Origin of the sequence: Streptomyces sp. NPDC058576 (assembly GCF_042718715.1) — a bacterium.
Taxonomy (GTDB): Bacteria; Actinomycetota; Actinomycetes; order Streptomycetales; family Streptomycetaceae; genus Streptomyces.
Window position 1 is genome coordinate 1 of record NZ_JBHXPF010000016.1, and the last position, 115343, is coordinate 115343.

Here is a 115343-nt window from a genome sequence, read left to right on the forward strand (position 1 = left end):
GCACCAGGTGCAGGCCGGGGTATCAACATATCTGGCGTTGACTTTTGGCACGCTGTTGAGTTCTCAAGGAACGGACGCTTCCTTCGGTCCCGTATCACCGGGGCCCTCCGGGCGCTTCCCTTCGTTTTCTTCTTTGTCTTGCTGTCTTGCGTTTCCGACTCTATCAGACGCTTTCCAGTGTCTGACTCCCGGTCGAAGCGGGCCGTGCAGTTTCGCTTTCCAGGTTCTTCGCTTTCGCGTTTTCCCTTTCCGGCGAGTCCGACTCTATCAGATCCTTTCGGGCCTGATTTCCAGTCAGCGGGGTTTGTCTTCCGGGCTGTTGGGCCGTTCCGACGTCCAAACTCTAGCGGATTCTCCCGGCGGCTCATAATCGAGCCTTTGTCATGAATTCCGGCATGCCGAAATCATCCCGAGTGGGAGATCGTGCTGAAGTTTGGTTGCCGCGTTCGCGGCGGGATCGGTTGCCGCGGATCCGTACCGGCTCCGTGACAACTCGGAGAACTTTACGGATCCACCAGGGGTGTGTCAACCCTCCCCCAGTGGCCTCCGCGGGACCCCTGGCGGGCCTCGGCCGAGGCCTTCAGTCCAGGTCGGTGAGGCGGCCGCCGGCGTCCGGCTGGGCGTGTTCCACGCGGCGCAGGAGGCGGACCAGCAGCTCGCCGAGGACACCGCGTTCGTCGCCGGAGAGGTCCTGGAGGAGGTCTTCCTCGAAGTCGCTGGCCATGCGCATCGCTTCGAGCCACTTCGTACGGCCCTCGTCGGTCAGCTCGACGATGACGCGGACCCGGTTGTTCTCGTCGCGGTCACGGGTGACCAGGCCCTCGCCGGCCATCCGGTCGACGCGGTGGGTCATCGCCGCGGGAGTGAGACCGAGGCGCTTGGCCAGTTCGCCGGGGCCCAGCCGGTAGGGGGCGCCCGACAGGACCAAGGTCTTGAGGACTTCCCACTCCGCGTTGCTGATGCCGAGCGCGGCGACCTGCCTCCCGTATGCGACGTTCATCCGGCGGTTCAGTCGGCCCAGCGCGGAGACGACCTGCTCGACCTGCGGGTCGAGGTCGCGGAACTCGCGCTGATAGGCGGCGATCTGCTCGTCGAGGCTCGGCTCGCTGGGGCCGGGCTCCTCGGTGCTCTCAGACATGGCGGGCAGTATGGCACGCTCCCACCACCCTTGAAGTCCTTCAGCCTGTAGTTTTCACCTTCTAAGTTTAGTGCTAAAGTCTTCGAGTCTGATTTCTTCGTTCCAGGTCTCGACGCTCGGCGATCGAGGCCTTCGAGATCTTGAGGTAGGTGAGTGTGACCAGGGAGATGGGCGCAGCGCTGCGGCGGATCCAGCTGGGCAGCGCGCTGAGCGCGTTCGGGCTCGGGTTCACCGTTCCGTATCTGTACGTCTACGTGGCGCAGGTACGGGATCTGGGTGCCGGGACGGCGGGAGTCGTCCTGGCGGCCTTCGCGATGGCAGCGCTGGCCGTTCTGCCGTTCACCGGACGGGCCATCGACCGGCGGGGCCCGTTGCCCGTGCTGGTGGTGGCCTCCGCGCTGGCATCCGTGGGCGCCGCCGCCCTGGGGTTCGCGAGCAGTGTTCCGGCCGCCGTGCTGTCCGCCGCGGTCCTGGGCGCGGGCACCGCCGTCATGCAGCCGGCCCTCGCCACGATGCTGGTGTGGTGTTCCAGCGCCGCGACCCGTACGCGCGCCTTCGCCATGCAGTTCTTCCTGCAGAACCTGGGGCTCGGCCTCGGCGGGCTCGTCGGCGGGCAGCTGGTGGACGTGGACCGTCCGGCGAGTTTCACGATGCTCTTCCTGATCGAGGCCGCGATGTTCGTGGTGCTCGGTGTCGTGGTGACCACCGTGCGGATGCCGCGTAACGCCTCGCTCGGTGGCGCCCGGCCGGCGGACGGGTCCGCCGCGAAGGGCGGCGGGCTGCGGGCGCTGCTCTCGCACCGGGCCATGGTGCAGCTGTGCGTGCTGGGGTTCGTGCTGTTCTTCGCCTGCTACGGGCAGTTCGAGTCGGGTCTTGCCGCGTACGGCACGGAGGCCGCCGGGATCGAGCCCTCGACGCTCGGCTTCGCGCTGGCCGCCAACACCGCGGTGATCGTCGTGGCGCAGTTCGTCGTGCTGCGGCTCGTGGAGCGGCGGCGGCGCAGCCGGGTCATCGCCGCGGTCGGCCTGATCTGGGCGTTCGCCTGGCTCGTGGCGGGCTACGCGGGGCTGGGCCACGGCAGCCAGGCCATGGCGACGGCCGCGTTCATCTCGACGTACGCGCTGTTCGGGCTGGGTGAGGCGATGCTGTCGCCGACCGTCGCCCCGCTGGTCGCCGATCTGGCGCCGGAGTCGATGGTCGGGCAGTACAACTCGGCGTTCGCCCTGTGCAAGCAGCTCGCGCTCGCGGTCGGTCCGGCCGTCGGCGGGCCGATGGGCGCGTCGCTGCACGGCCCGTACATCGTGACGTTCGTGCTGTTCTCGCTGGGCATCACGGTGCTCGCGCTGCGGCTGGGGCGCCGGCTCACCCCCGTACAGGATCAGCCGTCGCTCGACCGTGCGCCCTCGCGAGTGGTGGCGGTGTCACTGCCCGAGGGGCCGGATGTCGCGGTGCCCGCCGGGGGCACCGCGCCAGCCTCCGCCGGTCACTGACCGGACCGGGCCACGGGTCGCCCTGCTCACTGCGGCAGGGCGAACTCGCACCAGACCGCCTTGCCGCCGCCCGGCGTGCGCCGGCTGCCCCACGAGGTGGCGATCGACGCGATGATCGAGATGCCGCGTCCCGCCTCGTCCGCCGGTTCGGCCTGGCGGCGGCGCGGCAGGTGGTCGTCGCCGTCGGTGACCTCGATGATCAGCCGGCGGTCCGTGCGGCGCAGTCCCAGGCGCATCGGCGGGGTGCCGTGCTGGAGGGAGTTCGCGACCAGCTCGCTGGTGGCGAGGACGCCCAGGTCGCGGAGCTCGACGGGGAAGCGCCAGGAGGTCAGGACCCCGGTGGCGAAGGCGCGGGCGCGCGGGGCGGCCTCGATGCCGCCGAGGAGATCGAGCGCGGCGTTGTGGAACAGCTCCGCGTTCGGTCCCGTACGGGCGGGGTGCTGGACGACCAGGACCGCCACGTCGTCGTCGTGCTCGGCGGTCACGCCGAGGGAGCGGATCAGCCGGTCGCAGACCACCTGCGGTGATCCCTTGGCGCCCGAGAGGGCGCGGGCCAGGGAGGCGACGCCCTCGTCGATGTCCTCGCTGCGCCGTTCGACCAGGCCGTCCGTATAGAGGACGGCGGTGGAGCCCGGCGGCAGCGCGATGGTGCCCGAGGTGTGGACCCAGCCGCCGGTGCCGAGCGGGGGGCCGGTCGGGTCGGCGGCGCGGTGGACCGTGCCGTCCTCGTCGCAGACGAGGATCGGGAGGTGGCCGGCGGAGGCGTAGACGAGCTGCCCCTCGTTCGGATCATGGACGGCGTAGACGCAGGTCGCGATCTGGCTGGCGTCGATCTCGGCGGCGAGGCCGTCCAGCAGCTGGATCACCTCGTGCGGCGGGAGGTCGAGGCGGGCGTAGGCGCGGACGGCGGTGCGGAGCTGGCCCATGACGGCCGCGGCCCGGACCCCGCGGCCCATCACATCGCCGATGACGAGGGCGGTGCGGCCGGCGCCGAGGGTGATGACGTCGTACCAGTCGCCGCCGACGGCGGCGTCGGTTCCGCCGGGCTGGTAGGTAGCGGCGATGCGGAGGTCGTCGGGCTGTTCCAGCTCCTGCGGGAGCAGGGAGCGCTGGAGGGTGACGGCCGTTTCGCGGTGGCGGCGCTCGCTGGTGCGCAGGCGCTCGGCGGCTTCGGCGTGGTCGGTGACGTCGGCGGCGTAGACGAGGACGCCGCCTTCCCCCTTGCCCGCTGCCTTGCCTTCCGCCGTGCTGTCGTCCTTGTCGCCTGCCCTGCCTTCCGCCTTGCCGTCTCCCTTGCCGTCGCTCTCGCTCTCCGTGTTGTCCCACGCGGCGACCGGGGTGCAGGTCACGGTGTACGAACCGCCCTCGGCTGTCCTGCGGGACTTGACCGTACGGGCGGTGCCGCTGCGCAGGACCTGGTCGAGCAGCGGGAGCACGCTGAGCTGGGCGAGCTCGGGCATGGCCTCCGCCGCGGGAACGCCGGGCGGGCGGGGGCCGAACGCGGCCTCGTACGCGTCGTTGACGTACGCGATCCGGTGGTCCGGGCCGTGCAGCAGGGCGACGGGGGCGGGGAGCCGGCCGAGGATCTCGCGGGCGGAGAGGTCGTCGAGGGCGGGCCCGGTGAGGGCCTTGGTCGAGGCGGAGCCGGAAGGCGCCGGGGAGGCGTCGTCAGGCTGGGCGGGCGAGCCCTCCGGCCGGGCGTACTCGGCTCGGGCGGCCGGCACGGAACTACGGTCGTCCCGTGCGGCGGCTCGGCGCTGCGTTCCGGGAAGGCGGGCGCTCCAACGCGTGAAGTTCACGGTATTTCTGGCCTCGTGTGTCGGTCTGGTCCGCTCGGGCGGGCTGCTTCTTCTGCCGGGTTCGGGGCACCGGGGGCCGTGCCCCCGGGAAGGCGCAGCCGGGCCTCGTCGTGCTGTTGGTGCGTCGCTGCTGGTGCATCGCTGCTGGTCACTGTTGGTCACTGCCGACCGGGTCACTCTGTGCAGGTGTGGGCCCACCTATGGTCACACGTCCAGTGTGACCGACCGTACTGACAGTCGCCGCCGGACCGCCTCTTCGACGGCCCGTCAGCTGTCGGTCCGGCCGTCCTCAGGCGGTTCTCCGAGGCCCTTCTTCGGGCGGCCGGGGCCGGGGAGTCCCGGGGTGCCGGAGCCGCCTCCCGCCGCGAGTTCGAACTCGGCGCGGGGGTGCTCCAGCGAGCCGAGGGAGACGATCTCACGCTTGAAGAGTCCGGACAGTGTCCATTCGGCAAGGACGCGCGCCTTCCGGTTGAACGTCGGTACCCGGCTGAGGTGGTACGTGCGGTGCATCAGCCAGGCGGGGTAGCCCTTGAGCTTGCGACCGTAGACGTGGGCGACGCCTTTGTGGAGGCCCAGGGAGGCGACCGATCCGGCGTACGCGTGCCGGTACTCCGTGGGCTGCCTGCCGTCGATCGAGGCGAGGACGTTGTCGGCGAGGACCTTCGCCTGGCGCACCGCGTGCTGGGCGTTGGGGGCGGTCTCGCGGCCCGGTTCGGAGGCGGTCAGGTCGGGTACGGCAGCGGCGTCGCCGGCGGCCCAGGCGTGCGGCATGTCCTCGACGCCGAGGGTGGCGGCACAGCGGAGCCGGCCGCGTTCGGTGAGGGGCAGGTCGGTGGCGGCCAGCAGCGGCGCCGGTTTGACGCCCGCGGTCCACACGAGGGTGCGGGTGGGGAAGCGGGAGCCGTCGCTGAGGACGGCGACGCGGTCCTCGCAGGTGTCGAGGCGGGTCTCCAGGCGTACGTCGATGTTCCGGCCGCGCAACTCGCCGATGGCATAGGTGCCCATGGCCTCGCCGACCTCGGGGAGGATGCGCCCGGAGGCCTCGACCAGGATCCATTTCAGGTCAGCCGGCTTGATGTTGTGGTAGTACCGCGCCGTGTAGCGGGCCATGTCCTCCAGTTCGGCCAGCGCTTCCACTCCCGCGTAGCCGCCGCCGACGAAGACGAAGGTGAGGGCGGCGTCGCGGATCGCGGGGTCGCGGGTGGCGGAGGCGATGTCCATCTGTTCGATGACGTGGTTGCGCAGCCCGATGGCCTCCTCGACGGTCTTGAAACCGATGCCGAATTCGGCCAGACCGGGGACGGGCAGGGTGCGCGACACGGACCCGGGGGCGATGACGATCTCGTCGTAGCCGATCTCCAGGGCTCCGGTGCCGTCCTCGCCGGTGGCGAGGGTGGTGACGGTCGCGGTCCGTTTGGCGTGATCGATGCGCTCGGCCTCGCCGATGACGATCGTGCAGTCCTTCAGGACACGGCGCAGCGGCACGACGACGTGACGCGGCGAGATCGAGCCGGCGGCCGCTTCGGGGAGGAAGGGCTGGTACGTCATGTACGGCTCGGGCGTGACGACCACGATCTCGGCGTCGCCGCTCTTCAGTCTCTGCTTCAACTTCCGTTGGAGACGCAGCGCTGTGTACATCCCGACGTAGCCGCCGCCGACGACGAGAATGCGCACACCTGGCCGGGTGCCGGGGGTCGTCCCCCGGGAATCTGGAGCCATCACCACCCCATGACGCAACGGAGTCAGTGGTTTGTCCACAGCCCCGGCAAATTGTGTGACTGGAGGTTCCTCAACGGACCTCGGGGCCAGTGGCTGGCGAGGAACGGCAGCCGCGCAGGTCAGGCACTACGCACGGGGTGAGTGGGAGGGCGATGTTCCGGTGCCGATCGGATCTTGGTCCGATCGGGGGGCGGCCCATGCGGAACTACCCCCTTCTGAATTGACGCGGGCTCAACTATGTTCGTAACCCGTCGGGGTGTCGGGTGCGGATTTCGTTGTGCTCCGCTCCCCGACTGAAACGGCGGGAAGTCTCCGGGGGGAGACGTCATAACCGGGGGAAAGTTATGCATATTCAGGATACGCATGGCCAGGCTGCGCTCTCGCGCGCGTCCGAGGACAAAGGACGCCTCGGCTCCGTGGGAGCGCTGGGAGTCATGAGCTCGGCCGACGCCGTTCGTTCCGCGGCCGCGGTGAGTGCGGCGGCGATGGGTTCGGCCGCTGCCGGACAGGTCCCGAACGGGGCGACGACGACGGGAACAGCGACGACGGGGGCCGCGGGCGCTCCGCGCTCGGCTCCGCTGCGCGTCGACGCGCAGCGCAATCTGGAGCATGTGCTGCGGGCGGCGCGCGAGGTCTTCGGGGAGCTGGGTTACGGCGCTCCGATGGAGGACGTGGCACGTCGCGCGCGGGTCGGCGTGGGCACCGTCTACCGGCGGTTCCCGAGCAAGGACGTGCTGGTGCGCCGGATAGCCGAGGAGGAGACCTCCCGGCTGACCGAGCAGGCGCGGACGGCGCTGGGGCAGGAGGAGGAGCCCTGGTCGGCGCTCTCCCGCTTCCTGCGTACGTCGGTGGCGTCGGGTGCGGGCAGGCTGCTGCCGCCGCAGGTGCTGCGGGTCGGGGCGGACGGGGACGAGCCCGGTGCGCCGGCGGTCCCCGGGAAGGCTCCGGCGCCGGGCTCGGCGGACGAGACCCGGGTTCCGCAGCAGCGGCAGGGAGTGGGCCAGGACGACTTCCGCGCGGTCGGCCGGCGCTCCGGGGGCGGTGACGGGCTGGACGGCCTCGACGAGGACACCGGCGCGGTCGAGCTGCTGGAGGTCGTGGGGCGGCTGGTGGACCGGGCGCGGGAGTCCGGCGAGCTGCGCCGGGACGTGACGGTCGCCGATGTGCTGCTGGTCATCGCCACGGCCGCTCCTTCGCTGCCGGACGCCGCTCAGCAGGCCGCGGCTTCGGCCCGGTTGCTGGACATCCTGCTGGAGGGGCTGAGGTCACGGCCGGCGTGACGGCCGGGGCGATGGCCGCGCTCGTCCCGACCACCGCCCGTCCCGACCGCCCTCGTCCCGACCGCCCTCGTCCCGACCAACGGCTCATCGGTCCGTATCGCTCGTCGGTCCGGTAGGTCCTCGTCCCCGTCCGCCTCGTCAGTCGTACGGGGCGGGCGTGGCGGGTGGCCGGAGGGGGCGGGCGCGCGGTGGGGCGGCGGTGAACCGGGGCCGGGAGACGAATCAGCGGGGATGCATTCCCCGAAAGAGAGTTCTCTAGTACTCGCATTCGGAAAAACGCCCCGGATGAGTGGTTGGCAGGACGGAGAGGCCAACGCGATTGAGCCATGTGTCAGTCTTGGCCGGTATTCGGGTCCGAGGGTGCATACGGGGGCTTCCGCGATGAGCGGTAACGAGCAGCAGGAAGAGCCGCTCGGCGAGTTCGCTGCGGCCGACAGGGACACGAAGGCGGACGGGCCGTCCGCCGGGCAGGTGCCGACCCAGGCCGGGCGCGGCCCGTCGGACGGTGAGGCCGAGGGCGGCACCGTCCTGCCCGGCCCGTGGCCCGCCGTCGCCGAGGAGGGCTCGTCCGGCGAGGCCGGTGCGGGCGGCGGCGCGCACGCGGTTCCGCAGCAGCGCGCGGGCCGCAGCGGGGCTCCCGAGGCCGGTCTGTCCGACGCCCGGCTGATCGAGGACATGCGGGCGGGCGACGACCAGGCCTACGAGGAGCTGTTCCGGCGGCATTCGGGCGCCGTGCTCCGCTACGCCCGCAGTTGCTGCCGGGACGCGCACACCGCCGACGACCTGACCGCCGAGGTGTTCGCGCGCACGCTCCAGGCCGTACGGGGCGGAAAGGGGCCGACGGAAGCGGTCCGGGCCTATCTGATGACCGCCGTCCGCCATGTCGCCGCCGCCTGGGCGAAAAGTGCCAAGCGGGAGCGTCTGGTCGACGACTTCGCGGTGTTCGCCTCCCAGGCGACCCGCTCCTCCGAACTCTCCGACGACGACACCCTCGAACTCGGCGCCGACGTCATGGCGATGCACGAGGCCGAGCAGACGATGGCGATGCGGGCGTTCCGGAGCCTTCCGGAGCGCTGGCAGGCCGTCCTGTGGCACACCACGGTGGAGGAGGAGTCGCCGAGCGACATCGCCCCGCTGTTCGGTCTCACCGCCAACGCCACCGCCGTTCTGGCCAGCCGGGCCCGCGAAGGGCTCAAGCAGGCGTATCTCCAGGCCCATGTCGGCCAGGCGCTGACCACCGGCGGGGACTGCGCGCAGTACGCCGACCGGCTCGGCGCCCACGCCCGGGGCGGTCTGCGGACCCGGGCCGAACGCGGGCTGCGCAAGCACCTCGACGCGTGTGCCAAGTGCCGGGTGGCCGCGGGCGAGCTGGAGCAGGTGAACGCGGGGATTCCGGCGCTGCTGCCCGTCGCGGTCGTCGGTTGGTTCGCCGCCGGGTATGCGCTCAAGGCCGCGGGCATCGTGGCCGGCGGCGCGGCCGGGGCCGCCGGGGCGGGAGCCGCAGCCGCGGCCACCGGTTCCGGCTCCACCGGCGGGGGCGCGGCGGCCTCCGAGGGGCTCGGCGCGCCCGCGAAGGCGGGGATCGCGGCCGCCGTGGCGGTGGCCGCCGCAGCGGGTCTGGTGTGGGCGCTCGTCGGCGACGACCAGCCGAAGCCGGAGTCCAAGCCGGTCGCGAAGCCTCCGGCCGTGGCGCCCGCGGTGCCCACGCCCGCGTCTCCCCCGCCGTCCCCGAAGCCGGTGCCCGAGCCGCCGGCCGCGCCCGCACCGCCCGCGCCCCCGGCGCCGGACCCGTCCGAGCCCGCCCCGAAGCCGACGCCGAGCCCCACGCCCTCTCCCGAGCGGCCGGACAAGCCCGCGCCCCCGGCGCCGAGCCCGCCGCCGTCCCCGAGGCCGACGCCGAAGCCGCCGAAGCCCACGCCGCCGCCCGCTCCGGAGGTGTACCGGGTCAGCGAGCTGGCGTACTCCGTGTTCGGCGACCGGAGTGAGCCGGAAGTCGTGCTGGGGCGGAGCAGTTGGGTCTGGCAGCGGTCGAACGTGTCGATCGCCTCGACCCGTTACGCGCACGGGGTGACCGTGCACGCCCGCTCCTCGGTGACCATTCAGCTGAACCGGCCGTGCACCCGCTACGAGGCCATGGCCGGGGTGGACGATCTGACGCTCGGGCTCGGCGCGGTGCGGTTCTCCGTGTTCGGCGGGGACGGGGCGCGGCTGTGGCGCTCCCCGGTGATGGAGGGCGGCGAGCCCGCCGTCCCGGTGAGCGTGAGCATCGCGGGCCAGTCCTCGATCCGGCTCGTGGTGGAGCCCAAGACGCCGTTCGGCGGGGTGGCTCTGGCCGACTGGGCGGAGTCCCGGATCAGCTGCGCCTGAGCCGTGCGCGCGCCACGGGCCTCCCGGTCGGGGCTGCCCGGCGGCGGCTTCCGGCCAAGGTGCCCGGGCGGCGCGTTCCGGTCAGGGCTGGAGCGTGCGCCGGGCGGGGACCACACCACCGGCGACCGCGCGCTGGCGCGGGGCGGCCGTGCCGGTCCAGCAGGTGCCGCGGCGGGTCACCAGGCGGCGCAGCCACAGTTCGGTCGAGGCCAGGTCCGCCAGGCCGTCCAGGGGCAGCGGCTCCCCCTCGGAGGCGGCGCGCAGCGCCTTGCGGACCACGCGGGCCTCGACCAGGCCCGCGTCGGCGAGCAGCGGGGCGTCGAAGAGGGCCATCAGCTCGGGCAGCGCGGTGCGCAGGCCGGTGCGGGTGACGGCCGTGGAGGTGGCCTGGGAGGGCGTGCCCCAGCCGGGCGGCAGATCGTGGATGCCCGCCCCGCCGAGCACCCGGCGCAGGATCGCGGCCCGGGCGCCGGGCTGGACGCGCAGCGACTCGGGCAGGGCGCGGGCCGCCCGGACGACCTGGTTGTCGAGGAACGGGGCGTGCAGGCGCTGGCTGCGGATCTCCGCGGCCTGTTCCAGGATCCGGTGGTCGGCGGCTCCCCGGGCGAGGGCGGCGCGGGCGCGGGCCTCCCCCGGGCGCTGTACGGAGGTGGGCCGGATCGCCGCCTCCTGGAGGCGAACCGATACTTCGGCCAGTGCCTCCCCCGTCAGCCAGCGCGCCGCCGGCCCGGGGCGCGACCAGGCGAGGGCGGCGAGCGAGGCGTCGGCGGGGGTGGCGAGGTCGGGGGCGTGCCGGTTGGCGTCGGGGAGGAGTCCGGCGGCGGACTCCAGGCCGGTGCGGTACGACGTACGGGCCAGGCGGCGGGCGGCGCGGTAGACCGTCAGCGGGACGAACAGGGAGTGCGCCGTGGGGCCTTCGGCCTTGGTGAGGGCGGCGACGGGGCGCAGGAGGTGGCGTCTGCGCCGGTCCATCAGAAGGTCGGCGAGGCGGGCCGGGTGCGCGTCCAGGACCTGCCGGGCCCCGGTCCCGACGAGATGGTCGGCGCTGCCCGCGGAGAGCCGGCGGCGGTGGCGTTCGGCGAGGACGAGGGAGGGGGCCGGTTCGTCGGTGAGCGCTCCGGTCTCCAACGAGGCGTACGGCAGGGCCTCTTCGCCCGCCGCGACGACCACATGGTGCAGGCGCGGGTTGGCGGCGATGGCGTGGGCCCGCTCCAGCTCGCCCTCGTTGCCCCGGGTGGTGAGGTCGTTGAAGGTGACGGCGAGCAGCCGCTCGCCCGCGCCGGTGCCGTGGCCGAGGAGGGTGCCGGGCAGCCCGGGCAGTCCGGAGGCGAGGAGGGCGAGGGTGGCCGACGCGCTGCCTCCGGAGAGGTCGGCGCCGATGCCCGCCACGGGTCCGCCCCGCGCCGCGCGCCGGTCGGCGGGGCCCATGCCGGGGACGGGCCCCGGGTCCGGCGGAGTGCTTTCCGGCGCGTGGCGCGGGGCCGTGAGCCGGGCGCGTACGGCTTCGACGAGCGCGTCCCGTACGCCCTCCACCGCGTGCACCGGGTCGGCCTGGGGTGCGGCGACGGCGAGCGAGGCGACGGCTTCGTACCCGGTGATCTCCCGCGAGCCCTCGCGCAGGATGAGGGCGTGGCCCGGCGGGACCCGCTTCACGCCCGCGTAGGGCGTGCCGTCGCCGAGGGCCTCGGGAGTCTCCGGGCAGGCGAGGAGGGCGGCGAGGTGGCCGATGTCGAGCTGGGCCTCGATGAGGTCGGCGAGCGGCAGGGCGGCGGTGGCGAAGGCGGTACCGCCCGCCCAGGGGGTGTGGAAGACGGGCCGGGCGCCGGCCAGGTCGCCCGCGACGGTGATGCGGCGGCCGATCTGCACGACGGCGGTGTAACTGCCGGGCCAGGCGGTGAGATGGCGCATCGCGCCGCCGCGTGCGGAGAGCAGTCCGACGCGCAGCTGCTCGTCGGTGGCGCCGCAGCAGCCGAGGACCGCGAGACGGGCGGTGGGCGCCCCTTCGGGGGTCGCGACGCCGATGACGCGGATCTCGTCGGGCCGCCAGTCGCCGACCGCCCAGAGCGGATCCGGGTCGCCCCACAGGAGTTGGGAGCCCACGGGGTGAACCGTGCGCCCCTCTCCGCCGTTTCCGACGGCGCCGACGGTGCCGAAGCTCGCGGCGATACTGCTCCATCCCACCAACCAACGCATCGCCGCCTCCACAGGCTGTGGACAAACGGCGCACCTTTGACGAGCGAGACGCCGCTGCGGGACATGCTGCCACGACAACGACGCAGGAGAGGGTGTACGGGCAGCGCACGCCGGAAGAGCATGCGCCCCTGGCAAAGGCCGGACGCGGTCTTCACCGCGCCGACAGCAACGGAAGTTCCGGTTCCGGGAGTTGCGGAGGTGAGGCCGCCGGGTCTCCGCGCCGCCCCGGCCCGCCCCCGTGGAAGAGGAGGGGCCGGCGCCGCCCGGAAACAGCGCCGATATCCGGCCATAGTCGGACCGTTGGCCAGACCCTCACCGGACCGTCGCTATTCGGCCATTCTCTCGAAGCGCCACCACGCGCGCACACCGTGCCACGCCCCCCTGGCGACCCTTCCACGCACAGTCCGGGAGGTGGGCCTCACCTCCCGGACCGGTCCACCGCCCGCGGGGAATGGAGCGGCGGTTTCCCCCAGCCCACTGAGTCCAGTGCAGCGGGCCGACCCACGCGGTACCCAGACAAGCGTTCCGGCGACGGCCGGGCCAGAGCGCACGGCCGGGCGCACGGCCACACACCGGGAGCACGCCGCACCCGGGCCCGTACACCGCCGTCCCGACGGCCCCGACCGCCCGGACGGACAACAATCCCGCCATCCGGACGTCTGCCCCTTAACGGTAGGGATAGGGAGAACTACGCTGTGTTTACTGGTGTTCTCGACAGGGGGGCATATTCCTCGGGGCTCGGCCACATGCGTGTGCAGGCGGAGTACGAGGGTTCGAACCTGGGGAGGCATCGGTACGAATGCCGCGCGCCGTCCTCGGTGACGCGGCGGCTGTCTGTGTGTCGAGGGGTGGCGCATGTCCAGGGAGCAACGCGGGCCGAACGAGAAGCTCGGCACGGTTCTCGCCCTCGCGGGAATCAGTAACGCCGGGCTCGCCCGGCGGGTCAACGACCTCGGAGCACAGCGCGGTCTGACACTTCGCTACGACAAGACCTCGGTGGCCCGGTGGGTCGCCAAGGGCATGGTGCCGCAGGGCGCGGCGCCGCATCTCATCGCGGCGGCGATCGGGGCCAAGCTCGGCCGGCCGGTCCCGCTGCACGAGATCGGCCTCGCCGACGCGGACCCCGCTCCGGAGGTCGGCCTCGCCTTCCCCCGGGACGTGGGCGAGGCGGTCCGGTCGGCGACCGAGCTGTACCGGCTGGATCTGGCCGGGCGGCGGGGCGGCGGCGGGATCTGGCAGTCCCTGGCGGGATCCTTCTCGGTGAGCGCCTACGCGACGCCCGCCTCCCGCTGGCTGATAACCCCCGCCGATCCGTCGGTGGCCCGGGATCCGACGGCGGCGCGGGCGGCGATCCTCGGGGCACGCGGCGGCGGACCGGACGGTTCCGGCCCGGCCGGAGCCCGCGGACCGGGGGCCGCCCCGGACGTCCGGGGCGCACACATCCTCCACACCGGCGGCGGCACACCGGGCGCCCCCGGCAGCCCAGGCGCGCCAGGCGCGGCCGGCTCCGTCCCCGTACAGCCCGGCCCGGAGACCGCGGCGGACGCCTCACCGCTGCGGGTCGGCCACAGCGATGTGACGAAGCTGCGCGAGGCGGCCCAGGACGCCCGGCGCTGGGACTCCAAGTACGGCGGCGGCGACTGGCGTTCCTCCATGGTTCCCGAGTGTTTACGCGTCGACGCCGCGCCTCTGCTCCTCGGCTCGTACACCGACGAGGTCGGGCGGGCCCTGTTCGGCGCGTCCGCCGAGCTGACCCGGCTGGCCGGCTGGATGGCCTTCGACACCGGCCAGCAGGAAGCCGCCCAGCGCTACTACATCCAGGCCCTGCGCCTGGCCCGGGCCGCCGCCGACGTGCCGCTCGGCGGCTATGTCCTCGCCTCCATGTCCCTCCAGGCGACCTACCGCGGCTTCGCCGACGAGGGCGTCGACCTCGCCCAGGCCGCCGTCGAGCGCAATCGGGGTCTCGCCACCGCCCGCACCATGAGCTTCTTCCGGCTGGTGGAGGCCCGCGCCCATGCCAAGGCCGGCGACGCACCGGCCGCGGGGGCCGCGCTCAAGGGCGCGGAGAGCTGGCTGGAGCGGTCCCGGGCGGGTGACTCCGACCCGCCCTGGCTCGGCTTCTACGGCTACGACCGGTTCGCCGCCGACGCCGCCGAGTGCTACCGGGACCTGAAGGCCCCCCGCCAGGTGCGGCGCTTCACCGAGCAGGCGCTGTCCCGGCCGACCGAGGAGTTCGTCCGCAGCCACGGACTGCGGCTCGTCGTGTCCGCCGTCGCCGAGTTGGAGTCGGGCAATCTGGACGCGGCCTGCGCGGCGGGCACCCGGGCGGTGGAGGTCGCCGGGCGGATCTCCTCGGCCCGCACCACGGAGTACGTGCGCGACCTGCTGCACCGCCTGGAGCCGTACGGGGACGAGCCCCGCGTGGCGGAGCTGCGGGAGCGGGCCCGCCCCCTGCTGGTCACCCAGGTCTGAGCCGGACGGCGGGCGCGTTCCGTGCGCCCGCCGGGCCGAGTGTGCGCCACGCCCTGCCCATCTCGGGTTTGAGCCGGTTGTCAGTGGGTCAGTGCACTATCGGGGTGGGAGGTGGCGTGATGATGACGCACGCGGCGTACGACTGCGATGTGCTGGTGATCGGCGGCGGGATCGTCGGTCTGTCGACCGCGTACGCGCTGTCGCGGTCCGCTCCGGGCGCCCGGGTGACGGTCCTGGAGAAGGAGCGCGGCCCCGCCCGCCACCAGACCGGCCGCAACAGCGGTGTGATCCACAGCGGTATCTACTACCGCCCCGGCTCCCTCAAGGCGCGGTACGCGCTGCGCGGCTCCGCCGAGCTGGCGGACTTCTGCGCCGAGCACTCCATCGCCCACGCCACCACCGGCAAGCTGATCGTCGCCACCGACCGCTCCGAGCTGCCCCGGCTGCACGGCCTGGTGCAGCGCGGCCGCGAGCACGGGCTGCCCGTGCGGGAGCTGGGCCCCGCCCAGATCGCGGAGCACGAGCCGGAGGTCCGGGGGCTGGCGGCGATCCGGGTCGGCACGACGGGCGTCTGCGACTTCACCGCCGTCGCCACCCGCTTCGCCACCGAGGTCACGGCCGGCGGCGGCATCGTGCGGTACGGCGCGGAGGTCGCCGCGATAGACCGGCGCCCCTGGGGCGTCGCCGTGCGCACGACGGACGGCCTGGTCGTCCGGGCCCGGGTGCTGGTCAACTGCGCGGGGCTCCACTGCGACCGGGTGGCGCGCCTCGCCGGGGACGACCCGGGCGTGCGGATCGTGCCGTTCCGGGGCGAGTACTACGAGCTGGCCCGCCCCGAGCTGGTGCGCGGACTGGTCTACCCGGTGCCCGACCCGGCGTTCCCCTTCCTCGGCGTCCACCTCACCCGGGGCTTCGACGGCTCCGTCCACGTGGGGCCGAACGCGGTCCCCGCGCTGGCCCGCGAGGGATACGCCTGGCCGCAGGTCCGCCCCGCCGAACTGCTGTCCACGCTGAGCTGGCCGGGCACCTGGCACATCGCCCGCCGGCACTGGCGGTACGGAGCGGGCGAGGTGCACCGCTCGCTGTCCCGGTCCGCGTTCACCCGGGCCGTCCAGCGGCTGCTGCCCGCCGTCACCGAGGACGATCTGCGCCCGTCGCCCGCCGGGGTCCGGGCCCAGGCGGTGCTGAAGGACGGCACGCTGGTGGACGACTTCCTGATCCGCGAGGCCCCGCACACCGTGCACGTGCTCAACGCCCCGTCGCCCGCCGCGACGGCCTGCCTGCCCATCGGACGGGAGGTGGCACGGCTGGCGCTGCGCCGGGCTCGGGGGACGGGGTGGAAGCCGCCCGCCGTAGAATCCGGTCATTGTGTCTGAGCAGCCCCTGAACCCCATGTCCGCCGGAACCCCCGACGCCGCCACGGCCGACGCGACGCCGACCGGCTCCACCGCGGCCGACGCGCTGGCCGGCAACACGGCCGACGAAGCCGCCGCGCTCCGGGCCGCCTCCTTCGAGCGGGCGCGCCGGCTGCGCCAGGAGCCCCGCTTCCCCGGCGGCCCCGCCGCCGACCCGGCCGGTTCGCACCACGAGCGCCGGATCCGCAGCTTCCAGCCGCGCCGCAGCCGGGTCACCACCGGCCAGCAGGACGCCCTGGAGCGGCTGTGGCCGAAGTGGGGCCTGGACATCGACGGCAAGCGCGCCCTGGACCTGGCCGAGATGTTCGACGGCCTGCCCGTGGTCCTGGAGATCGGCTTCGGGATGGGCGAGGCCACCGCGCAGATGGCGGCCGACGACCCGGGCACCGGCATCCTCGCGGTCGACGTCCACACCCCCGGCCAGGGCAATCTGCTCGGCCTCGCGGACAGGGCGTGCTCGACGAACGTACGGGTGGCCAACGGCGACGCGGTCATCCTGCTGCGCGAGATGCTGGCCCCCGAGTCGCTCGACGGCCTGCGGGTCTACTTCCCCGACCCGTGGCCCAAGGCCCGGCACCACAAACGGCGGCTCATCCAGCCCGCGTTCCTGGACCTGGTGGCCCCGGTGCTAAAGCCCGGCGCGATCGTCCACTGCGCGACCGACTGGGAGCCGTACGCCGAGCAGATGCTGGAGGTGCTCACCGCGCACCCCCGCTTCGAGAACACCGCGGCCGACGGCGGCTACGCCCCGCGCCCAGCGTTCCGGCCGCTCACCCGCTTCGAGGGCCAGGGCCTGGACAAGGGGCACGTCGTCCACGACCTGCTGTTCGCCCGCGTCTGACGCGCCGGCCGACCGCCGGGTGATGGCCGGATGCGCCGTCGCCGGGTGTCAGTGCTCCTCGTTAGGGTCGAGAGGTGTCCGACCCTTCCGTGCAGCATCAGCAGGCGCGGCCCGCCGTCCCGGTCCTCCATGAGCAGCGGCTCCATGAGGTCCTGGGCGCCGCGCCGGAGCGTGGCCGAGCGCGTTACCGGCCGCGCCGCGTCGGCATGGTGTGGCGCAGCAAGGTGTTCCGCGCCGGGGCCGTGATCGTGGCGCTGGTGCTGTGCGGGCTGGTGATCCTGGCCCTCGTCCGCGAACAGACCGGTCCGGAGGGGTTTCTCGTCGGTCTCGGCCTGGCGGTGCTGCCCGTTCCGCTCCTGATGGCCGCCTTCCGCTGGCTGGACCGGGTCGAGCCGGGCCCCTGGCGGAATCTGATCTTCTCCTTCGCCTGGGGCGCGTGTGCCGCCGCGCTCGTCGCGATCATCGCCAACTCGTTCGCGACGCGCTGGATAGCGACCGCGACGGCCGACCCGGCGAGCGCTGACACCCTGGGGGCGACGGTGATCGCCCCCGTCGTCGAGGAGAGCGCGAAGGCGGCGGCCGTGCTGCTGATCTTCCTGTTCCGCAGACGGGAGTTCAGCGGGGTGGTGGACGGTGTCGTCGTCGCCGGGTTCACCGCGACGGGCTTCGCGTTCACCGAGAACATCCTCTATCTGGGCAACGCCTTCGGCGAGGACCAGTTGCTGGGCAGCTCCGGGTTCGCCTCGGTGACGGCGGGGACGTTCTTCGTGCGGATCGTGATGTCGCCGTTCGCGCACCCCCTGTTCACGGTTCTCACCGGCCTCGGCTTCGGCTTCGCGGCCGTCAGCGCCCGCCGCCACCGGGTCCGCCGGATCGCCCTGCCGCTGCTGGGCCTGCTCCTGGCGATGGGTCTGCACGCCCTGTGGAACGGCTCGTCGGCCTTCGGCCCGTACGGCTTCTACGCGGTCTACGGGATCGTCATGGTCCCCGCCTTCGGCCTGGTGACCTGGCTGGCGATCTGGTCGCGCCAGCGGGAGCTGCGCACGCTGGCGGCCGAGCTGCCCGCCTATGCGGCGGCCGGCTGGCTCACCCCCGCCGAGCCCTCCGCGCTCTCCTCCATGCGGGCCCGGGGCATGGCCCGCGATCTGGCCCGCCACTGGCAGCAGGACCGGACCCGGGGCCGGGCGGCGGCCCGCGCGGTCGCGGAGTACGAATCGTTCGCGACGTCGCTGGCGGGCCTGCGCCGCCGGGCCCGCCACGGCGCGGTGGGCCCGGACTTCGGCGCGCGGGAACGGGAGCTGCTGCACCACCTCTGGCAGCGCCGGGACATCGCGGCCCCGGCCCTGACCCAGGCGGCGCGCCTCACCTCCCGCCGGGGCGCCCACCACGGCCGCCACGCGCCGACGCCGCACGGAAACGGAAGCGGGTACGGCCCCGGCCACGCGCCCGGACGCGGTCCGGCGTACGGACAGCAGGCCCCCACCCGGCCGTTGGGGCAGCCGTACGGCTACGGGTACGGCGGCCCGGCCCCGCAGGCCTCCTCGCAGCCGGCCCCGTACCCGGCGCCGTACGGCAGGACACCGCCCGACCACCGACGCCCGCCCGGCTAGGAACGGCGAGACGGACGCCGGAAGCAGAAGCCGGATCCGTCAGGCCGATGCCTCGGTGAGCAGGGCGAGTTCCCCGTCCGTCAGCCGCAGGCCGGCGACCGCGACGAGGGCGGGGAGCTGTTCGACCGTACGGGCGGAGGCGATCGGGGCGGCGACGGTCGGCTGGGCGGCGAGCCAGGCGAGGGCGACCGTCGCGATCTCCGCGTTCCGGTCGCCGGCGACCCGGTCGAGCGCGGCCAGCACCTTGCGGCCCCGCTCCGACTCCAGGTGGCCGCCGGCCCTCGCCGAGCGAGCGCTGTCCACGTTCGCGCCGGGACGGTACTTGCCGGTGAGGAAGCCGGAGGCGAGCGCGAAGTACGGGACGGCCGCGAGGCCCGCGTCGGCCGCGGTGTCCTGGAGCGCGCCCTCGTAGGTGTCGCGGGAGACCAGGTTGTAGTGCGGCTGGAGCGCGACGTACCGGGCGAGGCCCTCGCGCTCGGAGAAGTCGAGGGAGGCCCGCAGTCGTTCCGGGCTGATGTTGGAGGCGGCGATGTGGCGCACCTTGCCGTCCTTCACCAGCTGGTCGAGGGCGGTGATGATCTCCTCGACCGGGACGGTCTCGTCGTCGAAGTGCGTGTAGTAGAGGTCGATGTGGTCGGTGCCGAGCCGACGCAGCGACTCCTCCGCCGCTCCCTTGATCGTGTCGGCTGCCAGGCCCTTGAAGGCCGGATGCGCTCCGACCTTGGTGGCGACGACGACGTCGGACCGGTTGCCGCGCGAGGCGAGCCACTTGCCGATGACGGTCTCCGACTCGCCGCCGTGATTGCCTTCGATCCAGGCGGTGTACGCGTCGGCGGTGTCGATGAAGTTGCCCCCGGCCGCGGCGTAGGCGTCCAGGACGGCGAAGGACTGCTCCTCGTCCGCCGTCCAGCCGAAGACGTTGCCGCCGAGGGCGAGGGGGAAGACCTGGAGGCCGGAGGTGCCGAGGGGGGTGCGTACTGAAGTCATGTGAGGGTTCAACGAGCCGGGCCGGGGGCGGTATTCCGCCCGTGGTCCATCAGGGCCCGTCGCTCCCGGACAGACCGGCAGCCCTGACGTCGGGGGGTGTGCGTCAGGGCTGCCGGGGTTTCCGGAGGCGCCGTCCTCGCGAGGACGGCAGGCGTCAGACCGAGAGGCCCTTGCCGTTCAGCCAGGCCATCGGGTCCATCGCGGAGCCGCCCGCGGTGCGGACCTCCAGGTGGAGGTGGACGCCGGTCACGTTGCCGGTGGCGCCCATGCGGCCGATGGTCTCGCCGGTGGTGACCTTCTGGCCGACCGAGACGTCGATCGAGGACTGGTGGGCGTACCAGATCTCCGTGCCGTCATCGAGCTGGAGCACCGTGCGGTAGCCGTAGGAACCGGACCAGCCGGCCGAGGTGATCGTGCCGCTGTGCACGGCCTTGAGCGGCGAACCGGCCGCACCGGCGAAGTCGAGGCCGGTGTGCTGTCCGGAGGACCACATGGCGCCGGACTGACCGTAGGTCGAGCTGACCGTGTACGAGGAGGCGGGCAGGGAGAAGCTGGCGGCGAGCTTCGCGAGACGCTCTTCCTCCGCCTTCTTCTTCGCCGCTTCCTCCGCGGCCTTCTTCTTCGCGGCGGCCTCGGCCTCGGCCTCGTCCTGCTGCTTCTTGGCCTCGTCCGCCGCCTTCTCGGCCGCGGCCTTCTCAGCGACGGCCTTGGCCTCGGCGTCGGCGCTGGCCTGCTGCTGCTCGGCCTGCTGGAGGATCCGGGCGCGCAGCGCCTCGCCGGCGTCGGTGCCCTGCTCGGCCTCGGCGCTGGTGAGCCCGGCGGTGGTGAGCGGGGCGGCCGCGGCGACCGGGACGGCCTCCGCGTCCTCCGACATGAAGGACCCGACGCCGGGGAGGGACTTGGCGTCGGGGAGGTTGTCCGCGATGGAATCGGGAAGAGAGATGGAGACCGGTGCCTTGTCCTGAGCGGTGGCCATGCCACCCGCTCCGACGGCCGCTATGACGCCGACCCCGAGGACGGTGGAGCTACGGGCCAGACCACGCTGCTTGGCTACGCGGTGCCTGCCGCGCACGGGACGGATGGACTCCTCGGTGGGATTCCACTCCCCCATGGACCGCTCCGCGCCACCATAGGTGTCGGCACTGAAGGGTGACACGGCCTCAGGGGCAGGCTTGTTGGACGCCACGTGGGCGCTCTCCTTTCCTTCCTTCTCGCCTACCGGGTTAGCTGACGGGTTCGGAGCAGGAAGGTCTCCTACGGGCCCCTCCGTCTCTCACGAGACGCAGGCGTCCGATTCACCCCATGTAGGTGGTTCCCCGGTTCCCTTGCGGAATTCGGCGCTCGCGCGCGGCGCCGTCTCTGACGACGGCTGTGACGACCGCGCTGCGTTATCGAACGTTAATAGACACACGGGCCCGATTCCAAGCTGTTCCTGTTGATCATTAACGAACAGGGTAGGGATGTACGGGTCACAAGCGGGCGGAATCGGGCGACTTGACCAGGGCTCAGCCACACTCCTTTTTCTGATGGTATGTCAAATGTTATGCGGAGGGGTGTCCTTCGATCACACACCGTGTCATCGGGCCGAATCCAGCGCCTCACGGCATCGGCGTCACGGCAGCGCGCCGGGTCAGCGGGCCGCTTCGTCTCCCCGGCCCACGATCTTCACCGTCGTCCGGCGCACGGGCTGCCCCTCCGCCGGCCGGCCGACCGCGATGAGCGCCATGTCGTCCGTGGTCCGCCCGCCGGTGTGCAGCCGTACGTCGTCGGTCAGCGCCGACAGCAGCTCCTCCGGCCCCGGGAAGATCCGGCCGCGCAGCCGGGCCGCCGGATCGTAGAAGACCCCGTTCGCGTCCCGGGCCTCGGACAGGCCGTCCGTGAAGGCGAGGAGCGTCGCCCCGGGAGGCATCGCCCACGCGTCGGCCCGGTCCGGCCACACCCCCAGGTCCATCCCCAGCGGCAGGGCGGGCACCGAGGGCGCCAGCACCTCCAACGCACCGTCCGCGTGCAGCAGGATCGGCTCGGGGTGACCGCGGTTGACCAGGCGCAGCGAGGCCGATCCGGGCGGGATCTCGGCCAGTACGGCCGTGATGAACCCCTCCATGGCGTCCAGCCCGTACCGCCGCGTCCCCTCCCGGGCCAGCGCCCGCTCCAACCGCTGGGCCACGCCCTCCAGCGAGAGCTCCTGCTCGGCGGCCTCCCGGAACGCCCCGATGATCACCGCCACCGCCTCGACGGCGCCCAGCCCCTTGCCGCGGACGTCGCCGACCACCACACGGACGCCGTACGGGGTGTCCGCCACGGCGAACAGGTCGCCGCCCACGAACTCGTCCGCCTGCGCCGCCTCGTAGCGCGCGGCCACCTGGAGCCCGCCGATCCGCTCGGCCGGCGTCGGCAGCACGGCCCGCATGGCGGTCTCCGCGACGGCCCGGGCCGAGGCCAGCTGCTCGTTGCCGCGCCGCACGACGCCGTTGATGACGAGGGCCAGCACCGAACCCGTGAGCACGGTGATCATCTCGATCACCGGGACCACCTGGGTGGACGTCCCGTCGGAGAGCCGCATCGCGATGACGGAGAGAACCGCGGCGATCCCCGTGCGGACGGTCCGGGACAGCGAGAAGAACGGGGCGGCGATCAGCGGGGCCGCGACGAACAGGGGCACGGCGGTGAAGTTGGGCGGGGCCAGCGAGTCGAACACCAGCCCGCCGAGGATCAGCAGGGCGGGCAGCATCCGGATGAACCGCCCGGTTCCCCGCCCCCCGGACGTCAGCTCACCCTCCCGGGACCCGAACACCGCACGGCCCACGGCATCGATGCTCCCCGCCGTGCCACTGCGCCGTTTCTCGGCCATCCCCACCTGTGCACTCCTGCCCGGTCCACCCACGGCTGCGGACGGTACCGCGCCCCGTCCAGGCTTCCCGGAGCCGCGCCGAGCGGCGACTCCGCATCGGCCGAATAGGGGGAATGCGGACGGCGGCCCCGGCCGACCGTGGTCAGTCGGAGAGCCGGTGCTGCGCGTAGACCGTCAATGCGTCCCGTACGAAGGCGGCGGTGCCGTCCCCGTAGCGATCGTAGTTCTTTCCGAAGCGCGGGTCCGCGACATACATCTCCCCGAGCCCGATCACGTACGAACGGCTGGGCTCCTTGGCCGACGACAGCCAGGCGCAGTGCCGCCGCGCGAGGTCCTGCGCCTCGGGCCCGTCGGCGGCGAGCCCGCCCTCCCTGGCCCGGCCCCAGTCCCGCGCGATGGTTTCGTGCTCGTCCTGGAACGCCTTCTTCTCCGTCTCCCCGAGCGAACGCCACCAGCGGTCGCCCTCCTCGTACGCGTCCCTGCCCCAGCGCTCGGTGACCTCCTGCTCGTGGGCGGTGTGGTCGAAGCCGTCGAACACCTCATCGGCCATGAGTTCCATCCCCTCCTGGGTCTTGTGGAGCGTGGTCCGCACCGAGGCGATCTGCCGTCCGATGCGCGCCCGCTCCTGTTCGAGCAGCCGCAGATGCGCCCGCAGCGCCACCGCCGTGTCCCGCTGTCCCGCGAGCACGTCCTTGATGGCCGGCAGCGAAAGACCGAGCTCCCGCAGCAGCAGGATGCGCTGCAGCCGGACGAGGGCGTCCTGGTCGTAGTAGCGGTAGCCGTTGCTCCCGATCCGGCTCGGCGCGAGGAGACCGAGGTCCCCGTAGTGCCGGAGCGTGCGGCTCGTGGTGCCGGCCTGCCTGGCGATTTCCTGAATGGACCACTCCATGCCGGAAACGCTAGATCTTTACGCTGCGTCAAGGTCAACCCGGAAACACCGGGCCACCGGGAAACGACTCGGGCCCGGCACGCTGTGCGTGCCGGGCCCGGATCTTCAGTAGCGGGGACAGGATTTGAACCTGCGACCTCTGGGTTATGAGCCCAGCGAGCTACCGAGCTGCTCCACCCCGCGTCGGTAAACACCACTCTACGGCATTCCCCGCGCCCTTCTGACCAGTTGATCCGCGCCGCCCGCCGGACACCGCCCTCCGACCTGCGGCGTCCCATCACGGGCGAGTACCTTGTTGCACATAGGTTGCAATAACACTCCCTGTGCGAGAAGAGGATGGCGTGCGGACTCCGGTGGTGCTGGGCATCGAGTCGTCATGCGACGAGACGGGAGCGGGGATCGTCTCCGGCGGCCGGCTGCTCGCGCACGTCGTGGCGTCGAGCATGGACGAGCACGCACGCTTCGGCGGGGTCGTGCCGGAGATCGCCGCCCGGGCCCACCTCCAGGCGTTCACCCCGGTCGTCAGCGAGGCCCTGGCACAGGCGGGGCTCCGGGTGCGGGACATCGACGCCGTGGCGGTGACCACCGGGCCCGGTCTGTCCGGCGCCCTCCAGGTCGGCCTGGCCGGTGCGAAGTCGCTGGCCTACGCGGCGGGGGTGCCGCTGTACGGCGTGCACCACCTGGCCGGGCACGTGGCCGCCGACACCCTGGAGCACGGGCCGCTGCCCGACCCGTGCATGGTGCTCATCGTCTCGGGCGGCCACACCTCGCTGCTGCTGGTCCGTGATCTGGTGCGCGATCCGATCCTGCATCTGGGCGACACCGTGGACGACGCCGCGGGCGAGTGCTTCGACAAGGTGGCGCGCGTCTTCGGCCTCCCCTATCCGGGCGGACCGGCGATCGACCGGGCCGCCCGTGACGGCAATCCCTGCGCCGTCGCCTTCCCCCGGCCGCTGTCGGGCGCGAAGGACGATCCGTACGCGTTCTCCTTCTCCGGGCTGAAGACGGCCGCCGCCCGCTGGGCCGAGCAGCACCGCCTGCGCGGCGAGGACATCCCGCTGGCCGACGGGGCCGCCTCGCTCCAGGAGGCCGTCGCGGACGTCCTCACGCGTAAGGCGCTGGCCGCCTGCCGCCAGTGCGACGTCCGCACGCTGGTCGTGGTCGGCGGCGTCGCGGCGAACTCCCGCGTCAGGGCCCTGGCCGAGGAGCGGTGCGAGGCCGCGGGAGTCGAGCTGCGGGTGCCGCCGCTGACGCTGTGCACCGACAACGGGGCGATGATCGCCGCCGTCGGCGACCTCCTGGTCCGGGCGGGCGCGGACCCGGCGCGGCTGAGCCTGTCCATCGACCCGTCGGCCCCGTTGGAGTACGCCGCTCTGCACCCGGTCGCCGCGCCGGCGAGGGCCGCGTGAGCGGCGTGGCGCCCGCCCTTCCCCCGGGTGACCGACCGTAGGACGAACGGACTGCTGGTGCGTACCGCCGGCATCCGCAGCCGTTTCCTGGACTTCGTCGCCGCCCGGGGCCACACGGCCGTCCCGGGCGCACCGCTGCCGACACCTGACCCGCCCCTGCTGTTCGTCAACGCCGGCATGGTGCCCGTCATGCGGTACGTCACCGGTGAAGCGCCCCCGCTGTGGGAGCGGGCCACCAGCCCCACCGGCCCGGACGCCCTGGTGTGCCGGCGCGACGGTGCACCCGCGCAGCCGGACCCGGCAAGCACACCGAGCCCGCTTGCCTTGGCCCTGGACCCCGCACGTCGCCCGTACCCCTGAACTGAACCGCCCCCTGTCTCGGCCATCACGGCCAGGCAGGGGGCGTTCTTGTGCGCCCGGATTCACCCGCGTCGAGTGGCTCCCGCCGGCCAGACCACGTCTACGGGAAGACCAACTTCCCGGGCCTGCTCCACGGTGTCGGCGGTGCCGCCTCCCTTGCCCGAAGGGGGCGTGCCGTCCCACACGGCTACAAGGCGGTCCGCCCGGAGCAGCAGCTCGGCGTTCGCCGACTCGTAGGCCTCCCGGCCCGCAGTCGCGTGCGGCAGAGTCACGACGTGCTCGGCTGTCTCGACCAGGTGATCGAAGACAGCGGCATGGGCTGGTTTCACCCTGGCAGCGCGGTAGTCCTCGGAAGGAATCACAGCAATCAGGCGCCCGCCGACAGCAGAAACCTCTTCCGCGAAGAGGCTGTCCGCCCCGGCGGCAATGCACGACACCCCCGTCAGGTCCTCGCTGTACTTGGCGAGCAGCTCACGCAGCGCAGCGCGCACCAGCGGCACACTCTCCTCGGTCAGGTCCATGTGCCCGGTCACGGCCAGTGTCGTCATGCGCCCGTTCCTCAGCTCGACAGCAGGTCGCGGATACTATCGCGCGCCTCGCGCACCGGCCGCGACGCGCTGTGTCCCACGGTGTAGGGGTACAGCTGCCCCAGCTGGGTGCGGACACGCCCTGACTGCGTGCCGCGCGCGGCTTGCACCGCCAGGGCCGTCTCGGCGGCCGCGCCTTGGATGTCCCCGGCGAGGAACTGGCATTCCGCCAAGCCGATGCGGTCGAGCGCGTGGGAGCGCCCGGCTTCTGCGCCGCGGGACATCAGGGCCGCCCGGATCCTGTCCGCAGCCTGGACTGCGTGTCGGCGCGGGTCGGCGCGGGCGAGGTCAAGGAGTCGCCCCCCGGTGACGCCCGCGAGCTCGGCTTCGTCGAAGTAGGCAATCCAGTACGGCTCGTCGGAGTTCCCGCCGGCTCTGGCGAGGTCCTCGGCCGCCTTGGCGGTGGCCCGGTGAAATCCGGCGATTCGCCCCTGCGCGGCATACGCCCAGGCCTCGCGGGTGTGGAGCATGGCGCGGGCCCGGGGGCCGATCACGTCGCGTGCACCCTCCTGGGCGAGGTGGATCAGCTGGAGAGCGTCGTCGGCCCGGTCGCGGTAGAGCATCTGCCTGGCCATCCCAGCCAGCACGTTGGCCCCGAAGACGACGTCGCCGCCAGCGTGGGCGGCTCGGAGGGCGAGGCGGTAGTAGTCCTGCGCGCGCCGGTGCAGTCCGGAGTCCCACGCCATGGTCGCGGCGGTGCCGGCCAGGTGCGCCATGACGCGGTACAGGCGGTCCGCCACGGCCGGGGCCTGGTGGTCATCGAGGGCACCGGATACTTCCGCGAGCTGCCCGAGTACCGCTTTCCGTCGGAGGCCGCCGCCGTACTGGTGGTCCCACTGGCGGAAGGCGCGCGCGGTGGTTTCCAGTTCCTCGACTTCCCGCATGCCGAGTCGGCCCGGGCGGCGTTGCCCTGGGACGGTGGCGGCCGGGACCAACCAGCCTTCGAGGCTGTCGAGGAGCGCGGAGCCGGTTACCGCGGCGCCGGCCAGGGCGCGGGTGAGGGCCCGTCGGTCCATCACGAGATCACTCCTGGTGAGGTGGGTGGCCAGACCCACGGTGGCGTCGGGCCGCCACGGAATCTCGTCTGTGTCTGGCCGGTCACCTGGAGCGTCTGGCTGGTCATGCGGTGCTGAGGTGTGGTCGCCCTCCCAGGGGCGCGGCGCGAGGCCGAGCAGGCAGCCAGGGATGCGGAGGCCGTCGGCGATGCGGCAGATGACCTCGAAGCTGGTGACCTGCTGCTGGCCGCTGATGATCGTGGACACCTTGCCGGGGGTGAGCTGGCAGGCAGACGCGATGCGGTTCTGGGAGAGACCGCTCCACTTCTTGATCAGTGCGAAGACGGCGGCGAAGTCGTGCTCGATGAGTGCTGCCCGGACGTCTGCTCTGTCGAGCACATCGGGGCTGAGCAGGCCGGGGGTGGCGGCATCCATGGGCTGACTTCCGTTGCGATCCTATGCACGCGCAGGCGCCTTACTGGAGCGCCAACGAGTGTATTACCGGCTCGGTAACCCCCGCTGGTCATCCCGCGGTTACGTGCGCCGGACGACTCTGTGATGGCGACGGAAACCGCAAGCTACGCGGAGAGAACCATGGCGATGACGATGAAGGTGTACGAGGTAACCCGTGACGGGCTCACCCGGATCGTGCGCGAGGAGGCGGAGGTCGTGCCCCTCGAACAGCCGGAGGCCTCGCACCAGTTCCCCGCATGCGAGTGCCCCGAGTGCAGGATGTCGGCGGAGTGACGACCTGCTACAGCGGCGGCGGCGCGCACGCCTTCCCCGTCGAGGACGAAACCGGGGCCCACTGCCCCGAGCACGAGGTCACGCTGCTCTGGCACATCACCCCACCCACAGACTCCCGCCCGGCCGCGCATTCCCTGGAAGGACCGCGGCCGGGCGGGCGATCCCCCAACAGCGACAGGAGATCACCATGAGCGTAGGCCAGTTACCCGTCATCGCCCGAGGGCTCATCACCGACGAGCGGTTCACCAGCTGCCGCAGCACCGTCAGGGACGCCAACCCGGGCATGTCCCAGGAGATGGCCGGCCGGATCGTCGAGGAGGGGCTGAAGTTCGTGGCCGCCTGCTCCCGCAACCCCGGCGTCGGCCTGGCCCCGTCCCGGATCGTCGACGAGGGGTGGCACGCCCTGATCCTGCACACCGCGATGTACGCGGAGCTGTGCGAGGAGCTCGGCGGGAACTTCGTCCACCACTTCCCCGGGTACGACCCGACGAACTACGACCCGGAGATCCTGGACCGCACCCGCCAGGCAATCGCCGACCTCGGGTATGTCGCGGACGTACAGCTGTGGGGTGAGCCGTCCGATGAGACGCTCGCGTCGGTGGCGGCGAAGTGCCAGCATGCCCCGGACTGCACCATCGTGATCATCCCGAAGCCGAAGCCGAAGGGCTAGCCTGCTGGGCAGGAGGTGCCTTATGGCGAAGGAATGGACTGACCCGCGGTACGCGGACCTGGTGGCCGCGTGGAGGGCTGGGCAGGAGCCGGACTCGCGTGACTCGCGGGAGCCCCGGCCGGTGCGGGGGTTCGTGATCCCCGCCGAGCCCGAGGCGTAGCCCGCCCAGACCGACCGAGCAGCCCCTGCCTCTCACGCGGCAGGGGCTGCTTCGTTCGCCCTCACGAGGACGGGCGCTTCTTGCGCCGCGCCTGTGCGGAGAGGAGCCCCATCCTGGTGAAGTGCGCCTTCCGCAGAGATTCGGCGGCTGCGGCGACCTGGGCATCCGTGGCCCCGGGGTGCTTCTGTCCGGCCTCCTCCTCGAACTTGCTCTCAGCTGCGCGCCGGGCTCCTGCCGTCCGCGCTGTTCGGTCCGTGGTGTTGGCCCAGCTCTGGTGGGCTCCAAGGCGGGCTCGCAGGGCACGTTCGGTGGGGTCCACACCCACTGCTCGCTGGCAGCAAGCGTCCGGATTACCGCCGCCCGTTTAATCCCCACTTTCGAGTGGAGCAGGGGAGGCATCGGCGAGGAAGGCTCCGCCCATGGAAACGCCAGCAGCACCGCAGCCCCATTTCATGACGACGCGGGAAGTCGCGAAGCTGATCCGTAAGACGCCGCAGGCCGTACGCCAGATGCGGCACCGGGGTATCGGTCCGAAGCGGGGGCGCCGCGTCGGCAGAGGCACGCTCTACCCCCGCACCGAGGTCATGGCCTGGTTGGACGCCCGGGAACAGGCTGACCCGCTGGCGCGCCGCCGCGCGGGCGGTCAGAGTTGAGCGAAATCGATGTGCACGTATGGCGACGCCACGGACCTGAGCGAGCTTGTGCACTACACGCCGGAACACGTCGAGGCGGAGGGCTGGTTGCCGTTCTCGGCGCGCACTCTCCGCGACAAGGCGTCGGCCCGTGTCTTCCCCCACAGCAAGGCGGGTGGCCGGATCACGTTCCTGCTGCGCCACATCCGGGAGATCGCGGCGATGCACGAGGTCCGTCCGGCGAGCGAAGGCCGCGCCCTTCCTGCGAAACGTCGCCGGCGGATCGATTCATGATCGCTAGCAGTTCGATGGAGCGTGGGTGGAGCATCTGCCCGAATCGGGCCCGAACAGACGGCGACCCCAGACCAGAGGAACGCTCTGACCTGGGGTCCAGGGGTAGGCCGTGTGGGACTCGAACCCACAACCAACGGATTAAAAGTCCGCTGCTCTGACCAATTGAGCTAACGGCCCCTGCGACATCACCCCCCGAGCATAGCCCGCCCGGTCCCGGCAGCCGATCCGGTATCGGTCTTGGGCCCGTCGCGCCTGTTCAGGAGCGCGGTGCGGGTCCCGGGACAGGTGCGAACAGGGGCGGCGACAGCAACAGGGCCCGTACGTCACCGAGTCGGTTCGGTGGCGTACGGGCCCTGCCGGTCTGTCAGGCGGACCTGCTCGGCCGGAGGCCGGCCGAGCGGGGGTCAGCCGTTGCGCTTCCAGCGCGGCTTGTCGTCGCGGCGGCCGAAGGAGCCGGTGTTGGTGCCGGTGTTGGCGCCGCGGTGGTCGTCACGACGGCCGGTGGGGCGGTCGCCGCCGCCGGAGCGGAAGCCGCCCGAGGGGCGGTCGTCACGACGGTCACGGTTGAACGGACGGTCGCTGCCACCGGAGCGGAAGCCGCCCGAGGGGCGGTCGTCACGACGGTCGCGGTTGAAGGACGGGCGGTCGTTGTCCCGACGCTCGAACGGACGGCCACCACGGTCGTCCCGACGGTCGCCGCCACCGGAGCGGAAGCCACCGGAGGGGCGGTCGTCACGACGGTCACGGTTGAACGACGGACGGTCGTTGTCCCGACGCTCGAACGAACGGCCACCACGGTCATCGCGACGGTCGCCGCCACCGGAGCGGAAGCCACCCGACGGGCGGTCGTCACGACGGTCGTTGCCGCCGCGGTAGCCACCACGGTCGCCACCGCGGTTGTCGCGGCGCTCGTAGTTGCCCCGCTCGTCGCGGCGCTGCTCGTCGCGGGCGGCCGGCTGCTCGGGGACGGAGACGGCTGCCACGAGGGCGGCCTCGGCCTCGGCGGCCACCTCGGCCACCGCGGCCTCGGGGTCGTCGCCCCGCTCGCGCGCGGCGCGGGCGACCAGGCGGTCGGCCTCCTCGCGCAGCTCGACGGCGCGGCGCTGGACACGCTCCAGCTGCTTCGTCAGGTCGGCGGCCTCGCGCTCGGCCTGCTTGGCGGCGTTGTTCGCGGAGTCGGCCTGGACCTCGGTGAGCGAGCGGGCGCCGGTGATCTCGGCGACCTCCGGCTCGAAGACGCCCGCGCCCTGGACGATGTGGCGCGAGGCGTCGACGCCCGCGTCCTCCATCAGGCGGAAGATCTGGCGGCGCTGGTGCGGAAGCGCCAGCGAGACGACGACACCGGACTTGCCGGCGCGGGCGGTACGGCCCGAGCGGTGCAGGTAGTCCTTGTGGTCGCCGGCCGGGTCCACGTTCAGGACCAGGTCGATGCCGTCGACGTGGATGCCTCGGGCGGCGACGTCGGTGGCGACGAGCGCGTTGACGTAGCCCTTCTTGAAGTCCTCCAGGACCCGCGTACGGGCGCCCTGGGTCATGCCGCCGTGCAGCGCGTCGGCCTTCACGCCGGACTCGATGAGCTGCTCGGCGATGCGGTCGGCGCCCAGCTGGGTGCGGACGAAGATGATCGTGCGGCCCTTGCGGGCGGCGATGGCGGCCGTGACCGGCGCCTTGTCCTTCGGCTTCACGACGAGGACGTGGTGCGACATGGTCGTGACGTTGCCCTGGGCGCTGTCGACCTCGTGCGTGACCGGGTTGGAGAGGTAACGCTTGACCAGCGTGCCGATCTCGTTCTCCATGGTGGCGGAGAAGAGCATCCGCTGACCGCCGCCGGGGATCTGGTCGAGCAGCTCGGTGACCTCGGGCAGGAAGCCCAGGTCGGACATCTGGTCGGCCTCGTCGAGGACGGCGACCTGGACGTTCTCCAGCGAGCAGGCGCCGCGGTTGATGATGTCGCGCAGCCGGCCCGGGGTGGCGACGAGGACGTCGACGCCGCGCTCCAGGGCGTAGATCTGGTTGCCCATCGACGTACCGCCGCAGACGACCTTCATCTTGAGGCCGAGCACGTCGCCGTACGGCTGCAGCGCGTCCGCGACCTGCATCGCGAGCTCACGGGTGGGGGTGAGGATGACGGCGCGGGGCTTCTTCTTCTCGGTGTGGCCGCCGGCCAGCGCGGCGAGGGTCGGCAGACCGAAGGAGAGGGTCTTGCCGGAGCCCGTACGGCCACGGCCGAGGATGTCCTTGCCGGCCAGGGCGTCCGGGATGGTCGCCGCCTGGATCGGGAAGGGGGTGGTCACACCGTTCTGGGCGAGCTTGCGGACGATGCCCTCGGGCAGGCCCAGGTCGCCGAAGGTGACGGTCGGCTCGGCGGGGGTCTTGTCGGCCTCGTCCGCGATCTCCTCGGCGGAGTCCGCGACCTCGGCGGCCGGGGCGTCGGCCTGCGCGTCGGCGACGAAGTCCGCGACGGACTTCTCGGCGACGACGGTCTTCTCATCGGCCGGGGCGGTGGCGCCGGCCGGGGCCTCGGTCACAGCGGCCTCGACGAGCTCCGCGAGCTCGACAGCGTCGACGTTCTCGGGCATGACGGTGTGGTCAGAACTGGAAATTGACATGCGAAATGCGAAACCTTCCGGAGTCTCGGCACGCGCCCATAACTCCGTGATTCGCAATTTCGACCGCCTCAATGCGGTCCAGCCACGGCAAGGGAGAGTACGCGCCACACGGCGCTCTTCTGTGTCGGCGCCGGGCAATGGGATCAAACGATCTACCACCATACGCACTCTCACCCACATCGCGCAAACCAGCCCGGTCTGCCCTCCGGCTACACCGGCCCCACCTGCGGTGATGCCTCCGGGGTCCGCAACGGCCTGACCGTCTCCGGTCCGCCCATCGCCTGCGCCCGCAGCTGCGCGGCGGGCGAGGCCGAGGGGGGCGGCTCCGGCGGATCGGTGGGCTCCGGCTCGGGCTCCGGGTCCGGGGCGGGCGGCGGCGGGGCCGGCGGCTCCGGGGTGGCCGGCGGCGGCTCACCCGGTCCCGGAGTCGAGGGCGTCGGGGTGGGCCGCACCCCGCCGCCCCGGGTGGGCCCGGGGGCGGCCGGTTCGGGCCGCGCGCCCTTGGGGGTGACCGACGGCGTGGCGCCGGAGGCGTCCGGGCTCGGGCTGCTCCCGGGCACACCCCGGTCCGAGTGGGGGTGCGCGCCCCCGCCGCGTCCCCCGGCCCGCCCGGAGCCGGGAACCGTGTCCCCGGCCGGATCGGCGGCGGAGCCCTTCGGGCCGGCGGACCTTGAGGGCCCCGGCGCTCCGGCGCCGTCCTCGCCGACGCTCATGCAGCCGGTGGACGCGGCGATCGTCAGCGCGGTGACGGCTGCCCAGCGGACAGGGGCGGACAACTGGCGCACGAGTGGCACCTCCGGGGCGAGGGAGCGGAGAGCGGGAAGGAAGCGCGCGGCGCCGGGGCGAAGCGGGAACAGGCGGTACCGGGCGGTGCCGGGCGGCAGTCGAGAGCGAGCGGTACGGCGTCGCACCGTGCCCAACTCCCCCGACCCCGCCGGAGACACGCCCGAAACGCCACCCACCCGCGCGACGACCGCCGAAGCTCGGCCCCATCAGGACCCGCCGGTCACGACGACCGCCGACGCGCGACCCCGGACGGGACGAGCCCCATCCGCGCGACGACCGCCCAAGCGCGGCCCCGGACCGGACGAGCCCCACCCGCGCGACGACCGCCGAAGGAACCCGCGGCCCGATCAGGACCCGCCGGTCACGACGACCGCCGAAGCGCGACCCCGGACCGGACGAGCCCCACCCGCTCGACGACCGCCCAAGCTCGACCCCGGGCCGGACAGGACCCGCCGGATCAGCCGGCCGCGCTACCCCCCGAACCCGCCCGCCAGCTCCGCCCCCAGGAACACCGCGCCCAGCCCCGCCAGCAGCGACGCCAGCACGTTGGCCGCGGCCAGGAAGGCCCGGCCCGTCTCGGCCAGGCGGAGGGTCTCGTACGAGAACGTCGAGTACGTCGTCAGCGCTCCGCACAGGCCCGTCGCCAGCAGGGCGTGCGCCGGGGAGGAGACCGCGGCGCCGGTCAGGACGCCGAGCAGCAGACTGCCCGCGATGTTCGCCGCGAAGGTGCCCCACGGGAAGACGTACGGGACGCCGGGCCCTTGGTGCGCCTGCACCGCACGGTCCGTCAGATAGCGCAGGGGCGCGCCCACCGCCCCGCCGACCGCCACCAACAGCCAGTTCACGCGGCCCGCCCCTCGCCCCGGGAGCCCTCCGCGCCCCGGTCCAGCCAGGCCCGCGTCCCCGTGGCCGCCGCCCACACCGCCCCGAGCGCGGCCACCACCGTCACCGCCGCGTACGCCATCGCCACCGCGACCTCCTGACGCACCAGCAGGCCCGAGACGTCCGCCGCGTACGTCGAGAAGGTCGTGTATCCGCCGAGCACGCCGACCCCGAGGAACGGCCGCACCAGCGGATGCGTGATGCGGCCCCGCTCGACGGTGAGCACCATCAGCACGCCGATCAGCGCGCAGCCGCTCACGTTGACGACGAGCACCGTCCACGGGAAGCCGCCCGCGCCGGGCCACAGGACCACGGCCCCGTAACGGGCGAGCGCGCCGAGCGCGCCCCCGGCCGCCACCGCCGCCAGCACCCGGCTCTGCCGCACGGCGGGCGGGCCGGGCTCCGGCAGCTCCTGTGGGGCCTGCTCGCTCACCCGTAGCCCAGGGCGTGCAGCCGCTCGTCGTCGATGCCGAAGTGGTGGGCGATCTCGTGGACCACGGTGATCTCCGTCTCCGCGACGACGTCCTCCCGCGTCTCGCACATCCGCAGCGTCGGCCCCCGGTAGATGGTGATCCGGTCCGGCAGGACCCCGGCGTACCACTCGCCTCGGTCGGTGAGCGGGGTTCCCTCGTAGAGCCCGAGCAGGTCGGGGTCGCCGGGGTCCGGTTCGTCCTCGACGAACACCGCCACGTTGTCCATCAGCCGCGTCAGCTCCGGCGGAATCCGGTCCAGAGCCTGGCTCACCAGCTCCTCGAACTGTTCGCGCGTCATCTCCAGCACCCCGCCATTGTCACGTACCGCGGCCGGGTGCGGGCAGGTGGCGACCGCCCTGGACTGATGACCGGAGCCGCCGCCCGGCATGGCCGAGGCCGTACCGGGGCATACGGGCCCAATGGTCCGCGTCCCGTTCCGTGCCGCAGCCGACCGCGTCCGGCACCGCCTCACCCAGCTCGTCCGCCCGAAGCCCGGAAGCCGACCGGGACGCACCCCGCCCGGCGCCGGAGCCTCCCGCACCGGCGCGGCGGCCCCCGGCGACCTGACGGGCCCCGCCCGCCGCCCGTACCTCCGCGCCCTCGGCATGCTCGCCGTCGTCGTGCTGGGGGCCTGGCTGGGACTGCTCGCCGTGGGGTCCATCCGTACGCCGGTCGGCCCCATGGACACCAACATGACGCTGCGCCCCTCCCTCACCGGCGGCAGCAAGATCAACGTGTCCCCGCTCGGCGCACTGGAGCTGGACTCGCACATCGCGCCGCTCCGGCTCGACGTGGACGTGGACCGCCTCGACCCCGAACGCTCCCAGGCCCTGGTCGACCAGCCGGAACGGTTCTCCACCCTCCAGGACGAGGTCACCCGGGACGTCGCCGCCGGCACCCGGGAGCTGGCCGTGCGCTCCTGCGTCGCCGTCGTCTCCGGCGCGACCGCGCTCGGCCTCGTCGTCTACCGCCGCCCTCGCCGCGCCCTGGCCGCCGGCGGGCTCGCCCTCACCCTGCTGGCCGCGTCCGGCGTCAGCGCGTACGCCACCTGGAACCCGAAGTCCGTCCTGGAGCCGAAGTTCTCCGGGCTGCTGTCCAGCGCCCCGTCCCTGGTCGGCGACGCCCGCTCGATCGTCACCGAGTTCGACATCTACCAGCAGGAGCTGGCCCGCCTGGTCACCAACGTCACCAAGCTGTACGACGCGACCTCCACGCTCCCCGTCTACCAGCCCGACCCCGGCACCATCCGGGTCCTGCACGTCTCCGACATCCACCTGAACCCGGCCGCCTGGCACATCATCGCCTCGCTCGTCGAGCAGTACGAGATCGACGTGATCATCGACTCCGGCGACACGATGGACCACGGCTCCGCCCCCGAGAACGGCTTCCTCGACCCGATCCGCGACCTCGGCGCGCCCTACGTGTGGGTGCGCGGCAACCACGACTCGCCCATCACCCAGGCCTACCTCAAGAAGTTCAAGAACGTCCGCGTCCTCGACGACGGCCAGGCGGTGAACGTCGGCGGGCTCCGCATCGCGGGCACCGGCGACGCCTCCTTCACCCCGGACCGGACCGGCCCCGGCGGCAACAAGGAAGCCGCCCGGCTGGAGGGCATGCGGCTGGCCACCGCGCTGCGCGACCAGGAGCGGGCGGGCACCCCGGCCGACATCGCCGTCGCCCATGACCCGAACACCGCCCGGGAGACCGACGGCACGGTCCCGCTGGTGCTGTCCGGCCACCTCCACCGCCGGATCAACGAGCAGCTGAAGCTCGGCACGCGGCTGAAGGTCGAGGGCTCCACGGGCGGCGGCGGGCTGCGGGCCGTGCAGAACGAGAAGCCCGAGAAGGTGCATGCCTCGGTGCTCTACATGGACCGCTCCACCCGCCGGCTCCAGGCCTGGGACGAGATCACGCTGGGCGGTCTCGGACTGACGACCGCCGAGGTCAGCCGCCATCTTCCGGAGGAGAACCTGAAGAAGGGGACCCCCGCCTCGCCCTCTCCCAGCCCGTCCCCGACGGGCTCCGGGACGCGCCCGACGCCCTCGCCGTAAACCGTTTTGGCGATAGCTCCACCCATCCCATATGCTTCTCACGTCCCCGACGCGCTGCAAAGCGAACCGGCGGGCCAATAGCCCTCATCGTCTAGTGGCCCAGGACGCCGCCCTTTCAAGGCGGTAGCACGGGTTCGAATCCCGTTGGGGGCACGTTTCACCGTGTGCGAGACTTGTTTCGCACATTGCTTGGTCCTGTGGAGCAGTTTGGAGTGCTCGCCACCCTGTCAAGGTGGAGGCCGCGGGTTCAAATCCCGTCAGGACCGCTTGCAGCCCCAGCGGCTGCGTGGCTGGGTAGCTCAGTTGGTACGAGCGATCGCCTGAAAAGCGATAGGTCGCCGGTTCGATCCCGGCCCCAGCCACCTCTCGAAGGCCCCGTCCACCGGACGGGGCCTTCGCCGTGTCACACCTTCTCCCTCTCCTTCTCGGTCTCCTCCGCCGGTACGCCGGCGCCGCGCCGCCGCCAGGCCCGTACGCCCAGGACCAGCAGCGCCACCAGCACCACCGCGACGAGCGCCACCCCGTCCGGCACCCGCTCGCCGAACTTCTGCGCCCACTGCTCGACCGCGAACGAGTCGTCGACCCCCAGCAGGCCGGGCAGCGCGGTCGTCCCGTCGTAGACGAGGAACAGCGCGCCGAGGCCGATGAAGAACAGCCCCGACAGCAGCGACGTGGTGTGCAGCTCGAACCGGCCGAGGCGGACGGCCCGGCCGCGCAGCCAGGCCCGGCGGCCGAGGTCGAAGCGCTCCCAGAGCAGGGCGAGCAGGAAGAGCGGGACGGCCATCCCGAGCGCGTACACCGCCAGCAGCAGTCCGCCGTAGACCGGGCTGCCGCTGACCGCCGCGACGGTCAGGACGCTGCCCAGGATCGGGCCCGCGCAGAAGCCGGCCAGGCCGTAGACCGCGCCGAGCGCGTAGACGGAGAACGCGGTGGTGGGGCGGATCCGGCCGCTGAGGGCCGCGATCCGCCGGGACGCGAAGCCGAGGCCGACGATCTGCGCGACGCCCAGCACGATGATCAGCCAGCCCGCGCCCGTGACGAGGGCGTCGCGGTGGCCGTAGAAGAGCCGTCCGGCGTACGAGCCGGCCGCGCCGAGCGGGACGAGGGTGGTGGCGAGCCCGGCGTAGAAGATGCCGGTACGGGCCAGCAGCCGGGAGGCGGAGTCGATGGAGTACGCGAAGAAGGCCGGCAGCAGCAGCGCGCTGCAGGGGCTGACCAGGGCGAGCAGCCCGCCGAGGAAGGCCGCGAAGTAGCCGATGTCCGGGGTCACTTGGCGGCGTCCCCGGCGTCGTCGCCGCCGGCGTTGCCGGTGGTCTTCGCCTTCGCCTGCTCGGCGGCGGTCTCGATGGCCCGCGTGAACGTCTCGTCCGGCTGGGCGCCCGCGATCGGGCGGCCGTTGATCAGGAACGACGGGGTGGACGTCGCGCCGATCCCGTACGCCTGCTCCTGGTCCTTCTTGACCGCCGCACGGGCCGCGTCGCCGTCGAGGTCCTTCATGAACCGGTCCAGGTCCTTCACCCCGGCCTCCTCGGCCAGTGCCTCGACCCGGTCCTTGCCGAAGCCCTTCTCCTTCGCCCCCTCGGCGTAGGCGGCGCGGTGGAACTCCCAGAAGCGGTCCTGCTGCCCGGCGGCCCAGGCGCCCCGCGCGGCGTTCTCGGACTCCTCGCCGAAGATCGGGAAGTTCCGCCACTCGATGCGCAGCGTGCCGTCCTTCACGTACTTCTCGATCAGCTCCGGTTCGGTGTCCCGGGCGAACTTGCCGCAGTAGCCGCACTTGAAGTCGGCGTACTCGATCAGGACGACCGGGGCGTCCGCGCGGCCGGTGGCCAGCTTGTCGTCCGCGTCCCGGCGGGCGAGCTTCGCCAGCTCCGGGTAGACGCCCTCGTTCGGGTCGGCGGAGACCTCGGCGGCGGGGCTGGTGGCGGTGTCCTTCGAGGCGTCGTCGGGGGAGGTGGCCCGGTACGAGGCGAAGCCGAGGAGACCGGCCGCGAGGACGACGACCGCGCCGTAGACGAAGGGCTTGCGGGAGGACGGGGAAGGCGTGGCGGCGGACTTCTTGGGCGTGGGCATGCGGCACTCCGTGCTGATGGTGCGGAAGGAGAGAGGTCAGGGTGCGGGTCGGGCGGGCGCCCGCCTACACCCGCAGCACGGAGAGTTCGACCGGAGTCGGGGTGTACGGGACCGGGGCGCGGGCCCGTATCCCCGGCGGCGGCTCGGCCGACAGCGCGCCCGTCGCGGCGGGCAGCCCCCACGGGGCGAGGCCCGGCGGCTGCTCGTACGCGGTCCGGGCGCGGGAGGGGACGGCGGGCTCGCCGTCGTGATCGCGGAGCTTCCCGCAGCCGGGGACGGGGGTGTCCGCGCCGGCGGCCTCGGCCACAGGAGCCTGAGCCGGGTCCTGAGCAACGGACCTCGCCCGCCCCTCGGCCCGGGCAGGAGTCGGGTCCTGCCCCGGGGCCTGCGCGACGTGGAGCACCGGCCCGGAGGAGTCCCCCGGTCCGGCGGCGGCGAAGGCCCCCGGTCCGCACAGCAGCCCGATCACCACGGTGAGCAGCGCCGTCAGGCTCCACCACTGCGTACGGGACACGGGACCGGGGCCTTTCTCACGCGGTGGGACGGGGCTGAGCGTTCGACTGCCCGAAATGGTACGTGCCGCGTGACGCAGCCCGCGCGAAATGAGGTCGCCACTCCGCGGGCCCGGGTGAGATCCTGGGATCCGTATGTCTACTTCCTTCGCCGATCTCCAGTCCCAGCTCGGACAGCTCTCGCTCCGTGACGCGAACCGGCTCGGCCGGCGCCTCGAAGGAGCGCGCCGCATCCGCAAGCCCGAGGCCCGCCAGTCCGTGCTGGACGAGATCGCGGCCGATGCGGGCAGGGCGGCCGAACGGCTCGCCGCCCGCGCGGCCCGGCTGCCGGCCCTGTCGTACCCGGAAGAGCTGCCGGTCAGCCAGAAGAAGGACGAGATCCTGGAGGCGATACGCGACCACCAGGTCGTGATCGTCGCCGGTGAGACCGGGTCCGGGAAGACCACGCAGATCCCCAAGATCTGTATGGAGCTGGGGCGCGGCGTCCGGGGCATGATCGGGCACACCCAGCCCCGCCGGATCGCCGCCCGTACGGTCGCGGAGCGGGTCGCGGACGAGCTGAGGACGCCGCTCGGCGAGACCGTCGGCTGGAAGGTCCGGTTCACCGACCAGGTGAACCCGGAGTCGACGTATCTGAAGCTGATGACGGACGGCATCCTGCTCGCCGAGATCCAGACGGACCGCGAGCTGCTGGCGTACGACACGATCATCATCGACGAGGCCCACGAGCGGTCGCTGAACATCGACTTCCTGCTCGGCTATCTGGCCCGGCTGCTGCCCAAGCGCCCGGATCTGAAGGTCGTCATCACCTCGGCGACCATCGACCCGGAGCGGTTCGCGCGTCACTTCGGCGAGGCCCCGATCGTGGAGGTCAGCGGACGGACGTACCCCGTCGAGGTCCGCTACCGGCCCCTCCTCGAAGGGGCCGACGAAGACACAGCGGACTCCGACCGGGACCAGATCACCGCGATCTGCGACGCCGTCGACGAGCTGGGCCACGAGGCCCCGGGCGACGTCCTGGTCTTCCTCTCCGGTGAGCGCGAGATCCGGGACACGGCGGACGCGCTGAACAAGCGCAACCTCAGACATACCGAGGTGCTCCCCCTCTACGCGCGCCTCTCGCACGCCGAGCAGCACCGCGTGTTCCAGCGCCACACGGGACGCCGCATCGTGCTGGCGACCAACGTCGCCGAGACCTCGCTGACCGTCCCCGGCATCAAGTACGTGATCGACCCCGGCAACGCCCGTATCTCCCGCTACAGCCACCGCACCAAGGTCCAGCGGCTGCCGATCGAGCGGATCTCCCAGGCCAGCGCCAACCAGCGCAAGGGCCGCTGCGGCCGTACGTCGGACGGCATCTGCATCCGGCTGTACTCGGAGGACGACTTCGTCACCCGGCCGGAGTTCACCGACCCGGAGATCCTGCGGACCAACCTGGCCTCCGTCATCCTCCAGATGACCGCCGCCGGCCTCGGCGACATCGAGAAGTTCCCCTTCATCGACCCGCCGGACCACCGCAACATCCGCGACGGCGTGCAGCTCCTCCAGGAGCTGGGGGCGCTGGAGCAGGGCGAGAAGTCCCCCCAGGAGGGGAAGAGGGGGCAGCGGCTCACCCCGCTCGGCCGCAAGCTCTCCCAGCTGCCCGTCGACCCGCGCCTGGCCCGCATGGCCATCGAGGCCGACAAGAACGGCTGCGCCCGCGAGGTGATGGTCATCGCCGCCGCGCTCTCCATCCAGGACCCGCGCGAGCGGCCCGCGGAGAAGCAGACGCAGGCCGACCAGAACCACGCCCGGTTCAAGGACGAGACGTCCGACTTCCTGGCGTACCTGAACCTCTGGGCCTACGTCCGCGAGCAGCAGAAGGAGCGCGGCTCGTCCTCGTTCCGCCGGATGTGCAAGCAGGAGTACCTGAACTTCCTGCGCATCCGCGAATGGCAGGACATCTACGCGCAGTTGCGTACGGTCGCGAAGCAGATGGGCATCACCGTCGAGGAGCCCAAGGCGGAGGCGTCCATCCCCGAGCAGGCGGTGCACACCTCGCTGCTGGCCGGGCTGCTGTCGCACATCGGGCTGAAGGACACCGAGAAGAACGAGTACCTGGGCGCGCGCAGCGCCAAGTTCGCGGTCTTCCCCGGCTCCGCCCTGTTCAAGAAGCAGCCCCGGTTCGTGATGTCGGCGGAGCTGGTGGAGACCTCCCGGCTGTGGGCGCGGGTCAACGCCAAGGTCGAGCCCGAGTGGATCGAGCCGCTGGCCCAGCACCTGGTGAAGCGCACCTACAGCGAGCCGCACTGGGAGAAGGACCAGGCGGCGGTGATGGCGTATGAGCGAGTCACCCTGTACGGCGTGCCGATCATCGCCCAGCGCAAGGTCAATTTCGGACGTATCGACCAGGAGGCCTCGCGGGATCTGTTCATCCGCAACGCCTTGGTCGAGGGCGACTGGCGCACCCACCACCAGTTCTTCCACGACAACCGCAAACTCCTCGGCGAGGTCGAGGAGTTGGAGCACCGCGCACGGCGCCGCGACATCCTCGTGGACGACGAGACGCTGTTCGACTTCTACGACCAGCGGATTCCCGAGCACATCGTGTCCGGGGCGCACTTCGACTCCTGGTGGAAGAACAAGAAGCGCGAGGAGCCGGACGCGCTCGACTTCGAGCGCTCCATGCTGATCAACGAGAAGGCCGGGGCCGTCACCAAGGACGACTACCCGGACTCCTGGCGGCAGGGGAAGCTCAAGTTCAAGGTGACGTACCAGTTCGAGCCCGGCGCGGACGCGGACGGCGTGACCGTGCACGTACCGCTCCAGGTGCTCAACCAGGTCACCTCCGAGGGCTTCGACTGGCAGATCCCGGGGCTGCGCGAGGAGGTCGTCACCGAGCTGATCCGCTCGCTGCCGAAGCCGATCCGCCGGCATTACGTCCCCGCGCCGAACTACGCCGACAAGTTCCTGGACCGGGCGGTCCCGCTCCAGGAACCGCTGCCGTTCACCCTGGCGCGGGAGCTCCAGCGGATGGTCGGCGTGCCCGTCACCGCGGACGACTTCGACCTGTCCCGCGTCCCGGACCATCTGAAGATCACGTTCCGGATCGTCGACGAGCGTCGGCGCAAGGTCGCCGAGGACAAGGACCTGGAGGCGCTGAAGCTCCAGCTGCGCCCGAAGGCCCGTCAGGCGCTCTCCAAGGCCGCCGCGGCCACCGCGGGGCCCTCCGGGGAGTCCATCGAGCGCTCGGGCCTCACGGACTGGACGATCGGCACGCTGGACAAGATCTTCGAGACGCGTCGGGCCGGTCAGCCGGTGAAGGCGTATCCGGCGCTGGTCGACCAGGGCGCGACCGTCGCCGTACGGCTCTTCGACACCGAGGCCGAGCAGCAGCAGGCGATGTGGCGCGGCACCCGGCGGCTGATCATGCTGAACATCCCGGTGAACCCGGCGAAGTTCGCCTCCGACCGGCTCTCCAACCAGCAGAAGCTGGCCCTGTCCCGTAATCCGCACGGTTCGGTGCAGGCGCTCTTCGAGGACTGCGCCACCGCGGCGGCCGACCGGCTGATCGCCGCGCACGGAGGTCCGGCCTGGGACGAGAAGGCGTTCCGGACGCTGTACGACAAGGTGCGCGCGGATCTGGTGGACCTGACCGTCCGCACGATCGACCAGGTGCAGCAGGTGCTGGCCGCGTGGCAGGCCTGCGAGCGCCGGCTGAAGTCGACGAACAGCCTCACGCTGGTGGCCAACGTCACCGACGTACGGGAGCAGCTGGCCAGACTCGTACCGTCCGGTTTCGTTACGGCGACCGGGCTGCGCCGGCTGCCGGACCTGATGCGCTACCTCGTGGCGGCCGACCGGCGGCTCCAGCAGATGCCGACGGCCGTGCAGCGGGACACCACGCGGATGGCGAAGGTCCACGAGATGCAGGACGAGTACGCCTGGCTGCTCGAACAGCTCCCGCAGGGCAGGCCGGTGCCGCAGGAGGTGCTGGACGTCCGCTGGATGATCGAGGAGCTGCGGGTGAGCTACTTCGCCCACGCGCTGGGCACCGCGTTCCCCGTCTCGGACAAGCGGATCGTGAAGGCGATCGACGCGCTGGCGCCCTGACGCGGAGGCTCCGACGGGGTCCGGGAGGCGGTGACGGAGTCACCACCAGGAGTGAAGTCGACCTGGGCCTCCCACCTCCTGTACAGTCTGGTTTCGCAGCAAGCCGCAAGGCAAGCGGCGAAAGCCTGGTCCTGTGGAGCAGTTTGGAGTGCTCGCCACCCTGTCAAGGTGGAGGCCGCGGGTTCAAATCCCGTCAGGACCGCAGTAGAAGAAAGCCCGGATCGTTTCGATCCGGGCTTTCTCGTGTTGTGCCCTCCCCTTCCTGCCTCTCCCGCCTCGCGTCTTGACGGCTGCATCCGCCGCCGGTACCTCGTAGAAGCAGCGGCCGTCCCTGCACCCTCGGCGCTTCTCTCGGCGGGGGACGGCCGGGCTCACCGGGAGGTGGCTCGTATGTCCGCGTCCGCAGCACGACATGAGACCCGCGCGCTGCTGCGCGCCCACCTGGCGGCCGCTTCCGCCTATCGCCACCTCACCCGGCACTGTGCGGTCTGTCATCGCCTCCTGCGCCTCGCCATGGAGTCCGGGGGCGGCGGAGAGCCGGGAGCGCCCGCAGGCCCCTTGGACGCCCCGGAGACCGCCGCCGGACGCCGGGCGTCCGCCGAGCGCCCCGACGAGGACGAGGCCGAGGCCGAAAGGCCTGCCACGACGTGACCATCGGCCGGATGCTTCCGCGTCCGGACAGTGGCAGGCTCGGAGTTGGCAAGCATCATGCGGTGTGACGGTAGTCACCGAAAGAGTTTTCAGACCGGGGGTTTTTACACCTCCCCTACAACTGATGAATTTAATATGTGCAATTGCACGGGGGTGGCGGGCTCGCGAGGACCGTTCCGTCCGGGGCTGTCCCACCGCGTCCCCGACGCGCAGTCGGCGCGTAATCGGCGTGTGGTCGGCGCGTCTGCACGCGGTCCGGGACGCTCACCCACACTCCCGCACAGACCCGCTCACAGACCCACGAAGGCCCCCCGCCTGCCCGCGTCGGCCCCCTGAAGCCGACCGACCGCCCGGTTCTGGACGAGCCGGCCCGGAGGCCGCGAGCGGGCCGGGAAGCCCCGCCCGAGGGCACAAAAAAGATCGCGCTGGACCCGGCGGAGTCCAGCGCGATCGATACGACGACACCCGTGGAACACAGGTATGACGCCCGTTGGGGCAGGCGTCCGTCGAGTGGAGCTAGGGGTGGGCGGCTGGGGTTGGGGGACCTGGCAGCTGCCCGGATGGTGATGCTGTGCTGCTGTTGTGCTGTTGCCGCGTGGCAGGGGTGTGTCAGGCCTCGCTGCGCTGCTGCGGAATACCCGCAAGCAGTGCGCGGACCTCTGCCTCGCGGTACCGGCGATGCCCACCGAGCGTGCGGATGGACGTGAGCTTGCCAGCCTTGGCCCAACGGGTGACCGTCTTCGGGTCCACGCGGAACATCGTGGCAACCTCAGCCGGGGTCAGCAGCGGCTCGGCATCAGGGGTGCGAGCGGTCATGAGCGGCCTCCTCGGGAGAACCGAACCTTCTCGGTTCTTTCCTCTAAATTCTGCACCTTGACCCGCGTTGCCCGAAATGGCGGACGCGGGCCGAGTCGGTTATAGGACGAACGGCTTGTCCTCGGCACTACAACTACACCATCCGTCCAGCCACGTCGGCCAAACCGATGGAATTGCCCTCCCAGGTGTTCATCAGCGACGGAAGCCGATGGACCATGCCATAGCGGACAGTCACGCCCCAGTGACGATCAGTCACAGAGCGATCAGGAGTCGTCAGACCCCCCATAGCGTGCAATGTCGAGCATCCTGCCCTTACTTGGACAGAAGGAGCCCTCCCCGGACTCCTTGTCCTATTTTGGCATGAGGAGTAGGGATAGGCGCAAGGGCCCCGTTAGTGCTGTCCATCACGCTTGAGGCAAAGGCCCGGTTCGGGACGTAGGTCCTGGGGTCGGCGGCGTACGCTTCCGCCCCACCCGTCCCATGAGACCTCACGCGTCACACGGAACGCCGGTTCACGGAACGTCCGTTCAGTCTCCTCCGCCCTCCACCTCGCACCCTCCTCCCTCCAGCTCGCGTCCCGGTCTTTCGTCCTGGATGAAGGATGCCCCGGTTCCATCACCTTGATGCCGCTGTGGGCCTTTTCACGTCAATTGGTGAACTGGAGGTCCCGTACCGCCCGCCAGCGCTCCGCGAGCCGCGCGTACGCCTCTCCCGCACCCTCGCCGTCGCCGTCCCGCAGCGCGGCGAGCCCCTCCGCCACGTCCGCCGCCGACCGGTCCCCGGCGAGCCTCTCCGCCGGCAGCGCGTGCACGAGGCCCCCGTAGTCCAGCTCGACCAGGGAGCGCGGATGGAACTCCTCCAGCCAGCGCCCCACGTCCACCAGGCCCTCGGTCAGCGGTCCCTCGGGAACGCTTGCCCGCAGCGTCCGCAGCGCCCGCGCCAGCCGGCGCCGGGCCTCGACCATCGGGGTGCGGTAGCGCAGGACGGGCCCGGACCCCTCACCGTCCGCCGCCGCGTACTCCCGCTCCTCGTCGTGGAAGAGGACGAACCAGCGCACCGGGACCTGCCACACCGTGGTGCGGATCCACGGCCTCGCGTCCGGGTGGAGCCGCTGCCAGCGCTCGTGGTCCGCCGCCGCCTGGCCGCGCACCACCGCCGGCAGCAGGGCATCCAGCACGTTGGCCGGAAACATGCCCCCCAGCTCCTCCAGGGCCAGCCAGCCCCGCAGCCTGGTCCGCCACGGGCAGACGCACACCACCCCGTCCAGCTCCGCGACGAACGCGTCACCGCTCTCGTGCACGGGCACCCCGACCGGCGGCGTCGACGCCAAGTCCGCCAGGGAGCGGCGCAGTTCGTCCTGGGCCGTGGGAAGGTCCTCGCGCCGTGCGTAACGCGCCCAGTGACTCCGCTCGGGCTCGGCGAATGCGGCGAGCGGCTCGTAGACCCGGAGGTAGGACGTGTAAGGGACGAGCACCGAAGACACCACCGACATGCAGCGCATCGTGTCACGGAGGATCACCCCCTGGGGGTGATCCTCCGCGCGGGTGCGGATCCGCGCCGCCGGAGGACTTACGCTCTTGCCCATCGGACCGGCCGTGCCGGTCGGTCCGGGGTCCTCCCCACCCCTAGGAGGGCCTCCGCCGCTTCGTGTTATTTGGGAGTCACCACAGTGACCGATGTGACCAGCGGGCACGTAGACGTACTGCAGACCCTGTTCCACTCGGATCAGGGGGGCCACGAGCAAGTCGTGATCTGCCAGGACCGTGCCAGCGGCCTCAAGGCCGTCATCGCCCTCCACTCGACCGCCCTGGGCCCGGCCCTCGGCGGCACCCGCTTCTACCCGTACGCCTCCGAGGCGGACGCCGTCGCCGACGCGCTGAACCTGTCGCGCGGGATGTCCTACAAGAACGCCCTCGCGGGTCTCGACCACGGTGGCGGCAAGGCCGTCATCATCGGCGATCCGGACAGGATCAAGAGCGAGGAACTCCTCCTCGCCTACGGCCGGTTCGTCGCCTCGCTCGGCGGCCGCTACGTCACCGCCTGCGACGTCGGCACCTATGTCGCCGACATGGACGTCGTCGCCCGGGAGTGCCGCTGGACCACCGGCCGCTCCCCCGAGAACGGCGGCGCGGGCGACTCCTCGGTGCTCACCGCGTTCGGCGTCTTCCAGGGCATGCGGGCCTCGGCCCAGCACCTGTGGGGCGACCCGACGCTGCGCGGCCGCAAGGTCGGCGTCGCCGGGGTCGGCAAGGTGGGCCGCCACCTCGTCGAGCACCTGCTCTCCGACGGGGCCGAGGTCGTGATCACCGACGTCCGCGCGGAGTCGCTGCGCGGGATCACCGATCTGCACCCCGAGGTCACCGTGGCGGCGGACACCGACGCGCTGATCCGCACCGAGGGCCTGGACGTCTACGCGCCGTGCGCGCTCGGCGGCGCGCTGAACGACGACACCGTCTCCGTGCTCACCGCGAAGGTGGTGTGCGGCGCGGCCAACAACCAGCTGGCGCACCCGGGTGTGGAGAAGGACCTGGCCGACCGGTCGGTTCTCTACGCACCCGACTACGTGGTCAATGCCGGCGGCGTGATCCAGGTGGCCGACGAGCTGCACGGATTCGACTTCGACCGGTGCAAGGCGAAGGCGACGAAGATCTTCGACACCACGCTGGAAATATTCGCACGTGCGAAGGCGGACGGGGTTCCGCCGGCCGCGGCGGCCGACCGGCTGGCCGAGCAGCGGATGGCTGAGGCCGGCGCCCGCTGCCCGGGCGGCCGCAAGCGGCCCGCGGACCTGCGAGACCACTCTCCCTCCGGTCGGCGGGTCGTACCTCCACAAGAGGTTAAAATCGCAGTTGACCAGGGAGGACGGGGCTCCTCGCTGGCCCTGTGCCGGGGACCGGAATGCGGGCGGCGTACCGTATGGCCACGGAAGCAGGTACCGTTAAAGCTCTACGGGCGCGGTCTCTCTGCCGAGAGTCCGTCCTGAAACATGAACGCGTGTCAAGACTCTGGGGCCGTCGAGCCCCGTCACCGAGGGGGTCGAGCCATGGGGCGCGGCCGGGCAAAGGCCAAGCAGACCAAGGTCGCCCGCCAGCTGAAGTACAGCAGCGGCGGGACAGACCTGTCGCGTCTGGCCAATGAGCTGGGCGCATCGCCTTCGAGTCAGCCACCGAACGCAGAGCCGTTCGAGGACGACGACGAGGAAGATGACCCGTACGCACAGTACGCGGATCGCTACAACCAGGATGATGACGAGGATCAGGACGATCAGTCCGGTCCGTCGTCACAGCGCCGCGGCGCTTGACCTCGCGCTGACACATCAACCCGGTCCGGGCCTGCCCCGGGCCGGGTTCTGTGTGTCCCGATCCGGGGCGGTCCGGGGCGCCTTCCGCCGGGTGGGGCCGATCGTGGCTCCCCGCCCGGCGCACAGCGTCCGTACCCCTCAGCGTGCGTAGTCCCCGGTCAGCTCGGCGCCCGTGGCGTGGTCACCGCGGTCGGTGATCTCACCGGCGACCCAGGAGTCGACCCCGCGGTCGGCGAGCGTCGTCAGCGCGGCGTCCACCGAGTCGGCCGGGACGATCGCGATCATCCCGACGCCCATGTTCAGCGTCTTCTCCAGCTCCAGCCGCTCGACCTGACCGGCCTTGCCGACCAGGTCGAAGACCGCGCCGGGCGTCCACGTGGAGCGGTCCACGGTGGCGTGCAGCCCGTCCGGGATGACCCGGGCCAGGTTGTTCGCCAGACCGCCGCCGGTGACGTGGCTGAAGCCGTGCACCTCGGTCGTACGGGTGAGGGCCAGGCAGTCCAGGGAGTAGATCCGGGTGGGCTCCAGGAGCTCCTCGCCCAGCGTCCGGCCGAACTCCTCGACCTCGCGGTCCAGGGACCAGCCGGCCCGGTCGAAGACCACGTGGCGGACGAGCGAGTACCCGTTGGAGTGAAGACCGGAGGACGCCATGGCGATGACGGCGTCACCCGTGCGGATACGGTCCGGGCCGAGCAGGCGGTCGGCCTCGACCACGCCCGTACCGGCTCCGGCGACGTCGAAGTCGTCCGGGCCCAGCAGACCCGGGTGCTCGGCGGTCTCGCCGCCGACCAGGGCGCAGCCCGCCAGGACACAGCCCTCGGCGATGCCCTTCACGATGGCCGCGACACGCTCGGGGTGCACCTTGCCGACGCAGATGTAGTCGGTCATGAACAGCGGCTCGGCGCCGCAGACGACGAGGTCGTCCACGACCATGCCGACGAGGTCGTGGCCGATGGTGTCGTACACGCCCATCTTGCGCGCCAGGTCCACCTTGGTGCCCACACCGTCGGTGGCGGAGGCCAGCAGCGGGCGCTCGTAGCGCTTCAGCGCCGAGGCGTCGAAGAGGCCGGCGAAGCCGCCCAGTCCGCCGAGGCCGGCGACCTCGGGGCGCTGGGTCTTCTTCACCCACTCCTTCATCAGCTCGACGGCGCGGTCACCGGCTTCGATGTCGACGCCGGCCGCCGCGTAGGAAGCACCTGTTGTCTCAGACATGGCCTGGGATCTTTCGTGTGGAGATACGGGGCTGGTGGGGGAGGCGACGGCGCGTCCGGGTCACGGACGGCGCAGCGCGTCGGCCGCAGCGGTCGCCGCGGGGCCCGCCGCCAGCTCGGTCTCCAGCAGCTGCTTGCCGAGCAGCTCCGGGTCCGGGAGATCCATCGGGTACTCACCGTCGAAGCAGGCGCGGCAGAGGTTCGGCTTGTCGATCGTCGTCGCCTCGATCATCGAGTCGATCGAGATGTACGAGAGGGAGTCGGCGCCCATGGAGGTGCAGATCTCGTCGACGGTCATGCCGTTGGCGATCAGCTCGGCGCGGGTGGCGAAGTCGATCCCGAAGAAGCAGGGCCACTTCACCGGCGGCGAGGAGATCCGGATGTGGATCTCGGCCGCTCCGGCCTCGCGGAGCATCCGGACGAGGGCCCGCTGGGTGTTGCCGCGGACGATCGAGTCGTCGACGACCACCAGGCGCTTGCCCTTGATGACTTCCTTCAGCGGATTCAGCTTGAGCCGGATGCCGAGCTGGCGGATGGTCTGCGAGGGCTGGATGAAGGTCCGGCCGACGTAGGCGTTCTTGACCAGGCCGGCGCCGAACGGGATGCCGCTGGCCTCCGCGTACCCGATCGCGGCGGGGGTGCCGGATTCCGGGGTCGCTATGACGAGATCCGCCTCGACGGGGGCCTCGGCGGCCAGCTTGCGGCCCATCTCCACCCGGGAGAGGTAGACGTTCCGCCCGGCGATGTCGGTGTCGGGGCGGGCCAGGTAGACGTACTCGAAGACACAGCCCTTGGGCTTCGCTTCTGCGAATCGCGAGGTGCGCAGACCGTTCTCGTCGATGGCGACGAGCTCGCCCGGCTCGATCTCGCGTACGTAGCTGGCGCCGCAGATGTCGAGCGCGGCGGACTCCGAGGCGACCACCCAGCCGCGCTCCAGACGGCCGAGCACCAGCGGGCGGATGCCCTGCGGGTCACGGGCGGCGTAGAGGGTGTGCTCGTCCATGAAGACCAGGGAGAACGCGCCCTTGACGTCGGGGAGCACCTTGGCGGCGGCTTCCTCGATGGTGAGCGGCTTGTCGTTCTCGTCGCGCTGCCCGGCGAGCAGCGCGGTCACCAGGTCGGTGTCGTTGGTCGCGGCGACCTGGGTGGCACGGCCGTCCTTGCGCGGGAGGTCGGCGACCATCTCCGCGAGCTGGGCGGTGTTGACCAGGTTCCCGTTGTGGCCGAGGGCGATCGAGCCGTGCGCGGTGGCACGGAACGTGGGCTGCGCGTTCTCCCACACCGAGGCTCCGGTGGTGGAGTAGCGGGCATGACCGACCGCGATATGGCCCTGGAGGGAACCCAGAGACGTTTCGTCGAAGACCTGCGAGACCAGTCCCATGTCCTTGAAGACCAGGATCTGGGACCCGTTGCTCACTGCGATGCCCGCGGATTCCTGTCCGCGGTGCTGCAGGGCATACAGTCCGAAATAGGTGAGCTTGGCGACCTCTTCACCCGGAGCCCAGACACCGAAGACGCCACAAGCGTCCTGGGGGCCTTTCTCTCCGGGGAGCAGGTCGTGGTTGAGTCGTCCATCACCACGGGGCACGGCACCGAGTGTAGGCGAGATCGACCACCGGTCCGAATTGGGGACCGGCGGGCAAACGCACGGTGGAGCACGGGGAACGGGCCCGCCCGCCGCCCGGGGTGGGCGATTCGCGGCACTTCGATCGGTGACCCTGCGTGACGCCGGCCCGGACGGTGTGAGGCGCGCAGGGCGGACGCGGCGCTCACTTCCGGGCCGAGCGGCTGGTTACCGACCGGTAGTCACGGTGGGCGGCAGACGGGCGGACGTGGCGCTCGGTGAGACTGGCCGATCTTCGCCCCGGCGGCTGGCCGAACGCCCGTTTCGTGGTGAGCCTCACACCGGGGGGCCGGGGTCAGCCGTGCTGGGAGCTGTTTTCGGACCCGGCGGGCGCGGCCGTGGCGCCGACCCCCTTGCCGTCGTCAGCGGTCACGGTGAGCGTGCTGCCCTTGATCGTGTACGTCGTCGGGCCGTCGAGGGCGGCGAGCACGGCGCGCTCCACCTCCATCTCGGCCTCCGGGCACATCTTGCGGGTGCTGACCGGCGGCTCGAAGACGATCGCGGAACCCTTGACCGCGGCCTTGCCGCTGAAGGAGTTGCAGCCGGAGTTGCCGCTGACGGTGCCGTCCTCGGCAAAGGTCAGGTGCGGCGTACGCTCCTTCGGCAGGTCCGCCGGCACGGTGGTGGCGGTCTTTCCACTGAGCAGCGTGGTCACCGTCCACTTGGTGCCCACCAGGTCGGCCGGCTTCTCCTCGCTGAGCGCCATGGTGTCCCCGCTTTCCGTGGTGAGGGTCAGCTTCTCGCCGGAGAGCTTCGCGGTGTGCTCGCCGCCCATCGCGTCGATGGCGGCCTTCTCGAACTTCTCGACGCTCTCCTCGCACGCCATCTGCGTGGTGACGGGCTTGCCCAGGGTGATCCGGTCGCCCTTCACCCGGGCGTCCACGCTGATGTGGTTGCAGCCGAAGTCGGCCTTGGCGCGGCCCTTCGGGTCGATCTCCAGCCGGGCCCCCTCGGGGGCCTCGGTCTTCTTGCCGCCGACGGTCACGGAGTCGACGCGCCACGCCACACCGGTGACGGGGACATCGCTCTGTACGGAGTCCCCGCCGTCGGACCCCTTGCCGGAGCCGTTCTCCGTACCGCAGGCGGCGAGGGTGAGGAGGGCCAGGACACTGACGCTGAGGGTCATCCGTTGTGTGTGCATGGCGATGTGACGGGCCGAGGCCCCGATCCGGTTCCGTCCGCTCCGCTTCACGGCGGACGGAACCGGTCGTCCCGCCGCGCCGCCGGGCGGTCCGGTTCAGCGCAGCAGCGGCAGGAGCGCGGCCAGATCGGCCCGCTGTCCACTGGCGCTGACCTCGGCTTCTGCCAGGGCCCGCGCCCACTCCGTACGCCCGGTGGCGAGCCGGATCCAGGTCAGCGGGGAGGTCTCCACGACGTTGGGCGGGGTGCCCCGCGTGTGCTGGGGTCCGCCGATGCACTGGACCACCGCGAACGGCGGGACGCGGACCTCGACCGAGCCGCCGGGGGCCCGGTCCGCGAGGGTGTCCGCCAGCAGCCGGGTGCAGGCGGCCAGGGCCTGCCGGTCGTACGGAATCTCCGACCCGAGCGCCTCGTTCAGGTCGTCCGTGTGGACGGTCAGCTCGACGGTCCGGGTGACCAGATAGTCGGTCAGCCGCATGGAGCCGACCCGGGTGGGCAGCAGCCGGTCCTCCGTGCCGGTGGCGGGGACGTCCGAGCGGAAGGCCGCCCCGACCTCCTCGTACAGCGCGAGCAGGTCGGGGTGGGCGGCCGCCGGGGCCGGGGCCGCGGGGTCCCTGATGGCTGCCGCGACGGCGGGCGGCCACTCCAGGAGGCTGGTCGCGGGCTTGGGGCCGGGCGGCTCCGGCAGGGCCAGGTCCCGGCTGACCGAGCCGAGCCCCTGCGCGATGTGCGCGACGAGATCACGCACCGTCCAGTCGCCGAGCCGGGTCGGCCGGGCGAGCTGGTCGGGCGTCAACAGCCGTACGGCGTCGTGGACATGGGCGAACTGGGCGAGGACCGCGGTCCGGGTCCTGAGATGGTCGTAGGCGCGCGGGCGCTTCTTGGCCGGGGGCATGGTGCCGAGACTAACCGGCCCCACCGACATCGCCCGGTCAGGTCTGGGCGACCTGCTCCTCGACCGTGAACGTCTCGCCGTTCGCGGGGACTCCGACGCCCCGCCAGGTGAACGGGATGCCCCGGGCGTCGTCGGGGTCCGGGCCGTCCATCAGGTGGAAGTGGAGATGGGGTTCGGTGGTGTTGCCGGAGTTGCCGCACCGCGCGATCCGCTGCCCGGCCCGGACGGTGTCTCCGGCCCTCACCCGGAGGGAGCCGCGCTGGGCGTGGGCGTAGGCGGCGTAGACGCCGTCGCCGAGGTCGAGGATCACGTGGTTGCCGATGATCCGGTGCGCGCCGACGATCGATCGGATGTTGCCCTCGATGAGCATCAGGTAGACGAGACCCAGCAGCGAGTTACGGCTCAGGTGGTCGCGCTGGCCGTCGCTCGCGCGGACGACCGTGGCGTCGGCCACCGCGAGCAACGGGGCGCCGAAGGCCGGGAAGGCGCGGCCGGGGCGAAAGAGCGGCCAGATCCAGCGGAACGCCGGCCGGGCCGGGGCCTCGCCCGTCTCCGGGTCGGCCAGGATGTCGATCGCGTACGTCTGCCCGTATGCGTGCGTCCCGTGGCTCGGCACCTTGTCCGCCGGGCTGTTCAGGGCCGTCCAGCGCCCGGTCACCGGCGGGTCGACCTCGACCGGGGGCCTCGGCTCGCCCCGGGGCGCGGCGGCCCGGGCCTGCAGCACCATCGTCGCGAGCATCAGGACGAGCACGACCATGGCGGGCAGGAAGGTGGTCGCCCAGCCCGGTCCGGGCAGGTCCGTGACGAACTCGGCGATCATCAGCGCGAACAGGACCAGCCAGGAAACCCGCATGGCGATCGGTACGGCTTTGCGGACAGACATGTCTCCCCCATGGCTTTCGTGTCGTGTCGTCGTCCGGGTCAGGGCCGCGCCGCCGTCAGCACCACCAGCAGCGGCACGACCCGGGCGGGCGGCACCTCGTACCTGCCTCGGCCCGCCGCGTGCAGCCAGCCCGCGCCGGTGAGTTGGCGCAGATGGTGGTAGATCTGGCCGGTGGTGCCGGCCCCGTCGAGCGCGGCCAGTTCGGCGGCCGTCCTCAGGCCGCCGAGGATCTCGCGGAGCAGGCGCAGCCGGACCGGGTGGCCCAGCGCGGCGAACGACTCGGCGGTGTCCGCCCAGTCCCCGTCGAACAGGGCCTCGGTGAAAGCGCCGTACTGCCACCCGTACTGCTCTCCGGTGGGCAGCCGGACCGAGCCCGTGTAGAGCACTCCCCCGTCGGCGGCGGCCTCCCCGGCGTCGGTGAGTTGCTGTTTCAGCCCCTCCAACGCCCAGAAGTCGCCGTCGCCCAGGCGGGGGGACTCGGAGTCCTGCCGCTCCAGTGCCGTGAGCCGCCTCTCCAGCTCGGCGACCCGCTGCTCCAGCTCCATGACACCAACCTTACGTAATTACGTAATCTTTGACAAGAGATGTTCATCAGGGACGTTCATCAGGGACGTTCATCAGGGGGAAGGCCGAAGCCCCCGCCCGGAGGACCCGGGCGGGGGCTTCAGACGTACCGGTCGGCGCGCGACCCGGCGTCCGCTCAGGCGAGCAGCGCGGGGATCGTCGCCTCGTGCGCCGTACGGAGCTCGCTCAGCGGGATGCTGAACTCGCCCTGGATCTCGATCTCCTCGCCGTCCACCACACCGATGCGGGCGACGGGCAGACCGCGCGCCCCGCACATGTCGGTGAAGCGGAGCTCCTCGCTGCGCGGGATCGAGACGACCGCGCGTCCCGCCGACTCGGAGAAGAGGAACGTGAACGCGTCCAGGCCGTCCGGCACGACCAGCCGGGCGCCCTTACCGCCGCGCAGGCAGGACTCGGTGACGGCCTGGATCAGACCGCCGTCGCTCAGGTCGTGCGCGGCGTCGATCATGCCGTCGCGGGAGGCCGAGATGAGGATCTCGGCGAGCAGCTTCTCGCGGCCGAGGTCCACCTTCGGCGGCAGGCCGCCCAGGTGCTGGTGGACGACCTCGGACCAGGCCGAGCCGCCGAACTCCTCGGCCGTGTCGCCCAGCAGGTAGAGGAGCTGGCCCTCTTCCGCGAAGGCGACCGGCGTACGGCGGTTCACGTCGTCGATCACGCCGAGCACGGCCACGACCGGCGTCGGGTGGATCGCCGTCTCGCCGGTCTGGTTGTACAGCGAGACGTTGCCGCCGGTGACCGGGGTGCCCAGCTCCAGGCAGCCGTCCGCGAGACCGCGGGTGGCCTCGGCGAACTGCCACATGACGTCCGGGTCCTCGGGGGAGCCGAAGTTCAGGCAGTCCGAGATCGCGAGCGGCTTCGCGCCGGACGCGGCGACGTTGCGGTACGACTCCGCCAGCGCGAGCTGCGCGCCGGTGTACGGGTCGAGCTTGGCGTACCGGCCGTTGCCGTCGGTCGCCATGGCCACGCCGAGGTTGGAATCGGCGTCGATGCGGACCATGCCCGCGTCCTCGGGCATCGCGAGCACGGTGTTGCCCTGCACGAAACGGTCGTACTGGTCGGTGATCCACGCCTTGGAGGCCTGGTTCGGGGAGGCGACCAGCTTCAGGACCTGCTCGCGCAGCTCGGCGGCGCTCGCAGGGCGGGCGAGCTTGCCGGCGTCGTCCGCCTGGAGCGCGTCCTGCCAGGACGGCCTGGCGAACGGGCGGTGGTAGACCGGGCCGTCGTGGGCGACCGAGCGCGGCGGCACGTCCACGATCTGCTCGCCGTGCCAGAAGATCTCCAGCTGGGAGCCGTCGGTCACCTCACCGATGACGGTGGCGATGACGTCCCACTTCTCGCAGATCTCCAGGAAGCGGTCCACGTGCTGCGGCTCGACGATCGCGCACATGCGCTCCTGCGACTCGCTCATGAGGATTTCCTCGGGCGAGAGGGAGGAGTCGCGCAGCGGCACGGTGTCCAGCTCGACGCGCATGCCGCCGGAGCCGGCGGAGGCCAGCTCGCTGGTGGCGCAGGAGAGCCCGGCGCCGCCGAGGTCCTGGATGCCCGCGACGAGCTTCTCCTTGAAGATCTCCAGGGTGCACTCGATGAGGAGCTTCTCCTGGAACGGGTCGCCGACCTGGACCGCGGGCCGCTTGGCGGGACCCGTCGACTCGAAGGTCTCGCTCGCCAGCACGGAGACGCCGCCGATGCCGTCGCCGCCGGTGCGGGCGCCGTACAGGATGACCTTGTTGCCGGGGCCGGACGCCTGCGCGAGGTGGATGTCTTCGTGCTTCATCACGCCGATGCAGCCGGCGTTGACCAGCGGGTTGCCCTGGTAGCAGGAGTCGAAGACGACCTCGCCGCCGATGTTGGGCAGGCCCAGGCAGTTGCCGTAGCCGCCGATGCCCGCGACGACGCCCGGCAGGACGCGCTTGGTGTCGGGGTGGTCGGCCGCGCCGAAGCGCAGCGGGTCGACGACGGCGATCGGGCGGGCGCCCATCGCGAGGATGTCGCGGACGATGCCGCCGATGCCGGTGGCCGCGCCCTGGTAGGGCTCGATGTACGAGGGGTGGTTGTGCGACTCGACCTTGAAGGTGACCGCGTACCCCTGGCCGACGTCGACGACGCCGGCGTTCTCGCCGATGCCGACGAGCATGGCGTCGTTGGCGGGGACCTTCTCGCCGAACTGCTTGAGGTGGACCTTGCTGCTCTTGTACGAACAGTGCTCCGACCACATCACGGAGTACATGGCGAGCTCGGCGCCGGTGGGACGGCGGTCCAGGATCTCGCGGATCCGGGCGTACTCGTCCTCCTTGAGGCCGAGCTCCTTCCAGGGCTGCGCGGCGTCCGGGGTCTCGGCCGCGTGCTTGACCGTATCCAGGCTCATGCGTTGACCAGCTTCTTGATGATCGAGGTGAAGAAACCGAGGCCGTCGGTGCGGCCGGTGCCGATGAGCGGCTCCACGGCGTGCTCCGGGTGCGGCATCAGGCCGACGATGTTGCCCGCGGCGTTGGTGATGCCCGCGATGTCGCGGAGCGAGCCGTTGGGGTTGCCGTCCAGGTAGCGGAAGGCGACGCGGCCCTCGGCCTCCAGCTCGTCGAGCGTGTGCTCGTCGGCGGTGTAGCGGCCGTCCATGTTCTTGAGCGGGACCCTGATCTCCTGGCCGGCGCTGTAGTCCGAGGTCCAGGCGGTCTCCGCGTTCTCCACCCGCAGCGACTGGTCGCGGCAGATGAAGTGGAGGTGGTTGTTGCGCAGCATCGCGCCGGGCAGCAGGTGCGCCTCGGTCAGGATCTGGAAGCCGTTGCAGATGCCGAGGACCGGCATACCGGCCTTCGCCTGCTCGATGAGGGTTTCCATCACCGGTGAGAAGCGGGAGATGGCTCCGGCGCGGAGGTAGTCCCCGTAGGAGAAACCGCCGGCCAGGACGACCGCGTCGACCTGGTGCAGGTCCTTGTCGCGGTGCCACAGGGATACGGGCTCGGCACCCGCGATACGGACGGCGCGCAGGGCGTCCTGATCGTCGAGGGTGCCGGGAAAAGTGACGACGCCGATACGGGTGGTCACTTCTCCTCCTCCACCTTCACGACGAAGTCCTCGATGACGGTGTTGGCGAGGAACGTCTCGGCCATCTCGTTAATACGGGCGAGGGCGGCGTCGTCGACCGGCCCCTCGACCTCCAGCTCGAAACGCTTTCCCTGACGAACGTCCGCGATTCCCTCGAAGCCGAGACGGGGCAGTGCGCGCTGCACCGCCTGTCCCTGCGGGTCGAGGATCTCGGGCTTGAGCATGACGTCGACTACGACGCGTGCCACTGGCACTCCCGGTGTGGTGGTGTGGTGCGGCTGTCTCTCCGGGGGGTTCCCCAGACCCCCGCGGGTCCACTCAGCGTACCTGGCCAAAATTTCTACGCGGGTAGATATCGGGCGGGACGGACACGGCGAGCGCCCCGCGCAGATCACGCCGAGATATCGGACACGGCACCGCACGGAAAAGGTCTGGGAAAAACCCGCCCGGATTGCACACGGATTGCACACGGACACGCGGATGTAATTGGCTGGGCTTCACAATGCGGCACCCACCGCTGTACAAATGATTACCGGGGAAAGCACCATTGCCCCGGACACAACGGAACAGTCGACATCTCGTCGATCCGCATCCGCCCGCCTGACAGCCGGAAGGCCGGCATCCGCGCACGCGACACGCGCCGGTGCCGTAGGAAAGGACCGATATCCGTGGCTCAGCGCGTAGTGGTGACACTCTCCGACGACATCGACGGGGGAGCGGCGGCGGAAACGGTGACCTTCGCCCTGGACGGGAAGACGTACGAGATCGATCTCAATCCCGCCAACGCGAAGAAACTGCGGAAGACCCTGGCGCCTTACGTGGCCGCCGGTCGAAAGCAGACAAATGCTGGCAAGCACGGCAGGACGCCCGCCGCGTACCACCACACCTCCCTCGCCCCGGACCCGGCGGCCGTCCGCGCCTGGGCACGCTCGCACCGGATGGAGGTGCCGGCCCGGGGCCGCATCCCGAAGAAGGTCTACGAGGCGTTCGCCGCGGCGAGTTGAGCGACGGCGGCGCCGGGCGGCCGGACCGCGGCGGTGCCGGCCGGCTGAGCCGCGGCGGTGCCGGGCCGGCCGGATCGGGGGCTCGTCGGGCCTCGGCGGGCCCGGGAGCCGGACGCTCCGTCAGGCGGCCCCGGACGGCCCGCCGGACGCCCCGTCACCCCGGTCGGCGGACCCGTTCCGACCGACCCGCGGGGAGCCGACTTGCGCGACACCCCCGCAGGTCGGCTAGAGTCTGGAGCACGCCGAGGGGCGAGGCCGCAAAGCCGAATCCCACGCAGCGTGCGGGTGTAGTTCAGTAGTAGAACATCCCCCTTCCAGGGGGAAGGCGCAGTGTGCAATTCCTGTCACCCGCTCTGCACGACTCTTCGGACCACTTCGTTGGATCAGGTAGAGTAGTGCTCGCTCCACCGGTAAAAGCCGAGTGGTTGCACTGCGGACGTAGCTCAGTTGGTAGAGCGCAACCTTGCCAAGGTTGAGGTCGCCAGTTCGAACCTGGTCGTCCGCTCAGCAGGAAAGGCCCCGATCGCACGTCGATCGGGGCCTTTCGCGTACCCGGACGCTCATGACGTTTGTCATGAGCAGTGGTGACAGCGCGCACTGCTCGCGGGCCCGGTCCGGCGGAAAACTCGAAGCATGACCAGCGACGACTTTCTCAACGACCGACGCGACGGTGGCACGTTCCCGGCCGCGGCCCCGGCTCCGGCCGCCGAGACGGTGATCGCGGTGGACGGGGTCCGCCGCAGCTACAAGGACGGCTTCGAGGCCGTCTCCGGCGTCTCCTTCTCCGTCGCCCGCGGCGAGCTGTTCGCCCTGCTCGGGACGAACGGCGCGGGCAAGACCTCCACCGTGGAACTCCTCGAAGGACTGGCCCTCCCGACCTCCGGAACCATCAAGGTCCTCGGCCACGACCCGTACCGCGAACGCTCCGCCGTCCGGCCGCGGACCGGGGTGATGCTCCAGGAGGGCGGCTTCCCCTCCGACCTCACCGTGCTGGAGACCGCGCGGATGTGGTCGGAGTGCACCACCGGCGCCTGTCCCGCCGCCGAGGCCCTGGAGATGGTCGGCCTCACCAGCCGGGCCAAGGTCCGGGTCAAGCAGCTGTCCGGCGGCGAGAAGCGGCGCCTGGACCTGGCGCTGGCCCTCACCTCGCGGCCCGAGGTGCTCTTCCTGGACGAGCCGACGACCGGACTGGACGCCGAGGGGCGGCGCGACACCTGGGACCTGATCCGGGCGCTCCGGGAGTCCGGCACGACCGTCCTGCTGACCACGCACTACCTGGAGGAGGCCGAGACCCTCGCGGACCGGCTGGCGATCATGCACCAGGGACAGATCGTGACGGCCGGGACGACCGCCGAGGTCACCGCCGCGCACCCGGCACGGATCCGCTTCACCCTGCCCGACGGCGTACCGGCCGCACACCTTCCGCTCTCGCTCCAGGCCGGGGCGGACGGGCAGCGGGTGGAGATCCGCACCTCCACGCTCCAGGAGACCCTGCACGAACTGCTCGGCTGGGCCCGGGAGTCGGGCGTGGAACTGCTCGGGCTCGACGCCCGCTCCGCCTCCCTGGAGGAGGCGTTCCTCCAGATCGCGAACACCCAGCTCCGCTCGCGGGCGGACGACCCGCGCAGGGCGGGACCCCGGCACGGGTCCGCCCGGCCCACCGACGCCAGCACCCCGAACGAGACGAAGAAGGTGACGGCATGACCACGCCCACCGCCCTCGCGGACGGCCGCCCGGCCCCCGCCCCCTCCCCCTCCGGGCGGTCCGCCTCCCTCCGGCGGCTGAACGCCCTCGCCCGCGCCGAACTGATCCTGCTGATCCGCAACCGGTCCGCGATCTTCGTGGCCCTGGTGCTGCCGATCGTGATGATCTTCTCGATCCGGGCCTCGCTCGAACAGATCGACCTCGCCGGCACCGGGCTCTCCGTCGCGGGCGCCGCCCTCACCGGCGGTATCGGCATCGTGCTGGTCCAGGTCGTCTACATGAACCTCGTCACCGGCTACGTCACCCGGCGCGAGGAACTCGTCCTCAAGCGGCTGCGCACCGGCGAGGTCACCGACCGGGAGATCCTGATCTCCACGGCGCTGCCCTCCGTGGCGCTGGCGGTCGTCCAGAGCGTGCTGCTCGTCGTGGCGGGCGCGATCGCCTTCGACCTGAGCGCGCCGAAGCGGCCGGAGCTGTTCCTGCTGGGGCTGCTCGCGGGCTTCGTGATGATGTCGGCGCTCGCCGCCGCGACCTCCGCGGCGACCCGGACGGTCCAGACCTCGCAGCTCACCACCCTGCCGCTGTTCTTCATCTCGCTCTTCGCCTCCGGGATCATCGTCCCGCTGGACGTCTTCCCGGAGAAGCTGGCCGCCGTGTTCGAGCTGCTGCCGCTGACCGGCGTGATGACCCTCGTACGGCACGGCTGGCTGGGCGGTGTGGAGACCGGCGACCTGGTCACGGCCGCCGTGGCGGCGCTGGCCTGGACCGCGTTCGCGGTGTTTGCTGTGCAGCGGTGGTTCCGCTGGGACCCGCGCGGCTGAGCAGGATCGGCCGGGGGACGACATGAAGGAGCTGGACGAGGTGATCGGGCGAGCGCGGGACTGGCGGCGCGGCTGGCAGGAGCGGACCAAGCTCCAGCGGATCGACCTCTACACCAGGGTCACGCTCTGCGCGCTCCCCTGGGTCTTCCTCCTGACCTGGGGCCTGCTCCCGCTCGTCAAGGCCTTCGGCCATGGCCCGGTGGCGGTGTCCCTGGCGGTGGCGTTCCTCGTGGTGAACGCCGCCCAGTGCCTGCTGAGCAACCGCAACGTGGCCGCCGCCTTCGCCCACTACCGGGGCGTGGAGCCCTTCCCGCTGCGGCGGCTGCGGATTCCCGCGGTGCTGCTGGCGGTGCTGACCGGCCTGCTGGTGGCCCTCGCGGCGGTGGGCGGCGTCGAGGACGCGGGGCTGAGCCTGCTGGTGCTGGACCTGCCCATAGCGTTCGCGACGCCGTACGTGCTCCTCGTCCCGGTCCGGAGGTACCTGCTCCTCTGCGCGGCCTACGCGGTGGCGACAGTGGCGCTGCTGGGGGCCGTCGGGGTGCCCGGCCGCATGCTGTTCGGGTCGGCGTTCTCCCTGCTCGTCGTCACCCTGCTGGTGCTCGTCTCGACCCGGCCGAGCGCCTGGAGCCTGTCCGTGATGTGGCAGGCGGAGGAGGCCCGGGACATGCAGGCCCGGCTGGCCGTGGCGGAGGAGCGGCTGCGGTTCGGCCGGGACATGCACGACGTGCTGGGCCGGAACCTGTCGGTGATCGCGCTGAAGAGCGAGCTGGCCGTGGAGCTGGCCCAGCGCGGGAACCCGGCGGCGATGGACCAGATGGTCGAGGTGCAGCGGATCGCCCGGGCCTCCCAGCAGGAGGTCCGCGATGTCGTCCGCGGCTACCGGGAGGCCGACCTCCCGACCGAACTCATGGGCGCCCAGGGTGTGTTGCAGGCCGCAGGGATCGCTGTCACCGTCGAGGGCGCCGACGGCGCTGCGGGCATCGGGGCGCCGCCCGCCGTCCAGGCCGCCCTGGGCTGGGTGGTGCGGGAGGCGGCGACCAACGTCCTGCGCCACGGCGACCCGCGCCACTGCTGGATCCGGCTCACGCGGGCCCGGGACGCGGTGGTCCTGGAGGTCGAGAACGACGGGGCCGGCGCCACGGATCCGTCCGGCGGCCCGGGTGACGGCGGCGGTTCGGGCCTGACCGGGCTGCGCGAACGGCTCGGGGCGCTCGGCGGAACGCTCAGCGCCACAGCCGCCGGGGACGGCCTCTTCCGGGTCACGGCGACGGTGCCGCTCACGGCCTCCGGCCCGGCCCCGGGCGGACGCTCGCCCCGGGGCGGACGCCCGGCCCGAGGTGGTCGCCCGGACCCCGCCCCTCCCTCCCCCGCCCCTTCCGCACTCCCGGAGGAACGATGACCACCGCGCAGCCCCTGCGGGTCCTGCTGGCCGACGACGAGCACCTGATCCGGGGCGCGCTGGCCGCGCTGCTCGCCCTGGAGGAGGATCTCGTCGTGGTCGCGGAGGCGGCGAGCGGCCCCGAGGCCCTGGCGATGGCTCTGGCCCACCGCCCCGACGTCGCCGTCCTGGACCTCCAGATGCCGGGCGCGGACGGTGTGAAGGTCGCCACATCGCTGCGGTCGGAGCTGCCGCACTGCCGCACCATGATCGTGACCAGCCACGGCCGCCCCGGACATCTGAAGCGAGCCCTGGCCGCCGGCGTACGCGGATTCGTGCCGAAGACGGTCAGCGCCCGGCGGCTGGCCGAGATCATCCGTACCGTCCACGCCGGAAACCGTTACGTGGATCCGGAGTTGGCCGCCGACGCGATCTCCGCCGGGGACTCCCCGCTGACCGCCCGGGAGGCCGAGGTCCTCGAACTGGCGGCGGACGGGGCGCCGGTCGCCGAGATCGCGGAGCGCGCCTCGCTGTCCCAGGGGACCGTACGCAACTACCTGTCCTCGGCCGCCTCCAAGATCGGTGCGGAGAACCGGCATACGGCAGTGCGTCTCGCCCGCGAGCGGGGATGGGTATAGTAGGCATCGCGCTGCGGCGCACTGCGGACGTAGCTCAGTTGGTAGAGCGCAACCTTGCCAAGGTTGAGGTCGCCAGTTCGAACCTGGTCGTCCGCTCCGGATGGAGAAGGCCCCGGTCCTCGTGGACCGGGGCCTTCTTCGTATCCGCTTTCCCCTACGACCAGCTGGTGCCGGTCAGCACCTCGTACGCCTCGATGTACTTGGCGCGGGTCGCGTCCACGATCTCCTGCGGCAGCGCCGGGGGCGGCTGCTCGCTCGTCCGGTCCCAGCCGGAGGCCGGCGAGGTCAGCCAGTCGCGCACGTACTGCTTGTCGTAGCTGGGCTGCGCGCGGCCGGGCTCCCAGGTGGCGGCGGGCCAGAAGCGCGAGGAGTCCGGGGTCAGCACCTCGTCGGCGATGATCAGCCGCTCGGTCCCGTCCTCGGTGGTCTCGAAGCCGAACTCGAACTTGGTGTCGGCCAGGATGATCCCGCGCTCGTGCGCGATGTCCCGGGCCCGGCGGTAGACGTCGAGCGTGGTACGCCGCAGCGCGGCGGCGCTCTCCACGCCGACCGAGCGGGCGACGTCCTCGTAACTGACGTTCTCGTCGTGGTCGCCGACGGCCGCCTTGGTGGCCGGGGTGAAGATCGGGCCGGGCAGCTCGGACCCGTTGACCAGGCCCTCGGGGAGGCCGATGCCGCAGACCGTCCGGGTGGCGTCGTACTCGACGAGCCCGGAGCCGGTCAGATAGCCGCGGGCCACGCACTCGACCTCGACCATCCGCAGGCTCTTGCAGACGAGGGTGCGGCCCGCCCAGTCGGCCGGGGCGCCCGGGGGCAGCTCGGTGGAGATGACGTGGTGGGGGACCAGGTCGGCGAGCTGGTCGAACCACCAGAGCGAGAGCCGGGTCAGGACGCGGCCCTTGTCGGGGATCTCGGTGGGCAGGACCCAGTCGTACGCGGAGATACGGTCGCTGGCGACCATCACGAGGTCGCCCGCCTCGTTCCGGTACAGCTCACGCACCTTGCCGGTGTGCAGGTGGGTGAGGCCCGGAACCTGTACGGGCTCGGGCTTTTCTACAAAACCGGACACGGTGCCTCCGCGTAGATTGATCCAGGAGCGGTTCCGATTGTCCCGTATCCGCGGCCCGTTCTTCGCCCGGGGCCCGGCCTTCGGTCAGTCGCGCTTGCAGATCCGGTCGAGGAGGTTGGCCGTGGCCCGCTGGATCCGGGGGTCGGTGTGTCCGGGGCGGTCGAGCGCCGGGGACCAGGCGAAGGTGCCGGAGGCGAAGACGAGCGCGCCGGAGGGGGCCTGGTAGAGCGAGGTCTCCTGGTGGCGGGTGGCGCTCTCGGAGTCCTCGTACGGGGAGTGGGCGAGCAGGATCCGGTTGTCGTGCTCGGGCAGGCTGGTGCGCGGGAAGTAGCGGTCGGCCTCACCGGCGACCAGGCCCGGGATCTCGTCGCCCTCGACCGCGCCCGTGGAGTCCCAGAGCCAGTGCTCGGCGTTGCGCACGACCAGCGGGTGGGGCTCGGGCACCCGGCCCGCGTACTGGATGCCCAGGAGCTGCTGCTCGGGCCGGTCCACCTCGCGCCACAGGGCGGACTTCCCCGGCCCCCGGCGCTTGCGGCAGGTCAGCAGCCGGTCCGCCTCGCCGGAGGCCGACGGGGCGAGGCCCACCTGCCAGTACATGGTGTTGGCGGAGAGGAAGACGAGCGAGGTGCCGGAGTCCCGGGCGCGCTCGGCGGCCCGGCGCATGGGCAGCGACCAGTACTCGTCGTGGCCGGGGAAGACCAGGCCCCGGTAGCGGCTGGGGTCGACGCGGCCCGCGTGCAGGTCGCGGGCGTCGGCGTAGGCGAGGTCGTAGCCGTACCGCTCGGCCCAGCGGATGAAGTCGTACGCGTGCCCCACGTGCAGCGGCAGGCCGGCCCCGGCGTACGGGCGGTCGAAGGAGATCGTGACGGCGGCGTCCTCCTCGCCGAGCAGCCGGCCCCGCTCGTCCCACGCGTGGTAGAGGCTGGCGCCGGTGCGGCCGTCCTCCGGATAGAGGTTGTACGCCTGCCAGGTGATGTCGGGCAGCAGGAGCAGCAGGTCGGCGGGGTGGTCGTGGCGGACGGTGAAGGGGATGTGCGAGCGGTAGCCGTCGGCGGTGGTCAGGACGGCCACATACGCGCCGACCGACCAGTAGCTCGGGATCTGGAGCCGCCAGGACATCCACCAGTGGTGGCAGGAGACGGTCCGGTCGGCGGCGAGCGGCGGGGGCTGGACGATCCCGGAGAGCCGCGGGCTCGTGGTGATCTTGGACGCGCCGTCGCCGCCGTAGTGACCGATCCGGTAGACGTCGACGGAGAACTGCTGGGGCGGGTCCACGGTGATGTGGAAGTCGATCGCCTCTCCGGGGGCCGCGGCGCCGGGCGAGACGAAGCCCTTGATCTGACGGTGCACGTCGTCGGCGGTACGGGTGCCGCCGCCGGTGGCGCGGGCGAGGTCCGCGTACCAGGGGACGACCTGGCCGGTGTCGTCGAAGTAGTTCTCACTGCCGCGCAGCCAGGGCAGCGGGCCCTGGCCGAAGGGGTCGCTCACCGCGTGCGCGAGGGCGCCCGACTCCCACCGGCGAATCTGCTCCGCCCCCATGCCGCGCCCCTCCCTCGGATCCCCCGGACAACTCGGCGGATCCCCCGGACAACTCTGGTGCGCCGAATGTCAGCGCCGATCCCCAGCACATCACATAACGCACGCAGCCCGTCACCCTTCGTCGCGAATTGACGGGAACGGAACCATTCCTTCCGAACAGCGGACTCCGCACTCCGGACGCCCGGTCCGGTCCGCGTCCGCCCCCGGGTGGGGCGCCTCGGTCGCGTGCGCGGTCACACCAGCCGGACCGGCTTGTCGGAGCGCACCCCCACCTCGGCGAGCCAGGACAGCAGCGGGTCCGGATCGCCGTCCTCGACGAGGCTGAGGACCGGAGTCGCGAGGTCCGCCCGGCGTTCGCCGCCGACGAGCAGCGCGGGGCCGTCCAGCCAGTCCAGGCCGGGGGCCGCGCCCGCCGTGTCCACGGCCGCGCAGCAGACCATCGCGGCGACGTGGTCGGCGAGCAGCTCGGTGCCCGTGCGCGGCGGCTGGAGCGGGAAGAGCGGCAGGGGGCCCGGGCCCCAGAGGTCGAGAGGGTCGTCGGCCGCGCCGCCTCCGGCACCTCCGTGACCCTGGCCGCCGTGGCCTTGGCCGCCGTGGACCGCGCTTCCGGCGCCCTGGCCGCCGTGGACCGCGCTTCCGGCACCCGGGGCCTCGGCCTCCTCGCGGGCGACCGCGGCGCCGATGCCCGCCGCGAGCTCCTCGCCGGGGCCGCCGGGTCCGCCGGCGCCGGACAGGTGCTCCATGACCCGGGCCAGGGTGGGGACGGCCGGGTCGGCTGCGGAGGCCCGGGGGACGCCCAGGGTGTCCAGGACCCGGTGCAGCCGGGCCGCCTCGCTGCGCCACTTCCGGTCGACGACCTCGTCGGGATACTGCTGCCAGTCCACCGGTGCCCAGCCCGGACCGCTCTCGGCGGGGCCGCCGTGGAAGAGCCGGGCGGCGAGCAGGGACGCGGCCTCGTCGGCCACCCCGGGCTCCTCCAGCAGGTCGCAGGCGGGCCGCTCGCCCAGGCGCAGGGCGAAGCCGTCGGCCAGCCGGTCCCGGCGGGAGAGCTCGGTGAGCGCGGAGACCACCCCGGCGTCCAGCCGGGAGGGCCAGCGGCCCATCCGCCAAGCGGGCAGCGCCACCCGGGTCAACAGCCGGTCCCAGCCCGCATAGGCGAGGCCGACCTGTTCCTGGGCGGCGATGCGCAGCCCGTAGTCGACCGTCTGCGCCCGCATGGACGCGGCGGCCGCCACACAGCGCTCCATCTCGGCGGCATGGCCCCGGCAGGCCCGCAGCAGCAGCCGGGCGACCCAGCCGGCGAAGGCGAGCGGCGCCCCGCGCAGCGCGCCCCGGCCGGGGACCGCGGCATCGGCGATCGCGGCGTCCAGACCGCGTACGAAGCGGCGGGCGGCGGCTATGTCGGGATGCGCGGACGGGCCGGTGCCCGCCACCACGGGCGCGAGGACCGCGCGGAGCTCGGCGACCCGCATCCACCACAGGAACGGCGAGCCGATGACCAGGACGGGGGCGGTGTCCCCGGCCTCCGCCGGGGCGCCCGGGCCCCGGCGGAGCGCGCGGTGCGTCCGGTCCTCCAGCCAGCTGTCGCAGTCCGGGGTCAGCGCTATGGCGGAGGGCGCGGGCACGTCGAGCCGGTCGGCCAGGTCCCGGACCAGGCGGTAGAGGTCGGGGGCCCCTTCTTCCGGCACGGGGACGGTCGGGCTCATGGCGGGCCGCGCGCGGGCCACGGAGACGGCGACCAGGACGGTCACCAGCAGCACGACGACCGCGACGCCGAGGATCGACCAGCGCGCGGCGTCCCAGGCCGGACCGGCCAGATGCCCCTGCGCGTCCGCTGCGAACAGCACGACGGCGACGGCCGCGGGCAGGATCGCCACGGCCAGTGCCCTGCTGCGGATCCGCAGCAGGGAGAGCGCTCGGGCCTGTGCGGCCCGCGCACCCAGCTCCTCACCCACATCGATACCGGACACGGCCGGACGTCACCCCCTCTGCCCCGCGACGGTGTTGCTCACTCCCCCACTGTGGCACCCGCCACCGACATCGCAATGCCGGTGGGCCAAGTGCCGGAACGCCTGCGCCGCACCCTAGTTGGGGGTCCGGCGGCCGTCATCCGGATAGCCCAGTCGTCACCCGATGGAATGGCTTTGGGCAAAGCTGCTGACGTGTTCGCGCCCATGAGGCAGGCCGGGGGAACGGGCTGGTGGCACGGGGCAGCCCCTCGCGCCCGCCGCGTACGCCGGTGGCGTACGCGGGGCGGGCGGAGGGGCTGCGGAGACCTTCGTTCGCGAGCGGATCAGCTCTGGGCGGCCTTCAGAGCGATGTCCGTACGGTGCTGGGAGCCGTCCAGGCGGATCCGGCCGAGCGCGGTGTAGGCGCGCTCACGGGCCGCTGTGAGGTCCTTGCCGGTCGCGGTCACCGAGAGCACCCGGCCGCCCGCGCTGAGCACCGCGTCGCCCTCGGAGCGGGTCCCGGCGTGCAGGACGTACGCGTCGGGTCCATCCTGCGCCGCGACGTCCGCGAGCCCGTCGATCGGGTCGCCGGTGCGCGGGGTGTCCGGGTAGTTGTGCGAGGCGATGACCACGGTGACGGCGGCGTCGTCGCGCCAGTTCAGCGGCGGGAGGACGTCCAGGGTGCCGTTGGCGGAGGCGAGCAGGACACCGGCGAGCGGCGTCTTCAGCCGGGCCAGGACGACCTGGGTCTCCGGGTCGCCGAAGCGGGCGTTGAACTCGATGACCCGCACGCCGCGCGAGGTGATCGCGAGGCCCGCGTAGAGCAGCCCGGAGAAGGGCGTGCCCCGGCGGCGCAGCTCGTCGACGGTCGGCTGGAGCACGGTCTCCAGCACCTCGTCGACCAGCTTGGGGTCCGCCCACGGGAGCGGGGAGTAGGCGCCCATGCCGCCGGTGTTCGGGCCCTCATCGCCGTCCAGGGCGCGCTTGAAGTCCTGGGCGGGCTGGAGCGGCACGACGGTGGTGCCGTCGGTGATCGCGAAGAGGCTGACCTCGGGGCCGTCGAGGAACTCCTCGATCACCACGCGGTCGCAGGACAGCGCGTGGGCGCGGGCCGCCTCCACGTCCTCGGTGACGACGACGCCCTTGCCGGCCGCGAGGCCGTCGTCCTTGACGACGTACGGGGCGCCGAAGGCGTCGAGGGCCTCGTCGATCTCGGCGGGGGTGGTGCAGACGTAGCTGCGGGCGGTGGGGACCCCGGCGCCGGCCATGACGTCCTTGGCGAACGCCTTGGAGCCTTCCAGCCGCGCTGCTTCGCCCGAGGGGCCGAAGCAGGGGATGCCGGCCGCGCGCACGGCGTCGGCGACCCCGGCGACGAGCGGCGCCTCCGGGCCGACGACCACCAGCCCGGCGCCCAGCCCGGTCGCGAGGCGCGCGACGGCGTCACCGTCGAGCGCGTCGACCGGGTGCAGTTCGGCCACCTCTGCGATGCCGGCGTTGCCGGGAGCGCAGTACAGAGCGGTGACATCGGGGTCGAGGGACAGAGAGCGGCACAGGGCGTGTTCGCGGGCGCCGCCGCCGATGACGAGGACCTTCACGGGGTGCAGCCTAGCCGCCGGGCGCGGGAAGCCCGGACGGCCGCCGTTCCGTGGACGGGCCCGCCGCTGCCCGGCCGTCGGTACGTGAACAGGCCACCACGGCCCGACCACCGCCTCGCTTGCCCGACCACGGCCTCACTGCTCGTTGGTGAACTCCTCGACGACCGTGGCGCCCAGCTCGCGGACGATCAGCTCGTGGCCGGAGAGGGCGGAGTCGACGAGATCCGGATCGTCGGCCTCCGCGGTGTCGTCCTCGGGGGACACGGGACGCGGCGGCTCCGCCCCGTAGGAACTGCGGGAGGCCTCGGGGGCGGGCGCGGCCTCCCGGCCCTGCGGCGGCGCGGAGGGAGGCGGCTGCTGGGCCGAGGGTGCGGGCTGCCCCTGCGACGGGGGCGCGGGCTGCTGCGGGGCGGAGTGCTGGGGCCGGGGCTCGTACGCGACCGGGGCGGCGGGCGCCGGCGGGGCGGGCTGGTACTGCGGGGCGGGACGTCCGCCGCCTCCGCCGGACTGCGGGGGCATCCCGCCGCCACCGGAGGGGTCGATGACCGCTTCGATGCGCCACTGGGCGTTGAAGCGCTCGGCGAGGGCCTGCTTGAGGATCTCCTCGCTGCCGCTGCTGGCGAAGTTGTCGCGGGCGCCCGCGTTGAGGAAGCCGATCTGGAGCGTCGTGCCGTCGAACCCGGCGACCTGGGCGTTCTGGCTGAGCAGGATCCAGGTGAAGCGCCGGCGGCTCTTGACCGCCTCCAGGATGTCGGGCCACATGTTCCGCACCTGGGCGGCGCCCTGGGCCATGCTCTGACCGCCCTCGGGCGCGGCCGGCGCGACGGGGGCGACCGGAGCGGCGGCGGGCGGCGGGGTGGCGACGGGGGCCGGGCCGCCGCCGGGGGCGGACGCGGTGGGCCAGCCACCGGGGCGACGGGCCTGCTCCCCGGCCCCGGCTCCGGCTCCGGCTCCGGCTCCGGCGGGCCAGGAACCGGGCCGCTGGCCGGGCTCGGGGGCAGGTGCCGCGGGAACCTGCGGGGCGGGCTCGGCGGCGGGCGGCGCGTAGGCGGGGGCGGGTGTCGCCGCGGCGGGCGCCTCGCCCCGTACGGCGGCACGGGCCGCGTCCGGACCGGCGGGGGCCATGGGGGCGTGGGCCTCCGGGCCCGGTACATACCCCATCGGGGCCGCGGCGGCGGGCGGAGCAGCGAACGAGGCGGCAGCGGCGGCCGAGGCCCCGCGCTCCAGCCGGTCGAGCCGGGCCTGCAGCGACCGCTCGTCGTCGTAGGCGGCGGGCAGCAGGACCCGGGCGCAGATCAGCTCCACCTGGAGGCGGGGCGAGGTGGCCCCGCGCATCTCGGTGAGCCCGTCGTTGACCAGGTCGGCGGCGCGGCTCAGCTCGGCGGCGCCGAAGACGGACGCCTGGGCCTGCATGCGCTCGACGACATCGGCGGGGGCGTCGATGAGGCCCTTGTCCCCGGCGTCCGGCACGGCGGCGAGGATCACCAGGTCGCGCAGCCGCTCCAGGAGGTCCGCCACGAACCGACGCGGATCGTTGCCGCCCTCGATGACCCGGTCCACGACCTCGAAGGCGGCGGCCCCGTCGCCGGCGGCGAAGGCGTCGACGATCGAGTCGAGCAGCGAGCCGTCGGTGTAGCCGAGGAGCGAGGTGGCCATGGCATACGTCACACCGTCGTCGCCCGCGCCGGCCAGCAGCTGGTCCATGACGGACATCGAGTCACGCACGGATCCGGCCCCGGCGCGCACGACGAGCGGGAGGACGCCGTCCTCGACCGCGCTGTTCTCCCGGCCGCAGACGTCGGCGAGATAGCTGCGCAGGGTGCCCGGGGGCACCAGCCGGAACGGATAGTGGTGCGTACGCGACCGGATCGTCCCGATGACCTTCTCGGGCTCGGTGGTCGCGAAGATGAACTTGAGGTGCTCCGGCGGCTCCTCGACCACCTTCAGCAGGGCGTTGAAGCCCGCCGGGGTGACCATGTGCGCCTCGTCGATGATGTAGATCTTGTAACGACTGGAGGCGGGCCCGAAGAACGCCTTCTCGCGCAGATCACGGGCGTCGTCCACACCACCGTGCGAGGCGGCGTCGATCTCGATGACATCGATGGACCCCGGGCCGTTGCGCGCGAGGTCCTGGCAGGACTGGCACTCCCCGCACGGCGTGGGCGTGGGCCCCTGCTCGCAGTTCAGACAGCGGGCGAGGATGCGCGCACTGGTCGTCTTTCCACAGCCGCGCGGCCCGCTGAACAGGTACGCGTGATTGACCCGGTTGTTCCGCAGGGCCTGCTGGAGCGGGTCAGTGACATGCTCCTGACCGATGACCTCGGCGAACGACTCGGGGCGGTAGCGGCGGTACAGCGCAAGGGACGACACACCTACGAGGTTATCGGGGCCGACCGACAACCGACCCCACACCGCCCGAGCCCCCACGCCCGGGCCCCGGCCCCGGCCCAGCCGCGCACCCGCGCGGCGAAGCGCTCCGGAACGCAAAGGGCCCCCCACGCACCCGCCAGAGCCGACCTACCCTTGCTGCCTTCCGGCCCTGGGGGAGTTCAGTCAGATAGCGCCACGTGAGGGGCTGACGCCCACCTTAGCGGATCCCCACCCCCTCCGGTCCACCCGCCCTCCCCACCGGAAGACCGCCGAACCGCCTCGCGGGACCTCCGCCCGGACCTCCTCGGACGATCTTCGGGGAACGTGTTCGCGAGCACCCTCCAACGTCTTGTATTGTTTGCGGCGGAGGATTCGCCTAGTGGCCTAGGGCGCACGCTTGGAAAGCGTGTTGGGGGCAACCCCTCACGAGTTCGAATCTCGTATCCTCCGCCATTGCTCTCACCGGGCAATACGTCGAAGGCCCCCGCAGCTTGCTGCGGGGGCCTTCGACGTTGGTGCCAGGGCTGACCCGCCACCGCGGCCTGCCGCTCGGTTCGCTGGAGGTGGTCGACGAGCGCGTCACCGCGTAGCCGTTGGGGAAGAGGAAGACAGCCCGGTTCAGGTCAGAAGCGGGACGATCGAGGCGATGAGGCCGATCACTCCGACGGCCAGGCCCACCACTTCCCACGGTCTGTCCCGGACCACCTCGCGCAGGGACCTCCGCTGGACGCCCGACGTACTCCAGGGCAGGCCACGGATACCTCCGGGGAGCGATTGGTCGAGCCGGACCAGCGCGGCGACGTTCAAGGTCACGCGGTCGATCTGGGTCTCCTCATCGAGCAGGGCGTCCTCGGAGATCCACCGTCCTCCGGGGCCCACCGGAATCGGCCGGGTGTCCGAGGCCAGTTGGTAGAAGGTGATGCGGTACTCCGTGACTGCGCCGTAGGTACGCGACAGCTGGGTGACGGACACCACGCCGAGTTCTGTCAGCGTTCCGCTGCCGGGGACGTGGGTGTACCCCGGCAGTTCCTCCTCCAGTTCCCGGGCCGCCGCCGCTCGCGGCCCGGTGTCCGACGTTCGTACGTGGCCGCCGGGCAGCTGGTACTGGCGGGCTCGGTCGTCGTACAGCACCAGGTACTGCGCCCGGCCGCCCCGGCCCCGGACACGGTTCTTCACGACTACCTGGACGACATCGACCTGGCGCAGCGGTGAGGCATCGGGGTCGAGGGTCAGACGTCGTTCCTCGGCCAGGTAGAGGAACTGCGGACCCGACAGCGCCTGTCGGCCGGTGTAGGGGGGTTCGGCCGTCCCGGGACGCTCCCAGTTGTCCAGGACGGAGTGATTCGTTCGCACGTAGGAGCTGAGGCTGCGCAGGAAATAGCCAGCCTGCGGGCTGACCGGGGAGATCGCGGCCTCTCCGCTCACCGGGTCGCTTTCGGTGTGGAGGACGCCGAACGCCCGCAGCAGCGCGAGCAGCATCGGCGCCGCGGTCTCGGCGGTCGGTCGGGTGACGCCTGCCCGCCGGCACAGCTCGGAGAGCGGGACCGGGGGCCCGGAGTGCTCCGCCACGCTGTCCAGCAGGGCAGCCATCGCCGCTGCGGCATCGTCCGCCATGGGGTTCTACCCTTCCCGTTCCGTGGCCTGCTCGTCCTGGCTCCGCAGGACCCATACGTCCGGCCGCACCTCGTGGGCCTGCCAGCCGTGCTGCTCCGCCAAGGAGCGGAGTGGTCGGCTGCGGGTCAGCTTCAGATACGTTTCGGCCCCCCACCGCTTCCGTAGGGCCTGGCCGACCTGGGTGAGCTGTGCCTCGGCCTTCTCGGCCCGCAGTCGCCGCACCACGGCGCCCAAGTCCGCCGCGACGTCCGCCTCCACCCGGTCCGCCGGCGTCACTTCGGCGGTCACTGCCGGTGGCCCCGTCCGGTGAGGGACGAACACATCGGGGCGGATCTCCTCGAGGCGCCACCCGGGTTCGCGCTCGATCCGCCGCTTCAGCGAGGAGCCGACGACGGTCGCGTACCGCGCTCCGAGCCGGGTCCGCAGTATCGGCCCGATCACTTGCAGGATGGGCTCCTTGCCCTGCGCGGACAGGGAGTCCGCCGCATACGCCAACGCCGACGCGAAGGACTCCGGTGATCCCTGCGGCAGTGCGGGGGCAGGCTGCCCGCCGGTCTGCTGGACGAGGTGCACCCCGGGCTTGATCTCCTGCAGCTTCCATCCCGGCTGCTGCTCGATCCGCCGCTTCAGGGGCCCGCCGACGACGTCCTTGTACGCCTGGCCCAGCTTCTTGGCCAGCGCGTTCTTCACGTTGTAGATCGTGGGCGGCCTGCCGCCATTGGCCCGCCGCAGTTCGGCGACCACGGAGGTCAGCAGGTCACCGAAGCGGTCGGCCTCTTCGCCGCGCACGTGCCGCTCAGCGCTGTCCGTACGGGGTATCGGTACCCGCCCGAAGACCTTGTCGTTCGAGAGTCTCAGCGTCCTGCTCCCGGCACTGCCGCTCTGCTTCAGCCAGTCGAGTCCGGCCCACAGCTGCCCGAGGGACGACAGCCCCAGGCGTTCCGCCAGTGACCGACAGCCGACGAACCTGTCCTCCAGCCAATCCTCGAGTTCCCGAACGGGCACCGTTTTGATTCCCTGCGCCACCCGCTCCTCGAACTCATCGCGCAGATCGGTCTCGACGCGCTCCCGGAGCCCTTCCGCCGGCACCACCTCGCCGTCCACCAAGGTTGCGGACAGGGAGAACAGCTCGATGCCCCGGGCGTTCCTCCCGTTGTGCCGGTCGACCTCGATCACGATCGCGCGCAGAATCTGGCCGCGGACGGGGTTCTTCGTCCGACCTCTGACGTCCTCGAACTTGAAGCGCGCCCAACCGCCCTGCGCCAGTTCCACGATCCCGTGTCCCTCGGCCTCGTTCACGAAAGAGATCCGGCCCAGTTGGCCCGCGCCCTTGAGGGACGGCGTCAGGCCGGGCGCCGTCGGCACGGCCGGACGGCCGGAGACCTCGATCAGCTGGACCAGGGGGTCGTCCTCTTCGGCGAAGAACTGCATACGCGACGACTCGGAAAGCAGCTCCTCGATATCGTCGCCGTCATAGCGGAAACGGGCCTTGACCCGTTCGGCGAGCCGGGAGAGGCGTGGTGTGTCGCCGACTGTCTGCCAGGCTTCCAGCAGGGCGACGCAGAAGTCGATCTTGCGCTGCCGGGTGAGAGTGGCCGCGTGAGCGGCGACCTGGGCCGGTGCCAGGTCCACGGTCTCCCGTGCGGCCAGCGGTCGCACCGGCTCGCTGGAGACCGCCTGCCTGGCATGTACGGCGTCCTCGACATGGCCCTGTTTGACATCCCAGGCGCGTGGCCCCTCGGGACTGAGACCGAGGAAGAAATTGACCGGCTCGTTCTCGTCGCTGTCGGGGAGGAAGTTCCCCCGGGACGGAACGAAGAATGCGGTCACCGAGCCGTGGAGCTGGATGGTGCCTGCCTGGGGCCCGCGCATGAATTCGATGACGCCGTTCACCCGTTGCAGGTGCGAGGTGTTCGTCCAGAAGGTTTCCCGGCGGTTCCACTCACCCAGGTCGCTGTCGGCGATCATCGGATACCACTGTGGACCGGTGGACAGCCACAGGTAGGACCGATTGGACCGGCCCACTACGTATTTCTCGGCCTGTTGCTGTTCGAGGCGGAATGCCTCGATGTCATTGCTACGCCCGGTGAACCACAGATGGAAGAAGAGGCAGTACCGGTAGTAGCGGGCGCGCCATGACGGAAAGCGGTCCGACCACAGCTGAAGCTGAGAAAGGGCCTCGTCGATATCGAACTCCGGGAGCAGCTTGTAGGCCTCGAACCAGAGCCGGTAGTCCTCCTCCTTGCAGCCCGTTCTGGAGAGGTTCTGCCGTGCGAGCTCGACGATGCGGACCAGTTCGGAGTGGTCGAGTTCTCGCCAGCTGCGGCCCCCACGCACGTAGTAGGCCTGCGCGAGTGCCCGCTGAACCATCGGAGTGCTGCGCGCTCCGGCGACGGCGAGCTCCCAGAGCTCGACCACCGAGTCTAGGTCCCCGTACAGCCGCTTGATGTCGGCCTGGCACCGCACCAGATAGTCGTCGCGGTGGTCCAGGGTGCCGTACAGCTGCGTCGCCTCGTTCAGGAGGAAGTTGGCGTCCGCGAGGTTCTCCGCCACCCATTCGCTGGCGTCGGCGTTGAGCTCCGCGATGGAGGAGACGCGGGCCGCGTCCTTGATGGCTTTCGCGACGTCGACCACGGCCTGCACATGGGTGACGTAACCGTAGATGTTCTCCGCGTTGAGCTTGCGGGACATGGCGAAGCATTCGACGGTCTGCGCGAACCACCGGTCGGCGGCGGCCATGACGGCCGGCACACCGCGCCGTTTGGCGTCGCGCAGTGCCTGGCGCATGCGGCTTCGCCGTGCGAGGCCGAGCGTGTGGTGGTGGAGGAAGTCCCACTCCGCCAGGGCGACTGCTTTGGCGACGTATTCCTCCGCCTTGTCCAGCTCCCGGTTGAGCCGGTACATCTGGTGGCGACCCAAGTGATTCCAGAAGTGCGGTTCGTCCTGGACGTGTTCAGTGAGGGACTTGAGTACCTGGTGCGCGGAGTTGAGGTCCAGCTGCTCGATCAGCGGCGCGAATTTCCGCCGGTCCTCGACCCCGTCGGCCGACCCGCCCTGCCGGTCCACGAACATCTGACGCAGCAGCACACGGACTGGCTCCGCCGACACGTCGGTAGTGATCGCCAGCGCCTTGATGAAGTCGATCGCCAGGTCCTTGAGATGCCGGTCCCAGCGGTCGTCGTTGAGCAACTCGGACAGCACCTGCTCGGCCAGGAGTTGGTGCTGGAGGCGCACCCGGCCGGAGCGTACGGCGACCAGACGAGCCGCTTCCGGGCCCAGCACGTCGGACAGGTCGAGCTCGGCGGAGGGCGTGGAGACGTTCATCAGCTTCTGTACCAGCTCGCACTGCAGACCGGTGTTGGAGAAAATGGTGGCCAGCGCGAGGTATTGCATGACGTCACGTGCGCGACCGCGAACATGATCCAGATGAGTGCGCACATACGTGGAGAGCTTGGTGAATTCCCTTTCGAAGGTGATCAGCCCGTAGAAGAAGGGGGTGCGGTACCGCTCGTACTGGTCGGTGCCGAGCAGGCGCAGTTCGTCGGCACGCCCCGGGTCCACGACGAGCGCGGCATAGCGCGCGAGGAAGTCGGCGGTCTCCTTCTCGCTGAGCGGTTCCGACACCTGCAGGGCACCCCGGCTCGCCTCGGCGACCCTTCGCCGGACGAAAAGCATCGTCACCCGCGTGTTGCGTCTGGCCAGCTCTCGGTACAGCACCTCGCGGTAGGACTCGCTCAGGTCACCGGCCTCGGCGACGAGCAGCACCGGCATCTGAGTGATCGTGTACAGCAGATGCAGCCGATCCGCGATGAGCGGTACGCGGGACGGGTCGACCGCGACACCGTTGGGCAGCACCGCCACCGGGTACTCGTAGTGCAGGTCCCAGGCCGCGCGCAGAGCTGCGGTGGTGCCGCCGGCGCCCGGCCGGTGCTCCACGAGGACGGTCCGGGTCCGGTGCTGCTTCAAGCTTTCGCGCACGGCCGCGACCAGGCCGTCGTTGACGGACCGCACCACGTCCAGGCCCGCGTCCAGGTCGCCCCAACTGATCAGGCCACCACGCCAGAACGCGTCGTTGTGGCGATCGTCGCTCGGCAGGACGGACGCCTCGATGCCGTCGTACAGGATGACCAGGTGCTCCCGGAGCTTCTGCATGGTCTCCGGTGAGATGGCAACGGTTCCGTTGTCGAGGGCGGGCACGGTGTAGTCCAGGTACTCGGCGCTGGTGCCCAGCGTCTCGGTGAGTCGCTCCAGCAGGTCGGGCACAGGAAGGGGCACCTGAATCATCGGCACGGCGGGCTGCAGTTCGGCCAGTCCGGCGTGCAGGAACGTCGCTTGGCCGTGCAGCATCTCGTCCATGGCCTCGATCACGCGCAGCAGCCGGTCCCGGCCCGACCCCTGCTTGGTCTCGGTGCCGCCTTCGAGTACCAGCACGCACACCGGCGTATCGCCGAGGGACTGGCGTAAGGACGTCGTGAGGCGCCGCACGGTGTCCAGGCGCCGGATCACCCACGCGCGTCCCTCCAGCGCGGGCTCCCGGCGCAGCACCGAGCCGACGGCCAGCAACCAGGCCGTTCCGCGGTCGTAGTCGATCACTGGCCGGTCCTCGGTGAAGATGTGGACCGCGCGCTGTGCGTCGAGTACGGGGCCCGCCAGATGGCGGAGGCCGTCACCGTCGGAGACCGGGTCGAGGTCCACGATCACCGACCAGGGGATCCGTCCGAGTGCCGCGAGGGACGGGGCGCGCGGCAGTTGCTCCGCGACCAGGACGTAACGAGCAGCGTGGGGGGCGAATCCCGAGACCGTGGACCAGAAGGAGCTCCAGAGATCCTCTCGGACCTGCTCGACCCGTCCCGCTTCATCGGGTGGGGTGGGGGACGGAAGAGCTTCCTGCCGCTGCGGCGTGCTGGCGGGGAACCGTCGGCGATACCGCATGGCATACCAGCCGGCGTAGGCGACGCAGATCCGGGAGCGGTCGTCCGTCTCGGGAAACCGCCGGGCCCAGAGCAGGGCGGCGGCCATCCGGGCCAGCATGAGCTGCTGGTACAGGGGGTCCATCCGGCCTGGCTGCTCGACGATCCATTCGTGGATGCCGGCCCGTGTTCTCTGCAGGAACTCCACGAGCCAGTGGCAGTCGTCCGGCACGGCCCTGACCACCGTGTCCTCGGCGGCCTCCAGGCACCGGGCGAGTACGGGGCGCCGGATGGTGGGCAGGATGTTCACCAGGACACTGACCTCGAGGTACGCCAGGTCGAATCCGACGACCGATCGTCGTGCCTGGTCCATGTCGACGATCCAGAAGGCGTCGTCGGCGGCCTCGATCTCGTCCCGGGGGACCAGGAGGTTGCCCGTGTGCAGGTCGCCGTGGCAGATCCCGTGCAGGACCGGAAGGTGGGTGTCCTCGGTTCCGCCCAGGACGGTGCGCGGGTCGAGGAAGGCGTGTCCGTCCTCCTGGTGGACTTCCGTCTGGAAGAGGCTGGAGGTGGCGGCCAGGCACGCGTCGACCTTCGCCTCACCGACGACGGCGAGGAGCAGCTCGGAAGGCCGCATCAGCTCCACGTCCTGCGGGGCGGCCCAGGCACTGAGGACTTCGCGGGATATCGCTTGCGCGCCGCGCAGCAGACTCGTGGACTGGCTGCGCGGCGAGGTGTACTGGCTGAGACTGCCGCCGGCCAGTTGGTGGAGCGACGTCACCAGCCGGGTGTCGCCGCTGCGCCGCTGGTCGATACGGAGGAGACGCGGAATGTGCCGCTCCGCGAAGGCTGGATCCGCGTCACGGATGAGTTGGTGGGCCGCCAGTTCGTTCGCCTCGGAGAGGTCCTCCTCCTCCGGTCCGACCCTGAGCACGTAGGTACCCGGCTGGATGTCGCCGCTGTTCCCACTGATGTCCACGCTGACCAGCTCAGCTCCTGATCGGCCTGAAGGCATCGGCTCGAAGAGAAGGCTCGCAGAGGGTAACCACAGCCGCAGGGCTTCGGTGGCGACGTCCTGATACTCGGGGTGAGAAAGCCGCAAGCTCGCGTCCATACGTCCTCCCGGGTCAGCCGGGCGCGCCGCCGGCCTCTTCGCCCTCTGTCTGTCCGGATTCGTTGTACCACCTCGAATCTTCGCGATCGACGGAAATGGTCAGAAAAGCCGTGGCGCAGGGGGACTTGGCCCGACATGGTCGGCGGACGTCACGCCCGCGGGTGTTGCCGGAGCGAAGAAAGTGGCCGAACTGGTGCGGCTCCGGCCTCAGTTGTTGTACCGGACCGCCTGCGTCGCTCCTGTGATCGCCCGTACTGTGTGCACATGCTCATGCCCACAGGGATAACGGTCGCCGGGGAGGGCCCGAACGGCGCCCACGAACTACGGCGCTGGCTGAGCGCCGAGCCACAACTGCGCGGCCGGATCCGCAGCGGCGCGACGCACGCGGAACCGACGCCCGGCGCCATGGGGATCGCTGCCGACGCACTGCTCGCGGTCCTGGCGCCCGGTGGGGTGGCGGCGGTCTTCGCCGGGGCGGTCGTCGCGTGGGCCCAGACCCGTCGGGGCAGCCAGACGATCACCATGATCCGCCCCGACGGCACGGAGATCACCATCTCCACGACCCAGGTGCGCGGGCTGGACGCCCAGCAGACGAACGACCTGGCCCGCCAGTTGGCGGCGGACCTGGTCGGGGCGGGCAGGCCGGACGACGCGGGCGGCGCCCCGGACGCGGACGTACGGGCTGTCGGCCCGGGCCCGGACGCGGACGTACGGGCTGTCGGCCAAGGCCCGGACGCGGACGTACGGGCTGTCGGCCAAGGCCCGGACGCTGAGGGTGACGTACCGATCGCTGATACGCGTACGGGGTCGCGTACACCGCCCGGGAGCGGCGGCCACGTGTCCGTCGCGCAGGCTGAGCCCGGTCGCCCCGTCGCCCCTCGCGACGGCGCTCCGTCCTCCCCGTGACCCGCCCCCCGTCCGCTGCGAGCCCCCGATCCTTTGCCGCGCCGGGGGTCCACGCGATCCTCGTCGGCACCGGGCATCACACCGACGGCTCGGCACTGCCGGACCTGCCGTCCGTCGACACGACACTCGACGACCTCCAGCAGGTGCTGCACGCGGTCTGCGGCATTGCCGAGGACCGGATCCACCGTGTCCCCGCCGACGCCCGTCCCGAAGACGTCGTCGCGACCGTGGAGCGGGTCGTCGACGAGGCCACCGGGGTGGTGCTGCTCCTCTACGCGGGCCACGGCCTGCTCGGACCCGACGACGAGCTCTATCTCGCCACCCGTGCCTGCCGCTCCGCCGGGCAGGTCTCCGGCGCCGTCCCCTACCGCACGCTCAAGGGGCTGCTCGGTCGCACGGCCGGAGGCAGCGCCGTCGTCCTGGACTGCTGCTTCTCCGGGCTGGCCGACCTGCCCGACGGCAGCCGGCGGGCCGATCCGTTCGTCTCCATGCGTCCCAGCGGCAGCTTCCTGCTCAGCTCCGCCTCGTACCTCGCCCTCTCGTACGCGCCCGAGGGCGAGCGGCACACGCTGTTCGGCGGACGGCTCCTGGAACTCCTCCGGTCGGGCGACCCCACCGGCCCTCCGCATCTCACCCTGGACCACCTGCACACCGCGCTCACGCACAAGTTCCGGGGCGAGCCCATCCAACCGCGGCGGCAGAGCGAGGGGACACTCGACAAACTGGTCCTCGCCCCCAACGCCGCCTACCGCGCCGCCCCCGGCCCGGACGCGGCCCCGCCCGCCGACGTGCCCTGCCCGTACCCGGGTATGAAGCCCTTCCCGGTCGAGGAGAGCGGCTACTTCCGCGGCCGGGACGCGCTCGCCGACCACCTCACCGCTCTCGTGGCGAGTGTCGCACCCTCTCCGCTGGTCCTCGTGGGAGCGTCCGGCGTCGGCAAGTCGTCGCTGTTGCGGGCCGGGCTCCTCGCCCGCCTGGAGCGGCACCCCGAAGCCTGGCCCGTCCTCACGCTGCCCGCCCCCGGCGAGCATCCGCTGCACGCCCTGGCCGACCTGTGGGCGCGGGCCACCGGCCGGAGCCGGCAGCAGGTGCGCGCCGCGCTCGACCGGGGCCGTTTTCCCGCGCCCCTGCGCGGCCACCCGGTCTGCCGGCTGCTGATCGTCGACCAGTTCGAGGAGGTCTTCACCAGCTGCCGCGACGCCGGGGAACGCGACCGGTTCATCACCCTCCTGACATCGCGGCGCCACGAGGGGCCGCGCGTCGTGCTGGGCCTGCGGGCCGACCATTACGGCAGCTGCCTCGCCCACCCCGGTCTCGTGCGCGCCCTCGACCGTCACCGGCTGAACGTGTCGCCGATGACCGGGGACGATCTGCGGGCTGCCGTCGAACAGCCCGCCGAGGCCGCCGGGCTCAGGCTCCAGGACGGGCTCACCGACCGTCTCCTGCAGGACCTCCGGGGCGGCCCGGCCGGACAGACCGAGCAGGCCGGACTCCCCTTCCTCGCGCACGCCCTGCGCGAGACCTGGCTGCGTCGAAGCGGCGCCACCCTCACACTCGCCGGATACCAGGCGACCGGGGGCATCTGGCGGTCCGTCACCACCACGACCGACAAGCTGTACGGGGATCTCGGCGATTCCGGGAGAGCGGACCTGCGCAAGCTGCTGCTGCGGATGGTCGACGTCGGCCCGGACGCCTCCCAGGACGCCGTACGGCGCCGGATCCCGGTCGACGAACTGTCGCTGCGCGAGCGCCCCCTCCTCGACCGGCTCGTCGACGCCCGGCTCGTCACCCTCGACCAGGACGGCGCCCAGATCTCCCACGAGGCGCTGCTGCGCGCCTGGGACCGGCTTCGGGAGTGGATCGACGAGGACCGCACCGAACTCGTCCTCCGCCGCCGGATCACCGACGACGCCGACGCCTGGAAGGCCGCAGGCCACGACCCGGCGTACCTCTACCGGGGAATACGGCTGCAGAGCGCCCACGGCCTGCTCGAAGGCGGCCGCCTGGACCGCGGGCTGGACGGTGAGTTCCTGGCCGCCGGTGTCCGGGCGGCAGGCGCCGAACGGGAGCGGGAGGCCCGCCGTACACGGCGGCTGAAACGAACGCTGCGAGGGGCGGTGCTGGCGCTGTGCGCGGCACTGATCGCCGCGGGTGTCGCGTACCAGCAGCGGTCGACCGCCCGCGCCAACGGCGAGACCGCCCAGAACCGCCAGCTCCAGGCCGCCGCCCGCGCGAACATCAGCACGGACCCGAAGTCGGCGTTGCTGCTCGCCGTCGCCGCGTATCGCGAGGCTCCATCGCCGCAGAGCCGGGCGACGCTGATGGACGTGCTGACCGCGACGCAGTACGCGGGCTCCATCAAGGCACCCGACATCTCGGTCGACTCGCTGTCCTACAGCGACGACGGTCGGACCCTGGCCGTGGGTGGGGGCAACGGTGTCGTCGGGCTGTGGGACGCGTCCAGCCCCGGTGAGCCGCGGGAGCTGGCCGAGGTCGTGACGGAGAAGTCCCTCCCTTGGGGCAATCCCGCGGTCTGGATCGGCGACGGCCGGTCCCTGCTCCTCACCGGAGCGGACCTGGACAACTCCCTGGGCAGGTTCTCCCTCGCGGACCGGAACCGCCCACGGCCCCAGGGCAGGATGCCGATGCGACTGGAAGGGTCCATGGAGGCGTCCGCGTTCAGTCCCGACGGCCGGATGCTGGTCACCTCCACCGTCGGGGAGACGAGGCTCTGGTCGGTGGATCCGGGGCGCGGCGCCGCCCGCGCCCGCGCCGCGATCCCGCAGCGGAAGAGCAACATCAAGGCGATGGCCTTCGGGCCGGACGCCGGTGTCCTGGCACTGGGATGGCAGGACGGGACGGTGGAGCTGTGGGACACCGGGGATCCCGGCCGCCCGCGGAGCCTCGGCTCGCTCGACGGCACCGGCGGCCCCGTGCGCTCGCTGGTCTTCAGCCGGGACGGACGCACCCTTGCCGTCGCGTCCGGCGACGCCCAGGTCCGGTTGTGGGACGTCACCCGGCCCGCCGACGCCCGCCGCACCGCGGTGATCAGCGGGCACGGCGGCTCGGCGGAAGCGGTCGCGCTCAGCAGGGACGGCCGTCTTCTCGCGATAGGCAGCACGGACCACACTGCGACTCTTTGGGACATCTCCCGGACCCGGCCCGTCCGTTCCGCCGTCTTCACCGGACACGACATCACCGTCTCGGCACTGGCCTTCTCACCCGACGGCCGCACCCTGGCGAGTGGCGACGGCAGCGGGTCCGTACTCTTCTGGTCGCTGACGGACCGGCTGACCCCCACCGAGGCCGGGCGGCCCGTCGAGCCGTCCACCCGGAACTACTACCGGTGGCTGGAGGAGGGCATCGCGTCCGCCCTCGCCCCCGACGGGCGGCTGCTGGCCCTGGCCACCGCCGAGCGTGAGCTGAGCCTGATCCCGCTGACGGGGCGCTCCGCGGGCCGCCCGGCGGGCGTGGTCCGGATCGACGAGCCGGGGAGCCTCCGATACCGCGGGCAATGGTTCTCGGCGGACGGTGGCCGCCTCGCCGTCGAGGGCCCCGAGTCCACCGTGACCGTGTGGAACGTGAAGGACCCCGGTCGCCCGGTCCGGGAGTTCCGGCTGAACCTCGCCCCGACCGGCACCGGTGTCCACTCCCTGGCCATCTCGGTACCGGGTGACCTGATGGCGGTCGGCGCGGGGAAGACGGTCACGCTGTGGGACCTCTCCCGGCCAGGGCGGCCGGAGCGGCTGAGCGTCGTCGAGGTGAAGACCGGGACCCCGAAGGTCCTGTTCGATCCCCGGGGCCGCGTCCTCGCGGTCGACTCCGCCCTGTACGACGTCACCGACCCGCGCGCGCCCGAGCAGCTGTCGGATCTGCCCGATCCCGACGCGGACTCCGCCCTTCGGCTCGCCGACCCGCACGCGTTCGCCCCCGACGGCAGGACCCTCGTGGTGAGCGAGGCCAGAGGACTCCTCTTCGACGTGTCCGACCCCAGGCGTCCCCGCTTCCTGAGCCGGCTCCGCACCGGCGACGGAGACGGGCCCTACGCGTTCAGCGGGGACGGCAGGCTGCTCACGGGCAGCGGCTCCGGCACCCAGGTCCTCGTATGGGACGTGTCGGATCCCGCCGCGCCGCACCCGGTCACGTCACTCACCCTCGGCGTGGGGGCCGAGGCGCTCGCCGTCTCGTCCGACGACGCCTTCCTGACCACCTACAACTACCCGGGCACCACCGTTCGCTGGAACATCGCACAACTCGGTGCCACGCTGCGCGATCCCGTCGCCCGCGCCTGCCGGCTGGCCGCGGCCAACCCCACCACCGCCGAGTGGGCGGCCATCGCACCGGGCGTGCCTTTCCAGCGCGTCTGCCCTTCCCTGGCCGCCGCCCCGCCCGAGAGTGACGGGTTCCCCTTCATCTCCCCGGCCCCGGACCCGATCCCTGCCGGGAACTGACGCGGACGGGTCGCTGACCTGGCTCAACGCGCGGGCTTCGAAGTCGCGGTGCTGGTTGCTTCCAGCGGCGGCCCGAACCGTACGGGGCCTACGGGATGGCCCACAGCCGTACCAGGGAGGAGGGTCCCTTTTCGGACACCCTGCGCCACTCGGGGGACAGGAGACAACCCGATGCGCGCCTGCCGCCTCTCACAGGTCGGACACAGCGTCGCCACGGGTGAGTTGGGGCCGTGCTGCTCGTCCACGTTCCGTCACGCACCCGGAAGCCGGAAGTACGAGGAATGATGACCAGATCCCCGCAGGGCCGCACCAACCGCCTGACCCGCCCCTCCATCGCCGTCGCCGCGGCCGTCGCCGTGACCGCGGGCGTCGTCGCCGCGGCGCCCGACGCCAAGACGGCGGAGCCGACGCCGAAGCTCAGCCTGATCGCCGCCTCCACGTCGGTGACGCTCGACTCGTGGAAGGACGATCCCGGCGTCTATCTGGACCTCGGGACCTATCTGACCTCGGAGAACGGCGCCTTCGAGCTGAAGGTGACCCGTAAGTCGTACAAGGATCCGGTCGTCGCCACGCAGGTGCTCCGGAACGGGAAGAAGACCACGAACAAGGCGCTTCCCGCCGGGCTCGTGAAGGACTTCTCCGGGCTGCCGGACTTCGCGCAGGTCTCCGTCACCGACGCGGCCGGCAAGACCGTGCTGAAGCAGACCGAGGCCTTCTGCCCCAACAACGCCTCCGGGCGGATCCGGCCGGAGGCGCCCGCCAAGTCGAAGTATCCGCAGAGCTGCCCGGTCAACCCCTTCACCCTCGGCTCGGTGTGGGGCGTGGAGAACGGCTGGGCGTCCAACACCTACGCCGGGCACTACTCCAAGCCGGTCCAGCTGGCCGCCGGGACCTACACCGCCAAGATCTCCGTGACGAAGAAGTACCGCGACCTCTTCGGCATCGCGAACAAGCCGCAGACCATCAAGGTCACGGTGCGGGAGCGCAGTTGGGAAGAGGAGGAGGGCGCGGCCGCCGCTCCCCGCGGCGCGGCTCGCAAGTCCGCCGCCGGGCACCAGGGGCACACCGGGCACGAAGGACACGGGCAGGCCGCCGACGCGCCCTCCGCCGCGTCCGGGCACGGCGCCCACGCCGCGCACGGCGCCCCCGCCCGTACCGAGGCGCCGGCCACCCGGACGACCGGGGCCGGCCCCACGTTCAACGTCGGCCACGGGCCCTACCCGCCGGCTCCGCCGGCCCTGCCCTGGGCGCTGAAGAAGGAGTCCCTCCAGCGGCAGGCCTTCTCGGCCGCCAAGGTGGGAGACCGCTCCGGGCAGACCGACGGGTCGCGGCAGGCCCCCGGCGCGAAGCCCAACGCCAAGCGGCCCACCGGCAAGGCCGCCGTGCCCGACGTGCCCAAGCCCGACCTGCGCTCGCTGCCCGCGTACGGCATCACCGTCAGCGACGGCTACGAGGAGCAGCCCGGCAAGGACTACCTCGCCTTCAGCGCCAACGTGTGGAACGCGGGCCCGGCCAAGCTCGTCGTGGACGGCTTCCGCTCCCCGGGCAAGGAGCTGATGGACGCCTACCAGTACTTCTACGACGCCAAGGGCAAGCAGGTCGGCTACACCCCGACCGGCACCATGGAGTGGGACCCGCGCTCGGGCCACGAGCACTGGCACTTCACGGACTTCGCCAGCTACCGGCTGCTGAAGGCCGACAAGAAGGAGTCGGTGCGCAGCGGCAAGGAGGCGTTCTGCCTGGCCAACACCGACGCCGTCGACTACACGGTGAAGAACGCCAACTGGCACCCGGACAACACCGACCTGTCCACCGCGTGCGGCCAGGAGAACTCGATCTCCGTCCGCGAGGTGCTCGACGTCGGCTCCGGTGACACCTACACCCAGGACCTGCCCGGCCAGTCCTTCGACATCACCGGCCTGCCGAACGGCACGTACTACATCCAGGTCCTCGCCAACCCGGAGAACCGGCTCAAGGAGACCAACCACAAGAACAACAGCGCCCTGCGCAAGGTCGTCCTCGGCGGCAAGAAGGGCGCCCGCACGGTGAAGGTCCCCGCCCATCACCTGGTGAACGCCAACTAGTCCTGTCCGACGGTGCGTTGATTCGCTGCGTCCCGTACGTTCCGCCGGCCCCGGGGAGAGTCTTCCCGGGGCCGGCGGCGTGGGGCTCGTCAGCCCAGCGCGTCCACCGCCGCCCGCACGGCCCCCGGACGCATCAGGAGATCCGTGCTGTCCGCCCACTGGTCCACGCTCCCGGTCAGCGGCAGGGACCGCAGGTCCGGGTCGGTGACGGTGCGCGCCAGCGCGTGGGCGAAGCGCTCGGCGTGCAGCACCTGGAACGGGCGGCTGTGGTAGGGCCGTCGGGCCGGGTCCACTTCCTCGGCAAGACCCGTGCGGTTCTGCAGCGCGCCCACGGCCTCGTACGCGTCGCAGAGGTGCCTCTCGCGCTCCGGGTGGTCCGTGGCCGTGACGGCGCCCCGCAGCGAGGGCAGCAGTTCGCCGGCCCCGGGCAGCCGGGCGAAGGCGCTCCCCAGCCACTTGCCGTACGGCGCGTACCGCCGCCCCAGGAGCAGGCACAGCCGCATCAGGTCGCGCACGAGCCGCCCCGCGACCACGGCGGACCCCAGATCGTCCCCCACCTCGGCGCAGCGTCCGACGAACGCCTCCTCCTGGGAGATCCGCTGCCACTGGCAGGCCAGCAGATAGCGCCACACCTGGTCCGGATACCAGGCGAGTTCCTGCCGCGCCCGGGTCAGCGCGCCCACCCCGTCGTGGAACACCGCGCCGCCCGTGCTCTCCGCCAGCTTCTGTTGCGGCATGGCCAGCCAGTCGCGGACCGTCGGCTCCCGGGGCTCCCCGCCGGGGCCGGCGAGCGGAAGCCCGAGCCGGTCGCGCAGCCACCCGCCGACGTCGTCGACCGAGACGCGGTGGTCGACCGGTCCTTCGGTCGGGGCCATGTGCCCGATCGGGTCCCCCGGGTCGGCGTGCCGGAAGTGCGTCGGCCAGCCGCGTACCTGCTTGGGCAGCCGCTCGGCGAGCAGGCGGTGCAGCCGCTCCCCGTACGCGGCGGCGTCCGCCGGTTCCAGGAACAGGTCCAGGCGCGGGCCCCACTCGTGGTCCGCCGACCGGGCGGTGTCGAACCCGAGCACCTCGGAGCCGGCGCCGACCCGGGCCGCCGCGTACCGCAGCCCGGGACACTCCGCGTCGAGAATCGGCCGCACCGCCTCCTCGTAGAGGATCCGGGACAGGTCGAGACCGGGCAGGAAGGCGCGGGCGGGCGTCGTCATGCGTCCACTGTGCGGGGTGGGGGCGGCGGAGGCCATCGCATATGTCCGGCAGGGACCACCGCGTTACATCCGCGCGCGCCTCCGGGTCAGTCCTCGCCCTCCAGATTCCCTTCCGTCTCCAGGTACACCTGGCGCAGCGCGTCCAGCACCGCCGGGTCGGGCTTGGCCCACATGCCGCGCGACTCGGCCTCCAGCAGGCGTTCCGCGATGCCGTGCAGGGCCCAGGGGTTGGCCTCCTGGAGGAACTGCTTGTTCTCCGGGTCGAGGACGTACGTCTCGGTGAGCTTGTCGTACATCCAGTCGGCGACGACGCCGGTCGTGGCGTCGTAGCCGAAGAGGTAGTCGACGGTGGCCGCCAGCTCGAACGCGCCCTTGTAGCCGTGGCGGCGCATCGCCTCGATCCACTTGGGGTTGACGACGCGGGCGCGGAAGACGCGGGACGTCTCCTCGACCAGGGTGCGGGTGCGCACGGTCTCGGGGCGGGTGGAGTCCCCGATGTACGCCTCCGGGGCCGTGCCCTTCAGCGCGCGCACGGTGGCCACCATGCCGCCGTGGTACTGGAAGTAGTCGTCGGAGTCCGCGATGTCGTGCTCGCGGGTGTCGGTGTTCTTCGCGGCGACCTCGATGCGCTTGTAGGCGCTCTCCATCTCCTCCCGGGCCGGGCGGCCGTCCAGCTCACGGCCGTAGGCGTAGCCGCCCCAGACCGTGTAGACCTCGGCGAGGTCGGCGTCGGTGCGCCAGTCGCGGGAGTCGATGAGCTGGAGGAGGCCCGCGCCGTAGGTGCCGGGCCGCGAGCCGAAGATCCTTGTCGTCGCCCGGCGTTCGTCGCCGTGCTCGGCCAGGTCGGCCTGGGTGTGCGCCCGTACGTAGTTCCGCTCGGCCGGCTCGTCCAGCGAGGCGGCCAGGCGTACGGCGTCGTCGAGGAGCCCGACCGTGTGCGGGAAGGCGTCGCGGAAGAAGCCCGAGATGCGGAGGGTCACGTCGATGCGGGGGCGGCCCAGCTCCTCGTACGGGATGGGTTCCAGGCCGGTCACGCGGCGCGAGGCGTCGTCCCAGACGGGGCGGATGCCGAGCAGCGCGAACGCCTCCGCGATGTCGTCGCCCGCCGTGCGCATCGCGCTGGTGCCCCAGAGGGACAGGCCGACCGAGGTGGGCCAGTCGCCGTTGTCGGTGCGGTAGCGGGTCAGGAGCGAGTCGGCCAGGGCCTGGCCCGTCTCCCATGCCAGCTTGGAGGGGACCGCCTTCGGGTCCACCGAGTAGAAGTTGCGGCCCGTCGGGAGGACGTTGACCAGGCCGCGCAGCGGGGACCCGGACGGGCCGGCCGGGACGAAGCCGCCGTTCAACGCGTGCACGGCGTGGGTGAGTTCGTCGGTCGTGGCCGCCATGCGCGGGACCACCTCGGTGGCCGCGAAGGTCAGGATGTCGGCCACCGCGTCCGGCAGGCCTGCGGCGACCCCTGCCACGGCGGCCACGTCCCAGTCGGCGTCGTCCATCGCCTGGACGAGCGCGCGGGCCTGCTCCTCGATGGTGTCCGCGTCCGTGCGGGTGGCGGCCGACTCGTCGAGGCCGAGCGCCTCGCGCAGCCCGGGGAGGGAAGCCGTGCCGCCCCAGATCTGGCGGGCGCGGAGGACCGCCAGGACCAGGTTGACCCGGTCGTTCCCGGCGGGCGGGTTGCCCAGGACGTGCAGACCGTCGCGGATCTGGACGTCCTTGATCTCGCAGAGCCAGCCGTCGAGATGCATGATGAAGTCGTCGAAGCCCTCGTCCTCCGGGCGGTCCGCCACCCCGAGGTCGTGGTCGAGCTTCGCGGCCTGGATCAGCGTCCAGATCTGCGCGCGGATGGCGGGCAGCTTCGCCGGGTCCATCGCGGCGATCTGCGCGTGCTCGTCGAGGAGTTGCTCCAGGCGCGCGATGTCGCCGTAGCTGTCGGCGCGAGCCATCGGCGGCACCAGGTGGTCGATCAGCGTGGCGTGGACACGGCGCTTGGCCTGCGTGCCCTCGCCCGGGTCGTTCACCAGGAACGGGTAGACCAGGGGGAGATCGCCGAGGGCCGCGTCCGGACCGCAGGCGGCCGACAGACCCGCGTTCTTGCCGGGCAGCCACTCCAGGTTGCCGTGCTTGCCCAGGTGGATCATGGCGTCCGCGCCGAAGCCGTTGTCCTCGGCGGAGGCGGCGATCCAGCGGTAGGCGGCCAAGTAGTGGTGGGACGGCGGGAGATCGGGGTCGTGGTAGATCGCGATCGGGTTCTCGCCGAAGCCGCGCGGCGGCTGGATGAGGATGAGGAGGTTCCCGCGCCGCAGGGCCGCGAGGACGATGTCGCCCTCCGGGTTGGCGGAGCGGTCGACGAACATCTCGCCGGGGGCCGGGCCCCAGTGCCGCTCGACCGCGAGCCGCAGCTCCTCGGGGAGGGTGGCGAACCAGCGGCGGTAGTCGGCGGCCGGAATACGGACCGGGTTCTTCGCCAGTTGCTCGTCGGTCAGCCACTCCTGGTCGTGGCCGCCCGCGTCGATCAGCGCGTAGATCAACTCGTCGCCGTCGCCGGAGACCAGTCCCGGGATCTCCTCCCCGGGCCCGAAGTCGTACCCCTCGGCGCGCAGCCGGCGCAGCAGGGCGACGGCGCTGGCGGGGGTGTCGAGGCCGACCGCGTTCCCGATGCGGGAGTGCTTGGTCGGGTAGGCGGAGAGCACGAGCGCTATGCGCTTCTCCGCGTTGGGGATGGTGCGGAGCTTCGCGTGGCGTACGGCGATCCCGGCAACCCGGGCCGCGCGCTCGGTGTCGGCGACGTACGCCGGGAGCCCGTCCTCGTCGATCTCCTTGAAGGAGAAGGGGACGGTGATCAGCCGCCCGTCGAACTCGGGCACCGCGATCTGGGTGGCCGCGTCGAGCGGGGAGACGCCCTCGTCGTTACCCTCCCAGGCGGCGCGCGGGCTGGTGAGGCAGAGCGCCTGGAGGATCGGCACGTCGAGCTGGGTCAGTGCCCCGGCGTCCCACGACTCGTCGTCACCGCCGGCCGAGGCCTCGGCGGGCTTGGTGCCGCCCGCCGCGAGGACGGTGGTGACGATGGCGTCGGCGGCGCGGAGCTGGTCGATGAGGTCGGCCTCCGGGGTACGGAGGGAGGCGACGTACAGCGGGAGCGGACGGGCCCCCGCGTCCTCCACGGCGGTGCACAACGCGTCGACGAACGCGGTGTTCCCGCTCATGTGGTGGGCGCGGTAGTAGAGGACGGCGACCGTCGGCGCACCCTCGGGCACCGCGCGGGCCTCCCGCTCCAGCGGGCCCCACGCGGGGGCCGGGGCGGGCGGCTCGAAGCCGTGGCCGGTCAGCAGCACGGTGTCGGAGAGGAACCGGCCCAGCTGCTCCAGGTTGGCGGGACCGCCGTGCGCGAGGTAGGCGTGCGCCTCGGCCGCGATGCCGATCGGCACGGTGGAGGCGGCCATCAACTGCGCGTCGGGGGCCTGCTCACCGGTCAGCACGACGACCGGGCGGCCGGTGGCCAGCACCGCGTCGAGCCCCTCCTGCCACGCCCGTACGCCGCCGAGGAGGCGTACGACGACGAGGTCGACGCCGTCCAGCAGGTCCGGCAGTCCGTCGAGGGAGACGCGGGAGGGGTTGGCGTACCGGTAGCTGACCGGTCCCTCGGAAGCGCGGGCGCTCAGGAGGTCGGTGTCGGACGTCGACAGGAGCAGGATCATGCTGCGTCAGGCCTTCCTCGGGGTGTCCACGCCCCGGGCGGTGTCGGAGGGTCTCCCCTGCCGCCCGGCGGAGGGCCGGGCACCGCACCCGGTGGGAAACCGGGCGCTCGGGGAAGGGAGTTCCTGACTCGCCCGGCAGCCGGTGATGGCGGCGGCCGGGCTCACAGTGGCGGGACCGCGCCGGAATCTCACCGGGCTTCCTCCCCTGTCGCCGTCTGGCGATGGCGGCCTGAACGGACCACCGCCTGCATCCTAAGCGGCGGGGGTGGGGCGGGGCAGGGGGCGGGGGTGCGGTGGTGATCACTGTTTGCGGAGGCGGGACGCATCCGGACCTGGGCCCGGGCGTGGACGGGACCCCTTCGGCGCGGGCGCGGGTGGCGGGCCCTGTCCCGCAGGTCACAGCGGAGAGCCCGCCGATCGGATCGGCACGGTCGGTATGCTCGCCGCCATGCCCGATTCCGCCCCCTCGCCCCTTTCCGCGGGCGGCCCGGCCCCCCGCGACGGCGGCGACGCCTGCCCGGGAACGCTGCGGCTGCACCGGGCCGACGACGGTGCGCTGGCCCGGGTCCGGGTGCCCGGCGGGGTGCTGAGCGCGGACCGGGCGGACGCGCTGCTCGCGGCGGCCGGCCGGTTCGGCGACGGGGAACTGCATCTCACCTCGCGGGGAAACGTCCAGCTGCGCGGCCTCGACGCGGAGTGCGGCGGCGGGCTCGCCGCGCTGCTCACCGCCGCCGGGCTGCTGCCGTCCGCCGCGCACGAGCGGGCCCGCAACATCGTGGCCTCGCCGCTCGCCGGACTGGACGGCTCCCCCGCACTCGGCCACCGGCTGGCCGAGCTGGACGCCCTGGTCTGCGGGTCGGCCGCCGCCGCCGCGCTCTCCGGCCGCTTCCTGTTCGCCCTGGACGACGGGCGCGGTGACGTGGACGCGCTGGGGGCGGACGTGACCCTGATCGCGGAGGGCGCGGAAGTCCTGCTGCGGATCGGTGCCGAGGACGAGGTGTTCCGGGTCCCCGCTGCCGATGCCCCGCGCACCGCCCTCCTGGCCGCCGAGGCGTTCCTGCGCGCCGCCCGGGACTCCGGCGCGTGGCGGGTGAAGGACCTGCCCGACGAGGTACGGGCAGGGCTGGTCCGTGCCATCGGGGAGGCGGCCGGCCCGGCGGTGCGCCGCCCCCGCCCGCGGACGGCCACGCCCCCCGCGCCGGGCCCGCACGGTTCCCCGGCCGCGATCAGCGTCGACGTACCCCTGGGACGCCTCACTCCCGCCCAGTGGCGGCTGCTCACCGAAACGGCCCGGCGGTACGGGGACGAGCTGCGGCTCACCCCGTGGCGCGGGATCGTCGTCCCCGGGCCCTTCGGGCGGCCGGACGACGCGGCAAAGGCGCTCCACACCCTGGCGGCGGCCGGGCTGATCACCGCCCCCGACTCCCCGTGGACCGGTGTCGGCGCGTGCATCGGCCGCCCCGGCTGCGCGAAGTCGCTGGCCGACGTGCGGGCCGAGGCGGGGGCCGCTGTCGGACCGCCCGGGCGGCTACCTGTGTACTGGTCCGGGTGCGAACGCCGCTGCGGCCACCCCCACGGGGAGTGGATCGACGTGGTGGTCACACCCGACGGGCACCGGATCTCGCACGTACGGGGCGAGCGGCGGGAGGCCCCGGAGACGGTCCGGGACGACCCGGCCGCGCTGGCGGCCGCGGTGGCCGCGGCCCGCGCCCGATCCCTCTGATCCATCAGCTGAAGAAAGCGACAGCACTGTGCACCAGTACGAGAAGGACGGACCGGCGATCTACCGCCAGTCCTTCGCCACCATCCGCGCGGAGGCGGATCTGACCGGGCTGCCCGCCGATGTGAGCCAGGTCGCCGTCCGGATGATCCACGCCTGCGGCATGGTCGACCTCGTAACGGACCTCGCCTTCTCGCCGAACGCCGTGGCCGACGCCCGCGCGGCCCTGCGCTCCGGCGCGCCGATCCTCTGCGACGTGGCGATGGTGGCCAGCGGGGTCACCCGCAAGCGGCTGCCCGCCGACAACGACGTGGTGTGCACGCTGTCCGACCCGTCCGTGCCGGAGCTGGCCGCGAAGATGGGCACGACCCGCAGCGCGGCGGCCCTGGAGCTGTGGCGGGACCGGATGGAGGGGGCGGTGGTCGCGGTCGGCAACGCCCCGACCGCCCTGTTCCGGCTGCTGGAGATGATCGAGGAGGGCGCCCCGCGCCCGGCCGCCGTGATCGGCGTCCCGGTCGGCTTCGTCGGCGCGATGGAGTCCAAGGAGGCGCTGGCCGAGCACCCTTCGGGCCTGGAGCACCTGATCGTCCGGGGCCGGCGCGGCGGCAGCGCGATAGCGGCCGCGGCGCTCAACGCCATCGCGAGCGAGGAAGAGTAGTGAACTCTCCGAAGACCTCTCCAGTGACCTCTCCTGCGGCTCCTCCGGCGGATTCTCCGGTGACCTCTCCGGTGACCTCTCCGGTGAAGGACACCCGTACCGGCAAGCTCTACGGTGTCGGGCTCGGCCCCGGCGACCCGAACCTGATGACGCTGCGGGCCGTCCAGGCGATCGGCGAGGCGGACGTCGTCGCGTACCACAGCGCCCGGCACGGCCGCTCGATCGCCCGGTCCATCGCGGCGGCGCACCTGCGGCCCGACCACGTCGAGGAGGCCTTGGTCTACCCCGTCACGACGGAGACCACGGACCACCCGGGCGGCTACCGGGGCGCGCTGGAGGAGTTCTACGAGAAGGCGGCGGCCCGCCTCGCGGCGCATCTGGACGCGGGCCTGACCGTCGCGGTCCTCGCCGAGGGCGACCCGATGTTCTACGGCTCGTACATGCACATGCACAAGCGCCTGGCCGGCCGGTACGCGACCGAGGTCATCCCGGGCGTGACCTCGGTCAGCGCGGCAGCGGCCCGCCTCGGCACCCCGCTGGTCGAGGGCGAGGAGATCCTCACGATCCTGCCCGGCACGCTCCCCGAGGAGGAGCTGACGGCCCGTCTCGCCGCGACGGACACGGCGGTGGTGATGAAGCTGGGGCGGACGTTCCCCGCGGTGCGCGGGGCGTTCGAGGCATCGGGGCGGCTGGACGAGGCGCGGTACGTCGAGCGGGCGACGATGGCCGGGGAGCGTACGGGCGAACTGGCCGACGTCGACCCGGAGTCGGTCCCGTACTTCTCGGTGGCGGTGCTGCCGAGCCGGGTGGACGCGCCGCGCCCTTCCGGACGGACCACCGGCGAGGTCGTGGTGGTCGGCACCGGCCCGGCGGGCCCGCTGTGGCTGACGCCGGAGACGCGGGGCGCGCTGGCGGCCGCCGACGACCTGGTCGGCTACACCACCTACCTGGACCGGGTGCCGGTCCGACCGGGTCAGGCGCGGCACGGCTCGGACAACAAGGTGGAGTCGGAGCGGGCGGAGTTCGCGTTGGACCTGGCCCGGCGGGGCCGCCGGGTCGCGGTGGTCTCGGGCGGCGACCCCGGGGTCTTCGCGATGGCGACGGCGGTCCTGGAGGTGGCCTCGCAGGAGGCGTACGCGGACCTTCCCGTCCGGGTCCTGCCCGGCGTCACCGCGGCGAACGCCGCCGCTGCCCGCGCGGGGGCGCCGCTGGGCCACGACTACGCCACGATCTCCCTCTCGGACCGGCTGAAGCCGTGGGAAGTGATCGCGGAACGCCTGCGCGCGGCGGCCTCGGCGGACCTGGTGCTGGCTCTGTACAACCCGGGCTCCAAGTCCCGTACGTGGCAGGTCGGCAAGGCCCGCGACCTGCTCCTGGAGCACCGCTCCCCGGACACCCCGGTCGTCCTGGCACGGGACGTCGGCGGCCCGACGGAGAGCGTACGCACGGTGCGGCTGGCGGATGTCGACCCGGCGGAGGTCGACATGCGGACGCTGCTGATCGTGGGCTCGTCGCAGACGCGGTGGGTACGGAGGGACGGTTCCGACGCCGACCGGGGCATCGTGTGGACGCCGCGCCGCTACCCGGAGGCGTAGAGCCGGCGCACCCACCGCACGGCCTCGTCGGGCGTACGGGCCACCGGGACACCTTCCGGTACCGGTGGCCTCCGTACGACCACGACGGGTATCCGGGCCTCGCGGGCGGCGAGAAGCTTGGGGGCGGTGGCGCTGCCGCCGCTGTCCTTGGTGACGAGGACGTCGAGGCGGTACCGGCGGATGATCTCCCGCTCGCCCGCGAGATCGAACGGCCCCCGGTCGAGCAGGACCTCCATCCGGGCCGGCCAGGGCGGCTCGGGAGCGTCGACGGACCGTACGAGGAACCACAGCGCGTCGAGGTCCGTGCCCGCGAAGGCGGCGAGCCCCATCCGCCCGGTGGTGAGGAAGACCCGCTCCCCCAGCGCGGGCAGCAGCTCGGCGGCCTCGGCGAGCGATCCGGCGACGTGCCAGCGGTCACCGTCCTGGGCGGCCCAGCCGGGCCGGCGGAGGGCGAGGAGGGGAACATGGGCCCGGGCGGCGGCCTCGGCCGCGTTCCGGCTCATGGTCGCGGCGAAGGGGTGGGTGGCGTCGACGAGGGCGTCCACGTCGTGCTCACGCATCCAGGCGGCGAGCCCGTCCGGCCCGCCGAACCCGCCGACGCGCACGTCACCGGGCGGAAACGTCGGCGAGGCGACCCGTCCGGCGAGCGAGGTGGTGACACGGACGCGCCGGTCACCGGCGAGGCTCTCGGCCAGCCGGCGGGCCTCGGTGGTCCCTCCCAGAACAAGCACATGCACAGGCACAGGCATCGGAACGGACTCTCTTCATGAACGCTGAGGCGCGGGGCGGTCGCAGCGCCCAACTCAAGCACACCGGCCTGCGCCCCGGCTGGACGACCGGTGCCTGCGCGACGGCGGCGACGACCGCCGCGTACACGGCGCTGCTGACCGGCGACTTCCCGGACCCGGTGAGCATCACGCTGCCGAAGGGGCAGACACCGGCGTTCGCGCTGGCGGTGGAGGAGCTGACGGCCGGGCGGGGCACGGCGACGGCCGGAGTGGTGAAGGACGCGGGCGACGACCCGGACGTGACGCACGGGGCGCTCGTGCGGGCGACCGTGCGGAAGCTGCCGCCGGGCTCCGGGGTGGTGTTCCGGGCGGGCCCGGGCGTGGGCACGGTCACCCTCCCCGGCCTGCCGCTGGACGTCGGTGAGCCCGCGGTGAACCCGGTGCCGCGCCGGCTGATGCGCGAGCACGTGGAGCGGGTGGCGGCGGAGCACGGCGGGACGGGGGACGTGGAGATCACGGTCTCGGTCGACCACGGGGAGGAGATCGCCCGCTCGACGTGGAACGGCCGCCTGGGAATCCTGGGCGGCCTGTCGATCCTGGGCACGACGGGGGTGGTGGTCCCGTACTCCTGCTCGGCGTGGATCGACTCGATCCGCCGGGGCGTGGACGTGGCGCGGGCGGCGGGCCTGACCCATGTGGCGGGCTGCACGGGCTCGACGTCGGAGAGGACGGTGGCCGCGGAGTACGGCCTGCCGGACATCGCGCTGCTGGACATGGGGGACTTCGCGGGCGCGGTGCTGAAGTACGTACGCCGCCACCCGGTCGACCGCCTCACGATCTGCGGCGGCTTCGCCAAGCTCTCCAAGCTCGCGGCGGGCCACCTGGACCTCCACTCGGCCCGCTCCCAGGTGAACAAGCCCTTCCTGGCCGGCCTGGCCCGGACGGGCGGCGCGGACGAGGAGCTGGCCTCCCGGATCGCCACCGCCAACACGGGCCTGGAGGCGCTGCGTCTGTGCGAGGCGGCGGGCGTCCCCCTGGGCGACCTGGTGGCGGCCCGCGCCCGCGAGGAAGCGCTGGCGGTGCTGCGGGGGGCGCCGGTCGCGGTGGACGTAGTCTGCATCGACCGGGCGGGGGTGGTGGTGGGGCGGGGGTAGCCCGCCACCCCCGCTGAGAACAGGAAGGCGTCCCGGCCCCCCACACCCTCCCCAACACCACGTCCCCTTCCGCCCGTTACGGTGAGCGTCATGCCACACGACACAACACGGCTGCACCACGTGGGCCACATCGTCGAGAACTTGGCAGAGGCGAGCAGCCTGTACGGACGGCTCGGGTTCGTCGTGCCGCCGCCGAGCTGTCCGGCGATGCCCCGCAGCGAAGGCGCACCGCCCGAACCTTTCGGTGCGGCCAACACCCACGCGGACTTCCCGGACTCCTTCCTCGAACTCGCGACCTGCGTGAAGGACGGCGACACCGGGCGCCTGCCCGCCGATACGCGCCTCGTTCCCCTGGAGGCCCCGGCGGAGGTGCTGCCGCTGCTGGTGGAACGGATCGGCGAGACGAGCGCCAACCTGGCGGCCTGCCTCGACCGCTTCCAGGGCCTGCACATCCTGATGTTCTCGTCGCCCGCCATCGACGAGGCGGCCGTCCGTCTGACGGAAGCCGGGGTACGGCACGGCGGGGTCAACACGGTACGGCGGGCGGCTCCCGCGGGGGCCAACTCCCCGGTCGAGACGATCCGTTACCTGGAGATCGACGCCCAGGAGCCGCACTCGGGCACGAACGTCGGCACGGGCGCCGGCACCGTCCCGGAGGGCCGGGTCGGCATCGTCGCGGACCTCGACCCGGGCATCCAGTCCGCGCGCCACCTGGACCACCCCAACGGTGCGACCGGTCTGGCCGAGGCGACGCTCTGCGTGGCCGACGAGGACCTGGCCGCCACGCAACACCGGTACGCGGCGTACCTGGCCCGACGCCCACGCCAGGAGGGGCGGGCCCGGATCTTCGACCTCGACGGCGCGGCACTGAAGCTCATCCCGGAGTCAGCCCTGCGGGCGACCCTGCCGGGCGAGGAGCCCCCCGCGCTCCCGGCTCTGGTGGCGTACACCGTAACCGTGCGCGACCTGCCCCTGGCCCGGGACCTGCTCCACCGAAACGGCGTCCCGGTGCGGGAGACGCCGACCGGCGACCTCTTCGTACCGGCTAAGGAGGCACTGGGCACGGCGGTCGTCTTCCGCGCCGGGTGAGGCGATCCGCTGAACCACCGCTGAGGGGCGACCCGCTCAACCACCGCTGAGGGGCGAGCCGCTCAACCACCGCTGAGGGGCGAGCCCCAGGCGGAATCGTGCAGGGTCCGTCGCTCAAGGTGGCCGAGCAGATGATCGGCCGCACGCCCGACGGTGTCCTCGGGCGCCCCGACCGCGACCAGGGCAGCGACGATCCGCCCCCGGACGACCTCTTCGGACCACGCCCCACCCAGCAGGGGCAGAAGCAACAGGAAGCGCCCGGAGACGTCCTGGACGCCCTCGGCCGAGGGCTCCGGACAGTCGGCGACCCGCACCAGCTCCTGCCACGAAAGCATCGAGCCCATGTCCTGGCCGTCCAAGAGGTAATCCACCCCGGGCTCATCGACAAGGTTGCGGTAGACCACGACAACGCCGGGGCCGAGGTGCCCGTCCGGCACCGGGACCCGGAACACCGGCCAGTTCTCGGGGTCGAAGAGGATCTCGGCGAGGGCGTCGACATCGGCCCCGTCACCACCGAACCACTCGGGGTCCGCCCGCTCGGCACACGCCCCGTCACCGCACAGGGCCAGCAGATGGTTCGCCCAGAAGCCGCGCCGCTCGACCAGCGACTCTCCACGATCACCGGCGGCTCCGCCCCGCACTTCAGGGATGCGGCCGCCCCTCGACATCACTTTCGCCAGAACAGGTGGTGCGTCATGCCGCTCGGGCTCGGCACCACGTCCAGGTGGTAGCGGTCGCGCAGGTCGTCCGGCGAGTCCCACAGGCGCAGGCCGGTGCCCAGCTTCACCGGGGCGACCGCCACGTGCAGGGTGTCGATCAGGTCGGCGTCGAGGAACTCACGGATCGTGGTGACACCGCCGCCGAGCCGGACGTCCTTGCCCTTTGCCGCTTCCCGCGCCCGGTCGAGGACCGTCGCCGGGTCGCCGTCCACGAAGTGGAACGTGGTGTCGGAGAGCGTGAACGAGGGGCGCTCGTGGTGGGTCATCACGAACACGGGAGTGTGGAAGGGGGGTTCCTCGCCCCACCAGCCCTGCCACGCGTGGTCCTCCCACGGGCCGCGCTGCGGGCCGAACTTGTTGCGGCCCATGATCTCGGCCCCGATGTTGTGGGTGAAGTCCCGCGTGAAGTAGTCGTCCAGGCCCCGGCTCCCGCCGGGGTCCGTGCGGTTCGGCCAGTTCGCCGTGGCGCCCGCCCAGGAGAAGAGCCGGCCCGGGTCGACGTGACTACCGAACGGCCTCTCCAGCGTCTGGTCCTCGCCGGCGGCGATTCCGTCGCTCGACACCGTGAAGTTCTGAACTCTGAGCAGCTGAGCCACGCGGTCCTCCTGTGATCGGTGTTCCCGGATGTTCTCCGAAGTGAGACGGGATGCCCCGCCGAAACTCATCGGTGTCGGTCGCGCGCCCGGGCCCTCCCCCACTATCCCCGCCGGCCCGCCGTACGCTGCTGAGCCGCACCGCCCCAGCGATCAACGGGAGAGCCCATGAGCGATCAGCCGGACCGGACGGACCGCAAGCCGTTTCTGTACGTCGTCGTGTGCGCGGCCGGCGTCGCCCGTGACGTCGACCGGCTCCTCGCCGCGGCGCGGGACGCCGGGTGGGACGTCGGCGTCGTCGCCACCCCGCAGGCGCTCGGCTTCCTCGACGCGGCGGCCGTCGAGGCGCGGACCGGGTATCCGATCCGCTCCGCCTGGCGCTCCCCGGGCGAACCCCGCCCGTTCCCGGACCCGGACGCCATCGTCGTCGCGCCCGCCACGTTCAACACCGTCAACAAGTGGGCGGCGGGGATCGCGGACACCCTGGCCCTCGGCATCCTCTGCGAGGCGTACGGGCTCGGCGTCCCCACCGCCGTACTCCCGGCCGTGAACTCCCTCCTCGCCCAGCACCCCGCGTACGTGGAGAGCCTGGCCAGGCTGCGGAGCATGGGCGTCCGGGTCAGCACAAGCGCACCGCACACCCCCAAGTCCGGTGACACCGCCGCCTTCCCGTGGGAGGAGGCCCTGGAACTGCTCGTCCAGCGACCGGATTCAGCCGCCCGATAGGGTAATGGCCGAATAAAAAGATCGCCAAGTACGCGCGCGTCGCCGCACGTCTCGGGAGGAAGCCATGGCAACCCGCCGCACGTCACTGCCCGGAGTGGGTGCTCAGTACGACTTCACGACCGAGACGGGACAGCACATCTCGGTCGTCGTCCACCACGACGGACGCCGGTTCATCGGGTTCTACGAACAGGACGATCCTGATGCGTGCCAGCTCTCCGTCCCGCTGACGACGACCGAGGCCACCGCCCTCGCGCACCTCATCGATCCGGCGCCCATCGACGCCGTACGGACCGAGGGCATCGACCTCGTCACCGAGCACATCCCGCTCGGGTCCCGCTCCCCGTACGGCGGGCGGCTGCTGGGGGAGACGCGGGCGCGGACGCGGACCGGGGCGTCCATCGTGGCGGTGCTGCGCACCCACAGCGCGCATCCGTCGCCGGAACCGGATTTTCGACTGGCCATTGGGGACACACTCGTCGCCGTCGGTACGCGTGAGGGCGTCGACGCGCTCTCCGAGATCATTGCGGAGGGCTGACCGTGCACGACACGACTGCACTGCTGGTGGAGCTGGGGGCCGTCATCCTCGGGCTGGGGCTCCTCGGACGGCTCGCCGGGCGAATAGGGCTCTCCCCCATCCCGCTCTACCTGCTGGCGGGTCTCGCGTTCGGGCACGGTGGACTGATCCCGCTCAAGGCCAGCGAGGAATTCACCATGGTGGGCGCCGAGATCGGCGTCATCCTGCTGCTTCTGCTGCTGGGCCTCGAATACAGCGCGTCCGAGCTGGTCACCAGTCTCAAGACGCAGTATCCGTCCGGCGCCGTGGACTTCGTGCTCAACGCGACGCCCGGTGCCGTCGCCGCCCTGATCCTCGGCTGGGGCCCCGTGGGAGCCGTCGCGCTCGCCGGTGTCACCTGGATCTCCTCGTCCGGGGTGATCGCCAAGGTGATGACCGACCTCGGCCGGCTCGGTAACCGCGAGACACCCGTCATCCTCGGCGTCCTCGTCATGGAGGACCTGGCGATGGCGGTGTATCTGCCGCTGCTCACCGCCATGCTCGCCGGGGTCAGCCTGGCCGGCGGCAGCCTCGCGCTCGTCATCGCGCTCGGGGCCGTGGGGCTCGTCCTCTACCTGGCGCTCCGCCACGGCCGCCTGATCAGCCGCGCGGTCTCCTCCGACAACCCGGAGATGCTGCTCCTGGTCGTCCTCGGCCTCACCGTCCTGGTCGCCGGTGTCGCCCAGCAGCTCCAGGTGTCCGCGGCCGTCGGCGCGTTCCTCGTCGGCATCGCGCTCTCCGGTGAGGTCGCCGAGGGCGCCCGCAAGCTGCTCACCCCGCTGCGGGACCTGTTCGCCGCCGTGTTCTTCGTCTTCTTCGGACTCTCCACGAACCCGGCCGACATCCCGCCGGTGCTGCTGCCCGCCGCCCTGCTGGCCATCATCACCACGTTCACCAAGATCGCCACCGGCTACTACGCCGCACGCCGCGCCGGAGTCGGCTCGCACGGTCGCTGGCGGGCGGGCGGCACCCTCGTGGCGCGCGGTGAGTTCTCCATCGTCATCGCCGGTCTGGCCGTGGCCACCGAGCCGCGCATCGGCCCCATCGCCACCGCGTACGTCCTGATCCTCGTCATCGTCGGCCCGCTCACCGCCCGGTGGACGCAGCCCATCGCCGCGAAGATCGAGGCCCGTCGCGGCGGCGGCAAGGACACGAGTGGCGCGGCGCAGGAGCCCGTCGCGAAGGCCGCCCCCGAACGGCGGCTCGGCACGCACGACGACCTCACCCCCGAACCGGCGGGCGAGAAGCACGAGTAGCTCGCGGGTCACCGCCGAGCCCCCGGACACACCTCGTGTCCGGGGGCTTCGTCGTTCGTCCGGGCTTCGTCGTTCGTCCGGGCATCCGATGCCGTCGATGCCGTTGCGCCCGGGCCGTTCGATTCCCCGACCCGAGAACATCCCGGCTGCTAATCTCTACACGTTTGTAGAGTTGATTCCGTCCCGGCTTCGCACCGCAACGTAGGGAGATGTCATGGCTCTGTGGGATCGCATCAAGGAATCCGCGTCGTCGATGCAGACGCAGTTGGAGGCGAAGAAGAACGAGCTGAAGTCGGGGTCGTTCCGCGACGCGAGCATGGCCATGTGCGCCCTGGTCGCCGCCGCCGACGGCTCCGTCGACCCGTCCGAACGCCAGCGCGTCGCCGCGCTCATCGCGTCCAACGACGTCCTGCGCAACTTCCCCGCCGACGACCTGCAGCGGCGCTTCAACGCGTACGTCGACCAGCTCACCGCCGACTTCGCCCTCGGCAAGGTCAGCGTGGTCCAGGAGATCGCCAAGGCGAAGAAGAAGCCCGCCGAGGCCCGGGCCGTGATCCAGATCGGCATCGTCATCGGCGGCGCCGACGGTGACTTCGACACGACCGAGCAGGCCGTCGTGCGCGAGGCGTGCTTCGCGCTGGAGCTGCCGCCGCACGAGTTCGACCTGTAGGCCGAGTCCGACCTGCGGCACGAGATCGCCCTGTGGCCGGAGTTCGACCTGCGGCACGAGTTCGGCCCTTGGCCGGAGTTCGAGCTGTAGCCGGAGTTCGGGCTGTAGGCGTGAACGCGAACCACCGGCCGGGGGCTTCACAGCTCCTTGGCCGGCCAGTCCAGCAGCCGGGCACCGATGACCGCCGTCTGCAGGCTGTAGCGGTGCATCGGGTCCGACGGGTCGGACCCGGTCAGCTGGTGGATGCGCTCCAGGCGGTACGTCAACGCCCGCACGCTCAAGGCCAGTCGGCGGGCGGTCTCGGCGGCGACGCACCCCGCGTCGAAGTAGACCGCCAGTGTGTTCAGCAGCGGTTCCGCGCCGCCCCTCGCCTTCTGGAGCGGGCCCAGCTCGCTGCGCACCAGATCGGCCATCGCCTGCCGGTCCCGGGTCAGCACCGGGTAGACCATGAGATCCGAGGCGTACAGCACGGGGTCGTCCATCCCCATCCGGTCCGCCAGGTCGAGGGCTTCGAGCGCCTCGTCGTACGAGTGGACGACTCCGCCGGGACCCTTGTGCGGGCGGCCGACCGCCACCTGCCCGCCGCCCGTCGCCACGTGCGCCTGCTTGGCGAAGTAGCGCAGGACGCCGGGCTGGCTGCCCGGGGCGATACAGACGATCCGGCCGTCCTTCGTCGTCAGCAGGATCTTGCGGCCGCTGAACCGCGTCAGCAGCGCCGCCTCCACACTGCGCGGCACCGCGTCCGTCTCCGTGTACGCCTCCGGGCCCGATGCCACCGCGACCGCGTGCGCCCGGGAAAGCCGCAGGCCGAAGCGGGTCGCCCGCTCCGCGAGCCGGACCAGATCGCTGCGCCCGTAGAGCAGGTCGTCGATGAACTCCCGGCGCGCCGCCTCCTCCCGCCGTACGGTGAGGCGCTGGGCCCGCTCGAAGCCCTCGGCGAAAGCGTCGACCGCCTGTTCCACCGCGGCCAGGACGGCGTCGGTCACGGCAGGGGAGTTTCCGGCAGCGGCCGATGGCCAGGCTTCACGGGTCTGCGCCAGATGCATCGTCACCAGGGCACGCAGCTGATGGCCCGCGTCCGCCGCCGCCCGTCCCAGCACACGGCGCTCCTCCAGCTCCAGACGCGTCAGGCGACGTCCGGTGAGGGCGACTTCGCGCAGGATGTGGGCATAGTCGCCCAGCATTTCCTCGGGAATCCTCGGCTCGGCCACGCACTCTCCTTCAGCCGTGCAACAGTCCTTTCATTTCCCCAACGCACACGGGGCGGTGCCGGTGCCCGGCATCAGCAAAGCGTAAAGATTGCCGGGATCCGGCAATGCGTGGCGTCGGTCCCGAATGACAGGATCAGGTCAGCAACAACGGGGGAGCACACGGGGGAGCACGGGGGAACGGGGAACGGGAGCCCCTCTCGACGCTCGGATCCCGAACCGTCCAGTCCACGGGGGGATCGAGGATGGGGCGGGAGAGCCGGCGACGGGGCTTCCTAGGGGGAACCGGCCCGGCCGCTGCGGCAGGTCACGACCACACCGCGGTAGCCGGGCCCCGCCGTCATCCTCGGCGCCGCCCCGGTGGTCGTCGTCTGCGGGAAGTGGAGCGGTACGCGTGCGACGCGCCGCTCGCGGAAAGGCTGTTGGGCCTCCTCGACGACCACGACGCGGGCGAGGCCCAGACGCTCACCACGGGGTCCGAGGCGAATCTCCGCAAGCCGGCCGCCCTGCGCGGCACACTCACCGCGGGGCAGGCGGAGCGGTGGGCGGCCGGGCGGTCCCGAACCGCCCTGCGAAGATCACCAACCCTCCACACCGATCGGGAGGACCGAGCCGGAAGGATCACGGCATGCTGGGTTTCGTGCCTCCACTTCCTCAGCAGCCGGGACGCCCGCCGTCGGCCGGCCACATGATCGTCTGCGGTGACGACGCCCTGGCGCGCCGGCTAGCCGTGGAGCTGCGCTTCGTCTACGGGGAACGGGTCACCCTGCTCCTGCCGCCGGGCCGGGACGCGAACAGCCCCGAGACGCCGCTGACCCAACGGGGCCGCGCCGCCGCCCTGTTCGGGCGGATGTCGGCGGCGATGAACCGCACGGCCAATGGCAACGGGACCGGAGGCGGGGGCAGTTCCGGCGACACCAACGCCGGGGTCGAGGCCGTCCGCATCATGGAGGCCCCCGAGCCCTCCGACGACATCCTGGAGGAGGCGGGCGTCGACCGGGCGGCCGCGCTCGCGCTCGTCTACGACGACGACGAGCGCAACATCCGCGCCGCTCTGACCGCCCGCCGCCTCAACCCCCGGCTGCGGCTGGTGATCCGGCTCTACAACCGCAAGCTCGGGCTCCATCTGGAGGAGCTGCTCGACCAGGCGGCGGCCGTCGCCATGCCCGGGATCGACCCGGCGTCGCTGGACGCCTCCACCACCGTCCTGTCCGACGCCGACACCGCGGCCCCGGCCCTCGCCGCCACCGCCCTGACCGGCAGCAGCAAGATCATCCAGGCCGAGGGGCTGCTCCTGCGCGCGGCCGAACGTCCGCCGCCGCGCCCCGGCGAGACCCTCGACCCGGGCCTGTGCACCCTCGCGCTGCTCTCCTCCACCACCAACAACCCGGCGGGGTCGGAGGGTTCGGACAGCAGCGGCGACGAGGCACCGCAACTACTCCCCGACGAGCAGACCGTCGCCGACGCGGCCGGACGCGGAACCGTCGTCCTGGAGACGGTCAGCCGGGCCGGCCCGGACCGCCCCGCGACCCGCATGGGCGGCAGGGGCGCGCCGCTCGCCCAGGTCTTCTCCCGCCGACTGCGCTGGTCGGCCCTCGGTGTCGCCGCCGCCGTGGTCGCCCTGGTGATCGCCTCGATCCTGACCACGAACGACAGCCTGCTGCACTCCGCCTATCTCACCCTGCTCGACCTGCTGGGCATGAACGACCCGGCGGCCGAGGACGCCCCGCCGGCCCGGCAGATCATCCAGCTCCTCTCCGGCGTCGCCGGGCTGCTCCTGCTCCCGCTGCTGATCGCCGCGGTCCTGGAGGCGTTCGGCACCCTGCGCACGGCCACCTCGCTGCGCCGCCCGCCCCGCGGCCTCTCCGGGCACGTGGTGCTGCTCGGGCTCGGCAAGATCGGTACGCGCGTCCTCGTACGCCTCCGCGAACTCGACATCCCCGTGGTCGTCGTGGAGGAGGACCCCGACGCGCGGGGCATCCCGCTGGCCCGCTCGATGCACGTGCCGACCGTCATCGGCGACGTCACCCAGGAAGGCGTCCTCGAAGCGGCCAAGATCCGCCGCGCCCACGCCCTCCTCGCGCTCACCAGCATCGACACGACGAACCTGGAAGCGGCGCTGTACGCCCGCTCGGTGAAACCGGACCTGAGGGTCGCGCTGCGGCTGTACGACGACGAGTTCGCCACCGCCGTCTACCGCACCCTGCGCACGGCGCACCCCGGGGCGCTGACCCGTTCCCGTTCGGTCTCCCATCTCGCCGCGCCGTCCTTCGCGGTCGCCATGATGGGCCGCCAGATTCTCGGCGCGGTTCCGGTCGAGCGCAAGGTCATGCTGTTCGCGGCCCTGGAGGTGGCAGGCCACCCGCAGTTGGAGGGCCATACGGTCGAGCAGGCGTTCCGGGCGGGCGCCTGGCGGGTCCTGGCCATCGACGCCACCCCGCCCGCCGACCGCAACCCGGACCTCGCCGCCCCGCCCCCGTACGACCCGGAGGGCGACGCGGCACCGCCGCCCTCCGGCCTGGTCTGGGACCTGCACCCCGGCTACGTCCTGCGCGCCCAGGACCGGGTGGTGATCGCCGCCACCCGCCGGGGCCTCGCGGAGCTGCTGCGGCGGCAGCGGTCGATGGTGCCGGGCCGGTAGGGCCCCGGGCCGGCGGGTGGGCGCCGCTCTCCGGGACCGGTTCGCGCGCCCGGCTACCGGAACGCGCCCATCGCCTCCCGCACCTCGTCCAGCGTGGCCTCCGCCAGGGCGTTCGCCCGCTCGTTGCCCGCGCGGAGCACCGACCGTACGTACGTGAGGTCCTTCGCGTACTCCGCCCGCCGGGCCCGGAACGGGGCCAGGTGGCTGTTGACCGCGTCGGTCACCGTCCGCTTGAGCGCGGCGGCTCCGCCGTCGCCGATCTCCGCCGCGACCTCGTGCGGGTCCCGCTCCAGGCAGAGGGCGGCCAGCAGCACCAGGGAGGAGACGTGGGGGCGGGCGTCGGGGTCGTAGGTGATGTGCCGGTCGGCGTCCGTGGTCGCGCCCTTGATCAGGCGGGCCGTCTCGTCGCCGGTGGCGCCGAGCGGAACGGAGTTGGCCCGGCTCTTGCTCATCTTCGTACCGTCCGTGCCGAGCAGCAGGGGCGCGGCGGAGAGCAGCATCTCCGGTTCCGGGAAGACGTCGCCGTACCGCTCGTTGAAGCGGCGGGCGATCGTCCGGGTGACTTCCAGGTGGGGCGCCTGGTCCCGGCCGACCGGGACCAGGTTTCCCTTGCAGGACAGGATGTCGGCGGCCTGGTGGACCGGGTAGGTGAGCATCAGCCCGCTGACCGTGGACTGCCGGGAGTGCGCGATCTCGTCCTTGACCGTGGGGTTCCGGTTCAGCTCCGCGACGGAGACGAGGCTAAGGAAGGGCAGCATGAGCTGGTTGAGCGCGGGGACGGCGCTGTGGGTGAAGACGGTGGACCGGGCGGGGTCGATGCCGAGGGCCAGGTAGTCCAGGAGCAGCCCGTCGGTGTACTCCCCCAGCCGCTCCGCGGTGTCCCGGTCGGTGATGACCTGGTAGTCGGGGATGAGGACGATGACGTCCACGCCGAGGTCCTGGAGGCGGACCCGGTTGCGCAGGGAGCCGAAGTAGTGGCCGAGGTGGAGGGCGCCGGTGGGGCGGTCCCCGGTGAGGACCCGGAAGCTGCCGGGGTCCCGGGCGATGCGGCTCTCCAGCCCGGCGCCGCGGGGCTCGGCGGGGGTGGCGGGGTCGGTGGGGGCTGCCGTGACGGTCTCGGCGGTGGTCATGGTGGTCTCTCCTCGCGTGGGTGGATGCGTGGAGGACGGCCCCGCCGGTGAGCGCCGCTGCGCTCCGTATCCGTGTCCGCGCCGTACGAGGGCAGCGAAAAGGGCCGTCCATGTCGAACGGCCCTGGTTCCGTGCAGATGCTGTGGCCGCTCCTATGAGGAGCGCCACCAGTTCCGGCACGGGACGGAGGTCATGGGCCGAGTGTAGCGGCCGAAGCCCTGACCCGGGGGGCGCGGAGGCGTGGGACAGGTGCCTGGAATAGGCGGGAGAGGGGTCTCGTTGTAGAGATGTAGTTCAACGTTCAACCAAATATCGGCCGAGGCTTCCGGACCATGGAATCGGGCCTCCGGCCGGGACTCAGGAAGGCGGACGCCATGCAGTTCGGGATCTTCACCGTCGGGGACGTCACGACCGACCCGACCACCGGCCGGACCCCCACCGAGAACGAGCGGATCAAGGCGACCCTGGCCATCGCGCAGAAGGCCGAGGAGGTCGGCCTGGACGTCTTCGCGACCGGCGAGCACCACAACCCGCCGTTCGTCCCGTCCTCCCCGACGACGACGCTCGGCTACATCGCCGCCCGCACCGAGAACCTGATCCTGTCCACGTCCACCACCCTGATCACCACCAACGACCCGGTGAAGATCGCCGAGGACTACGCCACCCTCCAGCACCTCGCGGACGGCCGCGTCGACCTGATGATGGGCCGGGGCAACACCGGGCCGGTCTACCCCTGGTTCGGCAAGGACATCCGCCAGGGCATCCCGATGGCCATCGAGAACTACGCCCTGCTGCACAAGCTGTGGCGCGAGGACGTCGTGGACTGGGAGGGCAAGTTCCGCACGCCGCTCCAGTCCTTCACCGCCACCCCGCGCCCGCTGGACGGCGTCCCGCCGTTCGTCTGGCACGGCTCCATCCGCTCCCCGGAGATCGCCGAGCAGGCCGCCTACTACGGCGACGGCTTCTTCCACAACAACATCTTCTGGCCCATGGAGCACACCAAGAAAATGGTGGATCTCTACCGGCGGCGTTACGCCCACTACGGGCACGGCACCGCCGACCAGGCCATCGTCGGGCTCGGCGGCCAGGTGTTCATGCGGAAGAACTCGCAGGACGCGGTACGGGAGTTCCGCCCGTACTTCGACAACGCGCCGGTCTACGGCCACGGCCCGTCCCTGGAGGACTTCACTCGCGAGACCCCGCTGACCGTGGGCTCCCCGCAGGAGGTCATCGAGCGGACGCTGACGTTCCGGGACGCGGTCGGCGACTACCAGCGCCAGCTGTTCCTGATGGACCACGCGGGGCTCCCGCTGAAGACGGTCCTGGAGCAGCTCGACATCCTCGGCGAGGAGGTCGTGCCGGTGCTGCGCAAGGAGTTCGCCAACCTGCGGCCGGCCGGTGTGCCGGAGTCCGCTCCCGTCCACCCGGCGGCCGCCGCCGCCCGCGCCTCTTGAAAGGAGGGCCGACCTCCATGTTCGCCACCACTCCCCTGCGCATCGTGGCCGTCTCGGCCGGGCTGAGCCAGCCGTCCTCCACCCGGCTGCTGGCCGACCGGCTGGCCGCCGCCGCCCGCGAGCGCCTCGCGGCCGAGCAGGACCGGAACGTCGAAGTCCAGGTCGTAGAGGTCCGCGACCTCGCCGTGGACATCGCCCACCACCTGCTCAGCGGCTTCCCCTCGGCCGCGCTGCGGGAGGCGATCGACGCCGTGACGGAGGCCGACGGGCTGATCGCCGTGACACCGGTGTTCACCGCCTCGTACAGCGGTCTGTTCAAGTCGTTCTTCGACCTGATCGACAACACCGCGCTGACCGGCAAGCCCGTCGTGATCGCCGCGACGGGCGGCACGGCCCGGCACTCCCTGGTCCTGGAGCACGCGCTGCGCCCGCTCTTCGCCTACCTGCGGGCCGTCACCGTGCCCACCTCCGTCTACGCGGCGTCGGAGGACTGGGGCTCCTCGGGCGACGAGTACACCGAGGGCCTGCCGTCCCGGATCCGCCGCGCGGGCGGCGAGCTCGCCTCGGCGGTCCTGGGCCGTACGGTCTCCGGGGCCTCGCGGACCCCGGGCCTGGACGACGGGGAGGACGCGGTCGTCCCCTTCGAGCAGCAGCTCGCGGACCTGCGGCTGGACTGAGGCCGGCGGGCTGGGGCCGCTAGCTGGGACCGGCGGGCTGGGGCCGGTGGACCGGATCTGTGGGGGCGGGTCAGTGCGACCCGCCCCACTTGTCCTATTTGACTACAGTGAGACCGGACGCTGAACCGAGCTGTACCGAACCGGGCTGTACCGAGCTGTACTGGACCGAGCTGGAGGCAGATATGGGCAGGATCGTTGTGGGTGTCGACGGCTCCGACTCCTCGATCAAGGCGCTGCACTGGGCCGTACGCCAGGCCGAGCTGACCGGCGCAACCGTGGAAGCCGTGAACAGCTGGGAGTACCCCGCCACCAGCTGGGCGTCGATGATGCCGGGCCTGCCGGAGGACTTCGACCCGCAGGCCCTGGCCACCGTCTCCCTCACCGAGGCGCTGGAGGAGGCCCTCGGCGCCGAGGGGGCCGCCGCGGTCAGCAAGGTCGTGGTGATCGGCAATCCGGCCCAGGCCCTGCTGGACCGCGCTCAGGGGGCCGACCTCCTCGTTGTCGGGGCCCGCGGCCACACCGGCATCAAGGCCACCCTGCTCGGCTCGGTCAGTCTCCATGTCACCCAGCACGCGCCGTGCCCGGTGACGGTCGTCCGCGACTGACGGGAAGGGCGGGAACGGCAGCCCGTCCGGCGGGAGAAACAAGGGGCCGTTGTCAGTGGGTGCTCCTATCGTGTGGGCATGACCCCTGCTCTCTTCGGGCGCGACCACCCCGCCGGCGTTCTCCGTGCGGAGATCGCCCGGGCCACGGACAGCCACGGCGGTCTCGTGCTGGTCACCGGCGAGGCCGGGATCGGCAAGAGCACCCTCGTCACCGACGCCGCGCACGAGGCCCGGCGGCGCGGGGCGCTGGTGGTCGGGGGTTCCTGCTGGGACTCGGACAACACCCCGGGTTACTGGCCCTGGGTCCAGATCCTGCGGGGCCTGCGCCGGTCCGCCACGGCGGCGGAATGGGCGGCGGCCCAGGAGGCGTCGGACGGCCGGCTCGCCGTGCTCCTCGGCGACCCGGTCAGGGCCGCCATGGGCGGTGCGGACGGCCCGGGTGCCGGCCCGCTCCCGGCCCCCGGGGCGGTCCCTGGGGCCGACAGGGGCCAGGGCGCCGACGGGGTGCAGAGCGGCGGGCCCGGCACGGAAGCGGACGGGGGGCCACCGGGCATCGGGGCGCCCGGGGACGGGTCGGCGGGGCACGGGTCGACGGGGGCGGGGGCGCCGGAGGGCGTCGAGGCCTTCGGGCTCTACGACGCGGTGACCACGGCCCTCGTCACGGTCTCCCAGAGCCGCCCGCTGGTGGTCGTCCTCGACGATCTGCACAGCTCCGACCCGGCCTCTCTGCGCCTGCTCGAATTCGCTGCCCAGCACGCCTGGTTCGAGCGGCTGCTGCTGATCGGCACGTACCGGGACGTCGAGGTCGAGGCCCCCGGGCACCCGCTCCAGCCGCTGATCCTGCCGCTGGTCTCGCGCGCCGCCGCGACCCTCACCCTCACGGGCCTCGGCCGGGACGAGGTGGGCGCGCTGATGACGGTGACGACGGGCCGCGAGCCCGCACCGCAGCTGATCGACGAGGTCCATCGGCGCACCGGCGGCAACCCCTTCTTCGTCGAGCAGACCGCCCGGCTCTGGCACAGCGGAAGCCCGGTCTCCACCATTCCGCCCGGCGTGCGGGAAGCGGTCCGGCAGCGGCTCGCCCTGCTGCCCGAGCCGGTCGTCTCGCTGCTGACCAGCGCGGCCCTGCTCGGCCGGGAGTTCCGTCGGCAGGTCCTGGCCGTCGTGCACGGCTCGCCGGTCCCCCAGGTGGACCGCCTGCTGGAATCGGCCGTCGTCGCCCGTGTCGTCGTTCCCCGCCCGTCCGGGCAGTACGCCTTCGCCCACGACCTGCTGCGCGAGACGCTGTACGCCTCGCTGGACGACGCCGAGGCCCGCGAACGCCATGCCGCCGCCGTGCGGGCCCTGGACACACACGGCGGCCTCGCCGACGCGGTGCCGCCCGGCACCCTCGCCCGGCACGCCCACCTCGCCGGCGGTGCGCTGGACCGCGACCGCCGGATCGACCTGCTGCTGGCAGCCGCCCGGAACGCCGCGGGACGCCTGGCCGACGAAGAAGCCGTCGGCCACTACCGGCGCGCCCTCGCGGTGGCGTCCGACGCGTCGGGCGCGGCGGGCCGGGGTCCGGACCTCCGGCGGGCCGCGCTGATCGGTCTCGACCTCGCCGGACAGCTCCGGCACGCGGGGGAGACGGCCGAGGCGCAGCGTCTGCTGGACCGGTCGGTCGCCCGGGCCCGGGAGCTGGACGATCCGGAGCTGCTGGCCCGGGTGGCGATGACCCTGCACCGCGAGGGGTCCCTGGGCGGCCACGGCATGTCCACGATGGGTCTCCTCGCCGAGGCACACCGCAGGATCACCGGCAAGGAGGGCCAGGAGAACCTCTCGGACGACCGGCTCGCCCAGGAGCTGGCCATCAACATCATGGCGCTGGCCCGGAGCGGCTCGGACGACGAGGCCCTCGCCTTCTCGCTCTGGGCGCGCCACGACTCCGTGTGGGGCCTCGGCTCGGCGGTGGAGCGGCTCGGGCTGACCGACGAGATGTCCGTCGTCGGCCGGCGCACCCGGCACCCGGACATGGAGCTGCACGCGGCGTCCATGCGCTGGGTGACGCTGCTGGAGCTGGGCGATCCGGCCTTCCTCGACCAGTTCCGGACGTTCGTCCGGCTGGCCGAGCTGACCGCGCTGCCCCGGTTCGCCCTGGGGGTCGCCGTCGACACCAGCCTGATCGCCTCCCTGCAGGGCCGGTTCGCCGAGGCCACCACCGCGCTGGAGGACGACGCACTCGACCCGGAGAACAACGACCACGCGGCCTTCGGCTTCATGGGGCACCACCTGCACTGGGCGGTGCACCTGCTCCAGGGCCAGTTCGCCGAGGCCGAGGCGACCCTCGACGAGCTTCCGGCCTCCGGGTATCCCTACCCCGGACTGCTGGAGGCGGTCACCGCGGTCGAGCAGGGCGACGCCACGCCCGCGCTGCGCCTGATCGCCGAGCACGCGGACCGCGCCGCTCCCTACCCGCGGGTGTTCATGCCGCTGTGGCTCCGGCTGCTGGCCCAGACGGCCGCGGTGACGGGCGACCCTCGGCTCATCGCCCGCGCGGAGGACGAGCTGACGCCCTACACGGGCCAGTGGGTCGTCTCGCTGTACGGGTGCGACATCGGCGGCCCCGTCGACCTCTGGCTCGGAATGCTCGCCGCCGCGCGCGACGACCAGGACGCGGCGGTGGCGGCGCTCACCGAGGCCGCCGCCTCCTCGGACCGCCTCGGCGCCCGCCCCTGGGCCGTACGCGCCCGGCTGTGCCTGGCCCGTTCTCTTCTCGCCCGCGCCGGTGCGGGCGGGGGCGGTGCGGGCTTCGGTGCCGGAGGGGCCAGTTCCGGTGACGCCGGGGAGGCTCGTCGGCTGCTCGGCGAAGTGGCCCGGGAGGCAAGCGAGTTGGCCCTGCACCACGTGGAGGCCGAGGCCACCGCCCTCCGCACGGTCCCGCCCACCGACACCACCGGCGCCACCACTGCCGCCGTCGACGCCTCCGCCGCCACCTCCGTCTCCCGGGCACAGGACCCGCTCGCGGCGCCGCACCGGAGCGCGGCCGGAAACCGGAGCGAAGGCGGGGACCAGAGCGAGGGCGGAGACCGGAGACCGGACGGGAACCGGAGCGCGGCCGGAGACCGGAGCGAGGGCGTGGCACCGGCCGGACCATCGCCCGGGGCTTCGCCCAGGACATCGGCCGGGGCACCGACCGGGGACCGGGCCGTGCCGGCCGCCGAGTTCCGGCGGAACGGGCCGGTGTGGCAGCTGCGTTGGGACGGGGTGACCGTGCACGTCCCGGACGCCAAGGGCCTGCGGGACCTGCACAGCCTGCTGGGCCTGCCCGGTGCCGACGTCCCGGCCGTCCAGCTCCTCGCACCCGAGGGCGGGGACCTCGTCGTCGCCGCCGGGCAGCTCGGCGGCGACCCGGTGCTCGACGAGGAGGCCAAGCGCCGCTACAAAGAACACCTGGCCCGGCTGGACGCCGAGATAGACCGAGCCGCCGCCCGGGACGACACCCGGCAGGTGGAGAAGTACGACCGGGAACGCCAGGCCCTCCTCGACGAGCTCCGCACCGCGGCGGGGCTCGGCGGCCGGACCCGCCGGCTCGGCGACCAGACCGAGCGGGCCCGTAAGACGGTCACCGCCCGGATCCGCGACACCCTGCGCAAGCTGGACACCCTGCACCCCGCACTGGCGGCCCATCTCAAGGCCTCCGTGACGACCGGGACCACCTGCGCCTACCGCCCCGAGCACTCCCCCGACTGGCGGCTCTGACCCACACCGCCCCGGGGCCCCGGAGTGCCCCGGCCCGACCCCTCGCCCCCCGGGCCTCAGGGAACAGCGCAGCCCGGCCGCACACCCCCGGCCGGGGACCGCCGCCTCCTCTCCCCGTGCCGCTGGGGCGTGTCCGGCGGATCACGGCCGGACAGGCCCCAGCGACAGGCCCTAGGCCTCGACGACCACGTCGGCCACGGCACACGCCACGTTGTCGGGCCCGCCCGCCTCGCGGGCCAGGCCCACCAGCCGGCGTACGGCCTCCTCAGGGGTGTCCGACGCGAAGACCGCCGCCCTCAGGTCCGCCTCGTCCACCACCGCCGACAGGCCGTCCGAGCAGAGCAGATAGCGGTCCCCCGCCGCCACCTCCTGCAAGCGGACGTCGGCGCGGCACGCCACGGCCACCCCGGCGGAGCGCGCCTCGCCGACCAGCGCCTTCAGCAGCAGTGCGGGGCCCGGGTGGGAAGCGGCCTCCTCCCGGCTCAGCGAACCGTCGTCGATCATCGACTGGACCAGGCTGTGGTCGTGCGTGATCCGGAACAGCTCCCCGCCCCGCAGCAGATAGGCCCGCGAGTCCCCGATGTGCACCAGCCCGAGCCGCGATCCGGTCCACAGCATCGCGGTGAGCGTGGTCCCCGAACCGTCCGGGGCCGCACAGGGTGCGACCGCGTCCCGGACCGCCCGAGCAGCGGAATCCGCCGTGTCCTCCAAGGCGTTCAGCAGCTCCGCGGCGGACAGCGCACCGTCCCGGGCGCCCCACGCGGAGGGCTTGAGCGCCTCGATCGCCGCAGCACTCGCCTCGGCCCCGCCCTCCCCGAAACCGTCGGCGACCGCCAGCAGCCGGGGCCCCGCGAACGCCGCGTCCTGGTTCGCCGTACGCACCGCGCCGATATCGGTCAGCGCGGCGCACCTGATCGCGAGCGGCACCGCCCCCGGGTCCCCCGTGTTCTCCGAGGTGCCTGTGTTCTCCGTGTTGTCCGGCATCCGCGACATGGTCCTGCCCTCCGCTGACAGATGGCCGACGAGGTACATCGCCAGATCGCGCCGGGCCGCCGTCTCGGCCTCCACCCGCGCCCAGTAGGCCCGGATCTCCACGGCCGCGGCACCCGCGTCGAGCGCCACGACCCGGCCGATCCGGCTCAGGGGCATGCCGATCCTGCGCAGCCACGCCACGAGCCGGGCCCCCTCCACCTGCGCCGGGTCGTAGTACCGGTAGCCGTTCACCGGGTCGACCAGGGCGGGTGGGAGCAGACCCAACTCGTCGTAGCGCCGGAGCGCCTTGGCGGAGAGCCGGGACAACCGGGCGAACTCCCCGATCGTCACCAGCTCCCCGCTCGCGGCGCCCACCGCGCGGCCTTCGCGTTCCACCCCGTACCTCCTCGTACCGGGCGACTTCCGCCCGGCCCCACCGATGCTGGGGCTGCCCCCGCGGGGAAGGTCAAGGATGCACGGGGCGGGCCCGGCCGCGGTCGATCACTTCCGGTTGTAGATCCGCATCGTCGCCGAGCCGAAGACCACCAGGAGCACCCCGGTCCAGCCGAGCGTCCAGGCGATCTCGGTGGCCGGCCAGTCGCCCGCCATCAAGTCACGCACCGCCGTGGCGAGGTGGGTGACCGGGCTGTTGTTCACGAAGGCCTGGAGCCAGCCCGGCATCGTGCTCGGGTCGACGAAGACATTGCTGAGGAACGTCAGCGGGAAGATCACCATCATGCTGACGCCCATCACCGACTTCTCGGACCGCAGCAGCAGCCCGAGCATCGTCCAGATCCAGGAGAACGCGAACGAGAACACGACCAGCAGCACGATGCCGGCCAGCACGCCGAGCACACCGCCGTCCGGACGGAAGCCGATGACC

General features: G+C 72.3%; 84 protein-coding genes, 10 tRNA genes, 1 other RNA gene, 2 pseudogenes and 2 riboswitches (1 of these 99 running past the window's edge). Of the genes and pseudogenes, 48 read left to right on the forward strand and 49 right to left on the reverse strand.

From position 1 onward, the window contains the following. Positions 1-580: 580 nt before the first annotated feature. A complete protein-coding gene (locus ACFWRV_RS14175; RefSeq protein ID WP_384333378.1) occupies positions 581-1138 on the reverse strand; it encodes a MarR family winged helix-turn-helix transcriptional regulator in 558 nt (185 codons plus the stop codon). A 167-nt stretch (positions 1139-1305) separates the two neighbouring features. On the opposite strand from ACFWRV_RS14175, the gene ACFWRV_RS14180 reads away from it, so the two are divergent. Next, positions 1306-2628: an MFS transporter gene (locus tag ACFWRV_RS14180; protein ID WP_384333627.1), complete on the forward strand. Its 1323-nt coding sequence runs from the start codon at positions 1306-1308 to the stop codon at positions 2626-2628. Between the two features lie 26 nt (positions 2629-2654). Here ACFWRV_RS14180 and ACFWRV_RS14185 read toward each other — a convergent pair whose 3' ends face one another. Together ACFWRV_RS14185 and ACFWRV_RS14190 are read right to left on the reverse strand one after the other, a co-directional pair. After that, complete coding sequence (locus tag ACFWRV_RS14185; protein WP_384333381.1) at positions 2655-4427, reverse strand: SpoIIE family protein phosphatase; 1773 nt, start codon at positions 4425-4427, stop codon at positions 2655-2657. A 267-nt stretch (positions 4428-4694) separates the two neighbouring features. Then, the gene (locus tag ACFWRV_RS14190) at positions 4695-6065 is read right to left on the reverse strand and encodes an NAD(P)/FAD-dependent oxidoreductase (protein WP_384333630.1); all 1371 of its coding nucleotides are present in this window, start codon (positions 6063-6065) and stop codon (positions 4695-4697) included. A gap of 425 nt (positions 6066-6490) precedes the next feature. Here ACFWRV_RS14190 and ACFWRV_RS14195 point away from each other — a divergent pair, with 425 nt between their 5' ends. Further along, positions 6491-7426, forward strand: a complete 936-nt coding sequence (locus tag ACFWRV_RS14195; protein WP_384333384.1) for a TetR/AcrR family transcriptional regulator — start codon at positions 6491-6493, stop codon at positions 7424-7426. A gap of 381 nt (positions 7427-7807) precedes the next feature. Then, positions 7808-9793, forward strand: coding sequence for a sigma-70 family RNA polymerase sigma factor (locus ACFWRV_RS14200; protein WP_384333387.1), 1986 nt, complete (start codon positions 7808-7810; stop codon positions 9791-9793). Positions 9794-9874: 81 nt separating this feature from the next. On the opposite strand, the gene ACFWRV_RS14205 is transcribed toward ACFWRV_RS14200, so the two are convergent. Next, entirely contained in the window at positions 9875-11986 is a 2112-nt protein-coding gene (locus ACFWRV_RS14205; protein WP_384333390.1) for an asparagine synthase-related protein, read from the reverse strand. Positions 11987-12841: 855 nt separating this feature from the next. Here ACFWRV_RS14205 and ACFWRV_RS14210 point away from each other — a divergent pair. The 4 genes from ACFWRV_RS14210 (at position 12842) to ACFWRV_RS14225 (ending at position 18324) form a co-directional block, all read left to right on the forward strand. Further along, positions 12842-14458: a sporulation protein gene (locus ACFWRV_RS14210; protein ID WP_384333393.1), complete on the forward strand. Its 1617-nt coding sequence runs from the start codon at positions 12842-12844 to the stop codon at positions 14456-14458. Positions 14459-14577: 119 nt separating this feature from the next. Beyond that, on the forward strand, positions 14578-15834 hold the full coding sequence (gene lhgO, locus ACFWRV_RS14215) for an L-2-hydroxyglutarate oxidase (RefSeq protein ID WP_384333395.1): 1257 nt from the start codon (positions 14578-14580) through the stop codon (positions 15832-15834). Continuing rightward, entirely contained in the window at positions 15827-16714 is an 888-nt protein-coding gene (gene trmB / locus ACFWRV_RS14220) for a tRNA (guanosine(46)-N7)-methyltransferase TrmB (protein ID WP_384333398.1), read from the forward strand. The genes lhgO and trmB overlap by 8 nt, the downstream gene beginning before the upstream one ends. Positions 16715-16788: 74 nt before the next feature. Beyond that, positions 16789-18324, forward strand: a complete 1536-nt coding sequence (locus ACFWRV_RS14225; protein WP_384333401.1) for a PrsW family intramembrane metalloprotease — start codon at positions 16789-16791, stop codon at positions 18322-18324. Positions 18325-18363: 39 nt separating this feature from the next. Here ACFWRV_RS14225 and ACFWRV_RS14230 read toward each other — a convergent pair whose 3' ends face one another. From ACFWRV_RS14230 to ACFWRV_RS14250, 5 genes are all read right to left on the reverse strand, one after another. Continuing rightward, complete coding sequence (locus ACFWRV_RS14230; protein WP_384333404.1) at positions 18364-19311, reverse strand: aldo/keto reductase; 948 nt, start codon at positions 19309-19311, stop codon at positions 18364-18366. A gap of 154 nt (positions 19312-19465) precedes the next feature. Then, positions 19466-20497 carry a M23 family metallopeptidase gene (locus ACFWRV_RS14235; protein WP_384333407.1) on the reverse strand — a complete coding sequence of 344 codons (1032 nt, stop codon included), beginning with the start codon at positions 20495-20497 and terminating at the stop codon, positions 19466-19468. 11 nt (positions 20498-20508) lie between these two features. Then, a riboswitch (cyclic di-AMP (ydaO/yuaA leader) is annotated at positions 20509-20661 on the reverse strand. Positions 20662-20941: 280 nt separating this feature from the next. Then, the gene (locus ACFWRV_RS14240; protein ID WP_384333410.1) at positions 20942-22162 is read right to left on the reverse strand and encodes a PP2C family protein-serine/threonine phosphatase; all 1221 of its coding nucleotides are present in this window, start codon (positions 22160-22162) and stop codon (positions 20942-20944) included. A gap of 142 nt (positions 22163-22304) precedes the next feature. After that, positions 22305-23051 carry a MerR family transcriptional regulator gene (locus ACFWRV_RS14245; RefSeq protein ID WP_384333412.1) on the reverse strand — a complete coding sequence of 249 codons (747 nt, stop codon included), beginning with the start codon at positions 23049-23051 and terminating at the stop codon, positions 22305-22307. Positions 23052-23160: 109 nt separating this feature from the next. Then, a tRNA-Met gene (locus tag ACFWRV_RS14250) sits at positions 23161-23234 on the reverse strand. Positions 23235-23404: 170 nt separating this feature from the next. Here ACFWRV_RS14250 and tsaD point away from each other — a divergent pair. Together tsaD and ACFWRV_RS14260 are read left to right on the forward strand one after the other, a co-directional pair. After that, positions 23405-24460 (forward strand): tRNA (adenosine(37)-N6)-threonylcarbamoyltransferase complex transferase subunit TsaD, encoded by a 1056-nt coding sequence (gene tsaD / locus ACFWRV_RS14255; protein WP_384333633.1) that lies wholly within the window; start codon positions 23405-23407, stop codon positions 24458-24460. A 57-nt stretch (positions 24461-24517) separates the two neighbouring features. Then, positions 24518-24700, forward strand: a pseudogene (locus tag ACFWRV_RS14260) (alanine--tRNA ligase-related protein); the annotation flags it as partial. 182 nt (positions 24701-24882) lie between these two features. Here the strand turns inward: ACFWRV_RS14260 and ACFWRV_RS14265 are convergent. After that, complete coding sequence (locus ACFWRV_RS14265; RefSeq protein ID WP_384333415.1) at positions 24883-25368, reverse strand: hypothetical protein; 486 nt, start codon at positions 25366-25368, stop codon at positions 24883-24885. An 11-nt stretch (positions 25369-25379) separates the two neighbouring features. Next, positions 25380-26837, reverse strand: coding sequence for a helix-turn-helix domain-containing protein (locus tag ACFWRV_RS14270; RefSeq protein ID WP_384333418.1), 1458 nt, complete (start codon positions 26835-26837; stop codon positions 25380-25382). Positions 26838-26996: 159 nt separating this feature from the next. Between ACFWRV_RS14270 and ACFWRV_RS14275 the strand changes: the two genes are divergently transcribed. Continuing rightward, positions 26997-27149: a hypothetical protein gene (locus tag ACFWRV_RS14275; protein ID WP_384333421.1), complete on the forward strand. Its 153-nt coding sequence runs from the start codon at positions 26997-26999 to the stop codon at positions 27147-27149. A gap of 187 nt (positions 27150-27336) precedes the next feature. Then, the gene (locus tag ACFWRV_RS14280) at positions 27337-27819 is read left to right on the forward strand and encodes a glycine-rich domain-containing protein (RefSeq protein WP_384333424.1); all 483 of its coding nucleotides are present in this window, start codon (positions 27337-27339) and stop codon (positions 27817-27819) included. A gap of 221 nt (positions 27820-28040) precedes the next feature. Here the strand turns inward: ACFWRV_RS14280 and ACFWRV_RS14285 are convergent, their stop codons facing one another. Beyond that, positions 28041-28298 (reverse strand): hypothetical protein, encoded by a 258-nt coding sequence (locus ACFWRV_RS14285; RefSeq protein ID WP_384333427.1) that lies wholly within the window; start codon positions 28296-28298, stop codon positions 28041-28043. Positions 28299-28431: 133 nt separating this feature from the next. On the opposite strand from ACFWRV_RS14285, the gene ACFWRV_RS14290 reads away from it, so the two are divergent. Beyond that, a complete protein-coding gene (locus ACFWRV_RS14290) occupies positions 28432-28632 on the forward strand; it encodes a helix-turn-helix transcriptional regulator (RefSeq protein ID WP_384333430.1) in 201 nt (66 codons plus the stop codon). Positions 28633-28680: 48 nt separating this feature from the next. After that, positions 28681-28905: a hypothetical protein gene (locus ACFWRV_RS14295; RefSeq protein ID WP_384333433.1), complete on the forward strand. Its 225-nt coding sequence runs from the start codon at positions 28681-28683 to the stop codon at positions 28903-28905. Between the two features lie 103 nt (positions 28906-29008). Here ACFWRV_RS14295 and ACFWRV_RS14300 read toward each other — a convergent pair. The 6 genes from ACFWRV_RS14300 to ACFWRV_RS14325 all read right to left on the reverse strand — a co-directional run bounded on the left by ACFWRV_RS14300 (position 29009) and on the right by ACFWRV_RS14325 (position 33962). Continuing rightward, a tRNA-Lys gene (locus ACFWRV_RS14300) sits at positions 29009-29082 on the reverse strand. Positions 29083-29309: 227 nt separating this feature from the next. Continuing rightward, positions 29310-31484: a DEAD/DEAH box helicase gene (locus ACFWRV_RS14305; protein ID WP_384333436.1), complete on the reverse strand. Its 2175-nt coding sequence runs from the start codon at positions 31482-31484 to the stop codon at positions 29310-29312. Between the two features lie 239 nt (positions 31485-31723). Further along, positions 31724-32299 (reverse strand): hypothetical protein, encoded by a 576-nt coding sequence (locus ACFWRV_RS14310; RefSeq protein WP_384333439.1) that lies wholly within the window; start codon positions 32297-32299, stop codon positions 31724-31726. A gap of 471 nt (positions 32300-32770) precedes the next feature. Next, on the reverse strand, positions 32771-33145 hold the full coding sequence (gene crcB / locus ACFWRV_RS14315) for a fluoride efflux transporter CrcB (RefSeq protein ID WP_384333442.1): 375 nt from the start codon (positions 33143-33145) through the stop codon (positions 32771-32773). After that, entirely contained in the window at positions 33142-33615 is a 474-nt protein-coding gene (locus ACFWRV_RS14320) for a fluoride efflux transporter FluC (protein WP_384333445.1), read from the reverse strand. Before ACFWRV_RS14320 ends, crcB begins: the two co-directional genes overlap by 4 nt. Next, positions 33612-33962 carry a metallopeptidase family protein gene (locus ACFWRV_RS14325; RefSeq protein ID WP_030298144.1) on the reverse strand — a complete coding sequence of 117 codons (351 nt, stop codon included), beginning with the start codon at positions 33960-33962 and terminating at the stop codon, positions 33612-33614. The genes ACFWRV_RS14320 and ACFWRV_RS14325 overlap by 4 nt, the downstream gene beginning before the upstream one ends. Before the next feature lie 112 nt (positions 33963-34074). Here ACFWRV_RS14325 and ACFWRV_RS14330 point away from each other — a divergent pair, with 112 nt between their 5' ends. From ACFWRV_RS14330 to ACFWRV_RS14345, 4 genes are all read left to right on the forward strand, one after another. After that, a complete protein-coding gene (locus ACFWRV_RS14330) occupies positions 34075-35706 on the forward strand; it encodes a metallophosphoesterase (RefSeq protein ID WP_384333448.1) in 1632 nt (543 codons plus the stop codon). A gap of 80 nt (positions 35707-35786) precedes the next feature. Then, positions 35787-35859, forward strand: a tRNA-Glu gene (locus ACFWRV_RS14335). A gap of 38 nt (positions 35860-35897) precedes the next feature. Beyond that, positions 35898-35972, forward strand: a tRNA-Asp gene (locus ACFWRV_RS14340). Between the two features lie 22 nt (positions 35973-35994). Continuing rightward, positions 35995-36068 (forward strand) — tRNA-Phe (locus ACFWRV_RS14345). A gap of 41 nt (positions 36069-36109) precedes the next feature. Here ACFWRV_RS14345 and ACFWRV_RS14350 read toward each other — a convergent pair. From ACFWRV_RS14350 to ACFWRV_RS14360, 3 genes are all read right to left on the reverse strand, one after another. Continuing rightward, entirely contained in the window at positions 36110-36976 is an 867-nt protein-coding gene (locus ACFWRV_RS14350; protein ID WP_384333451.1) for a cytochrome c biogenesis CcdA family protein, read from the reverse strand. Beyond that, complete coding sequence (locus tag ACFWRV_RS14355) at positions 36973-37776, reverse strand: DsbA family protein (RefSeq protein ID WP_384333454.1); 804 nt, start codon at positions 37774-37776, stop codon at positions 36973-36975. The genes ACFWRV_RS14350 and ACFWRV_RS14355 overlap by 4 nt, the downstream gene beginning before the upstream one ends. A gap of 64 nt (positions 37777-37840) precedes the next feature. After that, positions 37841-38290 carry a hypothetical protein gene (locus ACFWRV_RS14360; RefSeq protein WP_384333457.1) on the reverse strand — a complete coding sequence of 150 codons (450 nt, stop codon included), beginning with the start codon at positions 38288-38290 and terminating at the stop codon, positions 37841-37843. Positions 38291-38423: 133 nt separating this feature from the next. Here ACFWRV_RS14360 and hrpA point away from each other — a divergent pair, with 133 nt between their 5' ends. The 3 genes from hrpA to ACFWRV_RS14375 all read left to right on the forward strand — a co-directional run bounded on the left by hrpA (position 38424) and on the right by ACFWRV_RS14375 (position 43031). Next, entirely contained in the window at positions 38424-42380 is a 3957-nt protein-coding gene (hrpA, locus tag ACFWRV_RS14365) for an ATP-dependent RNA helicase HrpA (RefSeq protein ID WP_384333460.1), read from the forward strand. 127 nt (positions 42381-42507) lie between these two features. Further along, positions 42508-42582 (forward strand) — tRNA-Asp (locus tag ACFWRV_RS14370). A gap of 188 nt (positions 42583-42770) precedes the next feature. Further along, positions 42771-43031 (forward strand): DUF6274 family protein, encoded by a 261-nt coding sequence (locus ACFWRV_RS14375; protein ID WP_384333463.1) that lies wholly within the window; start codon positions 42771-42773, stop codon positions 43029-43031. A gap of 609 nt (positions 43032-43640) precedes the next feature. On the opposite strand, the gene bldC is transcribed toward ACFWRV_RS14375, so the two are convergent. Both bldC and ACFWRV_RS14385 read right to left on the reverse strand, forming a co-directional pair. After that, on the reverse strand, positions 43641-43847 hold the full coding sequence (gene bldC, locus ACFWRV_RS14380; protein WP_003949541.1) for a developmental transcriptional regulator BldC: 207 nt from the start codon (positions 43845-43847) through the stop codon (positions 43641-43643). 646 nt (positions 43848-44493) lie between these two features. Beyond that, the gene (locus ACFWRV_RS14385) at positions 44494-45339 is read right to left on the reverse strand and encodes a hypothetical protein (protein WP_384333466.1); all 846 of its coding nucleotides are present in this window, start codon (positions 45337-45339) and stop codon (positions 44494-44496) included. 177 nt (positions 45340-45516) lie between these two features. Between ACFWRV_RS14385 and ACFWRV_RS14390 the strand changes: the two are divergent. Together ACFWRV_RS14390 and ACFWRV_RS14395 are read left to right on the forward strand one after the other, a co-directional pair. After that, a pseudogene (locus tag ACFWRV_RS14390) lies at positions 45517-46605 on the forward strand (Leu/Phe/Val dehydrogenase); the annotation flags it as partial. A 285-nt stretch (positions 46606-46890) separates the two neighbouring features. Beyond that, complete coding sequence (locus ACFWRV_RS14395; protein WP_007447468.1) at positions 46891-47148, forward strand: DUF3073 domain-containing protein; 258 nt, start codon at positions 46891-46893, stop codon at positions 47146-47148. 138 nt (positions 47149-47286) lie between these two features. Here the strand turns inward: ACFWRV_RS14395 and purM are convergent, their stop codons facing one another. From purM to purS, 9 genes are all read right to left on the reverse strand, one after another. Next, entirely contained in the window at positions 47287-48360 is a 1074-nt protein-coding gene (gene purM / locus ACFWRV_RS14400) for a phosphoribosylformylglycinamidine cyclo-ligase (protein ID WP_384333469.1), read from the reverse strand. Positions 48361-48420: 60 nt separating this feature from the next. Beyond that, a complete protein-coding gene (gene purF / locus ACFWRV_RS14405; protein ID WP_200720002.1) occupies positions 48421-49947 on the reverse strand; it encodes an amidophosphoribosyltransferase in 1527 nt (508 codons plus the stop codon). 331 nt (positions 49948-50278) lie between these two features. Next, positions 50279-51124 carry an META domain-containing protein gene (locus ACFWRV_RS14410; RefSeq protein ID WP_384333473.1) on the reverse strand — a complete coding sequence of 282 codons (846 nt, stop codon included), beginning with the start codon at positions 51122-51124 and terminating at the stop codon, positions 50279-50281. Between the two features lie 96 nt (positions 51125-51220). Further along, on the reverse strand, positions 51221-52018 hold the full coding sequence (locus ACFWRV_RS14415; protein WP_384333475.1) for a sterol carrier family protein: 798 nt from the start codon (positions 52016-52018) through the stop codon (positions 51221-51223). Between the two features lie 37 nt (positions 52019-52055). Beyond that, a complete protein-coding gene (locus ACFWRV_RS14420) occupies positions 52056-52901 on the reverse strand; it encodes a M23 family metallopeptidase (RefSeq protein WP_384333478.1) in 846 nt (281 codons plus the stop codon). Between the two features lie 38 nt (positions 52902-52939). Next, positions 52940-53446 carry an ArsR/SmtB family transcription factor gene (locus ACFWRV_RS14425; protein ID WP_384333481.1) on the reverse strand — a complete coding sequence of 169 codons (507 nt, stop codon included), beginning with the start codon at positions 53444-53446 and terminating at the stop codon, positions 52940-52942. Positions 53447-53601: 155 nt separating this feature from the next. Then, positions 53602-55851, reverse strand: a complete 2250-nt coding sequence (purL, locus tag ACFWRV_RS14430; protein WP_384333484.1) for a phosphoribosylformylglycinamidine synthase subunit PurL — start codon at positions 55849-55851, stop codon at positions 53602-53604. Continuing rightward, positions 55848-56528, reverse strand: a complete 681-nt coding sequence (purQ, locus tag ACFWRV_RS14435; RefSeq protein WP_384333487.1) for a phosphoribosylformylglycinamidine synthase subunit PurQ — start codon at positions 56526-56528, stop codon at positions 55848-55850. The genes purL and purQ overlap by 4 nt, the downstream gene beginning before the upstream one ends. Continuing rightward, positions 56525-56776: a phosphoribosylformylglycinamidine synthase subunit PurS gene (purS, locus tag ACFWRV_RS14440; RefSeq protein ID WP_010056446.1), complete on the reverse strand. Its 252-nt coding sequence runs from the start codon at positions 56774-56776 to the stop codon at positions 56525-56527. The genes purQ and purS overlap by 4 nt, the downstream gene beginning before the upstream one ends. 420 nt (positions 56777-57196) lie before the next feature. Here purS and ACFWRV_RS14445 point away from each other — a divergent pair, with 420 nt between their 5' ends. The 8 genes from ACFWRV_RS14445 (at position 57197) to ACFWRV_RS14480 (ending at position 62169) form a co-directional block, all read left to right on the forward strand. Next, a complete protein-coding gene (locus ACFWRV_RS14445; protein ID WP_384333489.1) occupies positions 57197-57532 on the forward strand; it encodes an Lsr2 family protein in 336 nt (111 codons plus the stop codon). A 281-nt stretch (positions 57533-57813) separates the two neighbouring features. After that, positions 57814-57885, forward strand: a tRNA-Gly gene (locus ACFWRV_RS14450). A 79-nt stretch (positions 57886-57964) separates the two neighbouring features. Beyond that, positions 57965-58037: transfer RNA gene (locus ACFWRV_RS14455), tRNA-Gly, on the forward strand. A 128-nt stretch (positions 58038-58165) separates the two neighbouring features. Then, positions 58166-59236 carry an ABC transporter ATP-binding protein gene (locus tag ACFWRV_RS14460; RefSeq protein ID WP_384333492.1) on the forward strand — a complete coding sequence of 357 codons (1071 nt, stop codon included), beginning with the start codon at positions 58166-58168 and terminating at the stop codon, positions 59234-59236. After that, positions 59233-60057 carry an ABC transporter permease gene (locus tag ACFWRV_RS14465; RefSeq protein WP_384333495.1) on the forward strand — a complete coding sequence of 275 codons (825 nt, stop codon included), beginning with the start codon at positions 59233-59235 and terminating at the stop codon, positions 60055-60057. The genes ACFWRV_RS14460 and ACFWRV_RS14465 overlap by 4 nt, the downstream gene beginning before the upstream one ends. A gap of 22 nt (positions 60058-60079) precedes the next feature. Then, positions 60080-61456, forward strand: a complete 1377-nt coding sequence (locus tag ACFWRV_RS14470) for a sensor histidine kinase (protein WP_384333498.1) — start codon at positions 60080-60082, stop codon at positions 61454-61456. Then, positions 61453-62073, forward strand: a complete 621-nt coding sequence (locus tag ACFWRV_RS14475; protein WP_384333501.1) for a response regulator — start codon at positions 61453-61455, stop codon at positions 62071-62073. Before ACFWRV_RS14470 ends, ACFWRV_RS14475 begins: the two co-directional genes overlap by 4 nt. Before the next feature lie 23 nt (positions 62074-62096). Beyond that, a tRNA-Gly gene (locus ACFWRV_RS14480) sits at positions 62097-62169 on the forward strand. Between the two features lie 58 nt (positions 62170-62227). Here ACFWRV_RS14480 and ACFWRV_RS14485 read toward each other — a convergent pair. The 6 genes from ACFWRV_RS14485 to ffs form a co-directional block, all read right to left on the reverse strand. Next, positions 62228-63142 (reverse strand): phosphoribosylaminoimidazolesuccinocarboxamide synthase, encoded by a 915-nt coding sequence (locus ACFWRV_RS14485; RefSeq protein WP_384333504.1) that lies wholly within the window; start codon positions 63140-63142, stop codon positions 62228-62230. An 84-nt stretch (positions 63143-63226) separates the two neighbouring features. Further along, a complete protein-coding gene (locus ACFWRV_RS14490) occupies positions 63227-64681 on the reverse strand; it encodes a N,N-dimethylformamidase beta subunit family domain-containing protein (RefSeq protein WP_384333507.1) in 1455 nt (484 codons plus the stop codon). Between the two features lie 233 nt (positions 64682-64914). Further along, positions 64915-66651: a hypothetical protein gene (locus tag ACFWRV_RS14495; protein ID WP_384333510.1), complete on the reverse strand. Its 1737-nt coding sequence runs from the start codon at positions 66649-66651 to the stop codon at positions 64915-64917. A gap of 323 nt (positions 66652-66974) precedes the next feature. Continuing rightward, the gene (gene purD / locus ACFWRV_RS14500) at positions 66975-68225 is read right to left on the reverse strand and encodes a phosphoribosylamine--glycine ligase (protein WP_384333513.1); all 1251 of its coding nucleotides are present in this window, start codon (positions 68223-68225) and stop codon (positions 66975-66977) included. 135 nt (positions 68226-68360) lie between these two features. Next, entirely contained in the window at positions 68361-70595 is a 2235-nt protein-coding gene (locus ACFWRV_RS14505) for a DNA polymerase III subunit gamma and tau (RefSeq protein ID WP_384333516.1), read from the reverse strand. A gap of 114 nt (positions 70596-70709) precedes the next feature. Beyond that, positions 70710-70804, reverse strand: an RNA gene (gene ffs, locus ACFWRV_RS14510) — signal recognition particle sRNA small type. A 156-nt stretch (positions 70805-70960) separates the two neighbouring features. Between ffs and ACFWRV_RS14515 the strand changes: the two genes are divergently transcribed. Next, a tRNA-Ser gene (locus ACFWRV_RS14515) sits at positions 70961-71048 on the forward strand. Positions 71049-71213: 165 nt separating this feature from the next. Here the strand turns inward: ACFWRV_RS14515 and ACFWRV_RS14520 are convergent. Further along, positions 71214-72209: an NUDIX domain-containing protein gene (locus ACFWRV_RS14520; protein ID WP_384333519.1), complete on the reverse strand. Its 996-nt coding sequence runs from the start codon at positions 72207-72209 to the stop codon at positions 71214-71216. Positions 72210-72215: 6 nt separating this feature from the next. Next, positions 72216-78098, reverse strand: a complete 5883-nt coding sequence (locus tag ACFWRV_RS14525; RefSeq protein WP_384333522.1) for a hypothetical protein — start codon at positions 78096-78098, stop codon at positions 72216-72218. A 399-nt stretch (positions 78099-78497) separates the two neighbouring features. Here ACFWRV_RS14525 and ACFWRV_RS14530 point away from each other — a divergent pair, with 399 nt between their 5' ends. From ACFWRV_RS14530 to ACFWRV_RS14540, 3 genes are all read left to right on the forward strand, one after another. Then, positions 78498-79139, forward strand: coding sequence for a hypothetical protein (locus ACFWRV_RS14530; protein ID WP_384333525.1), 642 nt, complete (start codon positions 78498-78500; stop codon positions 79137-79139). After that, the gene (locus ACFWRV_RS14535; protein ID WP_384333528.1) at positions 79136-83590 is read left to right on the forward strand and encodes a hypothetical protein; all 4455 of its coding nucleotides are present in this window, start codon (positions 79136-79138) and stop codon (positions 83588-83590) included. Before ACFWRV_RS14530 ends, ACFWRV_RS14535 begins: the two co-directional genes overlap by 4 nt. Positions 83591-83871: 281 nt before the next feature. Continuing rightward, on the forward strand, positions 83872-85674 hold the full coding sequence (locus tag ACFWRV_RS14540; protein WP_384333531.1) for a lysyl oxidase family protein: 1803 nt from the start codon (positions 83872-83874) through the stop codon (positions 85672-85674). A gap of 89 nt (positions 85675-85763) precedes the next feature. Here ACFWRV_RS14540 and ACFWRV_RS14545 read toward each other — a convergent pair whose 3' ends face one another. Further along, positions 85764-86879, reverse strand: a complete 1116-nt coding sequence (locus ACFWRV_RS14545; RefSeq protein ID WP_384333534.1) for a DUF4037 domain-containing protein — start codon at positions 86877-86879, stop codon at positions 85764-85766. An 86-nt stretch (positions 86880-86965) separates the two neighbouring features. Continuing rightward, a complete protein-coding gene (gene cobN / locus ACFWRV_RS14550) occupies positions 86966-90571 on the reverse strand; it encodes a cobaltochelatase subunit CobN (RefSeq protein ID WP_384333537.1) in 3606 nt (1201 codons plus the stop codon). 117 nt (positions 90572-90688) lie between these two features. After that, positions 90689-90774, reverse strand: a riboswitch (cobalamin riboswitch). A 233-nt stretch (positions 90775-91007) separates the two neighbouring features. On the opposite strand from cobN, the gene ACFWRV_RS14555 reads away from it, so the two are divergent. Genes ACFWRV_RS14555 through ACFWRV_RS14565 form a run of 3 tightly spaced genes read left to right on the forward strand, consistent with a single transcriptional unit; the run spans position 91008 to position 94544 of the window. Beyond that, positions 91008-92294, forward strand: a complete 1287-nt coding sequence (locus tag ACFWRV_RS14555; RefSeq protein WP_384333540.1) for a cobalamin biosynthesis protein CobG — start codon at positions 91008-91010, stop codon at positions 92292-92294. Positions 92295-92322: 28 nt separating this feature from the next. After that, complete coding sequence (locus ACFWRV_RS14560; protein ID WP_384333543.1) at positions 92323-92949, forward strand: precorrin-8X methylmutase; 627 nt, start codon at positions 92323-92325, stop codon at positions 92947-92949. A gap of 59 nt (positions 92950-93008) precedes the next feature. After that, the gene (locus ACFWRV_RS14565; protein WP_384333546.1) at positions 93009-94544 is read left to right on the forward strand and encodes a precorrin-2 C(20)-methyltransferase; all 1536 of its coding nucleotides are present in this window, start codon (positions 93009-93011) and stop codon (positions 94542-94544) included. Here the strand turns inward: ACFWRV_RS14565 and ACFWRV_RS14570 are convergent. After that, complete coding sequence (locus tag ACFWRV_RS14570) at positions 94529-95293, reverse strand: cobalt-precorrin-6A reductase (RefSeq protein WP_384333549.1); 765 nt, start codon at positions 95291-95293, stop codon at positions 94529-94531. The two genes, ACFWRV_RS14565 and ACFWRV_RS14570, sit on opposite strands and share 16 nt — an antisense overlap. Positions 95294-95310: 17 nt before the next feature. On the opposite strand from ACFWRV_RS14570, the gene ACFWRV_RS14575 reads away from it, so the two are divergent. Both ACFWRV_RS14575 and ACFWRV_RS14580 read left to right on the forward strand, forming a co-directional pair. Next, positions 95311-96426, forward strand: a complete 1116-nt coding sequence (locus ACFWRV_RS14575) for a cobalt-precorrin-5B (C(1))-methyltransferase (protein ID WP_384333552.1) — start codon at positions 95311-95313, stop codon at positions 96424-96426. A gap of 90 nt (positions 96427-96516) precedes the next feature. Further along, on the forward strand, positions 96517-97515 hold the full coding sequence (locus ACFWRV_RS14580; protein ID WP_384333555.1) for a VOC family protein: 999 nt from the start codon (positions 96517-96519) through the stop codon (positions 97513-97515). 62 nt (positions 97516-97577) lie between these two features. Here the strand turns inward: ACFWRV_RS14580 and ACFWRV_RS14585 are convergent, their stop codons facing one another. Together ACFWRV_RS14585 and ACFWRV_RS14590 are read right to left on the reverse strand one after the other, a co-directional pair. Continuing rightward, entirely contained in the window at positions 97578-98183 is a 606-nt protein-coding gene (locus ACFWRV_RS14585; RefSeq protein WP_384333558.1) for a hypothetical protein, read from the reverse strand. After that, the gene (locus tag ACFWRV_RS14590; RefSeq protein WP_384333561.1) at positions 98183-98830 is read right to left on the reverse strand and encodes a dihydrofolate reductase family protein; all 648 of its coding nucleotides are present in this window, start codon (positions 98828-98830) and stop codon (positions 98183-98185) included. Before ACFWRV_RS14590 ends, ACFWRV_RS14585 begins: the two co-directional genes overlap by 1 nt. Before the next feature lie 165 nt (positions 98831-98995). Here ACFWRV_RS14590 and ACFWRV_RS14595 point away from each other — a divergent pair, with 165 nt between their 5' ends. The 4 genes from ACFWRV_RS14595 to ACFWRV_RS14610 all read left to right on the forward strand — a co-directional run bounded on the left by ACFWRV_RS14595 (position 98996) and on the right by ACFWRV_RS14610 (position 102032). After that, complete coding sequence (locus tag ACFWRV_RS14595; protein ID WP_384333564.1) at positions 98996-99553, forward strand: flavoprotein; 558 nt, start codon at positions 98996-98998, stop codon at positions 99551-99553. A gap of 64 nt (positions 99554-99617) precedes the next feature. Continuing rightward, positions 99618-100088 carry a cation:proton antiporter regulatory subunit gene (locus tag ACFWRV_RS14600; RefSeq protein WP_384333567.1) on the forward strand — a complete coding sequence of 157 codons (471 nt, stop codon included), beginning with the start codon at positions 99618-99620 and terminating at the stop codon, positions 100086-100088. Between the two features lie 2 nt (positions 100089-100090). After that, on the forward strand, positions 100091-101362 hold the full coding sequence (locus ACFWRV_RS14605; protein WP_384333570.1) for a cation:proton antiporter: 1272 nt from the start codon (positions 100091-100093) through the stop codon (positions 101360-101362). 214 nt (positions 101363-101576) lie between these two features. Beyond that, entirely contained in the window at positions 101577-102032 is a 456-nt protein-coding gene (locus ACFWRV_RS14610) for a tellurite resistance TerB family protein (protein ID WP_384333573.1), read from the forward strand. Between the two features lie 137 nt (positions 102033-102169). Here the strand turns inward: ACFWRV_RS14610 and ACFWRV_RS14615 are convergent, their stop codons facing one another. After that, positions 102170-103243, reverse strand: coding sequence for a PucR family transcriptional regulator (locus ACFWRV_RS14615; protein WP_384333576.1), 1074 nt, complete (start codon positions 103241-103243; stop codon positions 102170-102172). A gap of 625 nt (positions 103244-103868) precedes the next feature. Here ACFWRV_RS14615 and ACFWRV_RS14620 point away from each other — a divergent pair. Continuing rightward, positions 103869-105881, forward strand: a complete 2013-nt coding sequence (locus ACFWRV_RS14620; RefSeq protein WP_384333579.1) for an NAD-binding protein — start codon at positions 103869-103871, stop codon at positions 105879-105881. Between the two features lie 53 nt (positions 105882-105934). Here ACFWRV_RS14620 and trpS read toward each other — a convergent pair whose 3' ends face one another. Next, the gene (gene trpS, locus ACFWRV_RS14625) at positions 105935-107011 is read right to left on the reverse strand and encodes a tryptophan--tRNA ligase (RefSeq protein ID WP_384333582.1); all 1077 of its coding nucleotides are present in this window, start codon (positions 107009-107011) and stop codon (positions 105935-105937) included. A gap of 374 nt (positions 107012-107385) precedes the next feature. Here trpS and ACFWRV_RS14630 point away from each other — a divergent pair, with 374 nt between their 5' ends. The 4 genes from ACFWRV_RS14630 (at position 107386) to ACFWRV_RS14645 (ending at position 113488) form a co-directional block, all read left to right on the forward strand. After that, the gene (locus ACFWRV_RS14630) at positions 107386-108465 is read left to right on the forward strand and encodes an LLM class flavin-dependent oxidoreductase (protein ID WP_384333585.1); all 1080 of its coding nucleotides are present in this window, start codon (positions 107386-107388) and stop codon (positions 108463-108465) included. Between the two features lie 17 nt (positions 108466-108482). Continuing rightward, on the forward strand, positions 108483-109142 hold the full coding sequence (locus ACFWRV_RS14635) for a CE1759 family FMN reductase (protein ID WP_384333588.1): 660 nt from the start codon (positions 108483-108485) through the stop codon (positions 109140-109142). A gap of 182 nt (positions 109143-109324) precedes the next feature. Continuing rightward, on the forward strand, positions 109325-109747 hold the full coding sequence (locus ACFWRV_RS14640) for a universal stress protein (RefSeq protein ID WP_384333591.1): 423 nt from the start codon (positions 109325-109327) through the stop codon (positions 109745-109747). Positions 109748-109825: 78 nt separating this feature from the next. After that, positions 109826-113488 carry an ATP-binding protein gene (locus ACFWRV_RS14645; protein ID WP_384333594.1) on the forward strand — a complete coding sequence of 1221 codons (3663 nt, stop codon included), beginning with the start codon at positions 109826-109828 and terminating at the stop codon, positions 113486-113488. 171 nt (positions 113489-113659) lie between these two features. Here ACFWRV_RS14645 and ACFWRV_RS14650 read toward each other — a convergent pair whose 3' ends face one another. Then, positions 113660-114856, reverse strand: coding sequence for a MerR family transcriptional regulator (locus tag ACFWRV_RS14650; protein ID WP_384333597.1), 1197 nt, complete (start codon positions 114854-114856; stop codon positions 113660-113662). 105 nt (positions 114857-114961) lie between these two features. Beyond that, positions 114962-115343: the 3' portion of an ABC transporter permease gene (locus ACFWRV_RS14655; protein WP_384333600.1), read on the reverse strand. It continues 476 nt past the right edge of the window; only the last 382 of its 858 coding nucleotides appear in the window; its start codon lies beyond the right edge, outside the window; it ends in the stop codon at positions 114962-114964.

Excerpts from the sequence above, each read along its gene's own strand:
- ACFWRV_RS14175 (WP_384333378.1), bottom strand. The coding sequence starts at position 1,138 with ATGTCTGAGAGCACCGAGGAGCCCGGCCCCAGCGAGCCGAGCCTCGAC.
- ACFWRV_RS14180 (WP_384333627.1), top strand. The coding sequence starts at position 1,306 with ATGGGCGCAGCGCTGCGGCGGATCCAGCTGGGCAGCGCGCTGAGCGCG.
- ACFWRV_RS14190 (WP_384333630.1), bottom strand. The coding sequence starts at position 6,065 with ATGTACACAGCGCTGCGTCTCCAACGGAAGTTGAAGCAGAGACTGAAG.
- ACFWRV_RS14195 (WP_384333384.1), top strand. The coding sequence starts at position 6,491 with ATGCATATTCAGGATACGCATGGCCAGGCTGCGCTCTCGCGCGCGTCC.
- ACFWRV_RS14200 (WP_384333387.1), top strand. The coding sequence starts at position 7,808 with ATGAGCGGTAACGAGCAGCAGGAAGAGCCGCTCGGCGAGTTCGCTGCG.
- ACFWRV_RS14205 (WP_384333390.1), bottom strand. The coding sequence starts at position 11,986 with ATGCGTTGGTTGGTGGGATGGAGCAGTATCGCCGCGAGCTTCGGCACC.
- ACFWRV_RS14210 (WP_384333393.1), top strand. The coding sequence starts at position 12,842 with ATGTCCAGGGAGCAACGCGGGCCGAACGAGAAGCTCGGCACGGTTCTC.
- lhgO (WP_384333395.1), top strand. The coding sequence starts at position 14,578 with ATGATGACGCACGCGGCGTACGACTGCGATGTGCTGGTGATCGGCGGC.
- ACFWRV_RS14230 (WP_384333404.1), bottom strand. The coding sequence starts at position 19,311 with ATGACTTCAGTACGCACCCCCCTCGGCACCTCCGGCCTCCAGGTCTTC.
- ACFWRV_RS14240 (WP_384333410.1), bottom strand. The coding sequence starts at position 22,162 with ATGGCCGAGAAACGGCGCAGTGGCACGGCGGGGAGCATCGATGCCGTG.
- ACFWRV_RS14245 (WP_384333412.1), bottom strand. The coding sequence starts at position 23,051 with ATGGAGTGGTCCATTCAGGAAATCGCCAGGCAGGCCGGCACCACGAGC.
- ACFWRV_RS14265 (WP_384333415.1), bottom strand. The coding sequence starts at position 25,368 with ATGACGACACTGGCCGTGACCGGGCACATGGACCTGACCGAGGAGAGT.
- ACFWRV_RS14270 (WP_384333418.1), bottom strand. The coding sequence starts at position 26,837 with ATGGATGCCGCCACCCCCGGCCTGCTCAGCCCCGATGTGCTCGACAGA.
- ACFWRV_RS14275 (WP_384333421.1), top strand. The coding sequence starts at position 26,997 with ATGGCGATGACGATGAAGGTGTACGAGGTAACCCGTGACGGGCTCACC.
- ACFWRV_RS14280 (WP_384333424.1), top strand. The coding sequence starts at position 27,337 with ATGAGCGTAGGCCAGTTACCCGTCATCGCCCGAGGGCTCATCACCGAC.
- ACFWRV_RS14290 (WP_384333430.1), top strand. The coding sequence starts at position 28,432 with ATGACGACGCGGGAAGTCGCGAAGCTGATCCGTAAGACGCCGCAGGCC.
- ACFWRV_RS14305 (WP_384333436.1), bottom strand. The coding sequence starts at position 31,484 with ATGCCCGAGAACGTCGACGCTGTCGAGCTCGCGGAGCTCGTCGAGGCC.
- ACFWRV_RS14330 (WP_384333448.1), top strand. The coding sequence starts at position 34,075 with ATGGTCCGCGTCCCGTTCCGTGCCGCAGCCGACCGCGTCCGGCACCGC.
- ACFWRV_RS14355 (WP_384333454.1), bottom strand. The coding sequence starts at position 37,776 with ATGCCCACGCCCAAGAAGTCCGCCGCCACGCCTTCCCCGTCCTCCCGC.
- hrpA (WP_384333460.1), top strand. The coding sequence starts at position 38,424 with ATGTCTACTTCCTTCGCCGATCTCCAGTCCCAGCTCGGACAGCTCTCG.
- ACFWRV_RS14375 (WP_384333463.1), top strand. The coding sequence starts at position 42,771 with ATGTCCGCGTCCGCAGCACGACATGAGACCCGCGCGCTGCTGCGCGCC.
- bldC (WP_003949541.1), bottom strand. The coding sequence starts at position 43,847 with ATGACCGCTCGCACCCCTGATGCCGAGCCGCTGCTGACCCCGGCTGAG.
- ACFWRV_RS14385 (WP_384333466.1), bottom strand. The coding sequence starts at position 45,339 with ATGTCGGTGGTGTCTTCGGTGCTCGTCCCTTACACGTCCTACCTCCGG.
- ACFWRV_RS14395 (WP_007447468.1), top strand. The coding sequence starts at position 46,891 with ATGGGGCGCGGCCGGGCAAAGGCCAAGCAGACCAAGGTCGCCCGCCAG.
- purM (WP_384333469.1), bottom strand. The coding sequence starts at position 48,360 with ATGTCTGAGACAACAGGTGCTTCCTACGCGGCGGCCGGCGTCGACATC.
- ACFWRV_RS14410 (WP_384333473.1), bottom strand. The coding sequence starts at position 51,124 with ATGCACACACAACGGATGACCCTCAGCGTCAGTGTCCTGGCCCTCCTC.
- ACFWRV_RS14415 (WP_384333475.1), bottom strand. The coding sequence starts at position 52,018 with ATGCCCCCGGCCAAGAAGCGCCCGCGCGCCTACGACCATCTCAGGACC.
- ACFWRV_RS14420 (WP_384333478.1), bottom strand. The coding sequence starts at position 52,901 with ATGTCTGTCCGCAAAGCCGTACCGATCGCCATGCGGGTTTCCTGGCTG.
- ACFWRV_RS14425 (WP_384333481.1), bottom strand. The coding sequence starts at position 53,446 with ATGGAGCTGGAGCAGCGGGTCGCCGAGCTGGAGAGGCGGCTCACGGCA.
- purL (WP_384333484.1), bottom strand. The coding sequence starts at position 55,851 with ATGAGCCTGGATACGGTCAAGCACGCGGCCGAGACCCCGGACGCCGCG.
- ACFWRV_RS14460 (WP_384333492.1), top strand. The coding sequence starts at position 58,166 with ATGACCAGCGACGACTTTCTCAACGACCGACGCGACGGTGGCACGTTC.
- ACFWRV_RS14465 (WP_384333495.1), top strand. The coding sequence starts at position 59,233 with ATGACCACGCCCACCGCCCTCGCGGACGGCCGCCCGGCCCCCGCCCCC.
- ACFWRV_RS14470 (WP_384333498.1), top strand. The coding sequence starts at position 60,080 with ATGAAGGAGCTGGACGAGGTGATCGGGCGAGCGCGGGACTGGCGGCGC.
- ACFWRV_RS14475 (WP_384333501.1), top strand. The coding sequence starts at position 61,453 with ATGACCACCGCGCAGCCCCTGCGGGTCCTGCTGGCCGACGACGAGCAC.
- ACFWRV_RS14490 (WP_384333507.1), bottom strand. The coding sequence starts at position 64,681 with ATGGGGGCGGAGCAGATTCGCCGGTGGGAGTCGGGCGCCCTCGCGCAC.
- ACFWRV_RS14520 (WP_384333519.1), bottom strand. The coding sequence starts at position 72,209 with ATGGCGGACGATGCCGCAGCGGCGATGGCTGCCCTGCTGGACAGCGTG.
- ACFWRV_RS14530 (WP_384333525.1), top strand. The coding sequence starts at position 78,498 with ATGCTCATGCCCACAGGGATAACGGTCGCCGGGGAGGGCCCGAACGGC.
- ACFWRV_RS14540 (WP_384333531.1), top strand. The coding sequence starts at position 83,872 with ATGATGACCAGATCCCCGCAGGGCCGCACCAACCGCCTGACCCGCCCC.
- ACFWRV_RS14545 (WP_384333534.1), bottom strand. The coding sequence starts at position 86,879 with ATGACGACGCCCGCCCGCGCCTTCCTGCCCGGTCTCGACCTGTCCCGG.
- cobN (WP_384333537.1), bottom strand. The coding sequence starts at position 90,571 with ATGATCCTGCTCCTGTCGACGTCCGACACCGACCTCCTGAGCGCCCGC.
- ACFWRV_RS14555 (WP_384333540.1), top strand. The coding sequence starts at position 91,008 with ATGCTCGCCGCCATGCCCGATTCCGCCCCCTCGCCCCTTTCCGCGGGC.
- ACFWRV_RS14570 (WP_384333549.1), bottom strand. The coding sequence starts at position 95,293 with ATGCCTGTGCCTGTGCATGTGCTTGTTCTGGGAGGGACCACCGAGGCC.
- ACFWRV_RS14575 (WP_384333552.1), top strand. The coding sequence starts at position 95,311 with ATGAACGCTGAGGCGCGGGGCGGTCGCAGCGCCCAACTCAAGCACACC.
- ACFWRV_RS14580 (WP_384333555.1), top strand. The coding sequence starts at position 96,517 with ATGCCACACGACACAACACGGCTGCACCACGTGGGCCACATCGTCGAG.
- ACFWRV_RS14585 (WP_384333558.1), bottom strand. The coding sequence starts at position 98,183 with ATGTCGAGGGGCGGCCGCATCCCTGAAGTGCGGGGCGGAGCCGCCGGT.
- ACFWRV_RS14595 (WP_384333564.1), top strand. The coding sequence starts at position 98,996 with ATGAGCGATCAGCCGGACCGGACGGACCGCAAGCCGTTTCTGTACGTC.
- ACFWRV_RS14600 (WP_384333567.1), top strand. The coding sequence starts at position 99,618 with ATGGCAACCCGCCGCACGTCACTGCCCGGAGTGGGTGCTCAGTACGAC.
- ACFWRV_RS14610 (WP_384333573.1), top strand. The coding sequence starts at position 101,577 with ATGGCTCTGTGGGATCGCATCAAGGAATCCGCGTCGTCGATGCAGACG.
- ACFWRV_RS14620 (WP_384333579.1), top strand. The coding sequence starts at position 103,869 with ATGCTGGGTTTCGTGCCTCCACTTCCTCAGCAGCCGGGACGCCCGCCG.
- trpS (WP_384333582.1), bottom strand. The coding sequence starts at position 107,011 with ATGACCACCGCCGAGACCGTCACGGCAGCCCCCACCGACCCCGCCACC.
- ACFWRV_RS14630 (WP_384333585.1), top strand. The coding sequence starts at position 107,386 with ATGCAGTTCGGGATCTTCACCGTCGGGGACGTCACGACCGACCCGACC.
- ACFWRV_RS14635 (WP_384333588.1), top strand. The coding sequence starts at position 108,483 with ATGTTCGCCACCACTCCCCTGCGCATCGTGGCCGTCTCGGCCGGGCTG.
- ACFWRV_RS14640 (WP_384333591.1), top strand. The coding sequence starts at position 109,325 with ATGGGCAGGATCGTTGTGGGTGTCGACGGCTCCGACTCCTCGATCAAG.
- ACFWRV_RS14645 (WP_384333594.1), top strand. The coding sequence starts at position 109,826 with ATGACCCCTGCTCTCTTCGGGCGCGACCACCCCGCCGGCGTTCTCCGT.